This is a genomic window from Escherichia sp. TC-EC600-tetX4, from assembly GCF_019356055.1.
Lineage (GTDB): Bacteria > Pseudomonadota > Gammaproteobacteria > Enterobacterales > Enterobacteriaceae.
Genome location: NZ_CP079924.1, coordinates 1,956,768 through 2,071,551 on the forward strand (window position 1 = coordinate 1,956,768; position 114,784 = coordinate 2,071,551).

119 protein-coding genes and 1 pseudogene (2 of these 120 only partly in view) are annotated in these 114,784 nt (G+C 49.8%); 62 read left to right on the plus strand and 58 right to left on the minus strand.

The annotated features are described in order from the left end of the window. Positions 1–63, plus strand: the 3' end of a protein-coding gene (pphA, locus tag KXD89_RS09370; protein ID WP_000812724.1) for a protein-serine/threonine phosphatase. The gene continues 594 nt to the left of window position 1, outside the view; only the last 63 of its 657 coding nucleotides appear in the window; its start codon lies off the left edge, out of view; the stop codon is at positions 61–63. Here pphA and KXD89_RS09375 read toward each other — a convergent pair whose 3' ends face one another. The 5 genes from KXD89_RS09375 to yebS form a co-directional block, all read right to left on the minus strand. Beyond that, on the minus strand, positions 64–255 hold the full coding sequence (locus KXD89_RS09375; RefSeq protein WP_000457842.1) for a YebW family protein: 192 nt from the start codon (positions 253–255) through the stop codon (positions 64–66). Positions 256–359: 104 nt separating this feature from the next. Continuing rightward, entirely contained in the window at positions 360–596 is a 237-nt protein-coding gene (locus KXD89_RS09380; RefSeq protein ID WP_001295499.1) for a YebV family protein, read from the minus strand. 117 nt (positions 597–713) lie between these two features. Next, complete coding sequence (gene rsmF / locus KXD89_RS09385; RefSeq protein WP_001352260.1) at positions 714–2,153, minus strand: 16S rRNA (cytosine(1407)-C(5))-methyltransferase RsmF; 1,440 nt, start codon at positions 2,151–2,153, stop codon at positions 714–716. A gap of 79 nt (positions 2,154–2,232) precedes the next feature. After that, a complete protein-coding gene (gene yebT / locus KXD89_RS09390; protein ID WP_001326728.1) occupies positions 2,233–4,866 on the minus strand; it encodes a lipid-binding membrane homeostasis protein YebT in 2,634 nt (877 codons plus the stop codon). Beyond that, complete coding sequence (yebS, locus tag KXD89_RS09395; protein WP_001207282.1) at positions 4,835–6,118, minus strand: membrane integrity lipid transport subunit YebS; 1,284 nt, start codon at positions 6,116–6,118, stop codon at positions 4,835–4,837. The genes yebT and yebS overlap by 32 nt, the downstream gene beginning before the upstream one ends. Positions 6,119–6,247: 129 nt before the next feature. On the opposite strand from yebS, the gene msrC reads away from it, so the two are divergent. From msrC to htpX, 4 genes are all read left to right on the plus strand, one after another. Beyond that, on the plus strand, positions 6,248–6,745 hold the full coding sequence (gene msrC / locus KXD89_RS09400) for an L-methionine (R)-S-oxide reductase (protein WP_001043877.1): 498 nt from the start codon (positions 6,248–6,250) through the stop codon (positions 6,743–6,745). 96 nt (positions 6,746–6,841) lie between these two features. Next, positions 6,842–7,540: an RNA chaperone ProQ gene (proQ, locus tag KXD89_RS09405; RefSeq protein ID WP_000431381.1), complete on the plus strand. Its 699-nt coding sequence runs from the start codon at positions 6,842–6,844 to the stop codon at positions 7,538–7,540. Between the two features lie 19 nt (positions 7,541–7,559). Next, on the plus strand, positions 7,560–9,608 hold the full coding sequence (gene prc / locus KXD89_RS09410) for a carboxy terminal-processing peptidase (protein ID WP_001055791.1): 2,049 nt from the start codon (positions 7,560–7,562) through the stop codon (positions 9,606–9,608). 191 nt (positions 9,609–9,799) lie between these two features. Beyond that, positions 9,800–10,681 (plus strand): protease HtpX, encoded by an 882-nt coding sequence (gene htpX / locus KXD89_RS09415; protein WP_000984520.1) that lies wholly within the window; start codon positions 9,800–9,802, stop codon positions 10,679–10,681. Positions 10,682–10,726: 45 nt separating this feature from the next. Here htpX and KXD89_RS09420 read toward each other — a convergent pair whose 3' ends face one another. Beyond that, positions 10,727–12,100: an MFS transporter gene (locus KXD89_RS09420; RefSeq protein ID WP_001127216.1), complete on the minus strand. Its 1,374-nt coding sequence runs from the start codon at positions 12,098–12,100 to the stop codon at positions 10,727–10,729. Positions 12,101–12,276: 176 nt separating this feature from the next. Here KXD89_RS09420 and kdgR point away from each other — a divergent pair, with 176 nt between their 5' ends. Then, positions 12,277–13,068 (plus strand): DNA-binding transcriptional regulator KdgR, encoded by a 792-nt coding sequence (kdgR, locus tag KXD89_RS09425; RefSeq protein WP_001262203.1) that lies wholly within the window; start codon positions 12,277–12,279, stop codon positions 13,066–13,068. Between the two features lie 143 nt (positions 13,069–13,211). Here kdgR and KXD89_RS09430 read toward each other — a convergent pair whose 3' ends face one another. Continuing rightward, complete coding sequence (locus tag KXD89_RS09430; RefSeq protein ID WP_001211011.1) at positions 13,212–13,451, minus strand: YobH family protein; 240 nt, start codon at positions 13,449–13,451, stop codon at positions 13,212–13,214. A gap of 158 nt (positions 13,452–13,609) precedes the next feature. Between KXD89_RS09430 and mgrB the strand changes: the two genes are divergently transcribed. The 5 genes from mgrB to rlmA all read left to right on the plus strand — a co-directional run bounded on the left by mgrB (position 13,610) and on the right by rlmA (position 16,125). Beyond that, positions 13,610–13,753 carry a PhoP/PhoQ regulator MgrB gene (gene mgrB, locus KXD89_RS09435; RefSeq protein WP_000714550.1) on the plus strand — a complete coding sequence of 48 codons (144 nt, stop codon included), beginning with the start codon at positions 13,610–13,612 and terminating at the stop codon, positions 13,751–13,753. A 74-nt stretch (positions 13,754–13,827) separates the two neighbouring features. Continuing rightward, positions 13,828–14,115, plus strand: a complete 288-nt coding sequence (locus KXD89_RS09440; RefSeq protein WP_001006866.1) for a YebO family protein — start codon at positions 13,828–13,830, stop codon at positions 14,113–14,115. Positions 14,116–14,784: 669 nt separating this feature from the next. Next, positions 14,785–14,928 (plus strand): DUF2627 domain-containing protein, encoded by a 144-nt coding sequence (locus KXD89_RS09445; protein ID WP_001295496.1) that lies wholly within the window; start codon positions 14,785–14,787, stop codon positions 14,926–14,928. Positions 14,929–14,940: 12 nt separating this feature from the next. Next, complete coding sequence (gene cspE / locus KXD89_RS09450; RefSeq protein ID WP_001062678.1) at positions 14,941–15,150, plus strand: transcription antiterminator/RNA stability regulator CspE; 210 nt, start codon at positions 14,941–14,943, stop codon at positions 15,148–15,150. Between the two features lie 165 nt (positions 15,151–15,315). After that, complete coding sequence (gene rlmA, locus KXD89_RS09455; protein WP_000010115.1) at positions 15,316–16,125, plus strand: 23S rRNA (guanine(745)-N(1))-methyltransferase; 810 nt, start codon at positions 15,316–15,318, stop codon at positions 16,123–16,125. Here the strand turns inward: rlmA and mntP are convergent. From mntP to manX, 5 genes are all read right to left on the minus strand, one after another. Continuing rightward, positions 16,122–16,688, minus strand: coding sequence for a manganese efflux pump MntP (gene mntP, locus KXD89_RS09460; RefSeq protein WP_001296134.1), 567 nt, complete (start codon positions 16,686–16,688; stop codon positions 16,122–16,124). The two genes, rlmA and mntP, sit on opposite strands and share 4 nt — an antisense overlap. A gap of 428 nt (positions 16,689–17,116) precedes the next feature. Next, on the minus strand, positions 17,117–17,575 hold the full coding sequence (locus KXD89_RS09465; protein WP_000156255.1) for a DUF986 family protein: 459 nt from the start codon (positions 17,573–17,575) through the stop codon (positions 17,117–17,119). Between the two features lie 54 nt (positions 17,576–17,629). Further along, entirely contained in the window at positions 17,630–18,481 is an 852-nt protein-coding gene (gene manZ / locus KXD89_RS09470) for a PTS mannose transporter subunit IID (protein WP_000228655.1), read from the minus strand. 12 nt (positions 18,482–18,493) lie between these two features. Then, positions 18,494–19,294 carry a PTS mannose transporter subunit IIC gene (gene manY, locus KXD89_RS09475; RefSeq protein WP_000406926.1) on the minus strand — a complete coding sequence of 267 codons (801 nt, stop codon included), beginning with the start codon at positions 19,292–19,294 and terminating at the stop codon, positions 18,494–18,496. Between the two features lie 62 nt (positions 19,295–19,356). Continuing rightward, the gene (gene manX, locus KXD89_RS09480) at positions 19,357–20,328 is read right to left on the minus strand and encodes a PTS mannose transporter subunit IIAB (protein ID WP_000150543.1); all 972 of its coding nucleotides are present in this window, start codon (positions 20,326–20,328) and stop codon (positions 19,357–19,359) included. A 316-nt stretch (positions 20,329–20,644) separates the two neighbouring features. Here manX and yoaL point away from each other — a divergent pair, with 316 nt between their 5' ends. Together yoaL and yoaE are read left to right on the plus strand one after the other, a co-directional pair. Then, positions 20,645–20,803 carry a protein YoaL gene (gene yoaL / locus KXD89_RS22435; protein ID WP_001327808.1) on the plus strand — a complete coding sequence of 53 codons (159 nt, stop codon included), beginning with the start codon at positions 20,645–20,647 and terminating at the stop codon, positions 20,801–20,803. After that, entirely contained in the window at positions 20,791–22,347 is a 1,557-nt protein-coding gene (gene yoaE, locus KXD89_RS09485; RefSeq protein WP_000394983.1) for a CNNM family cation transport protein YoaE, read from the plus strand. Before yoaL ends, yoaE begins: the two co-directional genes overlap by 13 nt. Positions 22,348–22,350: 3 nt before the next feature. Here yoaE and KXD89_RS09490 read toward each other — a convergent pair whose 3' ends face one another. The 4 genes from KXD89_RS09490 to pabB all read right to left on the minus strand — a co-directional run bounded on the left by KXD89_RS09490 (position 22,351) and on the right by pabB (position 27,571). After that, on the minus strand, positions 22,351–23,949 hold the full coding sequence (locus tag KXD89_RS09490) for an EAL domain-containing protein (protein ID WP_001295494.1): 1,599 nt from the start codon (positions 23,947–23,949) through the stop codon (positions 22,351–22,353). Positions 23,950–24,079: 130 nt separating this feature from the next. Continuing rightward, a complete protein-coding gene (gene sdaA / locus KXD89_RS09495) occupies positions 24,080–25,444 on the minus strand; it encodes an L-serine ammonia-lyase (protein WP_000624298.1) in 1,365 nt (454 codons plus the stop codon). A gap of 183 nt (positions 25,445–25,627) precedes the next feature. Continuing rightward, on the minus strand, positions 25,628–26,206 hold the full coding sequence (locus KXD89_RS09500) for a CoA pyrophosphatase (protein WP_000456715.1): 579 nt from the start codon (positions 26,204–26,206) through the stop codon (positions 25,628–25,630). 3 nt (positions 26,207–26,209) lie between these two features. Continuing rightward, positions 26,210–27,571, minus strand: coding sequence for an aminodeoxychorismate synthase component 1 (gene pabB, locus KXD89_RS09505; protein ID WP_000855022.1), 1,362 nt, complete (start codon positions 27,569–27,571; stop codon positions 26,210–26,212). A 73-nt stretch (positions 27,572–27,644) separates the two neighbouring features. Between pabB and KXD89_RS09510 the strand changes: the two genes are divergently transcribed. Beyond that, the gene (locus tag KXD89_RS09510; protein WP_000457334.1) at positions 27,645–27,824 is read left to right on the plus strand and encodes a YoaH family protein; all 180 of its coding nucleotides are present in this window, start codon (positions 27,645–27,647) and stop codon (positions 27,822–27,824) included. Between the two features lie 119 nt (positions 27,825–27,943). Here the strand turns inward: KXD89_RS09510 and KXD89_RS09515 are convergent, their stop codons facing one another. After that, entirely contained in the window at positions 27,944–28,243 is a 300-nt protein-coding gene (locus KXD89_RS09515; protein ID WP_001111995.1) for a DUF1889 family protein, read from the minus strand. A 421-nt stretch (positions 28,244–28,664) separates the two neighbouring features. Further along, positions 28,665–29,009 (minus strand): RidA family protein, encoded by a 345-nt coding sequence (locus KXD89_RS09520; protein ID WP_001295493.1) that lies wholly within the window; start codon positions 29,007–29,009, stop codon positions 28,665–28,667. A gap of 131 nt (positions 29,010–29,140) precedes the next feature. Here KXD89_RS09520 and KXD89_RS09525 point away from each other — a divergent pair, with 131 nt between their 5' ends. The 5 genes from KXD89_RS09525 to rnd all read left to right on the plus strand — a co-directional run bounded on the left by KXD89_RS09525 (position 29,141) and on the right by rnd (position 35,512). After that, on the plus strand, positions 29,141–31,051 hold the full coding sequence (locus tag KXD89_RS09525) for an ATP-dependent DNA helicase (protein ID WP_000128841.1): 1,911 nt from the start codon (positions 29,141–29,143) through the stop codon (positions 31,049–31,051). Positions 31,052–31,108: 57 nt separating this feature from the next. Beyond that, positions 31,109–31,804: a tRNA (adenosine(37)-N6)-threonylcarbamoyltransferase complex dimerization subunit type 1 TsaB gene (gene tsaB, locus KXD89_RS09530; protein ID WP_001220966.1), complete on the plus strand. Its 696-nt coding sequence runs from the start codon at positions 31,109–31,111 to the stop codon at positions 31,802–31,804. Between the two features lie 39 nt (positions 31,805–31,843). After that, complete coding sequence (gene yeaY, locus KXD89_RS09535; RefSeq protein ID WP_000290576.1) at positions 31,844–32,425, plus strand: Slp family lipoprotein YeaY; 582 nt, start codon at positions 31,844–31,846, stop codon at positions 32,423–32,425. Positions 32,426–32,629: 204 nt separating this feature from the next. Further along, entirely contained in the window at positions 32,630–34,315 is a 1,686-nt protein-coding gene (fadD, locus tag KXD89_RS09540; RefSeq protein ID WP_000758422.1) for a long-chain-fatty-acid--CoA ligase FadD, read from the plus strand. Positions 34,316–34,396: 81 nt separating this feature from the next. Further along, complete coding sequence (rnd, locus tag KXD89_RS09545) at positions 34,397–35,512, plus strand: ribonuclease D (RefSeq protein WP_001307844.1); 1,116 nt, start codon at positions 34,397–34,399, stop codon at positions 35,510–35,512. A gap of 53 nt (positions 35,513–35,565) precedes the next feature. Here rnd and yeaX read toward each other — a convergent pair whose 3' ends face one another. The 4 genes and pseudogenes from yeaX to dmlA all read right to left on the minus strand — a co-directional run bounded on the left by yeaX (position 35,566) and on the right by dmlA (position 40,464). Continuing rightward, positions 35,566–36,531, minus strand: coding sequence for a carnitine monooxygenase reductase subunit YeaX (gene yeaX, locus KXD89_RS09550; RefSeq protein ID WP_001287026.1), 966 nt, complete (start codon positions 36,529–36,531; stop codon positions 35,566–35,568). Between the two features lie 55 nt (positions 36,532–36,586). Further along, positions 36,587–37,711 carry a carnitine monooxygenase, oxygenase subunit YeaW gene (gene yeaW / locus KXD89_RS09555; RefSeq protein ID WP_000067822.1) on the minus strand — a complete coding sequence of 375 codons (1,125 nt, stop codon included), beginning with the start codon at positions 37,709–37,711 and terminating at the stop codon, positions 36,587–36,589. Between the two features lie 31 nt (positions 37,712–37,742). Beyond that, a pseudogene (gene yeaV, locus KXD89_RS09560) lies at positions 37,743–39,224 on the minus strand (BCCT family transporter YeaV); the annotation flags it as partial. A gap of 154 nt (positions 39,225–39,378) precedes the next feature. Next, on the minus strand, positions 39,379–40,464 hold the full coding sequence (dmlA, locus tag KXD89_RS09565; RefSeq protein WP_000978494.1) for a multifunctional D-malate/3-isopropylmalate/tartarate dehydrogenase: 1,086 nt from the start codon (positions 40,462–40,464) through the stop codon (positions 39,379–39,381). Positions 40,465–40,566: 102 nt separating this feature from the next. Here dmlA and dmlR point away from each other — a divergent pair, with 102 nt between their 5' ends. The 5 genes from dmlR (at position 40,567) to KXD89_RS09590 (ending at position 43,369) form a co-directional block, all read left to right on the plus strand. Further along, on the plus strand, positions 40,567–41,490 hold the full coding sequence (gene dmlR / locus KXD89_RS09570; RefSeq protein ID WP_001061575.1) for a DNA-binding transcriptional regulator DmlR: 924 nt from the start codon (positions 40,567–40,569) through the stop codon (positions 41,488–41,490). Positions 41,491–41,616: 126 nt separating this feature from the next. Beyond that, positions 41,617–42,255 carry a leucine efflux protein LeuE gene (gene leuE, locus KXD89_RS09575; RefSeq protein ID WP_000457206.1) on the plus strand — a complete coding sequence of 213 codons (639 nt, stop codon included), beginning with the start codon at positions 41,617–41,619 and terminating at the stop codon, positions 42,253–42,255. Positions 42,256–42,427: 172 nt separating this feature from the next. Continuing rightward, the gene (gene yeaR / locus KXD89_RS09580; protein ID WP_000939317.1) at positions 42,428–42,787 is read left to right on the plus strand and encodes a DUF1971 domain-containing protein YeaR; all 360 of its coding nucleotides are present in this window, start codon (positions 42,428–42,430) and stop codon (positions 42,785–42,787) included. A 3-nt stretch (positions 42,788–42,790) separates the two neighbouring features. Continuing rightward, a complete protein-coding gene (locus tag KXD89_RS09585; protein WP_000513737.1) occupies positions 42,791–42,973 on the plus strand; it encodes a DUF1869 domain-containing protein in 183 nt (60 codons plus the stop codon). Positions 42,974–43,120: 147 nt separating this feature from the next. Continuing rightward, complete coding sequence (locus tag KXD89_RS09590) at positions 43,121–43,369, plus strand: GlsB/YeaQ/YmgE family stress response membrane protein (RefSeq protein WP_000512153.1); 249 nt, start codon at positions 43,121–43,123, stop codon at positions 43,367–43,369. Positions 43,370–43,427: 58 nt separating this feature from the next. Here KXD89_RS09590 and yoaJ read toward each other — a convergent pair whose 3' ends face one another. The 3 genes from yoaJ to dgcP are packed head-to-tail and all read right to left on the minus strand — an operon-like array spanning position 43,428 to position 44,661. Beyond that, positions 43,428–43,502 carry a protein YoaJ gene (gene yoaJ / locus KXD89_RS09595; RefSeq protein WP_001386836.1) on the minus strand — a complete coding sequence of 25 codons (75 nt, stop codon included), beginning with the start codon at positions 43,500–43,502 and terminating at the stop codon, positions 43,428–43,430. Positions 43,503–43,504: 2 nt separating this feature from the next. Continuing rightward, positions 43,505–43,603, minus strand: a complete 99-nt coding sequence (locus KXD89_RS09600) for a YoaK family small membrane protein (RefSeq protein ID WP_001219350.1) — start codon at positions 43,601–43,603, stop codon at positions 43,505–43,507. A 32-nt stretch (positions 43,604–43,635) separates the two neighbouring features. After that, on the minus strand, positions 43,636–44,661 hold the full coding sequence (gene dgcP / locus KXD89_RS09605; protein WP_001310896.1) for a diguanylate cyclase DgcP: 1,026 nt from the start codon (positions 44,659–44,661) through the stop codon (positions 43,636–43,638). Positions 44,662–44,843: 182 nt separating this feature from the next. On the opposite strand from dgcP, the gene yoaF reads away from it, so the two are divergent. After that, on the plus strand, positions 44,844–45,098 hold the full coding sequence (gene yoaF, locus KXD89_RS09610) for a DUF333 domain-containing lipoprotein YoaF (RefSeq protein ID WP_000691930.1): 255 nt from the start codon (positions 44,844–44,846) through the stop codon (positions 45,096–45,098). 21 nt (positions 45,099–45,119) lie between these two features. On the opposite strand, the gene KXD89_RS09615 is transcribed toward yoaF, so the two are convergent. Both KXD89_RS09615 and nimT read right to left on the minus strand, forming a co-directional pair. Next, positions 45,120–45,467, minus strand: a complete 348-nt coding sequence (locus KXD89_RS09615; protein ID WP_001326526.1) for a DUF488 domain-containing protein — start codon at positions 45,465–45,467, stop codon at positions 45,120–45,122. Between the two features lie 54 nt (positions 45,468–45,521). Next, entirely contained in the window at positions 45,522–46,703 is a 1,182-nt protein-coding gene (gene nimT, locus KXD89_RS09620) for a 2-nitroimidazole transporter (protein WP_000128491.1), read from the minus strand. A 96-nt stretch (positions 46,704–46,799) separates the two neighbouring features. On the opposite strand from nimT, the gene nimR reads away from it, so the two are divergent. After that, positions 46,800–47,621, plus strand: a complete 822-nt coding sequence (gene nimR / locus KXD89_RS09625) for a DNA-binding transcriptional regulator NimR (RefSeq protein WP_000972248.1) — start codon at positions 46,800–46,802, stop codon at positions 47,619–47,621. On the opposite strand, the gene KXD89_RS09630 is transcribed toward nimR, so the two are convergent. Continuing rightward, a complete protein-coding gene (locus KXD89_RS09630; protein WP_000460707.1) occupies positions 47,578–48,024 on the minus strand; it encodes a DUF441 domain-containing protein in 447 nt (148 codons plus the stop codon). The genes nimR and KXD89_RS09630 overlap by 44 nt on opposite strands. 169 nt (positions 48,025–48,193) lie before the next feature. Here KXD89_RS09630 and yoaI point away from each other — a divergent pair, with 169 nt between their 5' ends. Continuing rightward, complete coding sequence (gene yoaI, locus KXD89_RS09635; protein WP_000999630.1) at positions 48,194–48,298, plus strand: small membrane protein YoaI; 105 nt, start codon at positions 48,194–48,196, stop codon at positions 48,296–48,298. Here the strand turns inward: yoaI and yeaK are convergent, their stop codons facing one another. The 5 genes from yeaK to yeaG form a co-directional block, all read right to left on the minus strand. Next, positions 48,299–48,802: a mischarged aminoacyl-tRNA deacylase gene (gene yeaK / locus KXD89_RS09640; RefSeq protein ID WP_000138043.1), complete on the minus strand. Its 504-nt coding sequence runs from the start codon at positions 48,800–48,802 to the stop codon at positions 48,299–48,301. Between the two features lie 42 nt (positions 48,803–48,844). Further along, positions 48,845–50,335, minus strand: a complete 1,491-nt coding sequence (gene dgcJ, locus KXD89_RS09645) for a diguanylate cyclase DgcJ (RefSeq protein ID WP_000766132.1) — start codon at positions 50,333–50,335, stop codon at positions 48,845–48,847. Positions 50,336–50,515: 180 nt separating this feature from the next. Further along, entirely contained in the window at positions 50,516–51,991 is a 1,476-nt protein-coding gene (locus KXD89_RS09650; RefSeq protein ID WP_072647316.1) for a GGDEF domain-containing protein, read from the minus strand. A 146-nt stretch (positions 51,992–52,137) separates the two neighbouring features. Then, on the minus strand, positions 52,138–53,421 hold the full coding sequence (locus KXD89_RS09655) for a YeaH/YhbH family protein (protein WP_000219687.1): 1,284 nt from the start codon (positions 53,419–53,421) through the stop codon (positions 52,138–52,140). 112 nt (positions 53,422–53,533) lie between these two features. Further along, positions 53,534–55,468: a protein kinase YeaG gene (gene yeaG / locus KXD89_RS09660; RefSeq protein WP_001019882.1), complete on the minus strand. Its 1,935-nt coding sequence runs from the start codon at positions 55,466–55,468 to the stop codon at positions 53,534–53,536. Positions 55,469–55,903: 435 nt separating this feature from the next. Here yeaG and mipA point away from each other — a divergent pair, with 435 nt between their 5' ends. Next, positions 55,904–56,650, plus strand: coding sequence for a scaffolding protein MipA (gene mipA, locus KXD89_RS09665; protein WP_000163771.1), 747 nt, complete (start codon positions 55,904–55,906; stop codon positions 56,648–56,650). A gap of 89 nt (positions 56,651–56,739) precedes the next feature. Then, on the plus strand, positions 56,740–57,594 hold the full coding sequence (yeaE, locus tag KXD89_RS09670; RefSeq protein ID WP_001186371.1) for a methylglyoxal reductase YeaE: 855 nt from the start codon (positions 56,740–56,742) through the stop codon (positions 57,592–57,594). 47 nt (positions 57,595–57,641) lie between these two features. Here the strand turns inward: yeaE and KXD89_RS09675 are convergent, their stop codons facing one another. Together KXD89_RS09675 and gapA are read right to left on the minus strand one after the other, a co-directional pair. Then, the gene (locus tag KXD89_RS09675; protein WP_001335909.1) at positions 57,642–58,526 is read right to left on the minus strand and encodes a D-hexose-6-phosphate mutarotase; all 885 of its coding nucleotides are present in this window, start codon (positions 58,524–58,526) and stop codon (positions 57,642–57,644) included. Positions 58,527–58,609: 83 nt separating this feature from the next. Continuing rightward, positions 58,610–59,605, minus strand: coding sequence for a glyceraldehyde-3-phosphate dehydrogenase (gene gapA, locus KXD89_RS09680; protein WP_000153502.1), 996 nt, complete (start codon positions 59,603–59,605; stop codon positions 58,610–58,612). A 341-nt stretch (positions 59,606–59,946) separates the two neighbouring features. On the opposite strand from gapA, the gene msrB reads away from it, so the two are divergent. The 10 genes from msrB to KXD89_RS09730 all read left to right on the plus strand — a co-directional run bounded on the left by msrB (position 59,947) and on the right by KXD89_RS09730 (position 69,755). Further along, on the plus strand, positions 59,947–60,360 hold the full coding sequence (gene msrB / locus KXD89_RS09685) for a peptide-methionine (R)-S-oxide reductase MsrB (protein WP_001284618.1): 414 nt from the start codon (positions 59,947–59,949) through the stop codon (positions 60,358–60,360). A gap of 41 nt (positions 60,361–60,401) precedes the next feature. Further along, complete coding sequence (locus tag KXD89_RS09690; RefSeq protein ID WP_001300415.1) at positions 60,402–60,674, plus strand: YeaC family protein; 273 nt, start codon at positions 60,402–60,404, stop codon at positions 60,672–60,674. A gap of 369 nt (positions 60,675–61,043) precedes the next feature. Then, positions 61,044–62,120 carry a zinc-binding dehydrogenase gene (locus KXD89_RS09695; protein ID WP_000645221.1) on the plus strand — a complete coding sequence of 359 codons (1,077 nt, stop codon included), beginning with the start codon at positions 61,044–61,046 and terminating at the stop codon, positions 62,118–62,120. Between the two features lie 26 nt (positions 62,121–62,146). Further along, positions 62,147–63,526 carry an MFS transporter gene (locus tag KXD89_RS09700; protein ID WP_000435292.1) on the plus strand — a complete coding sequence of 460 codons (1,380 nt, stop codon included), beginning with the start codon at positions 62,147–62,149 and terminating at the stop codon, positions 63,524–63,526. Positions 63,527–63,542: 16 nt separating this feature from the next. Beyond that, positions 63,543–64,586 carry an NAD(P)-dependent alcohol dehydrogenase gene (locus KXD89_RS09705; RefSeq protein WP_072647315.1) on the plus strand — a complete coding sequence of 348 codons (1,044 nt, stop codon included), beginning with the start codon at positions 63,543–63,545 and terminating at the stop codon, positions 64,584–64,586. Between the two features lie 20 nt (positions 64,587–64,606). Further along, the gene (locus KXD89_RS09710) at positions 64,607–65,443 is read left to right on the plus strand and encodes a ketose-bisphosphate aldolase (protein WP_000878893.1); all 837 of its coding nucleotides are present in this window, start codon (positions 64,607–64,609) and stop codon (positions 65,441–65,443) included. Positions 65,444–65,447: 4 nt separating this feature from the next. Next, positions 65,448–66,395, plus strand: coding sequence for a sugar kinase (locus KXD89_RS09715; RefSeq protein ID WP_000369231.1), 948 nt, complete (start codon positions 65,448–65,450; stop codon positions 66,393–66,395). Positions 66,396–66,404: 9 nt separating this feature from the next. Continuing rightward, positions 66,405–67,385 carry an NADH-dependent methylglyoxal reductase gene (gene ydjG / locus KXD89_RS09720; protein ID WP_000723710.1) on the plus strand — a complete coding sequence of 327 codons (981 nt, stop codon included), beginning with the start codon at positions 66,405–66,407 and terminating at the stop codon, positions 67,383–67,385. Between the two features lie 136 nt (positions 67,386–67,521). Continuing rightward, positions 67,522–68,280, plus strand: coding sequence for a DeoR/GlpR family DNA-binding transcription regulator (locus KXD89_RS09725; RefSeq protein ID WP_000719096.1), 759 nt, complete (start codon positions 67,522–67,524; stop codon positions 68,278–68,280). Positions 68,281–68,396: 116 nt separating this feature from the next. After that, positions 68,397–69,755 (plus strand): MFS transporter, encoded by a 1,359-nt coding sequence (locus tag KXD89_RS09730; RefSeq protein ID WP_000438807.1) that lies wholly within the window; start codon positions 68,397–68,399, stop codon positions 69,753–69,755. Between the two features lie 92 nt (positions 69,756–69,847). On the opposite strand, the gene pncA is transcribed toward KXD89_RS09730, so the two are convergent. The 3 genes from pncA to sppA form a co-directional block, all read right to left on the minus strand. Beyond that, positions 69,848–70,489 carry a bifunctional nicotinamidase/pyrazinamidase gene (gene pncA, locus KXD89_RS09735; RefSeq protein ID WP_001135066.1) on the minus strand — a complete coding sequence of 214 codons (642 nt, stop codon included), beginning with the start codon at positions 70,487–70,489 and terminating at the stop codon, positions 69,848–69,850. A gap of 10 nt (positions 70,490–70,499) precedes the next feature. Continuing rightward, entirely contained in the window at positions 70,500–71,516 is a 1,017-nt protein-coding gene (gene ansA, locus KXD89_RS09740) for an asparaginase (RefSeq protein ID WP_001170162.1), read from the minus strand. Positions 71,517–71,682: 166 nt separating this feature from the next. Continuing rightward, complete coding sequence (gene sppA / locus KXD89_RS09745) at positions 71,683–73,539, minus strand: signal peptide peptidase SppA (RefSeq protein WP_001259810.1); 1,857 nt, start codon at positions 73,537–73,539, stop codon at positions 71,683–71,685. 160 nt (positions 73,540–73,699) lie between these two features. On the opposite strand from sppA, the gene KXD89_RS09750 reads away from it, so the two are divergent. From KXD89_RS09750 to KXD89_RS09765, 4 genes are all read left to right on the plus strand, one after another. After that, on the plus strand, positions 73,700–74,251 hold the full coding sequence (locus tag KXD89_RS09750; RefSeq protein ID WP_000339283.1) for an NAD(P)H nitroreductase: 552 nt from the start codon (positions 73,700–73,702) through the stop codon (positions 74,249–74,251). Positions 74,252–74,367: 116 nt separating this feature from the next. Next, positions 74,368–75,411, plus strand: a complete 1,044-nt coding sequence (selD, locus tag KXD89_RS09755) for a selenide, water dikinase SelD (RefSeq protein WP_001295485.1) — start codon at positions 74,368–74,370, stop codon at positions 75,409–75,411. Positions 75,412–75,415: 4 nt separating this feature from the next. Further along, positions 75,416–77,377 (plus strand): DNA topoisomerase III, encoded by a 1,962-nt coding sequence (topB, locus tag KXD89_RS09760; RefSeq protein ID WP_001235800.1) that lies wholly within the window; start codon positions 75,416–75,418, stop codon positions 77,375–77,377. A gap of 127 nt (positions 77,378–77,504) precedes the next feature. Beyond that, positions 77,505–78,545, plus strand: a complete 1,041-nt coding sequence (locus KXD89_RS09765) for a DUF1266 domain-containing protein (RefSeq protein ID WP_000756910.1) — start codon at positions 77,505–77,507, stop codon at positions 78,543–78,545. 116 nt (positions 78,546–78,661) lie between these two features. Here the strand turns inward: KXD89_RS09765 and gdhA are convergent, their stop codons facing one another. Continuing rightward, positions 78,662–79,864 carry an NADP-specific glutamate dehydrogenase gene (gdhA, locus tag KXD89_RS09770; protein ID WP_072647314.1) on the minus strand — a complete coding sequence of 401 codons (1,203 nt, stop codon included), beginning with the start codon at positions 79,862–79,864 and terminating at the stop codon, positions 78,662–78,664. 18 nt (positions 79,865–79,882) lie between these two features. Then, positions 79,883–80,005: a hypothetical protein gene (locus KXD89_RS22295; protein WP_257626012.1), complete on the minus strand. Its 123-nt coding sequence runs from the start codon at positions 80,003–80,005 to the stop codon at positions 79,883–79,885. A 235-nt stretch (positions 80,006–80,240) separates the two neighbouring features. Between KXD89_RS22295 and KXD89_RS09775 the strand changes: the two genes are divergently transcribed. Then, positions 80,241–80,513 (plus strand): YnjH family protein, encoded by a 273-nt coding sequence (locus KXD89_RS09775; RefSeq protein WP_000085240.1) that lies wholly within the window; start codon positions 80,241–80,243, stop codon positions 80,511–80,513. On the opposite strand, the gene nudG is transcribed toward KXD89_RS09775, so the two are convergent. Then, positions 80,479–80,886 carry a CTP pyrophosphohydrolase gene (nudG, locus tag KXD89_RS09780; protein WP_000781888.1) on the minus strand — a complete coding sequence of 136 codons (408 nt, stop codon included), beginning with the start codon at positions 80,884–80,886 and terminating at the stop codon, positions 80,479–80,481. The genes KXD89_RS09775 and nudG overlap by 35 nt on opposite strands. Before the next feature lie 86 nt (positions 80,887–80,972). On the opposite strand from nudG, the gene KXD89_RS09785 reads away from it, so the two are divergent. Beyond that, complete coding sequence (locus tag KXD89_RS09785) at positions 80,973–81,593, plus strand: CDP-alcohol phosphatidyltransferase family protein (RefSeq protein WP_001295484.1); 621 nt, start codon at positions 80,973–80,975, stop codon at positions 81,591–81,593. Positions 81,594–81,601: 8 nt separating this feature from the next. On the opposite strand, the gene ynjE is transcribed toward KXD89_RS09785, so the two are convergent. The 9 genes from ynjE to xthA form a co-directional block, all read right to left on the minus strand. Next, on the minus strand, positions 81,602–82,909 hold the full coding sequence (ynjE, locus tag KXD89_RS09790; protein ID WP_001350515.1) for a thiosulfate sulfurtransferase YnjE: 1,308 nt from the start codon (positions 82,907–82,909) through the stop codon (positions 81,602–81,604). A gap of 66 nt (positions 82,910–82,975) precedes the next feature. Continuing rightward, on the minus strand, positions 82,976–83,629 hold the full coding sequence (locus KXD89_RS09795) for an ATP-binding cassette domain-containing protein (RefSeq protein ID WP_001300558.1): 654 nt from the start codon (positions 83,627–83,629) through the stop codon (positions 82,976–82,978). Next, entirely contained in the window at positions 83,629–85,164 is a 1,536-nt protein-coding gene (locus KXD89_RS09800; protein ID WP_000224958.1) for an ABC transporter permease subunit, read from the minus strand. The genes KXD89_RS09795 and KXD89_RS09800 overlap by 1 nt, the downstream gene beginning before the upstream one ends. Then, positions 85,137–86,303, minus strand: coding sequence for an ABC transporter substrate-binding protein (locus tag KXD89_RS09805; RefSeq protein ID WP_001215339.1), 1,167 nt, complete (start codon positions 86,301–86,303; stop codon positions 85,137–85,139). The genes KXD89_RS09800 and KXD89_RS09805 overlap by 28 nt, the downstream gene beginning before the upstream one ends. Before the next feature lie 9 nt (positions 86,304–86,312). Next, a complete protein-coding gene (locus KXD89_RS09810) occupies positions 86,313–86,861 on the minus strand; it encodes a carboxymuconolactone decarboxylase family protein (protein ID WP_000524097.1) in 549 nt (182 codons plus the stop codon). Beyond that, on the minus strand, positions 86,861–87,568 hold the full coding sequence (locus tag KXD89_RS09815) for a TVP38/TMEM64 family protein (protein WP_000980098.1): 708 nt from the start codon (positions 87,566–87,568) through the stop codon (positions 86,861–86,863). Before KXD89_RS09815 ends, KXD89_RS09810 begins: the two co-directional genes overlap by 1 nt. Before the next feature lie 14 nt (positions 87,569–87,582). Continuing rightward, complete coding sequence (gene ydjY, locus KXD89_RS09820) at positions 87,583–88,260, minus strand: lipoprotein YdjY (RefSeq protein ID WP_000939212.1); 678 nt, start codon at positions 88,258–88,260, stop codon at positions 87,583–87,585. Positions 88,261–88,264: 4 nt separating this feature from the next. Then, entirely contained in the window at positions 88,265–88,975 is a 711-nt protein-coding gene (locus tag KXD89_RS09825; RefSeq protein ID WP_001300395.1) for a TVP38/TMEM64 family protein, read from the minus strand. A 166-nt stretch (positions 88,976–89,141) separates the two neighbouring features. Next, positions 89,142–89,948 (minus strand): exodeoxyribonuclease III, encoded by an 807-nt coding sequence (gene xthA / locus KXD89_RS09830; RefSeq protein WP_000673918.1) that lies wholly within the window; start codon positions 89,946–89,948, stop codon positions 89,142–89,144. 445 nt (positions 89,949–90,393) lie between these two features. On the opposite strand from xthA, the gene astC reads away from it, so the two are divergent. The 7 genes from astC (at position 90,394) to ves (ending at position 98,014) form a co-directional block, all read left to right on the plus strand. Continuing rightward, positions 90,394–91,614, plus strand: coding sequence for a succinylornithine/acetylornithine transaminase (gene astC, locus KXD89_RS09835; RefSeq protein ID WP_000081983.1), 1,221 nt, complete (start codon positions 90,394–90,396; stop codon positions 91,612–91,614). After that, positions 91,611–92,645 (plus strand): arginine N-succinyltransferase, encoded by a 1,035-nt coding sequence (astA, locus tag KXD89_RS09840; RefSeq protein ID WP_000989419.1) that lies wholly within the window; start codon positions 91,611–91,613, stop codon positions 92,643–92,645. The genes astC and astA overlap by 4 nt, the downstream gene beginning before the upstream one ends. Beyond that, entirely contained in the window at positions 92,642–94,120 is a 1,479-nt protein-coding gene (astD, locus tag KXD89_RS09845; protein ID WP_000177206.1) for a succinylglutamate-semialdehyde dehydrogenase, read from the plus strand. The genes astA and astD overlap by 4 nt, the downstream gene beginning before the upstream one ends. Beyond that, positions 94,117–95,460, plus strand: a complete 1,344-nt coding sequence (astB, locus tag KXD89_RS09850; RefSeq protein WP_072647313.1) for an N-succinylarginine dihydrolase — start codon at positions 94,117–94,119, stop codon at positions 95,458–95,460. Before astD ends, astB begins: the two co-directional genes overlap by 4 nt. Next, the gene (astE, locus tag KXD89_RS09855; RefSeq protein WP_000368506.1) at positions 95,453–96,421 is read left to right on the plus strand and encodes a succinylglutamate desuccinylase; all 969 of its coding nucleotides are present in this window, start codon (positions 95,453–95,455) and stop codon (positions 96,419–96,421) included. Before astB ends, astE begins: the two co-directional genes overlap by 8 nt. A gap of 329 nt (positions 96,422–96,750) precedes the next feature. Beyond that, on the plus strand, positions 96,751–97,236 hold the full coding sequence (spy, locus tag KXD89_RS09860; RefSeq protein WP_001228984.1) for an ATP-independent periplasmic protein-refolding chaperone Spy: 486 nt from the start codon (positions 96,751–96,753) through the stop codon (positions 97,234–97,236). Positions 97,237–97,438: 202 nt separating this feature from the next. After that, a complete protein-coding gene (ves, locus tag KXD89_RS09865) occupies positions 97,439–98,014 on the plus strand; it encodes an environmental stress-induced protein Ves (RefSeq protein ID WP_001300480.1) in 576 nt (191 codons plus the stop codon). On the opposite strand, the gene cho is transcribed toward ves, so the two are convergent. Then, entirely contained in the window at positions 97,974–98,861 is an 888-nt protein-coding gene (gene cho, locus KXD89_RS09870) for an excinuclease Cho (RefSeq protein ID WP_000252397.1), read from the minus strand. The genes ves and cho overlap by 41 nt on opposite strands. Positions 98,862–99,090: 229 nt before the next feature. Next, positions 99,091–99,918: an ammonia-dependent NAD(+) synthetase gene (nadE, locus tag KXD89_RS09875; RefSeq protein WP_000175026.1), complete on the minus strand. Its 828-nt coding sequence runs from the start codon at positions 99,916–99,918 to the stop codon at positions 99,091–99,093. Between the two features lie 201 nt (positions 99,919–100,119). Here nadE and osmE point away from each other — a divergent pair, with 201 nt between their 5' ends. The 7 genes from osmE to chbG all read left to right on the plus strand — a co-directional run bounded on the left by osmE (position 100,120) and on the right by chbG (position 105,990). Beyond that, positions 100,120–100,458: an osmotically-inducible lipoprotein OsmE gene (osmE, locus tag KXD89_RS09880; RefSeq protein WP_001039044.1), complete on the plus strand. Its 339-nt coding sequence runs from the start codon at positions 100,120–100,122 to the stop codon at positions 100,456–100,458. Positions 100,459–100,756: 298 nt separating this feature from the next. Continuing rightward, complete coding sequence (chbB, locus tag KXD89_RS09885) at positions 100,757–101,077, plus strand: PTS N,N'-diacetylchitobiose transporter subunit IIB (protein ID WP_000412169.1); 321 nt, start codon at positions 100,757–100,759, stop codon at positions 101,075–101,077. Between the two features lie 84 nt (positions 101,078–101,161). Next, on the plus strand, positions 101,162–102,520 hold the full coding sequence (chbC, locus tag KXD89_RS09890; RefSeq protein ID WP_000073041.1) for a PTS N,N'-diacetylchitobiose transporter subunit IIC: 1,359 nt from the start codon (positions 101,162–101,164) through the stop codon (positions 102,518–102,520). A gap of 50 nt (positions 102,521–102,570) precedes the next feature. Continuing rightward, entirely contained in the window at positions 102,571–102,921 is a 351-nt protein-coding gene (chbA, locus tag KXD89_RS09895; protein ID WP_000968919.1) for a PTS N,N'-diacetylchitobiose transporter subunit IIA, read from the plus strand. A 7-nt stretch (positions 102,922–102,928) separates the two neighbouring features. Next, a complete protein-coding gene (gene chbR, locus KXD89_RS09900) occupies positions 102,929–103,771 on the plus strand; it encodes a transcriptional regulator ChbR (protein ID WP_000983647.1) in 843 nt (280 codons plus the stop codon). A 104-nt stretch (positions 103,772–103,875) separates the two neighbouring features. Beyond that, positions 103,876–105,228 (plus strand): 6-phospho-beta-glucosidase, encoded by a 1,353-nt coding sequence (gene celF / locus KXD89_RS09905; protein ID WP_000078765.1) that lies wholly within the window; start codon positions 103,876–103,878, stop codon positions 105,226–105,228. Between the two features lie 12 nt (positions 105,229–105,240). Next, positions 105,241–105,990, plus strand: coding sequence for a chitin disaccharide deacetylase (chbG, locus tag KXD89_RS09910; RefSeq protein ID WP_000440471.1), 750 nt, complete (start codon positions 105,241–105,243; stop codon positions 105,988–105,990). Between the two features lie 257 nt (positions 105,991–106,247). On the opposite strand, the gene katE is transcribed toward chbG, so the two are convergent. Further along, a complete protein-coding gene (gene katE / locus KXD89_RS09915; RefSeq protein WP_000077872.1) occupies positions 106,248–108,509 on the minus strand; it encodes a catalase HPII in 2,262 nt (753 codons plus the stop codon). A gap of 182 nt (positions 108,510–108,691) precedes the next feature. Here katE and cedA point away from each other — a divergent pair, with 182 nt between their 5' ends. Beyond that, on the plus strand, positions 108,692–108,955 hold the full coding sequence (gene cedA / locus KXD89_RS09920) for a cell division activator CedA (protein WP_001241561.1): 264 nt from the start codon (positions 108,692–108,694) through the stop codon (positions 108,953–108,955). Between the two features lie 288 nt (positions 108,956–109,243). After that, on the plus strand, positions 109,244–110,047 hold the full coding sequence (gene ydjO / locus KXD89_RS09925) for a protein YdjO (RefSeq protein WP_001310874.1): 804 nt from the start codon (positions 109,244–109,246) through the stop codon (positions 110,045–110,047). Between the two features lie 3 nt (positions 110,048–110,050). On the opposite strand, the gene tcyP is transcribed toward ydjO, so the two are convergent. From tcyP to hxpB, 3 genes are all read right to left on the minus strand, one after another. Beyond that, a complete protein-coding gene (gene tcyP / locus KXD89_RS09930; RefSeq protein WP_001010696.1) occupies positions 110,051–111,442 on the minus strand; it encodes a cystine/sulfocysteine:cation symporter in 1,392 nt (463 codons plus the stop codon). Between the two features lie 132 nt (positions 111,443–111,574). Next, entirely contained in the window at positions 111,575–112,165 is a 591-nt protein-coding gene (locus tag KXD89_RS09935; RefSeq protein ID WP_001297653.1) for a metal-dependent hydrolase, read from the minus strand. 162 nt (positions 112,166–112,327) lie between these two features. Next, positions 112,328–112,996 carry a hexitol phosphatase HxpB gene (gene hxpB, locus KXD89_RS09940; RefSeq protein ID WP_000106833.1) on the minus strand — a complete coding sequence of 223 codons (669 nt, stop codon included), beginning with the start codon at positions 112,994–112,996 and terminating at the stop codon, positions 112,328–112,330. Between the two features lie 146 nt (positions 112,997–113,142). On the opposite strand from hxpB, the gene KXD89_RS09945 reads away from it, so the two are divergent. Continuing rightward, a complete protein-coding gene (locus tag KXD89_RS09945; RefSeq protein ID WP_000222163.1) occupies positions 113,143–113,679 on the plus strand; it encodes a YniB family protein in 537 nt (178 codons plus the stop codon). A 40-nt stretch (positions 113,680–113,719) separates the two neighbouring features. Here KXD89_RS09945 and KXD89_RS09950 read toward each other — a convergent pair whose 3' ends face one another. Continuing rightward, the gene (locus KXD89_RS09950; protein ID WP_000267650.1) at positions 113,720–114,580 is read right to left on the minus strand and encodes a fructosamine kinase family protein; all 861 of its coding nucleotides are present in this window, start codon (positions 114,578–114,580) and stop codon (positions 113,720–113,722) included. 105 nt (positions 114,581–114,685) lie between these two features. Next, positions 114,686–114,784, minus strand: partial view of a type V toxin-antitoxin system endoribonuclease antitoxin GhoS gene (ghoS, locus tag KXD89_RS09955; protein ID WP_000146159.1) — the final stretch only. It continues 192 nt past the right edge of the window; 99 of the gene's 291 nt are visible here — the last part of the coding sequence; the start codon falls outside the window, past its right edge — the gene reads right to left on this strand; it ends in the stop codon at positions 114,686–114,688.

A 114,784-nucleotide genomic window follows, 5' to 3' on the forward strand; every position in this document is an offset into this window, starting at 1 on the left:
CTGCATTATATTGATACCGGTGCTGTCTTTGGGGGCGAACTGACTCTTGTGCAATTGCAATAATTAAAAATCACCGTACTCCTGTGCAGGTCGCCAGAAACCATCTATAAAATCCTCAATCGGAAAACAACCGCCCTGGCGGATCCGTTGATCGCTCATAGAATAAAGACACTGCTGTTCCGTGTTGTAGACATCCACAACAATATCTTCACAACCGCCATCCAGGTAGCAAACAAAAAGTACCAGCGCGAACATTTCATCCCCGAAGTGTGGTGCCGTACCGTTAAGTTTAGGAGAGATTTTACAACGGGGGAATAACCAGGACAAATAACCCGCCATGCCGACGGGTTCTTTTTGGATCAGGCAAGACGCATAATCCAGGCATCAGATTGTTGATCGTAACGGGTACGGTAAAGGACAGAGTGTTCGCCATTTAGCAGGGCAGGGATACTGGTTTCAGCATCCCAGGCATCCAGTTGCATACATAAATCGGGGTCAGATTTACAAGGAATGGTTAACGTTCGATCACCTGGCGATTCACCGTGTAATTCGCCGTCGTCGATTTCAAAAGCGCCTATGCGCACACTGGTTTTCATCTTCGTGCTCTCCATTTAGCTGCCGATTGTGGTACGACCAGTCCGATCGCACCATTTTTCAGCCTAGTTGAGGCAGCCGAATGTGCCAGTCAAAAAGTGCGCTTTTTTTGTGCGCTGTCAGGCGTTACCGGTAAAAAGTTTCCCATCGCGCACCAGTTCACGCGGATAGCTGTTTTTCAATCGCGAACCAATCCGTTTGGCTAAACCAATCGGTTGATGCTGGAAAGTAACCAATACATCATCCGCCACTGGCGCGGCTTGCGGGTAAACATCGCGCCCGCGATACCACTCCTCCGCTTCCTGCGGTGTCAGCTCGAATGCATTCATATTATCGGGTGAGGCAAGAGCAATAACCGCTTCATGCTGCCAGCGATAACCTTTGTTGTGCGTCTCGGCAAGTTTAATCCCCAACCGAGAAAATCGGACTTTACCGATCAGGGCTTCAATGCCCACCGGGAACAACCACAGTTCTTTGTCACGCTGCCAGAGGCGCAGGTTTTCATCCCAGTTTAAGCCAACACCTGTAGCCGCCTGACGAATTTGTCCAGCTTCGCGATCTTTCACCGGGCTGAACGGAAAATTACCGACTTTGTATTTGGGGGCGGGTAAGGCGGGAATCGCCTGAGTTTTACGCAGACGAGCAACGAAGAAGCCTTCGCAGTCGTAAATTTGTGGGAAAACATGCAAAAAGCCTTCTTCGGTCAGCGCTTTGTTTGCACCAGGGAAGAGATCGCCAAGTGGTAAAAACTCTACTGCGTCGGGGTAAGTCTCTTTCAGCCACAGGCAAACGGCTTCGTTTTCTTCCTGGTTTAAGGTACAGGTCGAGTAAACCAGCGTACCACCAGGACGTAATGCATGAAAGGCGCTGTCGATAAGCTCCCGTTGTGTAGCTGCGATTTCCTGATTGCTTTCTGGTGACCAGTTTTTTAGCGCATCGGGATCTTTACGCACCACGCCTTCGCCAGAGCAGGGAGCGTCCAGCAAAATGGCATCGAACATTTCTGGCACTGCCGCACCAAACACGCGGCCATCAAAATGTGTGAGCGCAACATTACTGATACCACAGCGGCTGATATTGGCATGTAACACTTTTACCCGACTGGCGGAAAACTCATTGGCAAGGATTGCCCCTTCGTTATTCATCCGCGCGGAAATTTGCGTCGTTTTGGAGCCAGGCGCGGCAGCGACATCCATCACCCGCTGTGGTGCATTACCGTCAGCAAACAAGGCGGCAACAGGCAACATTGAACTGGCTTCCTGAATATAAAACAGGCCACTTAAATGCTCGGCGGTACTACCCAATGGCAATGCATCTTCATTGTCGCGTTCAATCCAGAAACCTTCTTCACACCACGGAATTGGCGTAAGCGTCCAGCCATAAGGAGCGGTTAATTGCAGGAAATCAGCAACGGAGATTTTCAGCGTATTAACGCGAATGCTGCGGCGCAACGGGCGCTGACAGGCGGCAAGAAAATCATCAAATGAGAGCGTCGAAGGCATCGCTTCGCGCATTTGTGTCAGAAAGGCGTCCGGGAAATAAACGGTGTGTTGGGCCACGAGCATGTACCACTGGCAAAAAAACAGGCGCGCAGTTTAGCATAAACGCTCCGGCGCAGGCACGCCGGAGCAGTGGGCATTATTTGGGAAGCGCAGTTCCCCATTCACGCCACTCTTTCGGTTCACTTTCCTGCAACAGGAAGTGTTTGCCTTCCTGGGCTTTCGGTGCCAGTGGCGTACCCGGAGGCGTGGCGAAGGCGATGCCGCCACGGATAAACTGGTTAAAGGTGCCGGTTTTCACTACGCCGCCCGTCAGACCAAAGTCCAGACTGTAACCCGATGCCAACCAGAAGACGGAATTGTTACGCACCAGGTGTTGATAGCGTTTACTGATGCGCATCGCAATCATCACGCGATCTGACAATGTCCCCAGCGTCATTCCTGTAACCGTACCGACTTCCAGACCACGGAACAGCACAGGCGTACCGATGCCTAACGAACCGGCTTCCGGCGCTTCAACAATAATGCTTAAGCCATCCAGGTAACGCGAATCAGTAATGGTGGCCTCTTGTAATTCAAAGTCGCGGCGAGGATTGCCCCGGCCTGGTTCGACGTTGATATACGGCTGGAGGATAGTATCAAGATGCTCAACGCCAGCTGCCGAAATTTGCGGTGTGACCACTGAGAAGCGCGTACCACCGCGAGCAAAGGTCTGGACATATTCCGGGTAAAGTACCGCCTTTGCCTGTACTTCATTGCGTGCGGTAATCAGATCCAGCGTCTGGATTTGCCCGATATCAATACCGAGATAGCGAATTGGCATCCCGACCGCCAGTTTTCCGGCATCGAAAGCGTGAAGCGTAATCTGCCCGCCAACCGCACGGGCCGCTGTTTCGGAAGCATACAGAATACGCTTATCGCCTTTACGCTGACTGGCGCTGGCACCGCTGAGGTTGTCGAAGCTAATGGCTCCCTTTAATGCTCTGGAGAGCGGGGATGCCTGTACGGTCAGACCACTACCATTCAGCTGAACTTTCGCCCCGCCTTCTGCCCAGAACACGCTATTGCTGGTCAGAAGGTTGCGATACTCCGGCTTAATATGCAGATCGATATCAAACGCGTTAGCTCGCGGACGCACGGTAATCACTTCACCAACTTCAAATTTACGGTACAGCACTACCGATCCTGCCTGCACATCCGGCAGCGTCTCTGCACTCAAACTCACGGTTGTGGTGGGTAAATCGCTAAGGCTGTTCTCCAGCGCTTTTTCCAAATTGGCATACAGTGGATAGCTGGCTTTCATCTCACCTTTATCGCCCGGCAGAATACGTATCCCGCCATTGATCCATTCTGAGGCGCTGGCACCGAGAAACTCAACGCCATCCAGCCCCACCTTCACATCGACACGGCTGTTGACGACAAATTTGCTATCGCCTTTTACCAGTTCGCGATGCTGAGGCTCGATGGCGACGGTAAAGGTGACGCCTTTGCTGGTGAGTTTACGATCGATAACCTGGCCTACCTGCACGCCGTGAAGAATGAGCGGCTGACCCGCATCAATACCGTAACTTTCCGGCGCGGTCAGGGTCAGCGTCAGAACATCAGGTTCATGCAGCAGTGCTTTTTCGCCTGGCACAACAACGAACTCTTTGCGTGGCTCGCCATCGCCGGGCACCAGCTCGAAGGTTTTGCCGGTCAGCAGGGCGCTGAGATTAGCATCGCTAAGGGATAATTTCGGGTTGCGTAATTCGATGCGGGTATTTTCACGAAGCAGGGTAACGACGCTGGGATCAACGGTCATTTCCCCTGTGACTTTACCACCAGGATTTAAATCCAGTTTAGTCAGCTGTCCGACTTCCAGCCCCTGATACATTAACGGCGTCGAGTCGGCGGTTAATCCGGCCCCACTCGGCAGTTCCAGTTTTATTATTACGCCACGCTGGCTGTGGGCCAGATCTTCATACAGACCAAAGGTATCTTCCGCCTCGGCAGGTTTCGACTCTTCTGGTGAATCGAAGGCAATCGCACCGTTAACCAGTGCCGCCAGGCTTTCCAGTTTCACCTTCGCGCCACTGATACTGACGTTGGCATCAACGCCGGAAACGTTCCAGAAACGGCTACCTTTTTTCACCAGATCGGTAAAACGCCGCTCGATCAGGACATCAATCACCACGCCTTGCTTGTTGGGATTGATGGCATAGTCGTAGACTTTTCCCACCGGGATCTTGCGGAAATAGACCAATGAACCGCTGTTCAGCGAACCGAGATCGGGGGCTTGCAGGTGGATCATCAGATCGCCATTGTCCAGCCGATATTTCGGTTGGGTATCGAGTGCGACAAAGTGATCCTGCTCTTTACCTTTACCCGGCATCATGCCGATATAGTTCCCACCGACGAGGGCGTCCAGCCCGGAGACACCTGCCAACGATGCTTTTGGCGTCACCAGCCAGAACTGAGTCTCTTCGCGCAGCGCATCTTTCATATCGGACTTGATGCTGACCTTGACTTCAATCTTACGAAGATCGTCGCTGAGGCTGATATCCTGCACTGTTCCGACTTCAACGCCCTGATAACGAACAGGCGTACGGCCTGGAACAATACCATCCGCCGACATAAAGTCGATGGTGACGGTATTACCCCGGTCCTGATAACTGTCCCAAATCAGCCAACTGGCAATCATTAGCGCGATGAACGGCAGCAGCCAGAAAGGTGAGATACGGCGTTTATTTTTAATCTGCGCTTCAGTCGTCGAAGCGGGCGTTTCCTGACTCATGTGCATCCCAAAGTAAGCGGCTGTCCAGCCATTCCACAGCAAGAATAGTCAAAATTACCGCTGCGCCGAAATAAAACGCAGCCGGTCCCATAGTAAAAGCGAGGATCTGATCGCGATTAATCAGCGACATGGTTAAAGATATGACAAACAGGTCGAGCATCGACCAGCGACCAATCCAGGTCACCATCCGCAGTAACAGAATGCGTGTGCGTAAACCTTGCTGGCATTTAAAATGAATGCTCAACAGTAAAGTGAACATGACGATCACTTTAGTAAACGGTACCAGAATACTGGCGATAAACACGATTCCTGCAACCGCAATGTTGCTACTTGCCAGCGACATAATTCCGGAAAGAATTGTATCTTCCTGCCGTCCTCCGTTCAGATAAATGATAGAAATAGGCAACAGGTTGGCAGGTAACAATAAAACGATTGACGCTAACAGCGCCGCCCAGCATTTTTGCAGACTATGACGGCGACGCAGGCGTAGCGGGATATGGCAACGCGGGCAGCGACCACGCTGATCTGGATAGCCGGTAAAATGGCACCCAAGACAGACACGAAGTTTCTCGTCCCTACGCGTAGCGGGGCGCTGCGGATAAAATCGCTCCCACAGTTCTTCGACATTAAGATGTGACAACGTCACCGTCGTTAAAATCACCAACGCCACAAAAGAGAACAAGCCGACACCAGCCTGGATATGGGCATAATCCTGTACCTTTATAGAAGCAACGCCAATGCCGACCAGGTAGATATCGAGCATTACCCACTCTTTAAGTCGCTCAAGCATCAGCAGTACCGGACGTAAATTCATTCCCAGTCGGTTACCAAACCATAAATAAGCTATGGAGGTCACCAGAATGAGCGGGGCACCAATAACGCAGAAAAAGACCATCGACCCCGTTATCGCATCGCCCTGTTTGGTCATTTGCCAGATGCCTTGCATAACGTTGGCGTCAATACGAATGCCTAACAGCCAGATATGCAACAGCGGTTCGCCCCAGGCAAACGGCATAAGCAACAGCATGGTGAAGGCCATTGCCGCCAGGCGCGTTAGCGACCAGTCGCGCCCGTCACGAATTTTTGCCTGACAGCGCGGACAATAGGCACTTTGATGAGAATTTATCTCGGGCAGGCTAAACAGCATGTCACATTGCGGGCAACGTTGGTAATCACCACGCGGCAGTTCCTCGCCGATTGCCCTCACTGTTATCTTTTTTGTCGGCGTAATTTGTGGTGTGTTAAGAGCCATGACGTGCCAAATGTAATAAGAATTAACATTAATCTTAACCCATGATGGGAATGATCTTGAGCATTAACGCATTTAATGCTTATTTTAATAGGCTGGCAGATCCAGGTAAGACAACCAAGTGATTATATAATGAACAAAACAGAATTTTACGCGGATTTAAATCGCGACTTTAACGCGCTGATGGCGGGAGAAACCAGTTTTCTGGCAACGCTTGCGAACACCAGTGCGTTGTTATATGAGCGTCTCACTGACATAAACTGGGCAGGTTTTTATTTGCTTGAGGACGATACACTGGTACTCGGACCATTTCAGGGCAAAATTGCCTGTGTCCGGATACCCGTCGGGCGCGGCGTGTGCGGCACTGCGGTTGCCCGCAATCAAGTGCAGCGTATCGAGGATGTTCATGTGTTTGACGGGCATATTGCCTGTGATGCGGCGAGTAATTCTGAAATTGTTCTGCCGCTGGTGGTGAAAAATCAGATTATTGGTGTTCTCGACATCGATAGTACCGTCTTCGGTCGCTTTACAGACGAGGACGAGCAAGGCTTACGTCAGCTTGTGGCACAGCTTGAAAAAGTGCTTGCAACGACGGATTACAAAAAATTCTTTGCGAGCGTCGCAGGATAATCAACGGATAACGTAGCATTTACTGATAGCGTCATTATAATGACGCCTGTTCATGCCTGCGCTTGTTGGCTACGTCCGTTGTAATCAGGAAATTTCATGGAAAATCAACCTAAGTTGAATAGCAGTAAAGAAGTAATCGCGTTTCTGGCCGAACGTTTTCCCCACTGTTTCAGTGCGGAAGGTGAAGCGCGTCCGCTGAAAATCGGTATTTTTCAGGATTTGGTCGATCGTGTTGCTGGGGAAATGAACCTGAGCAAAACGCAATTGCGATCCGCTTTACGTCTCTACACTTCGAGCTGGCGTTATCTTTACGGTGTTAAACCCGGCGCAACGCGTGTCGATCTTGACGGCAACCCATGCGGTGAGCTGGACGAGCAACATGTAGAGCATGCTCGCAAGCAGCTTGAAGAAGCGAAAGCGCGTGTTCAGGCACAGCGTGCTGAACAGCAAGCGAAAAAACGCGAAGCTGCCGCAACTGCTGGTGAGAAAGAAGACGCACCGCGCCGCGAACGCAAGCCACGTCCGACTACGCCACGCCGCAAAGAAGGCGCTGAACGTAAACCTCGTGCGCAAAAGCCGGTAGAGAAAGCGCCAAAAACAGTAAAAGCACCTCGCGAAGAACAGCACACCCCGGTTTCTGACATTTCAGCTCTGACTGTCGGACAAGCCCTGAAGGTGAAAGCGGGTCAAAACGCGATGGATGCCACCGTATTAGAAATCACCAAAGACGGCGTCCGCGTCCAGCTGAATTCGGGTATGTCTTTGATTGTGCGCGCAGAACACCTGGTGTTCTGAAACGGAGGCCGGGCCAGGCATGAACATGTTTTTTAGGCTTACCGCGTTAGCTGGCCTGCTTGCAATAGCAGGCCAGACCTTCGCTGTAGAAGATATCACGCGTGCTGATCAAATTCCGGTATTAAAGGAAGAGACGCAGCATGCGACGGTAAGTGAGCGCGTAACGTCGCGCTTCACCCGTTCTCATTATCGCCAGTTCGACCTCGATCAGGCATTTTCGGCCAAAATCTTTGACCGCTACCTGAATCTGCTCGATTACAGCCACAACGTGCTGCTGGCAAGCGATGTTGAACAGTTCGCGAAAAAGAAAACCGAGTTAGGCGATGAACTGCGTTCAGGCAAACTCGACGTTTTCTACGATCTCTACAATCTGGCGCAAAAGCGCCGTTTTGAGCGTTACCAGTACGCTTTGTCGGTACTGGAAAAGCCGATGGATTTCACCGGCAACGACACTTATAACCTTGACCGCAGCAAAGCGCCCTGGCCGAAAAACGAGGCTGAGTTGAACGCGCTGTGGGACAGTAAAGTCAAATTCGACGAGTTAAGCCTGAAGCTGACAGGAAAAACGGATAAAGAAATTCGTGAAACCCTGACTCGCCGCTACAAATTTGCCATTCGTCGTCTGGCGCAAACCAACAGCGAAGATGTTTTCTCGCTGGCAATGACGGCGTTTGCGCGTGAAATCGACCCGCATACCAACTATCTTTCCCCGCGTAATACCGAACAGTTCAACACTGAAATGAGTTTGTCGCTGGAAGGTATTGGCGCAGTGCTGCAAATGGATGATGACTACACCGTTATCAATTCGATGGTGGCAGGTGGTCCGGCAGCGAAGAGTAAAGCTATCAGCGTTGGTGACAAAATTGTCGGTGTTGGTCAAACAGGCAAGCCGATGGTTGACGTGATTGGCTGGCGTCTTGATGATGTGGTTGCCTTAATTAAAGGGCCGAAGGGCAGTAAAGTTCGTCTGGAAATTTTACCTGCTGGTAAAGGGACCAAGACCCGTACTGTAACGTTGACCCGTGAACGTATTCGTCTCGAAGACCGCGCGGTTAAAATGTCGGTGAAGACCGTCGGTAAAGAGAAAGTCGGCGTGCTGGATATTCCGGGCTTCTATGTGGGTTTGACAGACGATGTCAAAGTGCAACTGCAGAAACTGGAAAAACAGAATGTCAGCAGCGTCATCATCGACCTGCGTAGCAATGGCGGTGGGGCGTTAACTGAAGCCGTATCGCTCTCCGGTCTGTTTATTCCTGCGGGTCCCATTGTTCAGGTCCGCGATAACAACGGCAAGGTTCGTGAAGATAGCGATACCGACGGACAGGTTTTCTATAAAGGCCCGCTGGTGGTGCTGGTTGACCGCTTCAGTGCTTCGGCTTCAGAAATCTTTGCCGCGGCAATGCAGGATTACGGTCGTGCGCTGGTTGTGGGTGAACCGACGTTTGGTAAAGGCACCGTTCAGCAATACCGTTCATTGAACCGTATTTACGATCAGATGTTACGTCCTGAATGGCCAGCGCTGGGTTCTGTGCAGTACACGATCCAGAAATTCTATCGCGTTAACGGCGGCAGTACGCAACGTAAAGGCGTAACGCCAGACATCATCATGCCGACGGGTAATGAAGAAACGGAAACGGGTGAGAAATTCGAAGATAACGCGCTGCCGTGGGATAGCATTGATGCCGCGACTTATGTGAAATCAGGAGATTTAACGGCCTTTGAACCGGAGCTGCTGAAGGAACATAATGCGCGTATCGCGAAAGATCCTGAGTTCCAGAACATCATGAAGGATATCGCGCGCTTCAACGCTATGAAGGACAAGCGCAATATCGTTTCTCTGAATTACGCTGTGCGTGAGAAAGAGAATAATGAAGATGATGCGACGCGTCTGGCGCGTTTGAACGAACGCTTTAAACGCGAAGGTAAACCGGAGTTGAAGAAACTGGATGATCTACCGAAAGATTACCAGGAGCCGGATCCTTATCTGGATGAGACGGTGAATATCGCACTCGATCTGGCGAAGCTTGAAAAAGCCAGACCCGCGGAACAACCCGCTCCCGTCAAGTAATATCAATCAGGCACAAGAAATTGTGCCTGATTTTTTAACAGCGACAAGATGCCGTAAATCAGATGCTACAAAATGTAAAGTTGTGTCTTTCTGGTGACTTACGCACTATCCAGACTTGAAAATAGTCGCGTAACCCATACGATGTGGGTATCGCATATTGCGTTTTGTTAAACTGAGGTAAAAAGAAAATTATGATGCGAATCGCGCTCTTCCTGCTAACGAACCTGGCCGTAATGGTCGTTTTCGGGCTGGTACTGAGCCTGACAGGGATACAGTCGAGCAGCGTTCAGGGGCTGATGATCATGGCCTTGCTGTTCGGTTTTGGTGGTTCCTTCGTTTCGCTTCTGATGTCCAAATGGATGGCATTACGATCTGTTGGCGGGGAAGTGATCGAGCAACCGCGTAACGAAAGGGAACGTTGGCTGGTCAATACTGTAGCAACCCAGGCTCGTCAGGCGGGGATCGCTATGCCGCAAGTGGCTATCTACCATGCGCCGGACATCAACGCTTTTGCAACCGGTGCGCGCCGTGATGCCTCTCTGGTTGCTGTCAGCACCGGTTTGCTGCAGAACATGAGCCCGGATGAAGCCGAGGCGGTAATTGCTCACGAAATCAGCCACATCGCCAATGGTGATATGGTCACCATGACGCTGATTCAGGGCGTGGTGAACACCTTCGTTATCTTTATTTCCCGTATTCTGGCGCAGCTTGCCGCGGGTTTTATGGGCGGAAATCGTGATGAAGGTGAAGAGAGCAACGGCAACCCGCTGATCTACTTTGCGGTTGCAACGGTTCTGGAACTGGTGTTTGGTATTCTGGCGAGCATTATCACCATGTGGTTCTCGCGTCATCGTGAATTCCATGCTGATGCCGGTTCGGCAAAACTGGTTGGTCGCGAGAAAATGATTGCCGCGCTGCAGCGCCTGAAAACCAGCTATGAACCGCAAGAAGCAACCAGCATGATGGCTCTCTGCATTAACGGTAAGTCGAAATCGCTCAGTGAGTTGTTCATGACCCACCCGCCGCTGGATAAACGAATTGAAGCTCTGCGTACGGGTGAATACCTGAAGTAATATGAAGTAAATACTAAAAAGCGCGTCCTGATCGACGCGCTTTTTTTATGCCCTGGATCGTGGCTGAGTGATACGTAAACCACTGACACAGGCAGCAATCACTGCCAGAATAGCCGCAGCCATCAGCGAGACGTGTGTACCATTATCTCCAAACTGATTTAGCATCAGCGCCACCAGCGCCGCGCCGCTACTCTGACCCAGTAGACGAGCCGTTCCTAACATGCCACTGGCTCCACCGCTACGTTCGCGAGGCGCGGAGGTAATAATGGTGTGGTTATTGGGTGACTGGAATAAGCCAAATCCAGCACCACATAAGATCATCGGCCAGATAATATTGATATCCGCAGGTGACGCGGGCAGCAGAACCAGGGAAAAAAGCCCCGCAGCCATGATGAACAACCCTAAAGCCCCCAGCAATCCTGCATGTACGCGTTCAATCAAATAGCCTGCCAGCGGAGCCATCACCATCGTTGCTAACGGCCACGGTGTCAGAAGTAAACCTGTTTCGACTTCACTACGCCCGAGCACGGTTTGCAGGTAAAAGGGCAGGGAAACCATTGCCAGCATTTGTGCGCAGAAAGAGCAAACAGATGTGCAAATAGAAAGTGAAAACAGCGGGATACGCAGTAAATCCACCGGTAGCAGCGGTACGGGAAGAGAAAGCTGGCGGCGAATAAAGAAAATACCAACAACAACCATTACCACCAGTTCCGCAGCAATTAACGTCAGCGATTGCCCCTGAGCGAAACCACTCAACGCAGTGATAAGCAGGCCGAAGGTTAACGCGTTCATCACGGCGCTGGGCAGGTCGAAACGGGGTTTACTGGCGCGAGAACCATTGGGTGGCAGAAAACGCATCGCCAGAAGCAGGGCGATAATACCTAACGGTACGTTGATTAAAAATAACCATTTCCAGGATGCGATGGAGAGGATTGCTGCAGCAATTGTCGGCCCGGCAGCAGAAGAGACGGCAACAATAAACGAGTTTATGCCCATCCCTCTACCCAGAAAACGTTGTGGATAGATCAGGCGGATAAGTGCGGTATTAACGCTCATCAACGCTGCACCGCCGAAACCTTGTATGACACGCGCAAGGGTGAGCATTTGCAGCGAATCAGAAAGGGCGCAGAACAGTGAAGACAACAGAAAAACGACCAGACCGCATTTATAAATACGTCGATAGCCAAACATATCGCCCAGAAACGAAAACGAGAGCAGGGAGATGACAATGGCGATTTGATAGGCGTTCACTACCCAGATGGAACTGGCTGGCGTGGCATGAAGGTCCGTGGCGATTGTTGGCAGGGCGACGTTGGCGATTGCGCCGTCAAGGACGGCCATCGAAATACCAATCACAATGGTTAATATCGCACCGTATCGCTGGGGCAATGGCAGGCCGTCGGCCTGAACTTTTGGCATAGGAATTTTATATCTTTGGTGAATAATCAACAGGGGTATGATTCTAGCACTGATATTCACGGTGGATGTCGCAGAATTGTAACTAACCGGCAAAAGATGGATTGCGACCACCCTGGTGCGAAATTATAATAAAAAACAGTTCTGATTTTTATAAAACACTCGCAATGAGGTGATAAATGGCTAACGCAGATCTGGATAAACAGCCTGATTCTGTATCTTCCGTGCTAAAAGTTTTTGGCATTTTGCAGGCGCTGGGTGAAGAGCGCGAAATAGGGATAACCGAGCTGTCGCAGCGCGTCATGATGTCAAAAAGCACCGTTTATCGCTTTTTACAGACCATGAAAACCTTAGGTTATGTGGCGCAGGAAGGGGAGTCGGAGAAATATTCCCTGACCCTGAAATTGTTTGAACTGGGCGCTCGCGCGTTACAAAACGTCGATTTAATTCGTAGCGCAGATATCCAGATGCGTGAGCTCTCCCGCCTGACCAAAGAAACTATCCACCTCGGCGCACTGGACGAAGACAGTATTGTTTACATTCACAAAATTGACTCTATGTACAATTTGCGCATGTATTCACGGATTGGGCGTCGTAATCCGCTGTACAGCACCGCGATTGGTAAGGTACTGCTGGCATGGCGCGATCGCGATGAAGTGAAGCAAATTCTTGAGGGCGTGGAGTATAAACGCAGTACCGAGCGGACCATCACCAGTACAGAAGCGTTATTACCCGTTCTGGACCAGGTGCGCGAGCAGGGGTATGGCGAAGATAATGAAGAGCAGGAAGAAGGGCTGCGATGCATTGCGGTACCGGTATTTGATCGCTTTGGCGTGGTCATTGCCGGTTTGAGCATCTCCTTCCCGACGTTGCGTTTCTCTGAAGAGCGTTTACAGGAATATGTCGCAATGTTGCATACCGCAGCGCGCAAAATTTCTGCCCAAATGGGTTATCACGACTATCCGTTCTGATGAGAGTAAGAACCTGTCGGAATATCAAACAGACAGGTTCTTTATTTAGCATGAGAAAAATAAAGTTGAAGGTGGCGTTATATTAAACGCGCTTGCTATAAGAGTATTTTACTCAGGAGTGAGAATCTGGTTATTTATTGCCCTTAACCATTATCGACCACGATATTGCTTTTGCGTAACAGCGGGCAATCTGTTATCCCCAAAAAACCACTTTTAGTGTGCAAGTATTGTACCGTGCTGGTGCCTCTGGCAGTCAGATAGGTACATTGCAAACCTAATCCTGCGGCATTCTCTTTGCTTCCAATCAAAACGCCATATCCGCTGAGTAATAATCCTATCCATACCAGTGCTATCAGCATAACTGTGCGAATGATGAATCGCATTACAACCTCTTCTCTTTTTATGTTCGCTTAATCGTAGCGGCAATATGCGCTGAAGCAAGCGACTCATTCCGAAAAAGCACGAATATCGACATAGTTAGGCGCTGTTTAACTAACGCATGCTAGTTTAATGACATAAGGTAGGTGAAACGGAGATTGGAGTGAAAAAGTTTCGATGGGTCGTTCTGGTTGTCGTGGTGTTGGCTTGCTTGCTGCTTTGGGCGCAGGTATTCAACATGATGTGCGATCAGGATGTACAATTTTTCAGCGGAATTTGTGCCATTAACCAGTTTATCCCGTGGTGATATCATTTTTTCAGCACTAGATTTTCTTCCTCTCCAGCAGTGGTAGAATAGCGCCTCTACTCAGAGGTGGTGAAATGAACGAAGTTGTAAATTCAGGCGTGATGAACATTGCGTCTTTGGTTGTATCGGTGGTGGTTCTTCTTATCGGGCTCATCTTGTGGTTTTTTATCAATCGTGCCAGTTCACGGACTAACGAACAGATTGAACTGCTTGAGGCGTTGCTGGATCAGCAAAAACGTCAAAATGCACTGTTACGTCGTTTGTGCGAAGCAAACGAACCAGAGAAAGCAGATAAAAAGACCGTTGAGAGTCAAAAATCGGTTGAAGACGAAGATATTATTCGTCTGGTCGCCGAACGATAATCCTTCCTCAATCTTGAGTAACCCCGTCGTTGAAGGGTTACTCAATTCATCCTGATTATACGCACTGTCATGGTGCAACTGCTTCAAATTAAAACTCTGGTCTGACTTCAAATAATTATCATATTATTTATTTGCGTAACGGGATATCAGAAAAAGATATTTACCCCATTAATTTATTAGGATGTTTACATCGGATTTGTGATTAAGCGTGGTATTATTTATTAGCGAAACGTTTCTCTCTTGATTTTTTTGCTCATTCATCAATTTTTCTTATTTTAAATTTACAATCCCTTTGGGGATTGACTTCTCTTTAGGGTAATTAATAGCCGTTAACTGACTGTTTTATGAGAAAAAGTGATATAACTTTTTATTCATTGCATAGCAAAAAATGTGATATTGCACGCACTATGTAATAACTTCTCCCACTGGCCTGGAACAACTGAACTTATTGAACTATGTTAGAAAATACGCCAGTTTAAGTATCTGCCTGAACTGGCAAGGTTAAGCACAATGATATATCGGCGCGTATTCCGTTGCATAAGTGTGCAAAAAAAGTGGAAGACGTATCGAGATTTGTGCGTCTGATCGAGACATGTTTAAAAATGGCTTGCCATAATTAACGTTGTATGTGATAACAGATTTCGGGTTAAACGAGGTACAGTTCTGTTTATGTGTGGCATTTTCAGTAAAGAAGTCCTGAGTAAACACGTTGACGTTGAATACCGCTTCTCTGCCGAGCCTTATATTGGTGCCTCATGCAGTAATGTGTCAGTTTTATCTATGTTATGCCTGCGGGCGAAGAAAACAATCTAAGGAATTTTTCAAATGGCAAAGATTAAAGGTCAGGTTAAGTGGTTCAACGAGTCTAAAGGTTTTGGCTTCATTACTCCGGCTGATGGCAGCAAAGATGTGTTCGTACACTTCTCCGCTATCCAGGGTAATGGCTTCAAAACTCTGGCTGAAGGTCAGAACGTTGAGTTCGAAATTCAGGACGGCCAGAAAGGTCCGGCAGCTGTTAACGTAACAGCTATCTGATCGAATCCACTGATCTGAAGTGTGAATACGCTTCAATCTCGCTATAAAGCCTCGTCGAATGCGAGGCTTTTTACTATGCTTTATCTTCGCTCCTGGCGTTCGGATATTTGCCCGCCGCGTGATTCGCGTTACACTTGCGGCCTTTAGTATCCTGCCGGAGTTGTCATGTCTTTTTCCTGTCCACTTTGCCATCAGCCTCTTTCGCGTGAAAAAAACAGCTATATCTGTCCCCAGCGACATCAGTTTGATATGGCGAAAGAAGGGTATGTCAATCTGCTGCCCGTTCAGCATAAACGGTCTCGTGATCCGGGCGACAGCGCGGAAATGATGCAAGCACGCCGCGCATTCTTAGATGCCGGACATTATCAGCCGCTGCGTGATGCAATTGTCGCCCAACTGAGGGAACGGCTTGATGATAAGGCCACGGCGGTGCTGGATATTGGCTGTGGTGAAGGGTATTACACACACGCATTTGCCGATGCGTTGCCCGAAATCACCACGTTTGGTCTGGATGTTTCGAAGGTAGCGATAAAAGCGGCGGCGAAACGCTATCCGCAGGTCACTTTTTGTGTCGCTTCCAGCCACCGTTTGCCGTTTTCCGATACCAGTATGGACGCCATAATACGTATTTACGCGCCGTGTAAAGCAGAAGAATTAGCACGAGTAGTGAAGCCCGGCGGCTGGGTCATTACTGCCACGCCGGGACCGCGACATTTGATGGAGCTGAAGGGGCTGATTTACAATGAAGTACATCTTCATGCACCTCATGCAGAACAACTGGAAGGTTTTACATTACAGCAGAGTGCGGAGTTGTGTTATCCGATGCGTCTTCGCGGTGATGAAGCCGTCGCATTATTGCAGATGACGCCGTTTGCCTGGCGTGCGAAGCCAGAAGTCTGGCAAACACTGGCAGCAAAAGAAGTGTTCGACTGCCAGACGGACTTTAATATTCACCTCTGGCAGCGTTCTTATTAACCGTGGAAGTGCGTCCAGAGGATCTGGACGCCGATGCCGATCAGCACCAGCCCGCCGAGAATTTCCGCTTTTTTCCCAATAATTGAGCCGATAAAGCGACCAACCATCATCCCTAATGTTGACATAATCAAGGTTGCACAACCAATGGCCAATGCGGTCGCGATAATGTTGACCTGCAGGAAAGCAAGACCAACACCCACAGCCATGGCATCCAGGCTGGTGGCAATCGCGGTGGTTACCAGTAGCCAGAAACCGTGTCGACGGCGCGGCTCTTCATCTTCATCATCTGCGCCACGAAAACCCTCAATAATCATTCGCCCGCCGAGGAATATCAGCAGCACAAACGCAATCCAGTGGTTCCATTCAAGGACAAACCGGCTGGCTAACATGCCCATTCCCCAGCCGATCAGCGGCGTCAGGGTTTCGACGGCACCAAAAATAAGGCCGGTTCGCAATGCTTCAGAAAATTTCGGTTTATGGAGGGTGGCACCTTTACCGATTGATGCAGCAAATGCATCCATCGACATACCAAACGCAAGAAGAACAGTAGCAGTGATATTCATGACAATGTCCTGACCGGGGTATCCATAAAACACATCATCGCCCCCAGCAAACATGCATACATGAACAACAAGCCGTGATGGTTTTCGCGTTCATGCAGGCATAGCGATTGATGTGCATATGGTCTCGCCTGACTGAAAGTATTCAGTCCGTACGTGCCACGTTTTGCAACGAGTATGTTGACACGTACATTTCCGGAATCTGGAAATCGGCTACTCCCCAAATGAGGGCGCAACCTTAACATATTTTGAGAATATAAAACAACTGTTGGAATATATTATTTCATTGCTTTATTGATAACGATTTTCATTTGGATTTATATATCAATGAAACGTTAAAATAAATAACAAATAAGGGAAGAGGTAATATAGCCTAAGCTATGTCTGATTATTAAAAATACACTAAACATAGCTTTGGCTAAATTCATAACTTATTGAGTTGAAACGAGAAGCTTATAAATTTTTTCCAGATCGTCGATATTTCGAACGCGGATTAACAGCCGACGCTGTTCTAATTGCATCACCAACACGCCATCTTCCGACAAGTTCATCGCTTTGATTCGGCTATATTCAATCCAGACATTGGCGAAGAAAAAACCTTTTTGTTTAAAGATGATCTTCGGAACGCGGATCCAGAATATATAAAAACCCATCAGAGCCAGTGCGCTTAATAACCATGTCGTTATTAACGCACCATGATTCGTGACGTTGTTATAGATAAGAATGACAATCAATCCGACGAAGATAACGCTATCGATGCGACCACGCCGGAGCAAAGGAATTGCCAGCAGGGTGGGGCCGTTACGGCGGGGCATGATGAACTGATCGTAGATCGCGAAGGCCAGGAGTGCGGCGATGAAAAGAATCAGTACCAGGTCCGTGATTGTCATTAATCCTCCAGATAAAAAAACGGGGCCAAAAGGCCCCGGTAGTGTACAACAGTCTTACAGTCCCAGCAGGCCGCAAGCGTAACCAGCGATACCGATGACGAAGAAGCCAACGATGATCCACAGCGGGTTAACTTTTTTGCGCAGTAGCCACATACAAGCAAAGGTCAGCAGCAGTGGTACCAGGCCTGGCATTAACTGGTCCAGAATAGTCTGGACAGTAGTAACGTGTTCTTTGCCCGTCTGGTCAGTAATGCGAGAGACAACCAGCGGGATGTTGACATGTGTCCACTTGTTAACCAATGCCCCCATGACAAACAGGCCGAGGATAGACGCCCCTTCCGTCAGTTTTTGCAGGAAGCCACCACCCATATCTTTAACGATATCGATACCTTTGGAGTAACCATACGCTACGCCGTAGTAACGGGTTGCCAGACGCACCAGGTTAAACAGGATGAAGAACAGCAGCGGACCTAACAGGCTGCCGCTCATCGCGATACCGGCACCCAGTGCTGCAAATACCGGACGTACGGTTCCCCAGAAGATCGGGTCGCCTACACCAGCCAGTGGCCCCATCAAACCGACTTTGATACCGTTGATAGCACCGTCGTCGATCTCTGCGCCATTAGCACGCTGTTCTTCCAGCGCCAGGGTTACGCCGAGAATCGGCGCAGCCACGAACGGCTGGGTGTTAAAGAACTCCAGGTGACGGCGAATAGCTTGTTTACGAGCTTCGTTGTTCTCAGGGTAGAGGCGACGAATTGCCGGTACCATAGAGAAGCAGAAACCCAGTGCCTGCATACGTTCGAAGTTCCATGAACCCTGGAAGAGGTTAGAACGCAGGAAGACGCCACGAATATCACTTTGAGTGAGTTTTTTCTCGGTGGTAGTTTGAGTTGTATCAACCATTTCGCTCACCTGTTAGTCCAGTTCGTTATCGAGATCGTTGTTACCAGCTGCCTGAGCAGGCGCACCGGCTACGCGGTTGTATTTCGGGCTAAGTTGGATGTAGAGCACTGCCATAACAGTACCAATCACACCCAGAGCAACCAGGTTAAAGTTGGTGAATGCTGCGGTTACGAAGCCGAGGTAGAAGAACGGCATCAGGTAGCCAGCACGCATCATGTTGATAACCATCGCATAACCAACCACCACGATCATGCCACCGGCGATATTCAGACCATTGGTCACCACTTCCGGAATCGCATTCAGCATGTTCTGTACTTCGCTGGTACCAACAGACAGCGCAACGATGACGGCCGGAATAGCCACACGCATTGCTTGCAGGAACAGAGAAGAAACGTGGATCCAGGAAATCGCTGTCAGGTTGCCGTTATCAGCAGCCTTATCCGCAGCGTGCTGGAAAGCAACGGTAATAGTACGAACGATGATGGTCAGTACCTGGCCCGCAGCGGCCAGAGGGATTGCCAGTGCGATACCTGCACCAATGCTCTGATGACCTGCGATAACCAGAATGGTAGAAATGATAGAAGCCAGAGCGGCGTCAGGCGCAACTGCAGCACCGATGTTCATCCAGCCCAGCGCGATCATTTCCAGCGTACCACCGATAATAATACCGGTTTTCATATCCCCAAGAACGATACCCACCAGGGTACACGCGATTAGCGGACGGTGAAACTGAAATTCATCGAGGATTGATCCCATACCTGCGATACAGGCTACGATAAATACCAGCACAATTTGAAGAGTGGTAATCTCCATTGTACTTCTCCTGTTTACGTAAGACTTAAGTGTGAAAACTGAGTGATAATCAACACAATACGTTACTTATCGATTTTGCTGATCAGATCCATCATTTTCAGTTTCGGATCGGTGGAAACCTTACGGACTTCCAGCTCAATACCGCGCGCATTCAGTTTCTTGAACGCCTCGATATCTTTTTCATCAACCGAAACCGCGTTATTCACCTGGGTTTTACCCTGACGGAATGCCATACCACCGACGTTAACAGAGGTGATTTTCACGCCGCCTTCAACGAGACGCTCTACATCTGTTGGGTTGGTAAATAACAGCATTACGCGTTCGCCAGCATATTTCGGGTTGTTGTAGACGCGAATCATTTTGGCAACATCAACTACGTGTGCTGTTACGCCCGGAGGTGCAACCTGGGTGAGCAGTGTCTTACGAACGGTATCCGCAGCCACTTCATCACTAACAACAATAATACGGGAGACATTGGTTTCTTTGGTCCAGCGGGTGGCGACCTGACCGTGAATCAGACGGTCGTCGATACGCGCAAGGCCAATAACCATGTAGTCGTTTGGCCCCATTGGTTTTGCCGGAGTTGGAGCCGCTTTTGGTGCTGCGGCAGCGGGTGCTGGCGCGGCTTTTTCAACCGGTTTGGCTTTCAGTGCTTTCACGCCTTCACGGCCTGTTTCTACTGCCAGTGCCACCAGTTCATCAAAGCTTGGGTCATCATCACGGGCCATTAACGTTTCCACGAGCATTGGAATGTTAACGCCTGCAATGACTTCATAATGCTCTTTGTCGACGACAATGCGGCTGGCAGCATTGAACGGGCTGCCTCCCCATGTATCAACGAGAAACAGCACGCCTTTAGTGGTGTCGAGTTTTGCCAACTGAGCGTTGTACTTTTCAATCAGCGTTTCGGCATTTTCACCTGGAACGAAATCGATCCAGCCGACGTTTTCCTGCTCGCCTAACAGCATTTCTGCCGTTTTAAGCAACTGCTCTGCAGCCCAACCATGTGTGCCTATAACAATAGCAATGGTCACTTGCTACCTCCTTTATTATCGTTAACACCTCAACGTGCCAGATGTATTTTTGAATCGTCGTCCACAATCGAATCGATTCAGATAAGGGCTACAACCAAAAACCCCTGCGTTTCGCGATTTATTTTAGATATCGAAAAAATTATTTTATGTGATGAAGATCCGTAATTTAACTTTCGATTAGCAGAAATTTCGAAAGGTAAAATATCCTTGTCACATTCGTTTGCAAAGGAAGGTAAATCTTTGCCAAATCAGAGGCGTCTCTGATATGTTTAACTCCCGTTTAACAACCATGGAGTATAGGGCAGTAGCCCGCAGTATGGATCGTCACCGACGTCATTTCAGCATCAGGCCTTTTAACGCCTGCCTTTCTGGCACTCTATGCCGCACCTTTCGTTTGCATTTTGTCGTTACGCCTGCATTATTTCTGGCGTCGAATAGCTATTCCTTAAGCAGGAGCTTGTCATGGAATTCTTAATGGACCCCTCAATTTGGGCGGGGCTACTCACGCTTGTTGTTCTCGAAATTGTGCTGGGTATCGATAACCTGGTCTTCATCGCCATTCTTGCTGACAAACTGCCGCCAAAACAACGCGATAAAGCGCGTTTGCTGGGGTTATCACTGGCGCTGATTATGCGTCTGGGGCTGCTGTCGCTGATTTCATGGATGGTCACGCTGACCAAACCGCTATTTACCGTCATGGATTTCTCCTTCTCCGGACGCGACCTGATTATGTTGTTCGGGGGGATATTCTTGCTGTTCAAAGCAACAACCGAACTGCATGAACGGCTGGAAAACCGCGATCATGATTCCGGCCACGGTAAAGGCTACGCCAGTTTCTGGGTGGTCGTCACACAGATTGTCATCCTTGACGCCGTCTTCTCGTTGGATGCGGTAATTACTGCAGTAGGGATGGTTAACCATCTGCCGGTGATGATGGCGGCGGTAGTGATTGCGATGGCGGTTATGTTGCTGGCATCCAAACCGCTGACGCGATTCGTTAACCAGCACCCCACGGTGGTGGTGCTCTGTCTGAGCTTCCTGTTAATGATTGGTCTGAGTCTGGTGGCAGAAGGTTTCGGTTTCCACATTCCGAAAGGTTACCTGTATGCCGCGATTGGCTTCTCGATCATCATCGAAGTGTTTAACCAGATTGCGCGTCGCAACTTTATTCGCCACCAGTCGACTTTGCCGCTGCGAGCGCGTACTGCCGATGCCATCCTGCGTTTGATGGGCGGGAAACGTCAGGCCAATGTTCAGCACGATGCCGATAACCCGATGCCGATGCCGATCCCGGAAGGTGCATTTGCCGAAGAAGAACGTTACATGATTAACGGCGTACTGACGCTGGCGTCGCGTTCTCTGCGCGGGATCATGACGCCGCGCGGTGAAATAAGCTGGGTTGACGCTAATCTCGGGGTCGATGAAATCCGCGAGCAACTGCTCTCTTCACCGCACAGTCTGTTCCCGGTATGTCGCGGTGAACTGGATGAAATCATCGGTATTGTACGTGCTAAAGAACTGCTGGTGGCGCTGGAAGAGGGCGTTGATGTGGCGGCGATTGCTTCGGCGTCTCCGGCGATTATCGTCCCGGAAACCCTCGATCCGATCAACCTGTTGGGCGTGCTGCGTCGTGCTCGCGGGAGCTTTGTTATCGTGACCAACGAGTTTGGTGTGGTACAAGGTCTGGTCACGCCGCTGGATGTGCTGGAAGCCATTGCGGGTGAATTCCCGGACGCTGACGAAACGCCGGAAATCATTACTGATGGTGACGGCTGGCTGGTAAAAGGCGGTACAGATTTGCATGCCTTGCAGCAGGCGCTTGATGTTGAGCACCTTGCCGATGACGATGATATCGCGACGGTCGCGGGCCTCGTGATCTCGGCAAATGGTCACATTCCCCGTGTGGGCGATGTGATTGATGTAGGGCCACTGCATATCACCATCATTGAAGCCAATGATTATCGTGTTGATCTGGTTCGCATTGTTAAAGAGCAACCGGCGCACGATGAAGATGAGTAAGCGTTAACGTAACGGCATAATGGGCGTGATATGTCCATTATGCCGGGCGGGCGGCGGTTGGCTGCCCGCCAGCCATTTGGGAAAATCACGTAGCGGCATCGGCTGTGCGTACAAATACCCTTGCAAAATATGCACGCCATGACGGCGCAAATACTTCGCCTGTTCTTGCGTTTCCACGCCCTCCGCCACCAGTTCAATATTCAGTCTTTGCCCCAGCGCGATGATGATATCGGTCACCGTCGAGTTAACCGCGTCAGAACCTATAGCTGCGGTAAATGACTTATCAATTTTCAGCACGTCAGGACGTAATGTTTCAAGCCAGGAAAACGAGCTGTTGCCGGTGCCGAAGTCATCAATCGCCAGTTTGACGTTTTTACGATGCAGCTCGCGGGCAATCCGATAATCAACATCCAGTAAGGCATCGCGTTCGGTGATTTCGAGGATCAGTTGCTGAATCGGGTGAGCGCTAAACCAGTACTGATTGAGATCTTTTATCAGCACACCACGGCGAAAATGGCTGGGTGCGACGTTAATGCCAACATGAAACTGACTACTCATCGGGAAAACATGGCGCTGACGAATGGTTTCTGCCATCACATAGCGGGTCAGTGGCACAATTAAATGATGTTCTTCCGCGATAGGAATAAACACATCCGGTGAAATCCAGCCCTGACGCGGATTGTTCCAGCGCAGCAAAATCTCTACACCAATACATTGCTGGCTGCGCGCATTAAGCAAAGGCTGACAGAACAATTCGAACTCATGTTGCGCCAGGCCCAGATTGATTTCGCGGGAAAAGCTCATTCGGTAAGCGGTCGCCAGCCAGGCGATGTAGCCCACCAGTAAACTTAGCAGCACCGCCAGCGGTAATTGTGTTGGAAGATAGTGCCATGCCAGCGCCGTAGCCCCCGGACCATTAACGTTAATGGTAAAAGGAAAGCGTTGCGAAGAAACCTGATAGTTTTCATTGTCTTCAGGTTGCGGAAGGGAATCTACCAGCCCATTACCATAGAGCAAATGCCGTTTGTCCACCGTCAGGCTGGCGCTACTGATTTGCGGCAGTTGTGGCTCAAGCAGCATTGCCGTCAGTAAGTCGATGTTAATCATCTCCATGACCCCAGCATTGCTACTGCCCGCTGCAGGCGTCCATTGAATCAAAACCGGACTGCCTTTAATCAGGGCACGGTCGATCGTCAGGCGTAAAAGTGGTTGCGGTGCAGGAAGTTCAGCCAGAATGTCCACGACGGGCACATTGCGATAACCAAAAATGCTGGAGCAATAAAGTGTGCCGTCTTGCACCAGGCCAATGGATCGCACAGTTTGGAGTTTTGCCGCCTGTTTACGTAATGGCAAATGGGCGACAGAGCAGGGCAGACCAATCAGCGGAAGCAAGACTTCGCTACCTGCCTGTAGGGGAAGCAGTACTTTATCTAATTCCTCTACAGCGTGATTGGCGAATTGTACTACCCGTTGTTGATTTAAGTTACGCTGTGAAATAAATCGCACGCTCAGGGTCGAAGCGAGCGTAACGAGTGCGCAAATCGTACAAACAATCATTCGATTACGACGATAGGTTTTAATGATCCGTTGTGCTTTTTGCATGCGGGCCACCCTGTAAGCGTATGGCGACAAACGCCTGACGCAACAGTGGAAGTGTAGTGGGGAATATTACAGCAGACGAGAAAGCGGGTATAAATTCGCCCATCCGTTGCAGATGGGCGAGTAAGAAGTATTAGTCACACTGGACTTTGATTGCCAGACCACCGCGTGAGGTTTCGCGGTATTTGGCGTTCATGTCCTTACCGGTTTCGTACATCGTTTCGATGACCTTATCCAGCGAGACGCGCGGTGCACTGGTGCGGCGCAGAGCCATCCGCGCGGCGTTAATCGCCTTCACAGAGGCAATGGCATTACGCTCAATGCACGGCACCTGAACCTGCCCTGCAACCGGGTCGCAGGTTAAACCAAGGTTGTGTTCCATGCCAATTTCCGCCGCCACGCAAACCTGTTCCGGGCTACCGCCCAGCAGTTCTGCAAGACCCGCAGCAGCCATTGAACAGGCAACACCCACTTCGCCCTGGCAACCAACTTCCGCACCGGAAATAGAGGCGTTCATTTTATACAATGCACCAATCGCGCCCGCTGCCATAAAGTAACGGGTATAGATGTCCGGGCTGACCGATTCAATAAAGTGGTCATAGTAAGCCAGCACTGCCGGAACGATACCGCAGGCACCGTTGGTTGGCGCAGTTACCACACGACCACCGGCGGCGTTTTCTTCGTTAACTGCCAGCGCAAACATGTTTACCCAGTCAATGACATTCATCGGATCGTTAGACAGTTTATCGCTGGAAACCAGCATCCGGCGCAGGGCAGACGCACGACGTGGCACGCGCAGCGGGCCTGGCAGTACACCTTCGGTGTTCATCCCGCGATCGATACATGCCTGCATGGTTTGCCAGACATGCGCGAAATACTCGTCGATCTCTTTCTTGCTGTGCAGCGCCAGTTCGTTCTGCATAGCGAGACCAGACAGCGAATAGCCGGTTTCATTACAGTACGCGAGCAGTTCGGTGGCAGATTTGAACGGATACGGCACGCTTACTTCGTTGGCAGCATCCTGACCAAAGTGTTCTTCATCGACGATAAAACCGCCGCCGATGGAATAATAAGTTTTGCTGTAGACGACTTCATCGCCGTTATAGGCGTGGATTTGCATACCGTTTTCATGCAGCGGCAGGTTGCCGTTATGAAAACGCATCCCGTTGTCGCGCGGGAAATCCACTTCATGCCGTCCCTGTGCCAGCAGCAGACGTTCGCGCTCTTCTACGTCGCGAATAAAACCGGGAATACTGTCGATATCCACGGTGGCAGGTTCGTTACCTGCAAGACCCATAATAATGGCGATATCGGTGTGGTGGCCTTTACCCGTCAGCGACAGTGAACCATAAACGTCCACGGCAACGCGAGTAACGCTATCCAGTAAGCCTTTTTCGACCAGATCATCGACGAACTGTTTACCTGCCTTCATAGGCCCTACGGTATGGGAAGATGAGGGACCAATCCCCACCTTAAACATGTCGAATAGACTAATCACGATAATACTCCTGACAAGGTGACTGGACTTCCAGTAACGAACTAATAACAGCGCATAGTGTAAGAGGGAACGCGGCGACTGGCTTAACTATTCACATGAATTAAACTAATCAAAAACCGCGATTTAACTAATATTGCGATGATTGTCTCAAGTAGTGTTTTGTAGATGTAAAGATAAGTATAGTCAGGGTTTCACACCAATTTGCAGCGCCAGCTCACGAATTATGCCTGCGGTCATTCCCCATACAAAATACTGTTCGTACCAGGACAGCCATACCCGATGTGAATCACCACGGCGGTAGATATCTAAAGGGTGATAACGACCCAGATGTAATGCCTGGGCGAGCGGCATTTCAAACACCGCCGAGACTTCATCTTCACTGGCGCGATACGGCAGATCGGGCGGGATAATGCCGACCACTGGGGTTACCTGGTAGCCAGTGACGCTATCGACGGGCGGCAGCACGCCGATAACTTCAACGGCGGAAGGCGGTATAGCGACCTCTTCTTCAGCTTCGCGCAGCGCGGCGGCGATAGCTGATGCGTCCGTGTCATCGACTGCACCTCCAGGGAATGCCACTTGTCCAGCGTGTTTACGCAGATGAATCGAACGCTGAGTCAGCAACAACCCCGGTTGCGGTCGACGGACGATGGGGATTAACACAGCAGCCTGACGATGATTTAGGGTTTCCCGGTTAATTTGCGGGCGCAAAAGTTGAAAGCGCGATAAAAAATCATCAAGCGTCAGGCTACGGTATTCCACGTCTTACTTCTCCAGTTGCTTCAGGATACGATTAACTTTATCAAAAGTTTCCTGATATTCCGCTTCTTCCTGGCTATCGGCGACAATTCCACCGCCCGCAGAGCAGAAAATTTGTCCGTTAATGGCAGTCAGCGTGCGGATAGTAATACTGGTATCCATGTTGCCGCAAAAGCTCAAATAGCCAATGCTGCCGCACCAGGCATTGCGTCGCTGCGGTTCCAGTTCGTCGATAATTTCCATAGCCCGTACTTTCGGAGCCCCGGTTATTGAGCCACCAGGAAAAGCTGCGCGCAGCAGATCGCTGGCGTGTAACTGTTCTGGTAGTTGCGCCGTTATGGTGCTGACCAGATGATGCACGGCAGGGAAGGGTTCCACCACGAACAGCTCTGGTACTTTTACCGAACCTGCTACGGCAACACGACCGATATCATTACGCATTAAATCGACAATCATCAGATTTTCGGCACGATCTTTCGCTGAGTTCGCCAGTTTTACTGCTTGTTTGCTATCTTCCTGAGGATCGGGCAGGCGTGGTAGCGTGCCTTTAATCGGGCGGGTCTGGATTTCACTATTATCACAAAGAATAAACCGCTCTGGCGAAAGGCTTAAAATTGCACCCTGTTCAAGACGTAAAAAAGCGCTAAATGGCGCGCGGTTGGCCTGATTAAGCTGAAGGAATGCCTGCCATTCATCGCCAGAATAGGTCGCATGAAAACGTTGGGCGAGATTCACCTGATAGCAATCACCGCTGTGCAGATATTCCTGTACCTGGCGAAATTTTTCGCCGTACTGCTCGCGGGTCATATTGGATTGCCAGTCGGAAGTGAGCGTGAAATCTTCCTGCGGCGAGAATTGCTGGCTTTCCAGCCAGGCCCGACGGGCATTGACATCATTATGACTCAGCAAAGAAACTGTATGACGCTGGTGGTCGACAATGAGCGCCCAATCGTAGATACCCACTGCCATATCCGGCAGAACGATATCTTGTTCCGCAATTTCTGGCAGTGACTCAAAACGGCGGCCCAGATCGTAGCCAAACAACCCCAGTGCGCCGCCCTGAAATGGCAAATCTTCGTTATGCGTTGGGCGAATGTCTGCGCGATCCAGCACCTGCTGGAGCACCTGTAGCGGGTCATCAGTGGTCGTTGTGCGTTTTTCGCTTTCACTAACAACGGTTTCTTTACCGAAAGTGGTTAAAGTGCAAATCGGCTCGGCGACCACAATATCAAAGCGGCTATACGGATGATCGGCATAGCCGGAGTGTAAAAGCATCGCCCACGGCAGGTGGCTTAAGCGGGAGAAATAAAATTCAGCGGCGTCCTGACGCCAGGGTAAAGTAATCACAGCGGGAGATAACGTCTTCATCAGTCCTGACTCTACTGGCTATGTGCCGGGTAGCATGAAATAATTAGCGCCAACAATTTAGCAGGAGTTAACAATGTTTGCAGGTTTACCTTCACTCACCCATGAACAGCAGCAAAAAGCTGTCGAGCGGATCCAGGAACTGATGGCACAAGGGATGAGCAGCGGCCAGGCAATCGCGCTGGTGGCAGAAGAGCTGCGTGCCAACCACTCCGGCGAGCGAATCGTGGCGCGTTTTGAGGATGAAGACGAGTAACACACTAATCCGTATCGATTTCGTTATAGAAGCCGATGATCATTTGATTGTGAGAAAAAGGACGCTTTTTATATGTGATTAAAAGCGTCCTGACCCATTTATGCTGATATAAATTTAACTCAGACCAGTGCTTTTAGTTCTTCCTGCATATATGTTGAAAAGTATTCAGGATTTTTAATCACAGAACGTTCACCTGTCTCCATTTTTTTTGCCCATCCAACCATTTTTTCCGTGAACCCAGGGTTCCAGCCTTCCTGGTCAGCTCGCGCCGTAATATCAGCGGCACTCGCGGGTACTCCCAGTTCTTTTAAATATTTAAAGATTCCCTTCGCCGTGCTTTCATTCATCGAACTTGGTGTTGGCGCTGATACATCCATGGCACCAATGAAATCCAGGGCTTTATCTATTACAGCAGGCATATTCTTATCCTTAAAATTAACCATGTTATCGATAAGGCTATATATGACCTTAATTTGCATCTAATATCAAAGGGATTATAACGATATGGCACGAGTTAACCTGTTGACATTCAGGTGTTTTAAAGGTAGCAGCTCATGGTGTGTTATCCAGTAAGATGGAGAAATTTAACGGTCAGTCCGCACGCTATAACCAGATTGTTCAGCTAAGAAAGAAAACCAGAGTTGCTAATCAAAGGGCGAACACAACGGCATGTTTATGTTTATTTATATAGTTAGTTTTATAGATAAAATTGAAATTATAAATATAAATAATGAATTAGCAGAAGCATCAACAGTAATATCTTATTCTCTGGTCGATTTATGTAAAACCGACCAGTATTATCGATAAATTATCGTCTGACTTATTTTGCTTCGATAAAGCTTACACCGCAGCCACAATCTTAATTTCAACTTTATACTTCGGGTTCATCAAACCCGCTTGTACCGTGCAGCGCACCGGCGCATGACCCGCGACAACCCAAGCATCCCACGCTTTATTCATCGCCGCGAAGTCGTTTTTATCGGCCAGGAAAATGGTGGCATCCAGAATGCTCGATTTATTGCTGCCCTGTTTTTCCAGCACGGCGTCAATCTGTGCCAGCGTGTTGGCGGTTTGCTCAAAGGCATCGGCGTCGAGGTTTTCCGGTACACCAGTGTAGTAGAGCGTGTTGTTGTGGATTACTACATCAGACCAGCGGGCTTCAGCATCGATACGAACGATAGTCATCATTTTGTCCTCATTATACTTCCATTTTCGTGCTGCAAAGACTGCCACAATGTGAGGTCGCCGTCACCACTTCAACTGGCGAAAGCGCCCTCATCCTGACATAATCCCTGTTCAAATCAACAGGGGGTAGTGTGACGGACGATTTTGCACCAGACGGTCAGCTGGCGAAAGCGATACCAGGCTTTAAGCCGCGAGAACCACAGCGACAGATGGCGGTAGCCGTCACCCAGGCGATAGAAAAAGGCCAGCCGCTGGTGGTGGAAGCAGGAACCGGTACGGGCAAAACCTACGCTTACCTGGCTCCTGCGCTGCGGGCGAAAAAGAAAGTCATTATCTCGACCGGCTCAAAAGCGTTGCAGGATCAGCTCTACAGCCGCGATTTGCCAACAGTCTCAAAGGCATTGAAATATACGGGCAACGTGGCGCTGCTGAAAGGGCGCTCAAACTACCTCTGCCTCGAACGTCTCGAACAGCAGGCGCTGGCGGGGGGCGATCTGCCGGTACAAATCTTAAGCGATGTGATCCTGCTGCGCTCCTGGTCTAATCAAACAGTCGATGGTGATATCAGCACCTGCGTCAGCGTGGCGGAAGATTCACAGGCGTGGCCGCTGGTCACCAGCACCAACGACAACTGTCTTGGCAGCGACTGCCCGATGTATAAAGATTGCTTTGTGGTCAAAGCACGTAAAAAAGCGATGGACGCCGATGTGGTGGTGGTAAACCATCATCTCTTTCTGGCGGATATGGTGGTTAAAGAGAGTGGATTTGGCGAACTGATCCCGGAAGCGGACGTCATGATCTTCGACGAAGCCCACCAGCTACCGGACATTGCCAGCCAGTATTTTGGTCAGTCACTCTCCAGTCGACAACTGCTCGACCTGGCAAAAGACATCACCATCGCCTACCGCACCGAATTAAAAGACACCCAGCAGTTACAAAAGTGCGCTGATCGTCTTGCCCAGAGTGCGCAGGATTTTCGTCTGCAACTCGGTGAGCCAGGTTATCGCGGTAACCTGCGTGAGCTGTTAGCTAATCCGCAAATTCAGCGGGCATTTTTACTGCTCGATGACACCCTGGAACTTTGTTATGACGTGGCGAAACTGTCACTGGGGCGTTCCGCCTTGCTGGATGCGGCATTTGAGCGCGCCACGTTGTATCGCACACGGCTGAAGCGGCTAAAAGAGATCAATCAGCCGGGCTACAGCTACTGGTACGAATGCACTTCGCGCCATTTTACTCTGGCTCTCACGCCGCTCAGCGTGGCGGATAAATTCAAAGAGTTAATGGCGCAAAAACCCGGTAGCTGGATCTTCACCTCAGCAACGCTGTCGGTGAACGACGATCTGCATCATTTCACCTCGCGGCTTGGCATCGAACAGGCCGAGTCGTTGCTGTTGCCCAGCCCATTTGATTACAGCCGCCAGGCGTTACTCTGTGTGCTGCGCAATCTGCCGCAAACCAACCAGCCAGGTTCTGCTCGCCAGTTAGCGGCAATGCTGCGACCGATCATCGAAGCTAACAACGGTCGTTGTTTTATGCTTTGTACCTCGCACGCCATGATGCGCGATCTGGCCGAGCAGTTCCGCGCTACCATGACGCTTCCTGTATTGTTGCAGGGGGAAACCAGCAAAGGGCAACTGTTGCAGCAATTTGTCAGCGCCGGTAATGCGCTTCTTGTGGCAACCAGCAGTTTCTGGGAAGGGGTGGACGTGCGTGGCGATACATTGTCATTGGTAATTATCGACAAATTGCCGTTTACCTCGCCGGATGATCCACTGTTAAAAGCGCGCATGGAAGATTGTCGTTTGCGCGGTGGCGACCCGTTCGATGAAGTGCAACTACCAGATGCCGTCATTACTCTCAAACAGGGGGTAGGGCGACTGATTCGCGACGCCGACGATCGTGGCGTGCTGGTGATTTGTGACAATCGGCTGGTGATGCGTCCTTACGGCGCGACGTTTCTCGCCAGTCTGCCGCCCGCGCCACGCACCCGTGACATTGCCCGTGCGGTTCGTTTCCTTGCGATACCATCCTCCAGGTAATTTGTTACGGAGTATGGTATGATGCGCGCCTTTTTATTGATCTAAGCACGAAGACCCATGCGAATTCTGGCTATCGATACCGCGACAGAGGCCTGCTCTGTCGCCCTGTGGAACGACGGTACTGTCAACGCTCATTTTGAGCTTTGCCCTCGTGAACATACTCAACGAATCTTACCGATGGTGCAGGATATCCTGACCACCAGCGGAACTTCCCTGACTGATATTAACGCTCTGGCTTACGGGCGCGGCCCCGGTAGCTTTACTGGCGTGCGCATTGGTATTGGCATCGCGCAAGGGCTGGCGCTTGGCGCGGAATTACCGATGATTGGCGTCTCCACGCTAATGACGATGGCGCAAGGGGCGTGGCGCAAAAACGGCGCAACCCGCGTGCTGGCAGCCATTGACGCGCGAATGGGCGAAGTTTACTGGGCCGAATATCAGCGTGATGAAAACGGTATCTGGCACGGTGAAGAAACCGAAGCCGTACTCAAACCCGAAATCGTCCATGAACGAATGCAACAGCTTTCCGGCGAATGGGTGACGGTAGGGACGGGCTGGCAAGCTTGGCCGGATCTCGGTAAAGAGAGCGGGCTGGTTTTGCGCGATGGCGAAGTGTTACTGCCTGCTGCTGAAGATATGCTGCCGATTGCGTGTCAGATGTTTGCTGAGGGTAAAACGGTGGCGGTGGAACATGCCGAACCGGTTTATTTACGTAACAACGTCGCATGGAAGAAACTTCCGGGCAAAGAATGAATCTTAAGAGTATGCCCTGAGAAAAAAAGGAGTCGCACCATGGCGGTTCAAAAGAATGTTATCAAAGGCATACTGGCAGGTACGTTTGCGCTAATGCTGAGCGGTTGTGTCACTGTGCCGGACGCCATTAAAGGCAGCAGTCCCACGCCGCAACAAGATTTAGTTCGGGTGATGAGTGCGCCGCAGCTGTACGTTGGTCAGGAGGCACGCTTTGGTGGCAAAGTGGTTGCGGTACAAAACCAGCAAGGGAAAACTCGCCTGGAAATTGCTACCGTACCGCTGGACAGCGGAGCCAGACCGACGCTGGGAGAACCTTCTCGCGGTCGCATTTATGCCGATGTGAACGGTTTTCTGGACCCGGTGGATTTCCGTGGACAACTGGTTACGGTAGTCGGGCCAATCACTGGTGCGGTTGACGGCAAAATCGGCAATACGCCCTATAAATTTATGGTGATGCAAGTAACGGGTTACAAACGTTGGCATTTAACCCAGCAGGTGATTATGCCGCCTCAGCCGATTGATCCATGGTTTTATGGCGGTCGTGGCTGGCCCTATGGCTACGGCGGATGGGGCTGGTATAATCCCGGCCCCGCGAGAGTACAAACAGTTGTAACTGAATAATTGCTTGTTTTTAAAGAAAAAGAAACAGCGGCTGGTCCGCTGTTTCTGCATTCTTACGGTAAAGATAAAAATAAATAGTGACGCGCTTCGCAACCTTTTCGTTGGGTAATTATCAAGCTGGTATGATGAGTTAATATTATGTTAACGGCATGTATATCATTTGGGGTTGCGATGACGACGAACACGCATTTTAGAGGTGAAGAATTGAAGAAGGTTTGGCTTAACCGTTATCCCGCGGACGTTCCGACGGAGATCAACCCTGACCGTTATCAATCTCTGGTAGATATGTTTGAGCAGTCGGTCGCGCGCTACGCCGATCAACCTGCGTTTGTGAATATGGGGGAGGTAATGACCTTCCGCAAGCTGGAAGAACGCAGTCGCGCGTTTGCCGCTTATTTGCAACAAGGGTTGGGGCTGAAGAAAGGCGATCGCGTTGCGTTGATGATGCCTAATTTATTGCAATATCCGGTGGCGCTGTTTGGCATTTTGCGTGCCGGGATGATCGTCGTAAACGTTAACCCGTTGTATACCCCGCGTGAGCTTGAGCATCAGCTTAACGATAGCGGCGCATCGGCGATTGTTATCGTGTCTAACTTTGCTCACACACTGGAAAAAGTGGTTGATAAAACCGCCGTTCAGCACGTAATTCTGACCCGTATGGGCGATCAGCTATCTACGGCAAAAGGCACGGTAGTCAATTTCGTTGTTAAATACATCAAGCGTTTGGTGCCGAAATACCATCTGCCAGATGCCATTTCATTTCGTAGCGCACTGCATAACGGCTACCGGATGCAGTACGTCAAACCCGAACTGGTGCCGGAAGATTTAGCTTTTCTGCAATACACCGGCGGCACCACTGGTGTGGCGAAAGGCGCGATGCTGACTCACCGCAATATGCTGGCGAACCTGGAACAGGTTAACGCGACCTATGGTCCGCTGTTGCATCCGGGCAAAGAGCTGGTGGTGACGGCGCTGCCGCTGTATCACATTTTTGCCCTGACCATTAACTGCCTGCTGTTTATCGAACTGGGTGGGCAGAACCTGCTTATCACTAACCCGCGCGATATTCCAGGGTTGGTAAAAGAGTTAGCGAAATATCCGTTTACCGCTATCACGGGCGTTAACACCTTGTTCAATGCGTTGCTGAACAATAAAGAGTTCCAGCAGCTGGATTTCTCCAGTCTGCATCTTTCCGCAGGCGGTGGGATGCCAGTGCAGCAAGTGGTGGCAGAGCGTTGGGTGAAACTGACCGGACAGTATCTGCTGGAAGGCTATGGCCTTACCGAGTGTGCGCCGCTGGTCAGCGTTAACCCATATGATATTGATTATCATAGTGGTAGCATCGGTTTGCCGGTGCCGTCGACGGAAGCCAAACTGGTGGATGATGATGATAATGAAGTACCACCAGGTCAACCGGGTGAGCTTTGTGTCAAAGGACCGCAGGTGATGCTGGGTTACTGGCAGCGTCCCGATGCTACCGATGAAATCATCAAAAATGGCTGGTTACACACCGGCGACATCGCGGTAATGGATGAAGAAGGATTCCTGCGCATTGTCGATCGTAAAAAAGACATGATTCTGGTTTCCGGTTTTAACGTCTATCCCAACGAGATTGAAGATGTCGTCATGCAGCATCCTGGCGTACAGGAAGTCGCGGCTGTTGGCGTACCTTCCGGCTCCAGTGGTGAAGCGGTGAAAATCTTCGTAGTGAAAAAAGATCCATCGCTTACCGAAGAGTCACTGGTGACTTTTTGCCGCCGTCAGCTCACGGGATACAAAGTACCGAAGCTGGTGGAGTTTCGTGATGAGTTACCGAAATCTAACGTCGGAAAAATTTTGCGACGAGAATTACGTGACGAAGCGCGCGGCAAAGTGGACAATAAAGCCTGAGCGTTAAGTCAGTCGTCAGACGCCGGTTAATCCGGCGTTTTTTTTGACGCCCACTAAAGAGAAAACAATTTGAATTACCAAATGATTACCACGGACGATGCGCTGGCTTCTTTGTGTGAAGCCGTCCGTGCCTTTCCGGCGATAGCCCTGGATACTGAATTTGTTCGTACGCGCACTTATTACCCGCAGCTGGGGTTGATTCAACTTTTCGATGGCGAGCATCTGGCGCTAATCGATCCACTCGGGATCACCGACTGGTCACCGCTGAAAGCGATCCTGCGCGATCCGTCCATCACAAAATTTCTCCATGCAGGCAGTGAAGATCTGGAAGTGTTCCTCAATGTCTTTGGCGAATTACCACAACCCTTGATTGACACGCAAATCCTTGCTGCCTTCTGCGGACGCCCGATGTCATGGGGTTTCGCTTCCATGGTGGAAGAGTATTCCGGCGTTACGCTGGACAAGAGTGAATCGCGCACCGACTGGCTGGCCAGACCGCTGACCGAACGTCAGTGTGAATACGCAGCGGCGGATGTCTGGTATCTGTTACCGATCACCGCCAAGCTTATGGTAGAAACGGAGGCCTCCGGCTGGCTACCTGCGGCGCTGGATGAATGCCGCCTGATGCAAATGCGTCGTCAGGAAGTCGTTGCGCCGGAAGATGCCTGGCGTGATATCACCAATGCCTGGCAATTACGCACACGCCAACTGGCCTGTCTGCAACTGTTAGCCGACTGGCGACTGCGCAAGGCGCGAGAGCGCGATCTGGCGGTGAACTTTGTCGTGCGTGAAGAGCATTTGTGGTCGGTAGCGCGTTATATGCCGGGAAGTTTAGGCGAACTGGACAGCCTGGGTTTATCCGGTAGCGAAATCCGCTTTCACGGTAAAACGCTGCTAGCGCTGGTGGAAAAAGCGCAGACATTGCCGGAAGATGCCTTACCGCAGCCGATGCTTAACCTGATGGACATGCCGGGTTATCGTAAAGCGTTTAAAGCGATTAAGTCGCTGATTACTGACGTGAGCGAAACGCATAAGATCAGCGCCGAATTGCTGGCATCGCGTCGGCAAATCAACCAACTGCTGAACTGGCACTGGAAACTGAAACCGCAGAACAATTTGCCGGAGCTGATTTCCGGCTGGCGTGGTGAGCTGATGGCGGAAGCATTACACAATTTATTGCAGGAATATCCGCAGTAAAATCTTCCGAAGCCGGACTGGGCGCGCTCAGCGCCACATCCGGCTTCGGCAAACTACAAATCCAACACCAGGCGTTTACCCTTCGCACGCGAACAACAGATCAACATACTTTGCTGGCTGGCACGCTCTTCATCGCTAAAATATTGATCCCGATGGTCAGCTTCACCTTCCAGTATTGCTGTTTCGCAGGTTCCGCATACCCCTTCACGACATAAACATTCCACTTTCGCGGCTTTATTATTTTCAATAACCTGCAAAATAGTCATCTCTTCCGGCACCACAAACTCTTTTCCGGAACGGGCAAGCACCAGGGTAAATGCATCGCCGGTTTTGTCTTCGATAGCAAATTGCTCAAAGTGCAGCGTATCGGCGGCGATGTCCAGACGCGCAGCTTCACTTCTTACCGCTTCAATTAGCGCCTCGGGGCCACAGGTATAAACGTGTGTGCCAGGTTCGATATCCGCCAATAATCGCGCTAATTCCAGTCGTGTTCCGGTTGATGAATGATGCAAATGGACTTTCTCAGCCTGCGGATGCTGGACTAGCTCATCACGAAATGCGCAACTTTCTGGATTTCGCGAGCAGTAATGTAGCTGCCAGTCGACGTCGCTGTGTTGCAGCTCTGCCATGTGCGACAGGAAAGGGGTGATACCAATACCGCCCGCGATAAACAGATGCTTTCTGGCTGAGGGAATTAGCGCAAACAGGTTATTAGGCGTTGAAATCGTTAACCGATCGCCCACTTTTACCTGCTGATGCAAAAAGCGGGAACCGCCGCGCGAGTTTTCCTCCAGCCGAACGGCAATCTGATAACAAGAGGTGTCATGCGGCGAACTCAGTAGTGAATACGCATTGCTGTACTGGTTATCACCATCGCTCATCTGCACAATGACGTGACTTCCTCCGGTAAACGCAGGTAATGGTTTGCCATCGGTTGCCACCAGCGTGAAGCGTTTCACCTGTTCGGTAAGGGGTTCAACCTGGCTCACCTGTACTTCAAACATTTGATAGTCTGACATTGCTGTACTCCATCAAAAATCAGCCCAGCGGCGGAAAATACCGCCGCCGATGTCATTAGTCCTTAAACACCTGCGCCAGCAGATTATGGAAATGGGCGATACCATGTTCGGAAATGCCACTACCGCTACTGTCGGCCATGATGCGCCCCTGACCACGATAGCCACGCGATTTCAGCCCTTTCTGTACGCTTTCAACCAGACGTAAATCTTCCGGACGGAACACATCGCGATACCACTCAATCAGCGATTTTTGCTCGTCGGTTAACTCTTCATTGGTGAAGTAAATATCGTAGTTTTGCAGGGTAGTTTCAGAATCCACCGGGAATTCATAAATGACCGTCATCATCCCTTTGATCGGGGTGACGTTCAGCATCGTGCACGGCCACAGCCAGAAACCGTGGAATGCCGCATCCGTACCCTCTTCAAATTTAAACGACTGTTCGGACGGTTTGGCGAAACCGTATTGCAGCGTCCAGTTACCGTGCATGGTGTGCCAGTAACGATCAACCTGTACGGAGTCGGAGAAACCTGGATGCGCCGGACCACAGTGATAGCACTCGAGATAGTTATCGACAATGTTCTTCCAGTTGGCAGGCGTGCGGGTGGTAAAGCGGGCCGCCAGTTTCAGATCGTGGACTTCCGGGCAGGCTTCCAGCACTTTCGCGCCCAGGCCGGGTAATTGATCTTCTACGCTGGTGGCGTTGGGGTCCATGTTGATGAAGACGAATCCGGCATATTCTTCCAGACGCACCGGAACCAGTTGCGCTTTGTCGCTATCGAAATTGGCGACGTTTTCGCAGTTACGTGCATGGGCCAGGTTGCCATCGAGTTTGAATGCCCATGCGTGATACGGGCAGGTAATCACATTTTTTGCTTTTCCTTCACCGCTCAACAACTGATGACCACGGTGCGGACACACGTTATAGAACGCGCGCAAAACCTTATCACGACCGCGTACCAGCACGATGCTTTCGCCAATGATCTCACGCGTCACATAATCATTGGCATTCGCCAGTTCGCTGCTGTGAGCGACGCAAATCCAGCTTTTGGCGAAGACGTTCTCTTTTTCGTGTTCAAACGCGTTCTGATCGGTATAAAAACGGGCAGGAATGGTCCACGCCTCTTGCGGGTTAGCGCAAAAATTTTCGGGTAGTACAAAGTCAGGGCTCAGATTGCTCATAGGGATACCTTTATCGTTAGGATGATGGCGCTCAGTTGTCGCCTTTGAATACGGTTCCCGCAGGGAGCACTGGCGTTTTTTCCAGGGCTTCAACCGGTGTCTGCGGGAGATAATGTTCAACTTGATGAGCCGGAATGTCGGCGTAATCCTGTTTCAGCCAGCGAATAAACCCGCCGACTTTCACCAGTAAAATGACGAGGAAGGGAAGGGCTGTGAGCACGACGGTGGTTTTCATCGTTTCCAGCGAAGCACCGGTAAACAAGATGGAAAGCGGGATCAGAGTGATCACCACGCACCAGAAAAGACGCAGCCCACGGTCAGGATCGTCACCTTCCTGGAGATTACGCGTACTGGTCGCCGCCATGGTGTAGGCCACTGCATCCATATGCGAGGCAAGGAAAATAATCATCACGCCCAGGTATGCGGCGAGGAACAATTTACCGGCTGGCAACGACATCAGAACTTGCTGTACAGCTGTTTCGCCGCCCAGTGTTTCCAGCACCTGTGGGACGTTGATTACGCCATTGATAAACTGATGAATGGCATAGCTTTCCATTACGCCAAAGAAGAACCAGCAACCGACGGTGCTGCCGAGGATCAGTCCCCAGATAACTTCTTTAATCTTACGACCGCGGGAAACGCGGGTGACAAACATTGCTACGCCAGGGGTGTATGAGATCCACCACAGCCAGTAGAAAACGGTCCAGTTGCGGGTAAATGAACCATCGCCAAGCGGATCGGTGAATAAGCTCATTTGCAGGAAGTTTTGCGTGGTCAGGCCGATGGCATTGATGATGCTGTTGGTAATAAATTCGGTTGGGCCGACAATCAGCACCAGTAATGGCAGCAGGAACGCGCCCCAGCCAACCATTTTGCTCAGACGTTGCAAACCGTTGTTGATACCAATCCACGAGCTTAGGCAAAAAATGCCGCCGGAAAGCAGGATCACAAATGCCTGCACGGTGAAGTTATCGGGTAAACCGGTCAGCGCGGAAAGCCCACGGGTAAAGGTTGCTGCGGTAACAACAAGGGAAATGGTCAGTGCGCCGACAGTGGCGATCAGGAACATCAAATCGACCAGTTTTCCCCATGGGCCTTGCGGGCGAACGCCGGTAATAGCAGCAATAATGCCGGAAAGGCTCAGACCTTTGTTTTTCCGCACATGAAAGTGATAAGCCATGATTAATGAGGCCAGCGTATAAGTTGCCCAGGCGCTGATGCCCCAGTGGAAGAAAGAGTAGGGAACGCTAAATTCGAGTGCCTGTTGTGAACGCGGTGCGATATTTAATCCAGGTGTTTGATAATAATAGGCCCATTCAGCAACCCCCCAATAAAGCGTAGAAGAACCTAAACCGGCACAAATAAACATAAACAGCCAGGAGAGCGTGCTGTATTCCGGTTTTCCTTCGCCAAGACGAATATTGCCGTATTTACTGGTGGCTAAATAAATCACCAGTCCCATTGCCAGCAAAACCAATACCTGTACGGCGGAACCTAACGTACGCGTAACAAAATTTGCATGTTACATAAATTAAACAATTAAGAATACGGAAAGCCATAAAACACGAAACGGAAACAATAAAAGGTGAAATGACGCAGGTTATTTACTGCAAAGAACGAATAAAAAAACCGCGTCAGTGACGCGGTTCAAATAAACTGGTTTGACCTTAACGCAAAATAATTTTGCAAATCGCGTCGGCAACCTGTGGCGTGGTGGCATTGCCTTTCATATCAGGTGTTTTCGGCCCGTGAGCAATCACTTCTTCAATTGCTGCCAGAATACCGTTATGCGCTTGCTGGAAACGCTCATCGCCATTGCCGAGAAAATCGAGCATCATTGCCCCGGCCCAAATCGTGGCGATAGGGTTAGCAATATTTTTCCCGTAGATATCCGGCGCGGAACCGTGGACAGGCTCGAAGAGCGACGGGAAAGTGCGTTCCGGATTCAGGTTGGCGGATGGGGCAATGCCAATGGTGCCGGTGCAGGCCGGGCCAAGATCGGAAAGGATATCGCCAAACAAATTGGACGCCACCACCACATCGAATCGTTCCGGCTGCATCACAAAACGCGCGCAGAGAATATCAATATGCTGCTTGTCCCAGCGGATCTCCGGGTAATTCTCGGCCATTGCTTCCACTCGCTCATCCCAGTACGGCATGCTGATGGCTAAACCGTTCGATTTAGTGGCAGAAGTTAGTGTCTTACGTGGACGGCTTTGCGCAAGTTCGAAGGCATAACGCAAAATGCGATCGACACCACGGCGGGTAAATACCGATTCCTGAATGACGACTTCATGCTCTGTACCTTCATTCACTCTACCGCCGAGCGAGGAATATTCGCCTTCGGTGTTTTCCCTGACCACGTAAAAATCGATGTCGCCAGGCTGTTTTCCCGCCAGCGGGCAGGGAACGCCAGGAAAGAGACGAACCGGGCGCAGGTTGACGTACTGGTCGAATTCACGACGAAATTTCAGCAGCGAACCCCACAACGAAATATGGTCCGGAACGGTATCCGGCCAGCCGACGGCACCAAAATAGATGGCGTCGAAACGGCTAAGTTGCTCATGCCAGTCGTCCGGCATCATTTTACCGTGATGGCTGTAATACTCGCAGCTCGCCCACTCCATTTGCTCAAAACTCAAGGCGAAGCCCCAGCGCTCAGCGGCAGCCTGTAACACGCGAATCCCTTCAGGAAGGACTTCTTTGCCAATCCCGTCTCCCGGGATCGCAGCAATACGCATCGTTTTCATCATTGGGTTCTCACTTCCTGACCATCAAAATTGACAACATCACCATCCTATAATTGACTGAAAAGGAATTAATCCCCGTAACTGGTGAAACATAAAACACGAATCATGAATAATTTACCGCTGCTGAATGATTTGCGCGTCTTTATGCTGGTGGCTCGCCGGGCTGGTTTTGCCGCCGTGGCGGAAGAACTGGGCGTTTCACCGGCGTTCGTCAGCAAGCGCATCGCCTTGCTGGAGCAAACGCTAAACGTGGTGTTGTTACACCGCACCACCCGCCGCGTCACCATTACCGAAGAAGGAGAGCGGATTTATGAATGGGCGCAGCGGATTTTGCAGGATGTCGGTCAGATGATGGACGAACTTTCTGACGTGCGTCAGGTGCCGCAGGGGATGCTGCGTATTATCAGCAGCTTTGGTTTTGGACGACAGGTGGTGGCTCCGGCGTTATTAGCGCTGGCGAAGGCGTATCCGCAACTGGAATTACGTTTTGATGTGGAAGACCGACTGGTCGATTTGGTCAATGAAGGTGTCGATCTCGATATTCGCATTGGCGATGACATCGCCCCTAATTTAATCGCCCGCAAACTGGCGACCAATTACCGTATTCTCTGCGCGTCGCCGGAATTTATTGCGCAACATGGCGCGCCGAAACATTTAACCGATCTTTCTGCATTGCCGTGCCTGGTCATTAAAGAGCGCGATCATCCTTTTGGTGTCTGGCAATTACGCAATAAAGAAGGCCCCCATGCGATTAAAGTCACCGGCCCACTGTCGTCTAATCATGGAGAAATTGTCCATCAGTGGTGTCTCGATGGGCAGGGGATTGCTCTGCGTTCCTGGTGGGATGTTAGCGAAAACATTGCCAGTGGTCATTTAGTGCAAGTGCTACCGGAATATTACCAGCCAGCGAACGTCTGGGCCGTTTATGTTTCAAGGCTGGCGACGTCAGCGAAAGTGCGGATAACGGTAGAATTTTTACGCCAGTATTTTGCCGAGCACTACCCGAATTTTTCACTGGAGCATGCCTGATTAATGATTCAATTATCGGGTTGATATCAGGTTAAAACCTGATTTTCTCCTTTCTAAGCCGCTACAGATTGGTTAGCATATTCACCTTTAATCGCGCATGATCGAAAGATAATTAAAGAGGTTAATGTGTTCGCTGAATACGGGGTTCTGAATTACTGGACCTATCTGGTTGGGGCCATTTTTATTGTGTTGGTGCCAGGGCCAAATACCCTGTTTGTACTCAAAAATAGCGTCAGTAGCGGTATGAAAGGCGGTTATCTTGCGGCCTGCGGTGTATTTATTGGCGATGCGGTATTGATGTTTCTGGCATGGGCTGGAGTGGCGACATTAATTAAGACCACCCCGATATTATTCAACATTGTACGTTATCTTGGTGCGTTTTATTTGCTCTATCTGGGGAGTAAAATTCTTTACGCGACCCTGAAGGGTAAAAATAGCGAGGCCAAATCCGATGAGCCCCAATACGGTGCTATTTTTAAACGCGCGTTAATTTTGAGCCTGACTAATCCGAAAGCCATTTTGTTCTATGTGTCGTTTTTCGTACAGTTTATCGATGTTAATGCCCCACATACGGGAATTTCATTCTTTATTCTGGCGGCGACGCTGGAACTGGTGAGTTTCTGCTATTTGAGCTTCCTGATTATATCTGGTGCTTTTGTCACGCAGTACATACGTACCAAAAAGAAACTGGCTAAAGTTGGCAACTCACTGATTGGTTTGATGTTCGTGGGTTTCGCTGCCCGACTGGCGACGCTGCAATCCTGATGCTTTCAGCCCGCGTTGTCGCGGGCTTCCCATCTATAATCCTCCCTGATTCTTCGCTGATATGGTGCTAAAAAGTAACCAATAAATGGTATTTAAAATGCAAATTATCAGGCGTACCCTGAAACGGCTGGAATAAACCGTTTTCAGCGCATTCACCGAAGGAGGGAAAAGGATGCTTCAAATCCCACAGAATTATATTCATACGCGCTCAACGCCTTTCTGGAATAAACAAACTGCACCTGCCGGAATATTCGAACGTCATCTTGATAAAGGAACGCGCCCGGGGGTTTACCCACGCCTTTCCGTTATGCATGGGGCGGTCAAATATCTCGGCTACGCTGATGAACACAGTGCAGAGCCTGATCAGGTGATCCTTATCGAAGCGGGGCAGTTTGCGGTGTTCCCTCCAGAAAAGTGGCACAACATTGAAGCCATGACTGACGATACTTATTTCAACATTGACTTCTTCGTGGCTCCTGAAGTCCTGATGGAAGGTGCGCAACAACGGAAAGTCATTCATAACGGGAAATGAATCATGGGCAAAGCAACGTATACCGTGACCGTCACCAATAACAGCAATGGCGTTTCTGTCGATTATGAAACAGAGACGCCGATGACTTTGCTGGTGCCAGAAGTGGCGGCTGAAGTGATAAAAGATCTGGTGAATACCGTACGTTCTTATGACACGGAAAACGAACATGATGTTTGTGGTTGGTAATTATCACTGATCGTTGATGGCGCAATTTCTGCGCCATCGCAAAAAAAACCTCCGTGATGCTCGTCACAAATCTTGCCCTCCCGATGTTGTGCTATGCTTTTTATCAGCGACTAACCCGCTAATGCAAAACAGATAAGTGAGGAAACAATGGGCATTCTGTCATGGATTATTTTTGGGCTTATTGCCGGTATTCTGGCGAAGTGGATCATGCCAGGTAAAGATGGAGGTGGATTCTTTATGACTATCCTGCTGGGGATAGTCGGTGCCGTAGTCGGCGGATGGATCAGCACGCTGTTTGGCTTTGGTAAAGTCGATGGCTTCAATTTTGGCAGCTTCGTGGTTGCCGTTATTGGTGCGATTGTCGTGCTATTTATCTACAGGAAGATTAAAAGTTAACGCTTAAATTGCACAAAGGCTGCACACAGGCAGCCTTTGCTATTTTTTAGAGGTGACGTTACCACCATCCCAGCTCAGTGCCGAGTACGACAATAATCGCCACACCCATCATAATAATCGTTGTTTTTTTCATCTTTATGCTCCCGGGGCAGCATAGCCGCCAATAAAAAACCATGCTAAAAATACGACCGCTGTAATGAAGATTACAACCGGAAAAATAATACCGATTCGCATGTTATCACCAATCAAAAGGATGTGAATACGCCTCAGGAATGTAGCGCTGGATGCGCGACAAAAGGTGTTTTCTGTTTGTGTTTTTTCTCCTGATACATCGCAATATCGGCAGCATGCAGGGCACTGTCTGCATCGGTTGTTTCAGGATCGACTTCTACTATGCCAAGACTGGCACCGGGATAATACAAATCAACATCACCTAAGTGATATTCTCCACGTATTTGCTGCTGAATGCGTTCTCGCAGCGACGAAATATCCGCATTCTCGTTGTTTAGTGAAACAACTAAAAACTCATCACCGCCGAGACGACCAATAACTTCGCCATTTTGCTGGAGCGTATTAAGGCGCTCGCCAACCTGAATGAGAAACAGATCGCCACTATTATGACCAAAACGATCATTGATTAATTTGAAGTTATCCAGATCGATAAACGCGATCATTATCTTATGGTTAAGATGCCGGGCGAGGGAAAACAGTGTCGTCAGATTTTCAAAAATCGCCCGCCGATTCGGTAGCCCGGTTAACGAGTCGGTATACGATTGCGCAATCAGCGCAGCATTGGCTTCGCGCAGCTGTTCAACCAGTGCCTCTTTTTGAATATATTGTGCAATCAGTCCGGCGAATAACTGTAAAACCTGTTCCGCGCGTTCACTCCACTGGCGCTTCTCACTGCTGGCGGCGCAAAGCGTGCCATAGAATGATCCATCCGGTAAGTGAATTGGCGTGCTCAGAAATGTGGTGATGCCAAGATTGCGTGCCGCAATACAGTCACCCCAACGGTCGGGGACTTCATCGCTGAAAAAGCAGTTTTCATCAATGGCGCGTTTGCATAACGAGTAATCCCACGAGACGGTAAAATTCTCCGGGATGTACATTTTCTGGCTGTTACGGGCAAACATAATATGCTGCAGGCGCGCTTCGACATCCACTTTGGTCAGGTAGGTTGATTCCATATCAGTGACCATTTCCAGCATCTCCAGAAGCTGTCGGACCAGACTTTCCAGTGACTGTTCTTTGGCAAGGGATTGCGAGACGCGGGCGATAATCTGATCTGACACGGAACAACTCCAGGATACGGCGGGTAAATGCTGATTATTTAATCTTTGCAGGCATGATAAAACATCATCAACAAAGATGAAACAAGACGTAATATGTTTTGAGTGAATGTAATAAAAATAGTGCTGCAAAACAAAACGATACCGCGATACTCTAATCTTGGATAAATATGTGAGATCAATAAATGAAAATTATCAGTTTTGTTCTGCCTTGCTTGCTGGTCCTGGCTGGTTGTTCAACCCCTTCTCAGCCAGAAGCACCTAAACCGCCGCAGATTGGTATGGCAAATCCGGCGTCGGTCTATTGCCAGCAGAAGGGCGGGACGCTCATTCCAGTGCAGACAGCGCAAGGGGTCAGCAACAATTGCAAATTACCGGGCGGTGAAACGATTGATGAATGGGCATTGTGGCGGCGTGACCATCCGGCTGGTGAAAAATAACCGCCGGATGCTGTACTAAAATCACAAGCTACGTAGCCAGTCGGCCAGCACCAGCGCATGGTTCTGCGTGGTGTTTTTTGCTGAGTAGAGCAGGGTCAGCGGCTGTTTTTTGGCGATGTCCGCCAGCCGCTTTCCTTCTTGCTCGTGTTGCGCCAGTTCTGCAAGATATTGCTCGCGAAAGGTTGCATAATCGACGACTTCGCCGTGAAAGGCTTTGCGCAGTTCCGTTGACGGCGTGATTTCTTTATCCCACTCATCAAGGGCTAAATCGGTTTTTTTGATACCGCGCGGCCAGAGGCGGTCGACCAGTATGCGATAACCATCGCTCTGTTCAGCCGGATCATAAACGCGTTTGCACTGAATATTCATCGTGTTTGTTCTCCCTTTCACGCATGATTTGTTACGTCACTATAGCACCGGATATTAGCGAATTTCTTTGTCTCTCCCGGCGCAAAGTCCGAAAATCGCCATCAGTAGTGAAAGTATGGCAACACCCATAAGTGGTACAGACCAGTTACCGTTAGCATCGTGTATTTTACCCATCAGCGGCGGCCCACAGGCTGCCAACAAATACCCGACGGATTGTGCCATCCCCGAGAGTGCCGCCGCCTGATGCGCAGAACTAGCCCGCAGACCAATGAACGTCAACCCCAGTATCATTGTTGCGCCGGAACCAAAACCGAAAAGCAGAGTCCAGGTGATCGCGTGCGCTGGCATAAAGCAGAGCCCAACCGCGCCCACTGCGCACATCAAGGCAACGAACGCTGCAATACCACGCTGATCTTTCACATGATGTAAGAAAAGTGGGATCAGCAAACCGGGTGCTGCTGTGGCTAGTTGCAGCAAACCATGCAGTGAACCCGCCTGTGCTTCGCTATAGCCGTGACTGATGAGGATCGCCGGAAGCCAGCCAATAATCACGTAATAGACCAGTGAGTTGATCCCAAGAAACAATGTGACCTGCCAGGCAAGCGGTGAACGCCAGATACCCCGAGTATGTAAGGCGCGCGAGGTACTCAAATTTGCATGTTGTTGACTTCGCCACTGTGGCAGCCATAAAAAAAGAGCCAGCAGAGGAAAACACATCAGCATGAGCAACGCGCCTTGCCAGCCAAAACCGTTCAAAGCCAGCGGCACGACCATAGCCGATCCCAGTGCCGCTGCAGCTCCCATTGTCAGGGAATATGCGCCGGTAAGTCTGGCGACGGAATGAGGGAAATCGCGTTTAATTAATCCTGGCAGTAAGACATTGCCTAATGCAATCCCACCGCCAATGACCGCTGTACCGCCAAATAATAAGTAAGGCGAAGGGAGAGAGCGAATTGCGATACCAGCACAGATCAAAAGTAACGCGGCAAACAGGCTACGTTCCATACCAAAACGTCGCGCTACCGGGGCAGCCAAAGGTGAGATTAGCGCAAAGGCCAATAATGGCAGGGTGGTCAATAAGCCGGTTTGCGCTGTCGTCAGCGAGTAAGCGGAACGAATCGTATCCAGTAACGGTGCTGCGCCGGTAAAGGTGACGCGTAATGTTGTGGCAATCATCAGAATGCCAGCGATAAGGACAATCCTGTTTTTGCCGCTTAATGAAGTTGAACAGGTCATATGCTTCTCATTGTTACAAACGAGGCTGTACCTTACCGTTTTTATTGTTATGTTGAATCAAGCTAAAATGACAAATTATCGCTAAGTTCGGACAAAATGATGCACAGGTTGAATCTCAATGGCTATGAACCCGACCGACACCATGAAGCCGCGGTCGCATTTTGTATTCACGCCGGAACGGATGAGTTAACCAGTCCTGTACATCAGCACCGCAAAGGACAGCTGATACTGGCGCTACATGGTGCAATTACCTGTACGGTGGAAAATGCTTTGTGGATGGTGCCGCCACAATATGCGGTTTGGATACCGGGCGGGGTGGAACATAGCAATCAAGTAACAGCTAATGCTGAACTCTGTTTTCTGTTTATCGAACCCAGCGCAGTGACAATGCCGACAACATGTTGCACATTGAAAATATCGCCCTTATGCCGGGAATTAATTTTAACCCTGGCAAACAGGACGACGACTCAGCGTGCTGAGCCAATGACCCGCAGATTAATTCAGGTCCTGTTTGATGAACTCCCTCAGCAGCCACAACAACAGCTGCACCTGCCCGTTTCTTCTCATCCTAAAATCCGCACGATGGTGGAGATGATGGCGAAAGGGCCTGTCGAGTGGGGGGCATTGGGGCAATGGGCTGGCTTTTTTGCGATGAGTGAACGCAATCTTGCCCGACTGATAGTAAAAGAGACGGGGTTGAGTTTTCGCCAGTGGCGTCAGCAGTTACAGCTGATTATGGCGCTTCAGGGATTAGTGAAAGGCGATACTGTACAGAAAGTTGCTCATACGCTGGGGTATGATTCAACAACGGCCTTTATTACTATGTTTAAGAAAGGCCTGGGGCAAACGCCAGGCCGATATATTGCGAGATTAACTACTGTTTCCCCACAATCAGCGAAACCAGACCCGCGGCAATAAGCGGCCCAACCGGTACGCCGCGAAACAGCGCTACGCCTAAAACAGTGCCTACCAGCAGCCCGGCGACCAGTTGCGGCTGGCTGCCCATTAACGTCACGCCGCGCCCACCCAGCCAGGAGACAATCACGCCTACTGCAATCGCCACCAGTGATTTCCAGTTCAGAAACGAGTGAATCAAGGTTGAGGGCGGTAGCGTCCCGCTGGCGATGGGGGCCATAACGCCAATCGTCAGAATGATTATCCCGATACTTAGCCCCTGTTTTTCAATCCACGGAAAAAAGGTGCTTAACGGTGTGACGCGGACAATGATTAACACCAGAATTGAAACGGCGACAGTGGTGTTATGACTGATAAAGCCCAGCGCAGCTAACCCGAGCAGGATCAGCAAAGTGACATCAAACATCGTGGTTTCCTTGCCAAAAAATAATAAGCCTGCTTACTTTACGCTTGCTGCAGGAAGGAAGTAGAAAATCTTTACGTTTTTTGCATAAAAAATCAGGCGAACTGTCATCAAACTGCCATTTGTGCACGCTAACAATAACGTGAAAACAGCTATCTCCCGGGGGCATGCTATGAACGATCAAATGTTTGTCGAGACACTGATTATCACGTCATCGTTTTTTGCCATTGCTGTTGTACTGGTTTTGTCCGTTCTTCTTATCGAACGGACCGGCTAGTTACGCAGTGCGGCGGAAATTGACCAGTTCTGGTTGCGCAATGCGCAAATAATCCGCGGTTTTCAAAATAACGGATTTATCCAGCATGCCTGCATTGAAGGCGATTTCATCAAATCGTTCGAAGAGTAGAGGGTCGGCAACCAGTTTGAGTTTTGGATGGAAGCTGAAAGGGGGGATCGCGCCGAAGACACAGCCTGTGAGTTCATCGACTTCCGCCGGGCTGGCCAACGAAGCGCGTAATCCGCCTATATGGCTGGCGAGTTGGCTCAGATCGGCCTGTTGATCGGCTGCGAGGATCGCCAGAACATGTTGATTTACGCCATTGCCTTTGACTTTACATACCAGTGCCTTAGCACCCTGGCCTAGAGCGGTGCCACGAATTTCTGACACCGCTTCACATTTACCTACCGCTTCATGGGTAACGACGCGGAAGTCAGCACCTTCTTGTGATAATAAAGCGATTAACCGCTGATGCGTCACGCTTCCTTTAGCCATTTCAGTCATTTCACGCTCCTGAGATTACAAGCAAACAACCACAGAAGGTTATCATGAACGGCTGTTTTTGTTCTGCTTATTGACATATAAACGCTCATCGGAAGCTTTATACGCATCATGTAACGTATCGTTTTCTTTCATCGCGTAAATACCGGAAGAGAAGCCGATCTCTTTCTGCGGCGCGATATGTTGCAGACGTTTTTCGATACGTTCAGGCAGTTGTGCTGCAATTTGCGGCGTCGAATCGACAAGAATGATGCAGAATTCATCGCCACCGAGTCGGATGGCATAATCACTTTTACGAATCGACTGTTTAATCGCCTGAGCTAATAACGTAATCGCTAAATCCCCCTCCTGATGACCGAGGGTGTCATTTATTTGCTTTAACTTGTCCATGTCAATAGCAATAAACATCACCGAAGAACCGGATTGCACCAGTTTCTGCAACCGCTGCTCCAGTTCAGGGGTTAAAATTTTGCGATTATACAGTCCAGTCATCGCATCACTAATATTTTCTCGCGACACATTTTGGTATAAACGGAAGTGCATCCGCACCATATTCAGCAAAATTAACGCCGTCAAAATCCAGAACAGAACGCTTTTCCACGAAGACGTGATAAAGTAAAGAATATCAATGGATAACGAGACACGAATGCCGCCCGGTAAGTCATGGACGTAACTGACATACTGGAACAGATTATCTTCGCTCTGGTTGATGATAATGTCGCGCCCCGAATCGGTATCGGTTAGCGTGACATTGAGAAAACGCCAGAGGAGAGGGCGGTCATGAGTATAAAAGATATTCCGCAGATTGTTTTTGTTAATATCCAGCAGCACAATCCCTTTTAGCTGCCCTGCGACATATACCGGCGTCAGCAAACTCATCACGTTCTGTTTAGTACGCTGATCCTGGTAAATGCTCGACAATACGGTACGCCCGGTAAATACCTTTTCAATATCTTTGCGATCGATGCCAATACTTCCTGACTGCAGGAAGGACCAGTTATTCATCGCAAAGTATTCAACATTAACCGGCTCATAAAAATAGACATAGCGGTCATTGAGATCGAGATAATAGTGAAATTTCTCTTCGGCCATCCCAAGACCTGAACCGTAATCATCCTGGTGGCGGTTGCCTTCCACTGCCTGATCAAAAGCGGGTAATAGTGCTGCAGCTTCCACAATTGTGTCGCAGTCAGTGGATGCGGTTTGTAGTGTGCCGCGTAAGCCCGGGTATTTATGGGCAGTCAGGTTTAAGCCATGGGTGTTATTGGCAGACTCAAAAGCCTCGCAGATGGCGCGCCGCTGTTCTGGCGACACTTCCGACTGCTCAGCAGCGAGAGCGCGCATCACATGCGCGGCAATACTCTGATTCTGATACTTATCATAAAGAAAGGAGGAGTCTGCTTTCTGCACGATATAGCGCAGATAGGCACTCATTGCTCTGTCGCTGGCGACAAGTTCAAAAATAAGGAAGGAAGATGTCAGCACAATGACACTTGCGGCGATAAAATGCCGGAGCATTCTATGGTGCAATTTCATGATAAATGGCACTCCTTCGGTTAGTGAAACGAGAAAACCAGATAAAGTTCGATTGCGGCCTGGCACAGGGGCGCTAATTATACTCATCTCTGCGCCGCTGGGGAGGGGAAATTTAGGGGTAATAGTAATAAATTGTATGCAAAAGCCACGCAAAAAGCATGGCTCTGAATATTTTTGCACTTAAATATGATGAATAATCACTTTGTTGCCCCCCTCTCTTTTCGCTTCGCGTAAGGCTTTATCTGCTTCCGTCATGACAAGCGAGATATTACGCGTGTCACCCGTTGAAAAAACCGTGCCAATACTGATGGTCATTTGTTCAGGAACATCATATCTGTTACTAAAGCCGGTCAGGAGTTCGACATTTTTACGCATACGTTCCGCAATGATTTTTGCCTGGGCACTATTGAGTTCGGTAAATAGCAAGCCAAACACCTCACCCTCCAGTCGCGCTAAAATATCATCGGGGCGGATGCTTTGCTGGATAATATCGACAATTGAAACCAGCACTTTATCACCCACACGATGTCCCCATTGGGCATTGATGCGTTTGAACTGATTAATATCAACCAGCATGACACAGAAGTCCTTAACAACAGGTCGCGACAATAATGACTCTACGCTGTTGAAAAAGTAGCGCCGATTATAAATATTGGTCAGCACATCATGAACTGCCAGTTTGCTGGAGAGTTGCAGCTCCTGAAAAATGTTATAAATCAGAAAAGACACAACAAACAGTTTACTGGAAACTTCAATCCCGCGACTGATATACCAGATAGTATAATTATACTCATCCAGAGTCAGTAGAAGTAAGTTGCAGCATAGCGATGCCAGACATAATAATGCTATTAACGGCCATAGTTCGCTGGCTAATCGTGTGCGCATGATAATAAAGAACAGTAAAAATGCCCACAGACAAACCAATATTTTTGTATAGTTGATTCCCCAGGTCGCAGTATGGTTGTCCGGACAGTAATCGACGACATACAAAGAATAGTCAGCGTTATAACTGCTCAGATTGTGTGCCAGAAGGGGAAAAACTAAAAAAGGGATCAGCGCCAGCAACAGGATTCCCGTTTTTTTCTTATTGTTGTCAAGGATGTTGTCTTTTCCATAACAAAAGAGCGCCAGCGAGGTTAAACAAATAAAACTGAGTTGGCGGAAAATATAGAAAATAGAAACATCATTCGACTTTGTCTGGATCAGTGTACTGCCGTTAATTGGTTTATGGATAATTACAATGGTTTCAACTAAATAGATAAGGCCACTTAAAAATGCAAGGCTTAAAATGAGTGTTGGTAAAATTTGTTTGTTAGTGAAATATTTCATTAACATGAAAAGAAAAATGACGGCGTTAAGGAAAAACAAAGCCACAACAACCATCAGGTAATTCATCTGTGGGATGAGTTTTACATTTGTGTTTTCGTTATATAAGGTAGTAATGCAAAATAAAATTAACGTCAGCAATAAACTGAAAATAAAAAAGCTTTGAGCTTTTAATTTTTGTGTACCCATAGAAACCATAAAAAGGAGAGCAATGTGAGTGCTGGATTTTATTGATGGCAGAGATATATAGTTTTGACCAGGATCAATTTTCGTTAACGATAAAAAATATTTAAAGAATAACCCCATGGAAATACGTGTTGACTGAATCATTTTTCCGAATGATTGTTTTCTGGAACTAAATTATGTAAAGGTTATGCTGTCATATTTAAAGCGATTGTAAGCTAATGTATGTAATAAATGAGATAATTTACAGTAAGCTAAAAATCAGCCAGGCGATAATGACCTGGCTGATAGTTTTAGCCTTTAGCTGTTGCATTTTGTTTATGAAACAGTTCACGGAACACCGGATAAATATCATCCTGGTCGCGGATGTGCTGCATCGCAAAGTTGTCGAAAGTAGATTGCAGATGCTCATATTCTCGCCACAATGTCTGATGTGCACGACGGGTAATTTCGATATAGCTGTAATAACGAACAACAGGTAATAATTTTTTCGCCAGGATTTCATGGCAAAGCGGAGAGTCATCGGCCCAGTTATCGCCGTCCGATGCTTGTGCAGCGTAAATATTCCACTGTGCCGGGTTATAACGCTCTTTCACTACCTCATCCATCAGTTTCAGGGCGCTGGAAACAATGGTGCCGCCTGTTTCCTGCGAGTAGAAAAACTCATGTTCATCGACTTCTTTCGCCTGGGTATGATGGCGGATGTATACGACTTCCACGTTCTTATACGTTCTGCTGAGGAACAGATACAGCAGAATATAAAAACGCTTAGCCATATCTTTAGTGGATTGATCCATTGAACCGGAAACGTCCATCAGGCAAAACATCACTGCCTGGCTGGAGGGATCGGGCCGCTTCTCGTAGTTCTTGTAACGTAAATCGAAGGTGTCAATAAAAGGGACGCGTTCAATTTTGGCACGTAATTCTGCAATTTCTTTGCGCAGACGTTCCTCTTCCAGCAGTTGCGCAGGTTCACTGTTGCTGATGATGGCCAAATTCTCTTCCAGTGCATGAAGTTCCCGCCGCTTGCCTGCCGTCATGGCTGTGCGTCGCGCCAGTGAGTTCTGCAATGAACGCACAACGCTGATATTGGCCGGAACGCCGTTAGCGGTATAACCCGCCCGATGCGTTTTATATTCGGTCAGCTGGCGTTGTTGGTTTTGTTTCAGATTCGGTAAGGCCAAATCTTCAAAGAGCAGATCAAGATACTCATCTTTCGAAATCTGAAAGACAAATTCATCCTGACCTTCACCATCCTGGCTGGCCTGGCCCTGACCACTGCCGGAACCTCCGCCGCCACCCTGGGGACGTTCAATTCGGTCGTTCTGGACGAAATGGTCATTGCCCGGATGCACGCGGTGGCGCAGACCGCCACGCCCCTGATGAAACATCGGTTCGCTAATATCTTCCGTGGGAATGGATACGGATTCGCCGCTGTCGACGTCAGTCACCGAACGCTTATTAATGGCCTCGGAGATCGACTGTTTAATTTGCGCTTTATAACGGCGTAAAAAACGCTGGCGATTCACCATGCTTTTGTTTTTGCCGTTCAGACGCCGGTCAATAAACCAGGTCATATGCCCCCCGTACTACATTTGCCAACTGTATGCTACGCCTGTGTTGCCGCTTCTCAGGCCCACGGTTCGCTGTCGTTGTAGGCCCGGTAACATGTGTACCGGGCCAGGGTTGTTAAGACGATTTACGTACGCGCAAATACCATTCGCACAGTAAACGCACCTGTTTACGGGTGTAGCCTTTTTCCATCATACGGTCGACAAAGTCGTCGTGTTTCTTCTGCTCGTCGGTTGACGTTTTGGCGTTAAACGAGATAACCGGCAACAGCTCCTCGGTATTGGAGAACATTTTCTTCTCGATGACCGTGCGCAGTTTTTCATAGCTGGTCCAGTTCGGATTGCGTCCGCTGTTATTCGCTCTGGCGCGCAGTACGAAGTTAACAATCTCGTTGCGGAAATCTTTTGGATTACTGATCCCCGCCGGTTTCTCGATTTTCTCCAGCTCGGCGTTAAGAGACTCGCGGTCAAACAGCTGCCCGGTATCCGGATCGCGATACTCCTGATCCTGAATCCAGAAATCCGCGTAGGTAACATAACGGTCGAAAATGTTTTGCCCATATTCGGAATAGGATTCAAGGTAGGCCGTCTGGATCTCTTTGCCGATAAACTCGGCATATTTCGGGATCAGATAACCTTTCAGGAACTCCAGATAGCGTTCTGCCTGCTCTTGTGGGAACTGCTCGCGCTCAATCTGCTGTTCCAGGACGTAGAACAGATGGACCGGGTTTGCTGCCACTTCTACATGATCGAAGTTGAACACGCGGGAGAGGATCTTAAACGCAAAACGCGTCGACAGACCGTTCATCCCTTCATCGACACCGGCGTAGTCACGATATTCCTGATACGACTTGGCTTTGGGATCGGTGTCTTTCAGACTTTCGCCATCATAAACCCGCATCTTTGAATAAATGCTGGAGTTTTCTGGCTCTTTCAGGCGCGAAAGAATGGAAAAACGTGACAGTGTTTCGAGCGTGCCAGGGGCGCATGGGGCGTGAGTCAATTCACTGTGATTAAGCAATTTCTCGTAGATTTTGATCTCTTCGGAAATGCGCAAGCAATACGGCACCTTCACGATGTAAACACGATCGAGGAAGGCTTCGTTGTTTTTGTTATTACGGAAAGTGACCCATTCGGACTCGTTCGAGTGTGCGAGAATAATCCCGTTGAACGGCAGGGCGGAGATACCTTCCGTCCCGTTGTAGTTACCTTCCTGAGTGGCGGTTAACAAGGGATGCAGCACTTTAATCGGTGCTTTAAACATCTCAACGAATTCCATGATCCCCTGATTGGCGCGGCACAGCGCACCGGAATAGCCGTAGGCGTCCGGGTCATTCTGCGCGTAGTGTTCGAGTTTACGAATATCGACTTTCCCAACCAGCGCGGAGATGTCCTGGTTGTTCTCATCGCCGGGTTCCGTTTTGGCGATAGCAATTTGTTGCAGAATTGACGGCCAGACCTTCACTACCCGGAACTTAGTGATATCGCCACCAAATTCATGCAGGCGTTTTGCCGCCCACGGCGACATGATGGTGCCGAGATAACGGCGAGGAATGCCATACTCTTTTTCCAGAATCTGCGCATCTTCCTGCGGATTGAAAAGACAGAACGGATGATCGTTGACCGGGCTACGCTCACCGTTCGCGCTCAATACATAAATCGGTACGAGCTGCATTAATGATTTCAGTCGCTCAGCAAGCGATGATTTACCCCCACCCACAGGCCCCAGCAGATACAGGATTTGTTTCTTCTCTTCCAGCCCCTGAGCCGCGTGTTTCAGATAAGAGACAATCTGTTCAATCGCGTCTTCCATGCCGTAAAACTCTTCAAACGCCGGATAACGTGCAATGACCCGGTTAGAAAAGAGTCGAGAAAGTCTGGGTTCCTGGGCTGTATCGACCATGACAGGCTCACCGATAGCCATCAATAGCCGCTCAGCCGCGTTGGCATAAGCACTGCGATCTTGCCGACAAGTGGTAAGAAACTCCTGCAGTGTGAACTCTTCGTCCTTGGCAGCTTCATATCGCTGGCGATAGTGATCGAATATATTCATGGTATGCCGTCCTTTCGTTTTTTAGCACAGGTTAAGAGCCGTTCATATGAATAGTAGAGGCTCCCGGAAGAGGTAAACTGAACGACGTCTCTTGCTAAAACACAGCAACTCTCATGCCATTTTATCGACGATGAGAACAACGTGCCCGGTGATACACCTTCAAAATTAAGCGTAGATGGCAAATGGAAAACTTGCCTGCACGGCTTTCTTAATTTCAATGGCATATCAACAACTCATCCATAAATTTTGCATAATTAATGTAAAGACCAGGCTCGCCAGTAACGCTAAATTCATTTGGCTGTAAGCGCGGTGTCATCCGCGTCAGGAAAATTAAACAGTTACTTTAAAAAATGAAAACGTAAAAAGGTTGGGTTTCGATGTATTGACGGGTAAACTTTGTCGCCCGCTAAACATTTGTTTAAGGAATGATTAATTGTGACCAAACTCAAACTTCTGGCACTTGGAGTGCTTATCGCAACGTCTGCAGGCGTAGCGCACGCTGAAGGTAAATTTTCCCTGGGCGCAGGCGTAGGTGTCGTTGAACACCCATATAAAGATTACGATACCGATGTTTACCCAGTACCGGTAATCAACTATGAAGGCGATAACTTCTGGTTCCGTGGCTTAGGTGGTGGTTACTACCTGTGGAATGACGCAACGGATAAACTTTCAATTACCGCTTACTGGTCGCCGCTTTACTTCAAAGCGAAAGACAGTGGCGATCACCAAATGCGTCACCTGGATGACCGTAAGAGCACCATGATGGCTGGTCTGTCTTATGCTCACTTTACCCAGTACGGTTACCTGCGTACCACCCTGGCTGGCGATACCCTGGATAACAGCAACGGCATCGTCTGGGATATGGCCTGGTTGTATCGTTACACCAACGGTGGCCTGACCGTGACTCCGGGTATTGGTGTGCAGTGGAACAGCGAAAACCAGAACGAATACTATTATGGCGTATCGCGCAAAGAGTCCGCTCGCAGCGGTCTGCGTGGCTATAACCCGAACGACAGCTGGAGCCCTTACCTGGAGCTGAGCGCCAGCTACAACTTCCTCGGCGACTGGAGTGTTTACGGTACCGCACGCTACACCCGTCTGTCTGATGAAGTTACTGACAGCCCGATGGTGGATAAATCCTGGACTGGCCTGATTTCTACCGGGATCACCTACAAATTCTGATAATGCATCTTTCCAGGGCATTTTGTGCATAAAAACAGGGCGTCACGCCCTGTTTTGCATTACGGTGGTGCAATACCTGGGAGGAAACAATGCAACAAAAAATGATTCAATTTAGTGGCGATGTCTCACTGCCAGCCGTAGGGCAGGGAACATGGTATATGGGCGAAGATGCCAGTCAGCGCAAAACAGAAGTTGCTGCACTACGCGCGGGCATTGAACTCGGTTTAACCCTCATTGATACCGCCGAAATGTATGCCGATGGCGGTGCCGAAAAGGTGGTTGGGGAAGCATTAACCGGTCTGCGAGAGAAGGTCTTTCTCGTCTCTAAAGTCTATCCGTGGAATGCTGGCGGGCAAAAAGCGATAAATGCATGCGAAGCCAGTTTACGCCGTCTCAATACTGATTATCTCGATCTTTACTTATTACACTGGTCTGGCAGTTTCGCTTTTGAAGAGACTGTCGCAGCGATGGAAAAATTGATCGCCCAGGGAAAAATCCGCCGCTGGGGCGTTTCTAACCTTGATTATGCTGATATGCAGGAACTCTGGCAGCTGCCGGGGGGAAATCAGTGTGCCACTAATCAGGTGCTTTACCATCTCGGTTCACGAGGAATTGAGTACGATCTACTCCCCTGGTGCCAGCAACAGCAGATGCCGGTGATGGCTTACAGTCCGTTAGCCCAGGCCGGGCGGTTGCGCAATGGACTGTTAAAAAACGCGGTAGTCAACGAAATTGCACATGCTCACAATATCAGCGCGGCACAAGTATTGTTGGCGTGGGTGATCAGTCATCAGGGTGTGATGGCGATTCCAAAAGCGGCCACGATTGCCCATGTCCAACAAAATGCGGCTGTGCTTGAGGTCGAACTTTCTTCAGCGGAATTAGCTATGCTGGATAAGGCATATCCGGCACCAAAAGGAAAAACTGCGCTGGATATGGTGTGATGTTGTGTGCCGGATGCATTGCACCCGGCACACAACATTAACGTAAATTAACGTTTCGCAACGCGAATGGATTGCGCCAGATGTGCAGGTTTCTCTTTGGTCACTTTTTGCGTTTCTGAAGCGTAAGCCGTTTCTACACAAACAAATGTTTTGTAGCCATCATCCGGCATATCGCCCATGCTAATTGAAAGCGCCGGTCCCGGGTTCCAGCCGACAACGTTCAGATGATGCTGGTGGCCTACGGCGATAATACGATTCAGCGCTTCATCATTAATCACGCTGCAATCTTGTGGATTCAGATACACGCGATCGGTACGGTCAGGGAAGGTCTGAATACCATCGGTCAGTACATTTTCTTTCGCGTCATTCACTTTATCAATGAAGCGATCGCCCAGCCCACTGACGCTTACCTTAGCGATATCACCCACGTTAAAGTAGGTATGCAGGGCAGAGGTGGTTTCAAATTCGCCATGTGATTCAAGATCGATTTCACAAGTTTTACCCACGCGGAAATGCGCTAACAGCGTAAAGTCGTGCGGCCAGAATTTTTTCGTCTCTTCGCTTTGCGTCAATTCAAAAGTCAGCGCTACGCCATCAGCATCTTCATGATGTGATTTCAGCGTCCACGGCAGGTTGCGGGCAAAACCGTGCGCAGGCAGACCTTGTTGTGCCGCCGGACCAAACCACGGCCAGCAAACCGGTACGCCACCGCGAATAGCGACGCCATTTTTGAACGGTGTGTTGTTGCTCAACCACAGAACTTCTTCTTCACCCGCAGGTTTCCACGAGAGAAGGTGTGCGCCCTGTAATGCAAAAGAGGCTTTTACCTGGGGATGATCGACCACAATGAGGTCCAGTTCATCCAGTTTACGACGGGAGAGGACAGGGGAGATTTGTTCGATGACCGGAAGGGCAAAAATTTTCTTAATCATGACGCAGTCCTTTAACTTCATTTTATCAGGTAAAAAAAAGAGCGACCGAAGTCGCTCTTTTTAGATCACAGTGTCATCTCAACTTATTTGGAGATGTGAGCGATCAGGTCCAGAACTTTGTTGGAGTAACCGGTTTCGTTGTCGTACCAGGATACCAGTTTCACGAAGTTGTCGTTCAGAGCGATACCAGCTTTAGCATCGAACACGGAAGTGCAAACTTCGCCGTTGAAATCGGTAGATACTACGTCATCTTCGGTGTAGCCCAGAACGCCTTTCATTTCGCCTTCAGCAGCAGCTTTAACGGCAGCTTTGATCTGCTCGTAAGTTGCAGCTTTTTCCAGACGAACGGTCAGGTCAACTACAGATACGTTCGGGGTCGGAACGCGGAACGCCATACCAGTCAGTTTGCCATTCAGTTCTGGCAGTACTTTACCTACAGCTTTAGCAGCACCGGTAGAGGACGGGATGATGTTCTGGGAAGCGCCGCGGCCGCCGCGCCAGTCTTTGTGAGACGGGCCATCAACGGTTTTCTGAGTAGCGGTAGTAGCGTGAACGGTGGTCATCAGACCTTCGATGATGCCGAAGTTATCGTTGATAACTTTAGCCAGCGGAGCCAGGCAGTTGGTGGTGCAGGAAGCGTTGGAAACGATGTCCTGGCCAGCATATTTGTCGAAGTTAGCGCCTTTAACGAACATCGGAGTGTTGTCTTTAGACGGACCAGTCATAACCACTTTCTTCGCACCAGCGGTGATGTGTTTACGAGCAGTTTCGTCAGTCAGGAACAGACCAGTTGCTTCAGCGACAACGTCAACACCAACTTCGTCCCATTTCAGGTTAGCCGGATCACGTTCAGCGGTAACACGGATTTTTTTACCGTTAACGATCAGATGACCGTCTTTCACTTCAACGGTACCGTCGAAACGGCCGTGAGTGGAGTCATATTTCAGCATGTATGCCATGTAATCAGCGTCTAACAGGTCGTTGATTGCAACGATCTCGATGTCAGAACGTTTCTGAGCAGCACGGAAAACAATGCGACCGATACGGCCAAAACCGTTGATACCTACTTTGATAGTCATATATTCCACCAGCTATTTGTTAGTGAATAAAAGGTTGCCTGTAAAATTACAAAAACCTTACGCAGCGTCAAGCGGAATCGTGTCAATCATTGCGACAAATCAATCCTGTGCCTAAGCATTACGCGACTGACTCGCCTCACTCTTCCTTTGGGCTTGAGACCACATGGGGTCGGCGCCCCGAATTTTAAAGGGCAATTACGATAAAAATGTGATTTTCATCACGATTTAGGTGCAGCCATTTCGTCGAGATCAAGTTTAGGACAAAATTTTGCCAGTTGGTGTTAATGTTTTGTTAGAATCAGTCACGTAATGTGAGCACGATTAAAGTGAGATGTGAGCAAATGGCTAATAAACCTTCGGCAGAAGAACTGAAAAAAAATTTGTCCGAGATGCAGTTTTACGTGACGCAGAATCATGGGACAGAGCCGCCATTTACGGGTCGTTTACTGCATAACAAGCGTGACGGCGTATATCACTGTTTGATCTGCGATGCCCCGCTGTTTCATTCCCAAACCAAGTATGATTCCGGCTGTGGCTGGCCCAGTTTCTACGAACCGGTAAGTGAAGAATCCATTCGTTATATCAAAGACTTGTCACATGGAATGCAGCGCATAGAAATTCGTTGCGGTAACTGTGATGCCCATCTGGGGCATGTCTTCCCCGACGGGCCGCAGCCAACGGGCGAACGTTATTGTGTTAACTCTGCCTCTTTACGCTTTACCGATGGCGAAAACGGCGAAGAAATCAACGGTTGAAAAAACGATTCAGCAACTTATTCCACAGGAGCGGAAAAATTATGAATCTTGATGACATTATCAACAGCATGATGCCTGAGGTATACCAGCGTTTGTCGACCGCCGTTGAACTGGGGAAATGGCCTGATGGCGTTGCGTTGACCGAGGAACAAAAAGAGAACTGCCTGCAACTGGTGATGCTGTGGCAAGCCCGCCATAATATCGAAGCACAGCATATGACAATTGACACAAATGGTCAGATGGTCATGAAGAGCAAACAGCAGTTAAAAGAAGATTTTGGTATCTCAGCAAAGCCTATTGCCATGTTTAAGTAAGTGGTTCATCCCCTTTTTGCCTCGGCTATGAAGGGGATAGCCAACAATGACCCCACGACTCATCTCAATTATCTCGCCATGACCTGGCTAAGTCCCAGTCCGATCTCTTGCCGTCCCGTTCACACCTGAATGACTTCTCCTGAACTTAAGTCTCAGACCTATTTGGCCGGTAATCCCTCTCGAATTTGCTCTTTTTGCGCCCCGCCTTCCATCAACCTGTAACAGACCCAGCCATTTTCTGCGTAATTGTGATCTGAGTTGTAAAACGCAGATCATTATCTGTGTTTTACAGATTTAATGTTGACCTCAAAAATCATGTGGGTAAGTATGATGGCCATCTAAGCAAAACTAAACACAGAGGATGACGCAATGAAAGCACTGGCTCGGTTTGGCAAGGCCTTTGGCGGCTACAAGATGATTGATGTCCCACAACCCATGTGTGGCCCGGAAGATGTAGTGATTGAAATTAAAGCCGCGGCAATCTGCGGCGCAGACATGAAGCACTACAATGTCGATAGCGGTTCTGATGAGTTTAACTCTATCCGCGGCCATGAGTTCGCAGGTTGTATTGCGCAGGTTGGTGAAAAAGTCAAAGACTGGAAAGTGGGGCAACGCGTCGTATCGGATAACAGCGGTCACGTTTGCGGTGTTTGTCCGGCCTGTGAACAAGGTGATTTTCTGTGTTGTACAGAAAAAGTAAACCTTGGTCTGGATAATAATACCTGGGGCGGTGGTTTTTCCAAATATTGTCTGGTTCCTGGTGAAATTCTCAAAATTCATCGTCATGCGTTGTGGGAAATCCCTGATGGTGTTGATTATGAGGACGCAGCCGTACTTGACCCTATCTGTAATGCCTACAAATCCATCGCGCAGCAATCGAAATTCCTTCCTGGTCAGGATGTGGTCGTCATCGGCACTGGCCCACTCGGGCTGTTCTCCGTACAAATGGCGCGAATTATGGGGGCGGTAAATATCGTCGTCGTTGGTCTGCAAGAAGATGTGGCGGTCCGCTTCCCGGTTGCAAAAGAACTGGGTGCGACGGCAGTAGTAAATGGTTCTACCGAAGATGTGGTGGCGCGCTGCCAGCAAATTTGTGGCAAAGACAATCTGGGACTGGTGATTGAATGCTCCGGTGCCAATATCGCACTGAAACAAGCCATCGAAATGCTCCGCCCGAACGGGGAAGTGGTACGCGTTGGAATGGGCTTCAAACCTCTTGATTTCTCGATTAATGACATTACCGCCTGGAACAAAAGCATCATTGGGCATATGGCCTATGACTCCACCTCATGGCGTAACGCTATCAGGCTATTAGCCAGCGGCGCTATCAAAGTCAAACCGATGATCACGCATCGTATCGGCCTGTCGCAATGGCGCGAAGGGTTTGATGCGATGGTCGATAAAACCGCAATCAAAGTGATCATGACTTACGACTTTGATGAATAACCACTCTCCTGAAGGAACGTTATCGCATGGAACAGATAACAAAACCGCATTGTGGTGCACGGCTGGATCGCTTACCGGATTGCCGCTGGCATTCATCAATGTTTGCCATCGTCGCGTTTGGCTTGCTTGTCTGCTGGAGTAATGCCGTTGGTGGCTTGATCCTCGCGCAGCTGAAAGCGTTGGGCTGGACAGATAATTCCACCACAGCCACATTCTCAGCAATCACGACCGCCGGAATGTTTCTCGGTGCGCTGGTGGGCGGCATCATTGGCGACAAAACCGGTCGCAGAAATGCGTTCATCCTCTATGAGGCCATTCATATTGCCTCGATGGTTGTCGGTGCTTTCTCACCGAATATGGATTTCCTTATTGCCTGCCGTTTTGTGATGGGAGTTGGGCTGGGAGCTTTACTGGTTACGCTGTTTGCTGGTTTCACCGAATATATGCCCGGTAGAAATCGTGGAACGTGGTCAAGTCGGGTTTCCTTTATTGGCAACTGGTCATATCCGCTCTGTTCATTGATAGCGATGGGACTCACGCCGCTGATTAGTGCAGAGTGGAACTGGCGGGTACAACTGCTTATCCCTGCAATATTGTCGCTTATCGCTACGGCGCTGGCCTGGCGCTACTTTCCTGAATCCCCGCGCTGGCTGGAATCGCGCGGACGGTATCAGGAAGCCGAGAAAGTCATGCGGAGTATAGAAGAAGGCGTCATACGCCAGACGGGTAAACCTTTGCCGCCTGTGGTTATTGCTGATGACGGTAAAGCGCCACAAGCGGTGCCGTATTCAGCCTTACTGACAGGAGTATTACTGAAACGCGTGATATTAGGCTCTTGTGTGCTGATTGCCATGAACGTTGTGCAGTACACACTAATTAACTGGTTGCCAACAATATTCATGACCCAGGGGATTAATTTAAAAGACTCGATTGTTTTAAATACCATGAGTATGTTTGGCGCGCCATTTGGTATTTTTATTGCCATGCTGGTGATGGATAAAATTCCGCGTAAAACAATGGGTGTGGGGCTATTAATCCTGATTGCGGTGCTCGGATATATCTATTCACTGCAAACCAGTATGTTGCTCATAACGTTGATTGGTTTCTTCCTGATTACTTTCGTCTATATGTACGTTTGCTATGCCTCGGCAGTGTATGTCCCTGAAATCTGGCCGACAGAGGCCAAACTCCGTGGCTCCGGTCTGGCGAATGCGGTAGGGCGAATCAGTGGTATTGCCGCACCTTATGCCGTTGCAGTGCTGCTCAGTAGTTATGGCGTTACGGGAGTCTTTATTCTTCTGGGGGCGGTTTCAATTATTGTCGCAATTGCTATCGCCACCATTGGAATCGAAACCAAAGGTGTCTCCGTTGAAAGTTTAAGTATTGATGCAGTAGCCAATAAATAATACGGGTGGATTCAAAATGAAAAATTCAAAAGCAATATTGCAGGTGCCGGGCACAATGAAAATTATTTCAGCAGAAATACCAGTGCCTAAAGAAGATGAAGTTTTGATTAAAGTAGAATATGTCGGTATTTGTGGTTCAGATGTACATGGTTTTGAATCAGGCCCGTTTATTCCGCCTAAAGACCCAAATCAAGAAATTGGCCTGGGTCATGAATGCGCCGGGACGGTTGTGGCTGTGGGAAGCCGCGTGCGCAAATTTAAACCGGGGGATCGGGTAAATATCGAACCTGGCGTTCCTTGCGGTCACTGTCGTTACTGTCTGGAAGGCAAATATAACATCTGCCCGGACGTTGATTTTATGGCGACACAACCCAACTACCGCGGCGCATTAACGCACTATCTGTGTCATCCGGAGAGCTTTACTTACAAACTGCCCGACAATATGGACACGATGGAAGGGGCGCTGGTGGAGCCTGCCGCAGTCGGGATGCATGCCGCGATGCTGGCAGATGTTAAACCGGGTAAGAAGATAATTATTCTGGGAGCAGGTTGTATTGGTTTGATGACGTTGCAAGCGTGCAAATGCCTGGGAGCAACGGAAATTGCCGTCGTTGATGTGCTGGAAAAACGTCTGGCAATGGCGGAACAGCTTGGTGCGACAGTGGTTATTAACGGCGCAAAAGAAGACACTATTGCACGCTGTCAGCAATTTACCGAAGACATGGGCGCAGATATTGTTTTCGAAACAGCGGGTTCTGCGGTCACCGTTAAACAGGCACCTTATCTGGTAATGCGCGGCGGTAAAATTATGATTGTTGGTACTGTACCCGGCGATTCGGCAATCAATTTCCTCAAAATCAATCGCGAAGTCACTATCCAGACGGTATTCCGCTATGCCAATCGTTATCCGGTCACGATTGAAGCTATTTCTTCAGGGCGATTCGATGTGAAATCGATGGTGACGCATATTTACGATTATCGGGATGTACAACAGACATTTGAAGAGTCAGTTAACAACAAACGCGACATTATTAAAGGCGTTATTAAAATTAGCGATTAATTAATACGGGAGAACAGAACATGCTCGCAGATATCAGATATTGGGAAAACGATGCCACAAATAAACATTATGCAATTGCCCATTTTAACGTATGGAATGCAGAAATGTTGATGGGCGTTATCGACGCAGCCGAAGAAGCGAAATCCCCGGTTATTATTTCTTTTGGTACAGGTTTTGTCGGTAACACCTCATTTGAAGATTTCTCTCACATGATGGTATCAATGGCACAAAAAGCAACGGTGCCGGTAATAACTCATTGGGATCATGGTCGGAGTATGGAGATTATTCATAACGCCTGGACTCATGGTATGAATTCATTAATGCGTGATGCTTCCGCGTTTGATTTCGAAGAAAATATTCGTTTAACCAAAGAGGCTGTCGATTTCTTCCATCCGCTGGGTATTCCGGTAGAGGCGGAATTAGGGCATGTCGGTAATGAAACCGTTTATGAGGAAGCGCTGGCGGGCTATCACTATACCGATCCTGACCAGGCGGCTGAATTTGTTGAACGTACGGGCTGTGATTCATTGGCTGTCGCCATCGGCAACCAGCATGGGGTTTATACGTCAGAGCCACAATTGAACTTTGAGGTCGTCAAACGCGTACGCGATGCCGTTTCTGTTCCGCTGGTTTTGCACGGTGCATCGGGGATCAGTGATGCCGACATTAAAACTGCAATTTCGTTGGGTATCGCGAAAATCAACATTCATACGGAGCTCTGTCAGGCCGCAATGGTTGCAGTGAAAGAAAACCAGGATCAGCCTTTCCTGCATTTAGAACGTGAAGTACGTAAAGCTGTAAAAGAACGGGCATTGGAAAAAATTAAACTGTTCGGTTCTGATGGCAAAGCGGAATAATGATATGGATAATCTCGACGTTATTTGTATAGGTGCCGCTATTGTTGATATTCCATTGCAACCGGTCAGTAAAAATATCTTTGATGTGGATTCTTATCCTCTTGAAAGAATCGCAATGACCACCGGGGGTGATGCAATAAATGAAGCAACAATTATTTCTCGTCTGGGCCATCGCACAGCATTAATGAGTCGTATTGGTAAAGATGCCGCAGGGCAATTTATTCTCGACCATTGCCGCAAAGAGAATATTGATATTCAAAGCCTGAAGCAGGACGTCAGCATAGATACCTCTATTAACGTTGGACTGGTGACGGAGGATGGCGAGCGGACGTTTGTCACAAACCGTAATGGCAGTCTGTGGAAATTGAATATTGACGATGTTGATTTTGCGCGGTTTTCTCAGGCGAAATTATTATCACTGGCCAGTATTTTCAACAGTCCACTATTGGATGGTAAAGCGCTAACAGAAATTTTTACGCAAGCTAAAGCCCGGCAGATGATTATCTGTGCCGATATGATCAAACCGCGGTTGAATGAAACGCTGGATGATATTTGCGAAGCATTGAGTTATGTCGATTATCTGTTTCCTAATTTTGCCGAGGCAAAATTACTCACCGGGAAAGAGACACTGGATGAAATTGCTGACTGCTTTCTTGCGTGCGGCGTAAAAACGGTGGTGATTAAAACGGGTAAAGACGGCTGCTTTATCAAGCGTGGTGACATGACGATGAAGGTGCCGGCGGTCGCAGGAATAACCGCCATCGACACCATTGGCGCGGGCGATAACTTTGCTTCAGGTTTTATTGCGGCACTGTTAGAAGGCAAAAATCTGCGTGAATGCGCACGCTTTGCCAATGCAACGGCGGCTATCTCGGTTCTAAGCGTCGGTGCCACCACCGGCGTAAAAAACAGAAAGCTGGTCGAACAATTGCTGGAAGAATACGAAGGATAATGAAGGCAAATGAAAAAGATACCTTTAGGCACAACGGATATTACGCTTTCGCGAATGGGGTTGGGGACATGGGCCATTGGCGGCGGTCCTGCATGGAATGGCGATCTCGATCGGCAAATATGTATTGATACGATTCTTGAAGCCCATCGTTGTGGCATTAATCTGATTGATACTGCGCCAGGATATAACTTTGGCAATAGTGAAGTTATCGTCGGTCAGGCGTTAAAAAAACTGCCCCGTGAACAGGTTGTAGTAGAAACCAAATGCGGCATTGTCTGGGAACGAAAAGGAAGTTTATTCAACAAAGTTGGCGATCGGCAGTTGTATAAAAACCTTTCCCCGGAATCTATCCGCGAAGAGGTAGCAGCGAGCTTGCAACGTCTGGGTATTGATTACATCGATATCTACATGACGCACTGGCAGTCGGTGCCGCCATTTTTTACGCCGATCGCTGAAACTGTCGCAGTGCTTAATGAGTTAAAGTCTGAAGGGAAAATTCGCGCTATAGGCGCTGCTAACGTCGATGCTGACCATATCCGCGAGTATCTGCAATATGGTGAACTGGATATTATTCAGGCGAAATACAGTATCCTCGACCGGGCAATGGAAAACGAACTGCTGCCACTATGTCGTGATAATGGCATTGTGGTTCAGGTTTATTCCCCGCTAGAGCAGGGATTGTTGACCGGCACCATCACTCGTGATTACGTTCCGGGCGGCGCTCGGGCAAATAAAGTCTGGTTCCAGCGTGAAAACATGCTGAAAGTGATTGATATGCTTGAACAGTGGCAGCCACTTTGTGCTCGTTATCAGTGCACAATTCCCACTCTGGCACTGGCGTGGATATTAAAACAGAGTGATTTAATCTCCATTCTTAGTGGGGCTACTGCACCGGAACAGGTACGCGAAAATGTCGCGGCACTGAATATCAACTTATCGGATGCAGACGCAACATTGATGAGGGAAATGGCAGAGGCCCTGGAGCGTTAAATACTCAACACGATTCACCTCTGTTTCTGTGAAAACTGTGATGAAAATCTGTGATTCAAACAGGTTATTTTGAAAGTAAACATCGGTTATGCGATAATCGCGCTAATGTGATGTAAAAAGATACAGGGGTGTAATCGTGGCGGCAAAAGACAGGATTCAGGCAATTAAGCAAATGGTTGCCAACGATAAAAAGGTGACAGTCTCAAATTTGAGTGGGATTTTTCAGGTAACCGAAGAAACCATTCGCCGCGATCTTGAGAAGCTGGAAGATGAAGGCTTTTTGACCAGAACCTATGGTGGTGCTGTTTTAAATACAGCGATGTTGACGGAGAATATCCATTTTTATAAGCGCGCTTCATCGTTTTATGAAGAGAAGCAGCTTATTGCACGCAAGGCACTACCCTTTATCGACAATAAAACCACCATGGCAGCCGATTCCAGTAGTACCGTAATGGAATTGCTCAAATTGTTACAGGACCGTAGTGGCCTGACGTTGCTAACCAACTCGGCGGAAGCGATTCATGTTCTGGCTCAGTCAGAAATTAAAGTCGTTTCAACGGGTGGGGAACTAAACAAAAATACACTTTCACTGCAAGGAAGAATTACTAAAGAGATCATCAGGCGCTATCATGTCGATATCATGGTAATGAGTTGTAAAGGTCTTGATATTAACAGCGGCGCGCTGGACTCTAATGAAGCGGAAGCTGAAATCAAAAAGACAATGATCCGTCAGGCGACAGAAGTTGCGTTATTGGTTGATCACTCTAAGTTTGATCGCAAAGCTTTTGTCCAGTTAGCTGATTTTAGTCATATTAATTACATAATAACTGATAAATCACCGGGTGCAGAGTGGATAGCATTTTGCAAAGACAATAATATCCAGCTGGTGTGGTAATTTAAGCACACGTTGTCAATATTATTTGTTCCTGCGCCTTGAAATAAAATGATGATAAAGATGCGGCAAGTGAATTTGCCGCAATTGCTACCTTTTTAGCAAATCCGAGGCACCTAATGGAACAATATGATCAAATTGGCGCAAGACTGGACCGCTTGCCTTTGGCCCGGTTTCATTATCGTATATTTGGTATTATAAGCTTTAGTCTGTTATTAACAGGGTTTTTGAGTTACTCCGGTAATGTCGTCTTAGCAAAGCTGGTAAGCAATGGATGGTCAAATAATTTCCTCAATGCCGCCTTTACCTCGGCATTAATGTTTGGTTATTTCATCGGCTCACTTACTGGTGGGTTTATTGGTGACTACTTTGGGCGGCGCAGGGCGTTTCGCATAAATCTTCTCATCGTCGGTATTGCTGCAACAGGGGCCGCTTTTGTCCCTGATATGTACTGGCTCATCTTCTTTCGCTTCCTGATGGGAACAGGAATGGGGGCGCTGATTATGGTTGGCTATGCCTCATTTACGGAGTTTATCCCCGCGACGGTGCGTGGAAAATGGTCCGCGCGGCTCTCATTTGTTGGTAACTGGTCGCCCATGCTGTCTGCGGCGATAGGCGTGGTGGTTATCGCTTTTTTTAGTTGGCGAATAATGTTTCTGCTGGGTGGTATTGGCATACTGTTAGCCTGGTTTCTCTCAGGTAAATACTTTATCGAGTCGCCACGATGGCTGGCAGGGAAAGGGCAAATCGCAGGTGCAGAATGCCAACTTCGTGAAGTAGAGCAGCAAATTGAAAGAGAGAAGAGTATTCGTTTACCCCCGCTTACTTCGTATCAGAGCAACAGCAAGGTTAAAGTAATCAAGGGTACTTTCTGGCTCCTGTTTAAAGGTGAAATGTTACGACGTACATTAGTCGCGATTACTGTTTTAATTGCAATGAACATTTCGCTTTATACCATCACCGTATGGATACCGACCATATTTGTTAACTCCGGCATTGATGTCGATAAATCAATATTAATGACCGCTGTTATTATGATTGGCGCTCCGGTAGGAATATTTATTGCGGCATTAATTATTGATCATTTTCCTCGTCGGTTATTTGGCTCCACCTTACTTATTATTATTGCCGTGTTAGGCTATATCTATTCAATTCAGACTACAGAGTGGGCGATTTTAATCTATGGACTGGTGATGATCTTCTTTTTATACATGTATGTTTGCTTCGCGTCGGCGGTTTATATCCCGGAGCTTTGGCCAACGCATTTACGCCTGCGCGGTTCGGGTTTCGTTAATGCCGTCGGACGGATCGTCGCAGTCTTCACGCCCTATGGCGTTGCGGCATTATTAACACATTATGGGTCGATCACGGTGTTTATGGTACTTGGTGTTATGTTATTGCTCTGTGCGCTGGTTCTCTCCATTTTTGGCATCGAAACGCGGAAGGTGTCGTTGGAAGAGATTTCTGAGGTGAATTAAATCTTTCGTTGATGGCATCAATTGCCAGATGTGCCACTGACGTGTTTTATTTGGCCTACAATGCCAGTACAGAATTGTAGGCCAGCGTAAAATTACCCCTGTGTCTCTTCCCAGTCTGCCAGCGTATATAGCGTTGCCCCAGCTGCTGACATCTCCATAAACGCGTGCGCACTGTCCTGGGGCTGGATATTCACGCCACGACAACCATCGGTAATCACGTTTACCTTATAACCTAACTGTAACGCGTCCAGCACGGTAAACTTCACGCAATAGTCAGTAGCCAGGCCCATAACGATCAATTCATCGATTTCATGATCGCGTAACCAGTCATCGAGAGAGGTTTTCTGCCGACGGCCGTTATCAAAAAAGGCACTGTAACTGTCAACTAAAGGATTTTCGCCTTTATGGAACACCGCTGCGATCGCTTTTTGGTGCAGTAACGGATGTAATTGTGCGCCTTCACTGTTCTGCACACAGTGATCTGGCCAGAAGGTTTGTGGCAAACCGTCGAGTTGGCCTGGCGTATAAGGCTCTACACCGTGCTGACTGGCAAAACTGCCGTGATTCGCCGGGTGCCAGTCCTGACTGGCGATAACCGCTTCACCGCGCGACTGGCACCAGTCAATCAGGCGGTTAGCGACATCCACCGTACTGTCACCTTCCGGCACGGCGAGCGCGCCACCAGCACAGAAATCATTTTGTAAATCGACCAGTAACAGGGCGCGAGGGGGCATTACAGTCTCCTTAATCATCCGGCGTCAGTTCGCCGCGCAGGTTTTGGCTCATGGCCTTGCGAATGGTTTCAGTATCCAGTTCCTGGCTAAGCAGGTAATGCAGTTTGGTTAGCGTGGCTTCTACAGTCATATCTGCACCGCCAATTACGCCGGCATGGGCGAGGGCGTTACCGGTGGCATAACCACCCATGTTCACTTTACCGGACATACATTGTGTCAGGTTGACCACCACAATACCGCGATCGCTGGCTTCTTGTAATTCCTGCAGGAAGGCTTTGTTTTGTGGCGCATTACCCACGCCATAGGAGCGCAGAATCAATGCTTTCACCGGTTGGCGCAGAAAATTGCGCACGACGTCAGCAGAAATCCCTGGATAAATCGTCACTACGCCAATTGGTTGTGGGGTGATTGGATGAACGATTAATTCCCCTTCACCGTGCGGGGCGGGTGGCGTATTCAAACGACGAATATGGATACCTGCTTCCAGTAACGGAGGAAGGTTTGGAGAGGCAAACGCATCAAAACCATCGGCATGGGCTTTGGTAGTGCGGTTGCCGCGATACAATCGGTTATTGAAAAAGAGCGTTACTTCGTTGATCGGATAATTCGCCGCAACGTACAACGCATTCAGCAGATTAATTTGTCCGTCAGAGCGTAACTCAGCCAGCGGGATTTGTGACCCTGTCACAATGACCGGTTTACCGAGATTCTCGAGCATGAACGACAGCGCAGAGGCGGTATACGCCATCGTGTCGGTGCCGTGCAGAATGACAAAACCATCATAGTCGTCATAGTGCGCTTTAATATCTTCAGCAATATGCTGCCAGTCTTCCGGCGTCATATCTGAAGAATCCATCAGCGGCGTATATTCATGAATGGTGAAATCTGGCATCTCCGGGCGATGGAATTCCGGCATCAGCGCCAGTTGGCGTTGTAGATGACCTGACACCGGTATATAACCCTGCTCGGAACGCTGCATCCCGATGGTCCCGCCCGTGTAGGCAACGTAAATTGATTTCTTTTGCATGATATTGATATGAATGATATCGAAAGAGCAAAAGTATATACGTGAGGCAGGGGGAGCGCACCTGATACTATGCGGATAAGGAAATATGGGGCGAAACAGCGGGAAGAGGATTCGTCGACGTAAAAAATAATGTGGCCGACGATCTGTCGGCCACTCAGTACAAGACTTAACGCATGTTGGCGCAGGTCAGGCAAAACGCATAACGGTTTTGTGGGTCATTAAACGCGGCCAGCTTGTCACTTTCACTTTTAACGGTAGAGGCTACCGAGGCCAGCGGTGCAGGTAACATGGCCTGGAACGCATCTGGCAACATTGCCCGGACAGAACCAGACATGTTGTCCATCACTTTGTCGAAGAAGGTCGGTTCATCAACGTAATATTCCAGATGCCACTGTTTCACTTTTGCCAGCTCTGCTGCTTTGGCGACCGCATCATCGAAATCCCCGAGACTATCGACCAGCCCGTTAGCTTTTGCATCCTGACCGGTCCAGACGTGGCCCTGGGCAATTTTATCAATCTGCTCCGGCGTCGAATGACGCGCATCAGCAACCAGCGTGATAAAGCGTTTATAGCCATTCTCAATGCTTAACTGCATCATCAGCTGCGCTTCCGGCGGCAGTGCCCTGGTGATAGAAACATCCGCCAGCGGTGAAGTTGAGACACCATCAGTATGAACACCAATCGAATCCAGACTATTTTCTACGGTGGTGATCACGCCGAAGATACCGATAGAACCGGTCAGGGTGCTGGGGTTAGCCACAATGTAATTAGCTGGCGTGGAAATCCAGTAACCACCAGATGCCGCCATGCCGCCCATCGATACAACCACAGGCTTACCCGCTGCCCGGGCTGCTGCCAGTTCAGCGCGAATCACTTCAGACGCGGTAACGCTGCCGCCTGGGCTATTAACACGCAGGACAATCGCTTTCACTTTCGGGTCAAGGCGAGCGTCGCGGATTTGTGCCGCAGTGGTATCACCGCCAACATTCCCCTGAGTTTCCTCGCCATCCATAATTGCGCCATTAGCAAAGACGACACCGATGCTGTCACCGGTATCTGCCGGCGTTTTCAATGCGTAATCGTAATAACTGATGGCGCGATAATTTTTATCAGTCTTACTCCAGCCGAATTCTTTGGTCAGTGCTTTTTCGATTTCCGCACTCGATGCCAGTGCATCGACCAGCTTGTTTTCCAGTGCATATTTCGCGGTATCGCCACCGGTTTTGGTTAAACCCTCAAGCAACCCTTGCGCGCCAGGGAATACCTGCTCAGCAGGGATCTGCCGGTTAGCGGCAACAGTATTCAGATAGTTTTGCCACAGCTCACCAATCCAGCGGCTGTCAGCTTCGCGGGCTGCCGGTGACATATCATCACGAATAAACGGTTCAACGGCAGATTTATACGTACCCACGCGGAACACATGGGTGGAAACTTTCAGCTTATCCAGCAACGATTTGTAGTACAGACCGTTGGTGGCAAAGCCGTGCAGATCAACCACGCCTTGCGGAGACAGCCAAATTTTATTGGCGAAACTGGCGAGATAATATTGCCCCTGGCTGTAGTTCTCGCCAACGGCATAAACCGGTTTCCCGCTGTCACGAAACTCTTTCAGAGCTTTGCCGATGTACTGCATAGACGGTTGGTCGCCGCCTGCGAAGTTTTTCAGATCCATCACAATACCGGTGATATTGCGGTCGTCCTTCGCCTGGCGAATAGTGTTGACGATATCAAACAGTGAGTTTTCCTGCAGACGATCGGAACTGGCACCAAGCAGCTGGCGGCTTAATTTACTAAACCGCTGAGAACTGTCGGGTTTATCGACGATCACACCAGAAATGTCCAGCAGCAGTGCGCCACGACTGGCCGTTTCTTTCGAATCACCACCACTGACCTGCATCCAAATCCCCACACCAACCAGTACGAGGAAAATAAAGAACAGGTTAAGTACCATTTCACGGACGAAATTCAGCAGACGCCACGTCCATTTAAAAAATCCGGCAATAAATCGCCAAAGGGTTCGCATGTATTCTCCCAACTTAAGGTCACACCTGTCACAGGCGCAATAGATGTGGTTATCGTAATGACCCAACCGGTACTTGTCAGCAGGAATTGCGGACTGTGCTGTAACAAAATCCACTCTCGTGTTAATTTTGTGAATAAATATCACGACAGGAGTTAATCAAATGGATGCACTCGAACTATTGATCAATCGCCGTAGCGCCTCCCGCTTGGCTGAACCCGCGCCAACGGGTGAACAACTGCAAAACATCCTGCGTGCGGGTATGCGTGCGCCGGACCATAAGTCCATGCAACCGTGGCATTTTTTTGTGATTGAAGGGGAAGGGCGCGAGCGTTTCAGCGCCGTACTGGAACAGGGGGCGATTGCTGCCGGTAGTGATGACAAAGCTATCGACAAAGCCCGTAATGCGCCGTTCCGCGCACCGCTCATCATCACGGTGGTGGCGAAATGCGAAGAGAATCATAAAGTCCCGCGCTGGGAACAGGAAATGTCTGCCGGATGCGCGGTCATGGCGATGCAAATGGCAGCAGTTGCCCAGGGGTTTGGCGGCATCTGGCGCAGTGGCGCATTAACTGAAAGTCCGGTAGTGCGTGAAGCATTCGGTTGCCGTGAGCAGGATAAAATTGTCGGTTTTCTCTACCTCGGTACGCCGCAGCTGAAAGCATCTACGTCGATTAACGTCCCGGACCCGACGCCGTTTGTAACTTATTTCTGATAATTGTCGCGAAACTGTCTGGATTGTGAGCAAAGGCGCAGGAATTCAGACACTCTCACTTATCACTTCACGGAATGAGGGTTACCATACCCGGATTGCATTGACAGGAGATGTCCATGAGCGAGAACTCGATTCGTTTGACCCAATACAGCCACGGAGCTGGTTGCGGCTGTAAAATTTCCCCAAAAGTGTTGGAAACCATCCTGCATAGTGAGCAGGCGAAGTTTGTTGATCCGAATTTGCTTGTGGGTAATGAAACCCGCGACGATGCGGCGGTGTACGATCTGGGCAATGGCACCAGCGTTATCAGTACCACCGACTTCTTTATGCCGATCGTTGATAATCCTTTCGATTTTGGCCGCATTGCGGCGACTAACGCCATCAGCGATATCTTCGCGATGGGGGGCAAACCGATTATGGCGATTGCGATCCTCGGCTGGCCGATTAACAAACTTTCCCCAGAAATTGCCCGCGAAGTGACCGAAGGTGGACGCTATGCATGTCGTCAGGCGGGTATTGCGCTGGCTGGCGGTCACTCCATCGATGCGCCGGAGCCGATTTTTGGTCTGGCGGTAACGGGGATCGTACCGACCGAGCGGGTGAAGAAAAACAGTACCGCACAAGCCGGATGCAAACTGTTCCTGACGAAACCGCTGGGGATCGGCGTTCTTACCACGGCTGAGAAAAAATCACTGTTGAAACCAGAACATCAGGGACTGGCGACGGAAGTGATGTGCCGGATGAACATCGCAGGCGCGTCCTTTGCCAACATCGAAGGCGTAAAAGCGATGACCGACGTTACGGGCTTTGGTCTGCTGGGCCACTTGAGCGAAATGTGTCAGGGGGCTGGTGTGCAGGCACGCGTCGACTATGAAGCGATCCCGAAACTCCCCGGTGTTGAAGAGTACATTAAGTTGGGCGCAGTACCTGGCGGCACTGAACGTAACTTTGCCAGCTACGGTCATCTGATGGGTGAAATGCCGCGTGAAGTGCGCGATCTGCTGTGTGATCCGCAAACTTCTGGCGGTTTGCTGCTGGCGGTCATGCCGGAAGCAGAAAATGAGGTCAAAGCTACAGCCGCCGAGTTTGGCATTGAACTGACGGCAATTGGCGAACTGGTGCCAGCGCGCGGCGGTCGTGCCATGGTTGAGATTCGTTAATTCAATGCGGTTGTTTATTGCCGAAAAACCGAGTCTGGCGCGCGCCATTGCTGATGTCCTGCCCAAACCGCACCGGAAAGGCGATGGCTTTATCGAGTGCGGTAATGGTCAGGTGGTGACCTGGTGTATCGGTCACCTGCTTGAGCAGGCGCAGCCAGACGCCTACGACAGCCGCTATGCGCGCTGGAATCTTGCGGATTTGCCGATTGTCCCGGAAAAGTGGCAATTACAGCCCCGACCCTCCGTGACCAAACAACTTAACGTCATCAAACGGTTCCTGCATGAAGCCAGCGAAATCGTTCACGCCGGGGACCCGGATCGTGAAGGGCAATTGCTGGTGGATGAAGTGCTGGACTATCTGCAACTGGCACCGGAAAAGCGCCAGCAGGTACAGCGTTGCTTGATAAACGACCTGAACCCGCAGGCGGTTGAGCGGGCGATCGACCGTCTTCGTTCCAACAGTGAGTTTGTACCGCTGTGCGTTTCTGCGCTGGCGCGAGCGCGTGCCGACTGGCTGTACGGCATCAATATGACCCGTGCGTATACCATTCTCGGTCGCAATGCCGGTTATCAGGGCGTACTTTCCGTGGGACGCGTGCAGACGCCCGTGCTTGGGCTGGTGGTGCGCCGCGATGAAGAGATTGAAAACTTCGTGGCGAAAGACTTCTTTGAAGTCAAAGCACATATCGTGACACCTGCCGATGAGCGGTTTACCGCTATCTGGCAACCGAGCGAAGCGTGTGAACCGTACCAGGATGAAGAAGGGCGCTTGTTACATCGTCCACTGGCGGAGCATGTGGTTAACCGCATTAGTGGTCAACCGGCTATTGTCACCAGCTATAACGATAAACGGGAATCAGAATCCGCGCCGCTGCCTTTTTCGCTTTCAGCGTTGCAGATTGAAGCGGCAAAACGTTTTGGTCTGAGTGCGCAGAACGTGCTTGATATCTGCCAGAAACTGTACGAAACGCACAAGCTAATCACTTATCCGCGTTCTGATTGTCGCTATTTGCCAGAAGAACATTTTGCCGGACGCCACGCGGTGATGAATGCCATCAGTGTTCATGCACCGGATCTGTTGCCGCAGCCAGTGGTAGATCCAGATATACGCAACCGCTGTTGGGATGACAAAAAGGTCGATGCGCACCACGCCATCATTCCGACCGCACGGAGTTCTGCGATCAACCTGACGGAGAACGAAGCGAAGGTCTATAACCTGATTGCCCGTCAGTATCTGATGCAATTCTGCCCGGATGCGGTGTTCCGCAAGTGTGTTATCGAACTGGACATTGCCAAAGGCAAATTTGTCGCTAAAGCGCGTTTTCTTGCTGAAGCAGGCTGGCGCACGCTGTTAGGCAGCAAAGAGCGCGATGAAGAAAACGACGGCACGCCACTGCCTGTGGTGGCGAAAGGCGATGAGTTGCTGTGTGAAAAAGGTGAAGTGGTAGAGCGGCAAACCCAGCCGCCGCGCCATTTTACCGATGCAACACTGCTTTCGGCGATGACCGGGATCGCGCGCTTTGTGCAGGATAAAGATCTGAAAAAGATCCTCCGTGCGACCGATGGTCTGGGGACAGAGGCAACGCGTGCCGGGATTATTGAACTGTTGTTCAAGCGTGGTTTCCTGACCAAAAAAGGGCGCTATATCCACTCCACCGACGCCGGAAAAGCGCTATTCCATTCGCTGCCGGAGATGGCGACGCGACCGGACATGACCGCGCACTGGGAATCGGTGCTGACGCAAATCAGCGAAAAGCAGTGTCGCTATCAGGACTTTATGCAGCCGCTGGTGGGGACGCTATATCAGCTTATTGATCAAGCCAAACGTACGCCGGTGCGGCAGTTTCGCGGCATTGTGGCTCCGGGCAGTGGTGGCAGTGCTGATAAGAAAAAGGCTGCACCGCGTAAACGTAGTGCGAAAAAAAGTCCGCCAGCAGATGAAGTCGGAAGCGGGGCGATAGCGTAAGCGAGTGAATCTTTCGTGCTATTCGAGTCATATTCTGAAATATCCAGCGGATCAAGAAAATTCGTTGGATATTTTTTTTGCATGGATAAAATTATCGCCTCTAAAGTATGTAATAACAGGGAATGTGATGAAAAAAGTTTTATTACAAAACCATCCTGGGAGCGAGAAGTATTCTTTTAATGGCTGGGAAATATTTAATAGTAATTTTGAACGGATGATTAAAGAAAATAAGGCCATGCTGCTTTGTAAGTGGGGGTTTTATTTAACATGTGTTGTCGCTGTAATGTTTGTGTTCGCAGCGATAACATCCAACGGTTTGAATGAAAGAGGCCTGATTACCGCGGGATGCTCTTTTCTTTATCTATTAATTATGATGGGGCTTATTGTTCGGGCCGGTTTTAAAGCAAAAAAAGAACAACTGCATTATTATCAGGCTAAAGGTATTGAGCCGCTCAGTATCGAGAAGTTACAGGCGCTACAATTGATCGCACCTTATCGATTCTATCATAAGCAATGGTCTGAAACGCTGGAGTTCTGGCCGCGAAAGCCTGAACCTGGCAAAGATACCTTCCAATATCATGTGCTTCCTTTTGACTCGATCGATATCATAAGTAAAAGACGCGAGTCTTTAGAGGATCAATGGGGTATCGAAGATAGCGAAAGTTATTGTGCCTTAATGGAGCATTTTCTTTCTGGCGACCATGGAGCCAATACCTTTAAAGCAAACATGGAGGAAGCCCCAGAGCAGGTTATCGCCTTGTTGAATAAATTTGCTGTTTTTCCCTCAGACTATATCTCTGATTGCGCTAATCATAGCTCCGGTAAATCCTCGGCGAAGCTAATATGGGCGGCGGAATTATCATGGATGATCTCGATATCAAGCACAGCTTTTCAAAACGGGACAATTGAAGAAGAACTGGCCTGGCATTATATAATGCTTGCTTCTCGAAAGGCGCACGAGTTGTTCGAAAGCGAAGAAGATTATCAAAAAAATAGTCAAATGGGATTTCTTTACTGGCATATCTGCTGCTATCGCAGAAAGTTAACGGATGCTGAACTTGAAGCGTGTTATCGTTACGACAAGCAGTTTTGGGAGCACTACAGTAAGAAATGCCGTTGGCCCATAAGAAATGTTCCGTGGGGAGCATCATCCGTTAAATACTCATAAACGCCTGAAATTTTGCCGGGGGCGCTGCGCTTGCCCGGCCTACATTAGAGCGTAACTGCAATGAATTGTGCCCATTTGTAGGCCTGATAAGCGTAGCGCCATCAGGCATTTACAACTTAAATCACACCCTGCGCCAGCATCGCATCGGCAACCTTCACAAAACCGGCAATGTTCGCGCCCTGCACGTAGTTGGTTTGCTCACCTTCACCACCATGCTCAACACAGGCATGGTGGATATCCAGCATGATGTGATGCAAACGTGCGTCAACTTTCTCGGCTTTCCAGCCCAGGCGCGCAGCGTTTTGTGCCATTTCCAGGCCCGATGTAGCGACGCCACCAGCATTAGCCGCTTTACCCGGTGCAAATAGTACGCCTGCCTGCTGGAACAGTTCAGTCGCTTCGATGGTGGTCGGCATATTTGCCCCTTCGGCGACGGCTTTAACGCCATTAGCGATAAGCTGATGCGCGGCGTCAACATCCAGTTCATTCTGGGTGGCGCAAGGCAGGGCGATATCAACCGGTAGAGACCACGGCTGTTGGCCTTCGAGATAGACCAGACCAAATTCTTTGGCGTAATCTGCCACTCGACCATCGCGGCTGGCTTTGATTTCGATAAGACGTGCCAGTTTCTCTTTCGTGAATCCGCTTTCATCAACTACAGTGCCGCTGGAGTCTGACGCAGTGATCACACGAGCACCAAATTCCATCGCTTTTTCGATAGCGTACTGGGCGACGTTGCCGGAGCCAGAAACGGAAACGCGCATCCCTTCAAAACCCATACCGTGGCGTTTTAGCATTGCTTCTGTGAAATAAACCAGACCGTAGCCGGTAGCTTCCGGGCGAATAAGACTGCCGCCAAATGAAAGGCCCTTACCGGTGAAGACGCAGGCGGTATTGTTGGAGAGCTTTTTCATCATCCCCGCCATAAAGCCGACTTCACGACCACCAACCCCGATATCACCTGCCGGAACGTCGGTATCCGCGCCCAGGTGGCGATACAGTTCAGTCATCAGCGCCTGGCAAAAACGCATCACTTCACCTTCGCTTTTTCCTTTCGGATCGAAATCGCTGCCGCCTTTACCACCGCCCATCGGCAGAGTAGTCAGGGCATTTTTGAAGGTTTGTTCAAAGCCGAGGAATTTGAGAATGGAAAGGTTAACTGACGGATGGAAGCGCATACCGCCTTTGTACGGGCCGATGGCAGAGCTGAACTGCACACGCCATGCACGGTTGACCTGTATCTGGTTGCGATCATCAACCCATACCACGCGAAACTGGATCACGCGCTCCGGTTCAACCAGACGCTCCAGTAATGACATCTGGCGATATTTTGGATTTTATTCAAGAAAAGGCCAGAGTGTGGTCATTACTTCACGAACGGCTTGCGCGAACTCGGTTTGATTCGGGTCGCGCTTTTGGACATGGTTGAGGAATGACTCCAGAGAATATGTCTGATCCATAGATATAAAACCCTTATATATTAATACGATTGTGCTTATGTTGTTTATGTCATGTGCTTTTGCAGTTTTCGACTATACCATCAAGAATGTGACGGTAAGCAAGAAAAAAATGACCCAGGAAAGCAAATTAATAACGAGAGTAATCTCATAACCAAATGCGATAACTCAGACGCTAAAGTTTTGCCACCCGGCTACCGTTATCAGTAGCAGAGACAATAACGTTAAGGAGTTCCCTGTGAGTCGAGCATTGTTCGCCGTAGTATTAGCATTTCCATTAATTGCACTGGCTAACCCGCATTATCGTCCGGACGTGGAGGTAAACGTACCGCCAGAAGTGTTCAGTTCAGGCGGGCAGTCAGCGCAGCCCTGTACTCAGTGCTGCGTTTATCAGGATCAAAATTATTCTGAAGGGGCGGTAATTAAAGCCGAAGGAATACTGCTGCAATGCCAGCGTGATGACAAAACCCTTAGCACTAATCCGCTGGTCTGGCGGCGCGTAAAGCCATAAACGCCTCTAATAATGGAATGTCAGCAGGGGCCAGCGGATATTGCAGCGCCTCTTCAGGTGAGCACCAGACCAGCGCCTGATGTTCATGTGCCTGTAACGTCCCGTGGAAGTCGGGTACGTGCCAGGCATGAAGATGGATAATCCGCCCCGAAACTTCTCGCTGATGGCTGGCAACATATTCACCCACAGTTGCTTCGATGCCCAGTTCTTCGCGTAACTCACGCACCAGCGCCTGCCGCTGACTTTCATCCGGCTCGACTTTACCACCGGCAAACTCCCATAATCCCGCCTGATCGCTCTGGGCGGGGCGTTGCGCGAGTAAAATTTTGCCATCACGTTCAATGATGGCGGCAACAACTTCAATCATTTTCATAAATTACACACGGGCAGATAAGCGAAAAATGCCATAATATCCGCACTGTTGCTCAATCAGAAAGGCTTTATATTTAAGGAGTGCCTGTGCTAGACCGCCATCTTCATCCCCGGATTAAACCGTTGTTGCATCAGTGCGTGCGGGTTCTTGATAAACCGGGCATTACGCCAGATGGTTTAACATTAGTGGGATTTGCCATCGGCGTGCTGGCTCTGCCGTTTCTGGCGCTGGGCTGGTATCTGGCGGCGCTAGTCGTCATTTTGTTGAACAGGCTGCTTGATGGTCTGGACGGTGCGCTGGCGCGGCGCAGAGAGCTTACCGACGCGGGCGGCTTTCTTGATATTTCTCTCGATTTTCTCTTTTACGCGCTGGTGCCGTTTGGCTTTATTCTTGCTGCACCGGAGCAAAATGCGCTGGCAGGCGGCTGGTTGTTGTTTGCGTTTATCGGCACGGGCAGCAGTTTTCTCGCCTTTGCTGCACTGGCAGCAAAACATCAGATTGATAACCCCGGTTATGCACATAAGTCGTTTTACTATCTGGGGGGATTAACCGAAGGCACAGAAACGATCTTACTGTTTGTGCTGGGATGTTTATTCCCTGCATGGTTTGCGTGGTTTGCGTGGATCTTCGGTGCGTTGTGCTGGATGACGACCTTTACGCGGGTGTGGAGTGGGTATCTGACGCTGAAGTCGCTCCAGCGTCAGTAATTGCAATGTTATTTGCTACTGTCCGGGCCGCGTTCACCGGTTGCTACCGGATTTTTTGGATCGCTGCTCCATTCGTACCAGCCGCCGTCATACACGGAAACATTCTTCCAACCCATGGCGCGTGCGTACATAAAGGTTTCGGACGCGCGCCAGCCGGTGCCGCAGTAGAATGAAACTTGCTGCTCTGGTTTGATATTCCACGCTTTCCACATAGCGGTAATATCATCGGCGCTGCGCATGGTGCCATCCGGGTTATGAAAATCTTCCATATGCGTCGAGTCGCTACCAGCGTGTCCCCAACGTGCGCCGGCTATTTCACCTTTTGGTTTAATATAGCTGTAACCGCTGGTCGTACCGATAAATTCTGGCCACGAACGAATGCTCACCAGCGATGCATCCTGGCGATGCAGCAGTCCACGGGCCTGTTCCATATCGAGCATCAACTGCGGTTGTGCCGGGATCTTCACGCCGAAATCCGGTTCCGCTTTCACTTTCGGTGGCGTTCCGCGCTCAACAGGCAGTCCCGCGTCGGACCAGGTTTGCCAGCCGCCATCCAGCAGGCGCACATCTTTCACGCCAGCATAAAGCATAATCTGCGCCACACGCGCTGCAGCGTATACGTCACGCCCATACAGAATGACCGTGGTGTCATGGCGAATGCCGTGTTTTGCCAGCATCGCTTTTAGTTGTTCATCAGAAACTTTGTTCCACAGCGGTTCACTTTCCACTTCGTTGGTATCGATGTAGTCAGCGCCGGGAATATGGCTGATAAGGTAAAGCTTAGGAGCGCCCCAGGCCGCTTCAATGACTTTCCAGTCACCGGCAGGTTTCGCCGTAACCTCTTTACCTTGTTGCAGGTCGTGCAGCCATTGCGGATAAACCAGCTGCTCAAAATGCGGCAGTTTTTGCAGACGGGAAGGTTCGCTTAGCGCGTCACTCAGGATGGAGATATGCGTTAAACCTGCTTTTTGCAGTCGCGTTTTGACGGCGTCGACATCTTTGTCATTACCGTACAGCGCCACCGGAGCATCGGTTTTCAGGTTATGTTGCTTGATCCACGCGTTGAGCTGTTCGGTGCTCATTTTGTCAAGCCAGCTGGCAGAGAGGTTTAAGGCGGCAAGTTCATGACCAGAAGGGCCATTTAAGGTTTGTGGCCAGCCGTTATAAAACGCGCTGGGGCGAGTATCTATCGCTTTGCCATTTTGTTGTTGAAGCTGGTCAAGTGTAAGAGGCTTCGCCAGTTCAGCGGCCCACGAAGAAGCGCAAGCCAGCCCTAAAGCCATTGCCAGCGCGGTCATTTGAGAAACACGTTTCATCGAAAATCCCGACATTGTAGTTTTGAGTGCGCCATTCTGAACTGACGCATTGAGAAAAACTTTGCGTTATCGCAGTTTGTTGTAATTTTCTGACCACTGCGCCATATCCAGAACAGAACTATCAGCAGGAACATCCTGGAGATCGTGCGTTACCTGAACGACGGGGATCGCCAGGGCGCGAACTTCGCTGAACACCCACTGGCGAAAATTATCGCGCAGAGCCACATCAAGACGGCTGAATGGCTCATCCAGGAGTAACGCTTTTGGTTGGGCGAGAAGGGCGCGTAGTAGAGCAACGCGCGCTCGCTGACCGCCAGACAAAGTGGCAGGATCCTGATGGAAAGCTCCCTCAAGGCCTGAACGCTCAAGTGCATCATTCACGGCATTACGTCGGGCATTCCCTTTAAGTGTCGCCGGTAGCGCCAGCAGTAAATTTTGCCCGACACTGAACTGGTCAAATAACAGTGCATCCTGAAAAAGAATGCCAATCTGACGCTGTGCGGTGGGTAGGATGTCAATCCGTTGCTCATTGAGCCATAGCTCACCTGTACAAGAAAACTGTTCGGCCAGTGCACCAATCATCCATGAAAACAGAGTGGATTTTCCACAGCCAGACGGCCCCATTAACGTGACAATGTCACCTTTATCCACCGTAAAGTTAACGTTTGTCAGCAAGCGGCTTTCTGGTAAACGTAGCGAAACATTTTTCACGCAGAGCATTAGCGGAGTCCTTGTCTGACATAACCTACCCATTTTGCGACTAACGCGGTCAGGGCAAAAATAATAAGCGGTAATAGCAGTTGCCATAAAGCCTGGGCGGCGAGAATACCGTTGCTGCCGCCGCTGCTTAATGCCACCGCCTCAGTGGTGAGCGTCGGAAAACGCCCCGCGCCCAGCCACAGCGTTGGCATATACTGCGCAATACCGACTGCAAATCCCACCGCGAAGGCAATCAGCACAGGGCGCAACATGAGTGGGCATTTCACGTAAAAGAAGATTTTGGCCCGCGACCAGCCCAGTGTTTGCGCAATCAAAATTAACCGTGAATCAATGCGCTGCCAGGCGGGTTGCAGGATAAACAGCATCCACGGCATCACCCACAGCAGATGCCCCCAGACCACCGCCGTCCAGCTTCCATCCAGTTTCAGCCATAGCGCCAGCGTGTACTGGCCCGCCACCAGTGGCAGAGCAGGTAATAAAATGGGCAACCATAGCCACAACTGGCGACGCTGTGGCCCCCATTCCAGCCACAGCAGTAACAGGAGCAAAGCGATGAATGTCGCCACCAGCCCCATTGTCAGGCTGTTGATGAGCGCTTCACTATTGATCGTCGACTGATCCGCGAGGATCGCCAGCAGAACCACACACAGCACACCGGTTAAGGGTAAAAAAATCGCCAGCGTATTGCCCGGCAATAAAGGCGTGGCAGGCTTGCGAACGCCATCTACGCGGGGAATAGTGCGCCGCCAGCTGCGCCATAGCAGATAGCTCAGCAAAACGTAGGCGGCGAGTAACAGCATCAACAGCAGGCTGGCAAGCGCGCCTTTTGTTTGTTGGTCAATGTCGCCCTGGGTTAACCACTGCCAGCTAATTACCGCCAGCGTCGGGGGATTACCTGGCCCGAGAATAATTGCCACATCCACGACCGACAGCGACCAGGCAACAATCGCCAGCATCGCCATTGCCAGCGCAGGCGCGACGGAGGGCAACAGCAGCCAGTTCAGGCATTGCCAGCGGCTGTAGCCCAGCGAATCCAGCACAATGACCTGCTGCAACAGCCATTTTTCGCTCAATACTGCTGCTAAGATCCACAGCAGAAATGCGCTTTCTTTCACTGCAAGGGTGAGGCCCAGACCGATGCCAAATCGGTCCATTGGCGGAGTGAAATACGGGAAATAGTCATAAAGCAGCCCTCCGTCAGCAAAGAGCAGAAGGGCGCTGGTGGCAAAAGCCACATGGGGAATGGCGAGCAGCCACGGCAGACGGGCGCACATACGCTGCCATTTCGGCCCAGGCCACAGCGCCACAATCACCAGCAGGGCAATCAACAATGCCCCGACCGCCGCGATGGTTGTCGACACCAGCGTTGCCAGTAATGCCTGCGGTAACTGTGGATCGGCAAATAACGCCTGCCAGTGTGTCAACGACAAAGCAGGCGATATCAGCGTGAGAGCTGCCGGGATCAGCGGTGCATAAATCACCGCCACCATCGCCCACAGCAAAAAGATTAATGCGTACCGTAACGGTGTAGCCATTCTTGTTCCAGCGCATTTACCCAACCTGCGTGCGGTTCAGCCAGTACCGGCGGCAGATCCTGCGGCATTCTTGATTGCAATGATTCGCGCTGCCCGTCAGGCAGTTTTTGCGGATCGAGAACAGAAGGATCGCCCCAGACAGCGGGATCTGCTTTACGCAGTTGCGCATCGGGTGAGAGCAGGAAATTGGCAACTACCTTCGCCGCAGCACTGGCATTCGCGTTGGCAGGAATGGTGACGAAATGCACGTTGCCAATCATCCCCTCGCGAAAGCCAAAACTGTAACTGCTTGCAGGCAAATCGCCGCTGGCGATTTTTTGCTGCGCATGCGCGGGGTTAAAGGTCAGCGACAGGCGCAATGTGCCGGCTTTCAGCAGAGCATCCATCCGCGCGGGTGAAGGCGGGAAATCCTTTCCTTCGCGCCACAAATACGGATGCAGCACATCAAGATATTGCCACAAGGGAGCAGTGACACGGGCGAAAGTCGCATCGTCCGGCGCTTCTTTTAATGCGGCGGGATCGGGCGTCAGCATAATCAGCAACTGTTCAAGAAACGCCGTGCCGGTAAAGTCCGGTGGGCGCGGATAGGTAACCGTGCCGGGATTGGCTTTAGCAAACTCCAGTAAGGCTTGCGGCGTTTGTGGTGGCTGTGGCGTAACATCGCGGCGGGCGATAAACGTCAGTTGTGCGCCGCCCCAGGGCGATTCCGCACCTTGTGTCGGCACAGAAAAATCTTCCCGCACCGGCAGCTGTGTGTCGACATAGCGCCAGTTGGGCAGAGTCTCCGCCCAGCCCGTTTGTAATAAATTGGCCTCTTTTAAGGTGCGGAAGTTTTCGCCGTTCACCCAGAGCAGATCCACCGAGCCGCCCGTTTTACGTCCGGCTGCGGCTTCGGTCTGAATGCGCTTCACCGCGTCTGCGGCATCCGCCAGACGGACAATCTTCAGGTTTATAGCGTAATGGGTTTTCATCTCGCCGCTCACCCAGTCGAGATAGCGGTTAATTGCGGTATCGCCGCCCCAGGCGTTAAACCAGACGGTTTGCCCTTTGGCCTCATTTTTAATTTCTTGCCAGTCACTGGCATGTGTTGCCAGAGAAAACAGCGATAACAATCCCAGCAACCACCCACAATGGCGCATCATCTCTCCTTAAGAACGTTTTTCAGGAATACGGCACAGCCCCTGAGCGGGAATGTCCATGGCAGAATTAAAACGGGCTGACAGATTTTGCAGGCCGATCAATGCCGTCAGTTCGGTGAGCGCCTGAGCGTCAAAATGCGCAGCCAGTCGGGTACGCAGGGCATCATCGACCGTTGGCGGCGTTACGCTTGCGGCTTCGGCGTACTCCAGCGCCAGCCGTTCTTCATCGCTAAAGAGCGGGCTTTGCCGCCAGTCAGCCACTGCCAGCAGTTTATCGCTGCTGCCGGTGCGCTCGGCGACTTTCATACTGGTGATATCCACACAAAACTCACACAGGCACATTTGCGCAATGCGCGCGCTGACAAGCGATCGTACTACCGGATCGAGCGGTGAGCGTTTGCGCTCCAGCCAGCCAACAAACATCGACACCAGATAAAAGATAAACGGGATCCGCCCCCACCAGCGAATGGGGCTTAGCACCTCGCCGTAATGGCGACGATGCAGCCACGCCTGTGGACGTAAAATTAAAGGAATTTTGCTAAGCGGCGGTAAACCCATCAGGCATTCCTCTTCTGGCGTTCAAGCCATATTTTCTTCGCCATAAAAATCACCACGGTCAGGGCAAACAGAATAAACAGTCCGGTGACAAACCAGAAAGTACCGCCTGTTAACATGCTGCCCGCCCAGGAATAAACAATAGTTGCCGGTAACTGACCAAGCCCGGTGGCGATAAAAAACGAGCGAAAACGTATTGAAGTCAAACCGGCAGCATAGCTGATTGGATCGAAAGGGACAAAAGGCAATAACCGACAGACCAGAATGGTGTGTTTGCCGTAGCGAGTGAAAAAGCCGTCCATACTGTCAAGCACGGTTTTGCCGGTTAATTTTTCCACCACTTCGCGGCCCATCACTCTGGCGATAAAAAAGCACAGCGCCGCGCCGGCCATCGAACTGGTCCACGACAGCAAGCCGCCCCAGAACGCGCCAAACAGCGACGCATTGGCAAAGGTGATCAAAAACGCAGGTAGCGGTGCAGCAATGGCCTGCAAAATCATCAACAAGAACGAGACAACTGCCGCCAGTGCGCCGTAAGACTGAATAAAGCGTTCTATACCCTGTTGGTCCACGGCGGCAAACGCCGCAACGCTGCGATTGATAAACTCATGGACGCCGGGAAGCAGCGCCCATGCCAGCAGCATAGCGAACAACAGGATGATGAGGGTTATACGGTAGTACCAGATTTTTCGCGATTGCATCATCATCATCCTTTATCCTGGCTTTATTCGGCGATTTTAAAGGTAACCGTTGCCAGCGTGTTATCCGCCGGGAGAACTGAGGCATTGCCTTTGAATTTAACTTCACCACGTTTTTCAACCGCACCATAAGTGTATGTTGCATTGCTGACGATGCCGACCGGGCAGCTATCCAGACACACCAGGCAACCCGTTTTCTTCTCTTCTGCTGCCGTTAAATTACCGCCAAAGCGCATGTCCAGTTTCTTGCCATTACTGTCAACAATCACTTCATCGAAGGAATACGCTTTTGCCGCCCCTTGCCAGTTGACCGAAATATCCAGTTTGCTGCCTGTGACATGAGTCGTTTCTTTATTATCCATCGTCATGTTTTCGCCCGGCGTACCACCTGCCTCTTTCAGGGCTTCATAAAATGCTTTCGGGGTCGCATAACCCATAAACAGCGATTTATGTCCGTTGGAGCCATCTTTAAACACAATACCGTGACGAGTGTCGTCGGTGAGGAAACGACCATTAATTTGCACCAGCATGGTTACCGTATGGTTATTGGCATCGACACGCAGCGGTTGGCTGTTCGAAAGTCCGTCGTATTCCACTTTTGCCGCCGCATTCTCTTGTTGATCGCAGCCGCTAAGCCCAGCAACAGCCAGTAAACAGAGTGCAGCCAGTCCTTTTTTCCATGACACTGAATAATGTTGCAACATCGTTCTATCCTTCATTTTTTGGGTGAGTAAGTGGGCTGCGGCGCGAAGCAGACAGATCCACATGTTTGTGTCGGGCGTAGAGTTTTGCGAGCTGGACGAGAATAAACAGCGCCAGGCCCGCCAGACAGAGTTGTAAAATAAAGCGCAGCGTAATGCCTTCATTGGCGAGATCGCTTGCCATCACGGTATAAATAACAATACCGGGTAGGGTCGTGAGTGCCGAAATAAGGGTATAAGGCCAGAAGGCGATTGTGGTTAATCCGTAAGCGTAATTTTGAATATTGTAAGGAAACAACGGGATTAAGCGGGTCAGAATAAGAAAATCAATACCGTTACGCGCAATGCCTTTTTCAATGGCCTGGAAGGTATTGCTATGGCCAACGTATTTCAGCAGTAAATCACGTCCCAGCCAGCGCGCCAGCAGGAATGAGCACGAGGAGGCCAGCGTGGCGGCAATTAATGAGAGTAGTGTCCCTAAGAGCGGGCCAAAAACTATTCCTCCCGCGATCACCAGTATGCTTCCTGGTAACAGCAAGAGGGTGGCAATGATGAATAACAGAATATAGAGGCTATAGCCGAAAAATCCGCTCTGGCGGATGAGTGTCTGTAAGTGGGGTAAATCGGTGAGCAGATCGAATAAACCGAAAGCGTGGATAGCGTAAATGACCAGCGCAAAAATAAGACAGGCAAAAAGAAATTTACGCTCAGCGTTCATCGTGGAGTTTCCTATATCAAACTTGATAATAGAGAAGTGGTCAGACAACTAAAAACGCAGAGACGGTATAACAAAGGACGGCAGGCAACAAATCATTACTGACAGTTTGTTGATTTTTCTCAAGGTTAATTCTCCTGACCCAGTTTGAGCCAGGAGAGCTGCTAAATTAGCGGCGGAAGGTCGCCCAGACGGGGGCGTGATCGGACGGTTTTTCCATGCTGCGGATTTCATAGTCGATGCCGGTTTCTACGCAACATTCTGCCAGCGGTTGGCTGGCGAGCAGCAGGTCGATGCGCAGACCACGGTTATCGTCAAAACCTTTTGAGCGGTAATCAAACCATGAGAAACGATCTGCTGTTTGCGGATTCGCATGGCGGAAGGTATCGACCAACCCCCAGCTCATCAGCCTGTCCATCCATTCGCGCTCTTCCGGCAGGAAAGAGCATTTACCGGTACGCAGCCAGCGCTTACGGTTTTCTTCGCCAATGCCGATATCCAGATCTGTAGGGCTGATATTCATATCGCCCATAATCAGTACCGGATTATCACGTTTGAGTTCGGTTTCCAGGTAGTTTTGCAGATTCTGATAAAACTGCGCTTTTGCCGGGAATTTTATCGGATGGTCGCGGCTTTCACCCTGCGGGAAGTAACCGTTGATCACGGTGACATTACCCAGCAGTGAGGGGATTTCCGCCATAATAATCCGCCGCTGCGCCTCTTCGTCGTCACCGGGAAAGCCGCGACGCACGGCAATCGGCGTCTCTTTGGTCAGCAGCGCCACGCCATAATGGCCTTTCTGCCCGTGATAAAACACGTTGTAGCCGAGCTTCGCCACCTCTTCGAGCGGAAACATATCGTCATGAACTTTTGTCTCCTGCAGGCCAATCACATCCGGTTGGTGCTTTTCGACGATGGCTTCAAGCTGGTGAGGTCTGGCGCGCAGGCCGTTGATATTAAAAGAGACAAATTTCATAGTCGCTGCCATTTATTCAGATAAAGAGTGCGTGGATGGTAGCAGAATTTCGCGTTGCTTACCGCCTGTTGTTAAGTGATTTGATCGATGGTTGTTAATGATGTCAACGATGGCGCAAAAAATGCCCGCTTTTGGTGCGCGCTGCGTCAGAATGGCGCAGTAATTTCCAGTAAATTTCGTCAATGATCACAATTCCAGAATTATATTTTACTTCTGCATAACATTGCGTTTTTTATTCTTTTTATTCACCCACATCGCAAACGTATTCACTTTATATGCACTTTAAATGCATATGGTTTGGTTATAACTCCTTGATTTCCAGTTAGCCTCCGCCGTTTATGCACTTTTATCACTGGCTGGCACGAACCCTGCAATCTACATTTACAGCGCAAACATTACTTATTATTAACATATAAATAACGAATTATTTACTGTAGAGGTCGCTATGTCTCAGCCAATTACGCGTGAAAACTTTGATGAATGGATGATACCTGTTTACGCTCCGGCACCCTTTATACCGGTACGTGGCGAAGGTTCGCGCTTGTGGGATCAGCAGGGGAAAGAGTATATCGACTTCGCGGGTGGCATTGCGGTGAACGCGCTGGGCCATGCGCATCCGGAACTGCGTGAAGCGCTGAACGAACAGGCGAGTAAGTTCTGGCATACCGGCAACGGTTACACCAACGAGCCGGTACTGCGACTGGCGAAAAAATTGATCGACGCCACGTTTGCCGATCGCGTCTTCTTTTGTAACTCCGGTGCGGAAGCCAACGAAGCGGCGCTAAAACTGGCGCGTAAATTCGCTCACGACCGCTACGGCAGCCATAAGAGCGGCATCGTGGCGTTCAAAAATGCGTTTCATGGTCGCACGCTGTTTACTGTCAGTGCGGGTGGGCAGCCAGCCTATTCACAGGATTTTGCGCCACTGCCGGCGGATATTCGTCATGCTGCATATAACGATATTAACTCTGCCAGCGCGCTGATTGACGACTCTACCTGTGCGGTGATTGTCGAACCCATCCAGGGGGAAGGCGGTGTGGTGCCAGCCAGCAACGCGTTTTTACAAGGTCTGCGTGAATTGTGTAACCGCCACAATGCGCTGTTGATTTTTGATGAAGTACAAACCGGCGTCGGGCGCACCGGGGAACTGTATGCCTATATGCACTACGGCGTGACGCCTGATCTGTTAACTACCGCCAAAGCGCTGGGCGGCGGTTTCCCGGTCGGTGCGTTGTTGGCAACCGAAGAGTGCGCCCGCGTGATGACCGTTGGCACTCATGGCACCACCTATGGCGGTAATCCGCTGGCCTCGGCGGTGGCAGGCAAAGTGCTGGAGCTCATCAACACACCAGAGATGCTTAATGGCGTTAAACAGCGTCACGACTGGTTTGTTGAGCGTCTTAATACTATTAATCACCGCTATGGTTTGTTCAGTGAAGTTCGCGGCTTAGGTTTGCTGATTGGCTGTGTACTGAATGCCGATTACGCCGGGCAAGCGAAACAGATCTCTCAGGAAGCGGCGAAAGCAGGCGTGATGGTACTGATTGCGGGTGGCAACGTGGTGCGTTTTGCGCCTGCGCTCAATGTCAGCGAAGAAGAGGTGACGACCGGACTGGATCGCTTTGCAGCTGCTTGCGAACACTTTGTTAGCCGAGGTTCATCATGATGGTCATCCGTCCCGTTGAGCGATCAGATGTCTCGGCGCTGATGCAGCTTGCCAGCAAAACGGGCGGCGGCCTGACGTCGCTTCCCGCCAATGAAGCCACGCTTTCGGCGCGTATCGAAAGGGCAATCAAAACCTGGCAAGGCGAACTGCCCAAAAGTGAGCAGGGCTATGTGTTCGTGCTGGAAGATAGCGAGACAGGCACCGTGGCGGGGATTTGTGCCATTGAGGTGGCGGTTGGGCTGAACGATCCCTGGTACAACTATCGCGTCGGCACGTTGGTTCACGCCTCAAAAGAGCTGAATGTCTATAACGCATTGCCGACGCTGTTTCTCAGTAACGATCACACCGGCAGCAGCGAGCTGTGCACGCTGTTTCTCGACCCGGACTGGCGCAAAGAGGGCAACGGCTATTTGCTGTCGAAATCGCGCTTTATGTTTATGGCGGCTTTTCGCGACAAGTTTAATGACAAAGTGGTTGCTGAAATGCGCGGGGTGATTGACGAACACGGCTATTCACCGTTCTGGCAAAGCCTCGGTAAACGCTTCTTTTCGATGGATTTTAGCCGCGCCGATTTTCTCTGCGGCACCGGGCAAAAGGCATTTATTGCAGAACTGATGCCGAAACATCCGATCTATACCCACTTTTTATCCCAGGAAGCCCAGGACGTCATCGGTCAGGTACATCCGCAAACCGCGCCTGCCCGCGCGGTGCTGGAGAAAGAAGGTTTTCGCTACCGTAACTATATCGACATCTTTGACGGTGGGCCGACGCTTGAGTGTGACATCGACCGCGTGCGCGCCATCCGTAAAAGTCGGCTGGTGGAAGTGGCAGAAGGGCAGCCTGCGCAGGGCGATTTCCCAGCCTGCCTGGTCGCTAATGAAAATTATCACCATTTCCGCGTGGTGCTGGTGCGTACCGATCCGGCAACCGAGCGTTTGATTTTAACCGCCGCACAACTGGATGCCCTCAAATGCCACGCCGGGGATCGCGTTCGTCTGGTGCGCCTGTGCGCAGAGGAGAAAACAGCATGACTTTATGGATTAACGGTGACTGGATAACGGGCCAGGGCGCATCGCGTGTGAAGCGTAATCCGGTATCGGGCGAGGTGTTATGGCAAGGCAATGATGCCGATGCCGCTCAGGTCGAGCAGGCTTGTCGGGCAGCCCGTGCGGCGTTTCCGCGCTGGGCGCGGCTTTCATTTGCTGAACGTCATGCCGTTGTCGAACGCTTTGCCGCACTGCTGGAAAGCAATAAAGCCGAATTAACCGCGATTATTGCCAGAGAAACGGGTAAGCCGCGCTGGGAAGCGGCAACCGAAGTGACGGCGATGATCAATAAAATCGCGATATCAATTAAGGCGTATCACGTTCGTACCGGCGAGCAGCGTAGTGAAATGCCGGACGGCGCGGCGAGCCTGCGACATCGCCCGCACGGCGTGCTGGCGGTGTTTGGGCCGTATAATTTCCCTGGTCATTTGCCGAACGGACATATCGTTCCGGCATTGCTGGCAGGTAACACCATTATCTTTAAACCCAGCGAACTGACACCGTGGAGTGGCGAAGCGGTAATGCGTTTATGGCAGCAGGCTGGCTTGCCGCCAGGCGTGCTGAACCTGGTGCAGGGCGGGCGTGAAACGGGTCAGGCGCTGAGTGCGCTGGAGGATCTCGACGGTTTGCTGTTTACCGGTAGCGCCAATACAGGCTACCAGTTGCATCGCCAGCTCTCCGGTCAGCCGGAGAAAATTCTCGCCCTTGAGATGGGCGGTAATAATCCGCTAATTATCGATGAGGTGGCGGATATCGACGCGGCTGTCCATCTGACCATTCAGTCGGCGTTTGTCACAGCCGGTCAACGCTGCACCTGCGCCCGCCGTTTATTGCTGAAAAGCGGGGCGCAGGGCGATGCGTTTCTTGCTCGTCTGGTTGCCGTCAGCCAGCGATTAACGCCGGGCAACTGGGATGACGAACCGCAGCCGTTTATTGGCGGGCTGATTTCTGAACAGGCCGCACAGCAGGTGGTTACTGCATGGCAGCAACTGGAAGCGATGGGCGGACGACCCCTGCTTGCGCCGCGCTTATTACAAGCAGGGACATCGTTGCTGACGCCGGGGATCATTGAAATGACAGGCGTTGCTGGCGTACCAGATGAAGAGGTGTTCGGACCGTTATTGCGCGTCTGGCGTTATGATACTTTCGATGAAGCGATTCGAATGGCGAATAACACTCGCTTCGGACTCTCTTGCGGTCTGGTTTCCCCCGAGCGGGAAAAGTTCGATCAACTGTTGCTGGAGGCGCGGGCGGGGATTGTTAACTGGAACAAACCGCTTACCGGTGCTGCCAGTACCGCGCCATTCGGCGGCATTGGTGCTTCCGGTAACCATCGCCCCAGCGCCTGGTATGCCGCAGATTACTGCGCATGGCCGATGGCGAGCCTGGAGTCGGACTCGTTAACATTGCCCGCCACGCTTAACCCCGGGCTGGATTTTTCCGATGAGGTGGTGCGATGAACGCCTGGGAAGTCAATTTCGACGGGCTGGTAGGGCTGACGCATCATTACGCGGGCCTGTCGTTTGGTAATGAAGCCTCTACCCGTCACCGTTTTCAGGTGTCTAACCCGCGACTGGCGGCGAAGCAGGGCTTACTGAAAATGAAAGCCCTTGCCGATGCGGGATTCCCCCAGGCCGTGATCCCGCCGCACGAGCGTCCGTTTATTCCGGTGCTGCGTCAGTTGGGATTCAGTGGTAGCGATGAGCAGGTACTGGAAAAAGTTGCACGCCAGGCACCGCACTGGCTTTCCAGCGTCAGTTCCGCTTCGCCAATGTGGGTAGCCAATGCGGCAACGATCGCGCTATCTGCCGATACGCTGGATGGCAAAGTGCATCTCACCGTTGCCAACCTGAACAATAAATTTCACCGTTCGCTGGAAGCGCCCGTCACTGAATCGCTGTTAAAAGCGATTTTTAACGACGAAGAGAAATTTAGCGTCCATTCGGCGTTGCCACAGGTAGCGTTGCTCGGTGATGAGGGGGCGGCAAACCACAATCGTCTCGGCGGTCATTACGGTGAACCGGGTATGCAACTTTTTGTCTACGGGCGAGAAGAAGGCAATGATACCCGGCCTTCCCGTTATCCGGCGCGACAGACTCGCGAAGCCAGCGAGGCGGTGGCAAGGCTGAATCAGGTGAATCCCCAACAGGTGATTTTCGCCCAGCAAAACCCGGACGTTATCGACCAGGGCGTTTTTCATAATGACGTGATTGCCGTGAGTAACCGCCAGGTGCTGTTTTGCCACCAACAGGCGTTCGCTCGCCAGTCACAGTTACTGGCAAACCTGCGTGCGCGGGTCAATGGTTTTATGGCGATAGAAGTTCCGGCAACTCAGGTTTCCGTGTCTGATACGGTGTATACCTATCTGTTTAACAGCCAACTGCTGAGCCGCGATGATGGTTCCATGATGTTGGTGCTGCCTCAGGAGTGTCGGGAACACGCCGGAGTATGGGGTTATCTCAATGAACTCCTTGCCGCTGACAACCCGATTAGCGAACTAAAAGTCTTTGATTTACGTGAAAGCATGGCGAATGGCGGCGGCCCGGCGTGCCTGCGGTTGCGGGTGGTATTGACAGAAGAAGAACGCCGGGCGGTGAATCCGGCGGTGATGATGAACGATACGCTGTTTAATGCGCTCAATGACTGGGTGGATCGTTACTACCGCGATCGCCTTACTGCTGCCGATCTGGCCGACCCGCAATTGCTGCGCGAAGGGCGGGAAGCACTGGATGTATTGAGCCAATTACTGAATCTCGGTTCGGTTTATCCGTTCCAGCGCGAGGGAGGGGGCAATGGATAATTTTCTTGCTCTGACCTTAACGGGTAAAAAACCGGTTATCACCGAGCGAGAAATCAACGGCGTTCGCTGGCGCTGGCTGGGCGATGGTGTGCTGGAACTGACGCCATTAACGCCACCGCAAGGCGCACTGGTGATTTCAGCGGGAATACACGGTAATGAGACGGCACCTGTGGAGATGCTGGACGCGTTGCTTGGCGCGATATCTCACGGCGAGATCCCGTTACGTTGGCGGTTGCTGGTGATCCTCGGGAATCCTCCTGCGCTGAAGCAAGGGAAACGTTATTGCCATAGCGATATGAATCGAATGTTTGGCGGTCGTTGGCAGCTATTTGCTGAAAGCGGAGAAACCTGTCGGGCGCGCGAACTGGAACAGTGCCTGGAAGATTTTTATGACCAGGGCAAAGAATCTGTGCGCTGGCACCTTGATCTACATACCGCAATTCGTGGCTCCTTGCATCCGCAGTTCGGTGTATTACCGCAACGCGACATTCCCTGGGACGAGAAATTTCTGACGTGGCTGGGTGCGGCGGGGCTGGAGGCGCTGGTGTTCCATCAGGAACCTGGTGGTACGTTTACCCATTTCAGCGCCAGACATTTTGGCGCGCTGGCCTGTACGCTGGAACTTGGCAAAGCGTTGCCCTTTGGGCAAAACGATCTTCGCCAGTTTGCAGTAACTGCCAGCGCAATTGCTGCGCTGCTATCTGGTGAGAGTGTCGGTATCGTGAGAACACCGCCGCTCCGTTATCGGGTGGTTTCGCAAATTACTCGCCACTCGCCGTCCTTCGAAATGCATATGGCAAGTGACACGCTGAATTTTATGCCGTTTGAGAAAGGAACATTGCTGGCGCAGGACGGAGAGGAACGTTTTACCGTAACCCATGATGTAGAGTATGTGTTATTCCCTAATCCGTTGGTAGCGTTGGGATTACGCGCGGGATTAATGCTCGAAAAAATAAGCTAATACTTACCCGCAGAAATCATTCTGCGGGTATTAAGTTGCTTTCTTATAAATTAATACAGATTAATCCTGGTTATTTGCTTTATTTATCACCAGTCATCCGGTATAGTTCTTCATAATCTCTGCAAAATCATCGTGTTGTAATATTCTCTCATCACTCTCCATCAAATTTTCTTTTTTTCTCCATAATTGGCGCAAAAGTGTTTTTTACACTTTCATTGTTTTACCGTTGCTCTGATTAATTGACGCTAAAGTCAGTAAAGTTAATCTCGTCAACACGGCACGCTACTTAAGAAAGCCGTAATAAATAACTGAAAGGAAGGATATAGAATATGCGTAAATTAACTGCACTGTTTGTTGCCTCTACCCTGGCTCTTGGCGCGGCTAACCTGGCCCATGCCGCAGACACCACTACCGCAGCACCGGCTGACGCGAAGCCGATGATGCACCACAAAGGCAAGTTCGGTCCGCATCAGGACATGATGTTCAAAGACCTGAACCTGACCGACGCGCAGAAACAGCAGATCCGCGAAATCATGAAAGGCCAGCGTGACCAGATGAAACGTCCGCCGCTGGAAGAACGCCGCGCAATGCATGACATCATTGCCAGCGATACCTTCGATAAAGTAAAAGCTGAAGCGCAGATCGCAAAAATGGAAGAACAGCGCAAAGCTAACATGCTGGCGCACATGGAAACCCAGAACAAAATTTACAACATCCTGACGCCGGAACAGAAAAAGCAATTTAATGCTAATTTTGAGAAGCGTCTGACAGAACGTCCAGCGGCAAAAGGTAAAATGCCTGCAACTGCTGAATAATCTTTCAGCCAAAAAACTTAAGACCGCCGGTCTTGTCCACTACCTTGCAGTAATGCGGTGGACAGGATCGGCGGTTTTCTTTTCTCTTCTCAAACAGTTGTAAAAAAAGCCTGATCACCACTAACGTAAATCACCCGAGTTGCCGATAACCATCCACGGTTACCTGAACGATAACAATGAAAAGAACGGGCCGGGAGCGAGTATGGAATACTTTGATATGCGTAAAATGTCGGTGAATCTGTGGCGAAATGCTGCCGGTGAAACGCGCGAAATTTGCACGTTCCCACCGGCAAAACGTGATTTTTACTGGCGTGCCAGCATTGCATCCATCGCGGCGAATGGGGAGTTTTCTTTGTTTCCCGGCATGGAAAGGATAGTGACGTTGCTGGAAGGCGGCGAGATGCTCCTTGAAAGCGCAGACCGCTTTAACCATACCTTAAAACCGTTCCAGCCTTTTGCCTTTGCAGCGGACCAGGTGGTAAAAGCGAAACTGACGGCAGGGCAGATGTCGATGGATTTCAACATCATGACACGCCTGGATGTCTGTAAGGCGAAAGTCAGAATTGCCGAACGTACGTTTACTACCTTTGGCTCACGCGGCGGGGTGGTGTTTGTGATTAACGGGGCGTGGCAACTGGGCGATAAATTGCTCACTACCGACCAGGGCGCGTGCTGGTTCGATGGCAGGCACACCCTGCGGCTTTTACAACCGCAAGGTAAACTGTTGTTCAGTGAAATCAACTGGCTCGCTGGTCATTCGCCGGATCAAGTTCAGTAATTTCATAGTTACCGGAAAGCAGCGGCTTACAAAGAATTTTATAACCGTCGTGATCAAACCCGGCGGGTGTCCGAATTAACGTTGTCGCTTCTTCCAGCGAATTAACCGCCCCCAGCCACAGCCAGTTTTGAATAATATGATATTGAGTCATTTCCGGGTGCTGTTCTTTCAGCGCCACCGCCCCTTGCCAAGGCCAACACACCACCCGCAAACGCTCCAGAGACTGGCGCAAGCGTAGCGCATGTTCCTCATGGCTCTCTTTACCGCAGCATGCTCCGGCGCAACGTTTTAGCGCTGAACGAAAACATGCACGACCGCGACTTAACGGTTCCAGTCCCAGCAGGCCATAACAAAGTTTTTGTTCATCAGCGATGGTCTGCAATGCTTGCAAAGCTGCGCGCCTATTGGCAAACAGGCCAAACAGGTTGGGGGCTCGTGAAAAATCCACCTCTTTGGCATACACCACATCGACGCGCTTTTCATTTAATTGCAGGGCACAGAGCTGGCGATTGCGGCGCAACCGTTTATTAAACAGCGGCTGTTGTTCTTTGATTAATCGCGCTTCAAGGAGCAGAGCGCCGATTTCACCGGCGGTACATATCCAGCTGATCCGTCGGGATTGCCGTAGCATGGCGGCTTCATCCGGGGTACGTAAATGAGAAAGGACGCGGCTGCGGATGTTAACGCTTTTGCCGATATAGAGCGGCATGGTGTCACTTTCACCATGAAACAGATACACCCCTGGTCGGGTGGGTAAGTCATTAAGGAATGAACGTAAATGTTCGGGATATTCATAAATTGCCGCAGCTTCAAATTCGAGCCGCGGAGAAGTTAAACGCCGTACCACTGTTGACTCCGAATGCTGGTTATCTATCCAGTGTAACAGGCGGGAAGCGATTAAAAAAGAAGCGGGTCGATGACAAAGGTTACACCGTCTGACGTGCTACGCCTGTCAGGCCTATTCGACTCCTGCAATGTATTGAATTTGCATAGTTTTATAGGTCGAATAAGGCGTTCACGCCGCATCCGGCGTGAACAAATTACTCTTTTTCGCACAATCCAATATGTGCAAATTATTACTTTTTCCAGAAATCATCGAAAACGGTAATTGGCGGACGGCGTTTATGTTCGGTTTTCAGATACCAGTTCTCTATTGTTCTGGCGACCTGTTGAGGTACGTTTTTCCCTTCCAGATAGTCGTCGATATTGTCATAGGTCACGCCGAGTGCCACTTCATCTGGCAGAGAAGGGCGATCATCTTCCAGATCGGCCGTTGGCGCTTTCTTATAAAGGTGTTCCGGGCAAGCTAATGCCGCCAGTAACTGTTTACCCTGACGTTTGTTGAGACGATACAGCGGATTAATGTCCGTACCGCCGTCACCATATTTAGTGAAGAATCCGGTAATGGCTTCTGCTGCATGATCGGTGCCCACCACGACACCGCTGGTCATACCCGCAATGCTATATTGTGCTTTCATCCGCTCACGCGCTTTTTCATTGCCACGGACAAAATCGCTCAGTTCAATGCCTGCTTCCCGCAATGCCTGTTCGCTGGCCAATACCGCGCCCTTGATATTAACGGTTAATACGCGATCCGGTTGAATAAAGGCAATGGCATCCTGGCAATCTTGTTCGTCGGCCTGAACACCATAGGGCAGGCGTACGGCAATAAATTGCAGTGATTCGTTGCCGGTTTCCAGGCGCAGCTCATTAATCGCCATCTGGCACAGCTTTCCGGCAAGCGTGGAGTCCTGACCGCCGCTGATCCCGAGCACCAGTGATTTAATGAACGGATAAGTTTGCAGGTAGCTTTTCAGAAAATCGACACTACGACGAATTTCCTCTTCAGCATTAATCTGCGGTTTTGCGCCCAGCGCCTTTATTATTTGTTGTTGCAATGTCATTGAACCCCTCCAGACAGAAAAGACAAAACTTCCTTAAAGCTAACCCGTTGCTACTGAAACGACAAGCGACAGCGGGCTGAATGGTGGTTAAAACGTCATACAGGAATCCTCTGAAAGCGGAGCCGTTTCGTTCACGGGCTTGAAAAAGCGCCCAATGTATTCCAGGCTTATCTAACACGCTGATAAACAAGAGGACGGAATATGAACAAGAATATGGCAGGAATTCTGAGTGCAGCGGCGGTATTAACCATGCTGGCGGGTTGTACGGCTTATGATCGTACCAAAGACCAGTTTGTACAGCCTGTGGTGAAAGACGTCAAAAAAGGCATGAGCCGGGCGCAGGTTGCACAAATTGCGGGTAAACCTTCGTCTGAAGTGAGCATGATCCATGCTCGCGGTACTTGCCAGACCTACATCCTGGGTCAACGTGATGGTAAAGCAGAAACCTACTTTGTCGCGTTAGATGATACCGGACATGTCATCAACTCCGGTTATCAGACCTGTGCTGAATACGACACTGATCCACAGGCTGCGAAGTAATCAATTCGTCTGAAAGCTTGAGTAACAACGGAAACCGGCCATTGCGCCGGTTTTTTTTGGCCTGAGTTCTTAATTATCTTCGCGAATTATTTGCCCGAAATGTGAAGAGGGTCATAACCACAGGTCAAGGAGAAACAATTTATAAGGTCAAAGAAATACTATTGCTCAGGTCTATACCGTATACTCCTTTCAGCCACAAAAAAAGTCATGTTGGTTTCGCAAGTTACCCAGAGCATGGAAGCAGGTTAAGGCTTGCGGAGTGTCTGGCTGACAGATAATCGTCGATGAGGGCAGTTTTATGGAAAAGAAACACATTTATCTGTTTTGTTCTGCGGGCATGTCTACCTCTTTACTGGTATCAAAAATGCGCGCACAGGCAGAAAAATATGAAGTTCCGGTCATTATTGAAGCATTTCCGGAAACACTGGCTGGTGAAAAAGGTCAGAATGCCGATGTCGTGTTATTAGGGCCGCAGATTGCTTATATGTTGCCCGAAATCCAGCGTTTGTTACCCAACAAACCGGTTGAAGTAATTGACTCGCTGCTTTATGGCAAAGTCGATGGTTTAGGCGTGCTTAAGGCTGCGGTTGCAGCGATTAAAAAAGCCGCAGCAAATTAATTTATTTTAAATTTTCCCGTCAAAGAGTTATTTCATAAATCAATACCGCAATATTTAAATTGCGGTTTTTAAGGGTATTTTTCTATGAGTAATGTTATTGCATCGCTTGAAAAGGTACTCCTCCCTTTTGCAGTTAAAATAGGAAAGCAGCCACACGTTAATGCAATCAAAAATGGCTTTATTCGCTTAATGCCGTTAACCCTTGCGGGGGCCATGTTTGTATTAATTAACAACGTTTTTCTAAGCTTTGGGGAGGGGTCGTTTTTTTATTCCTTAGGTATTCGCCTCGACGCCTCAACCATTGAAACACTTAATGGTCTGAAAGGTATTGGCGGCAACGTATATAACGGAACATTAGGAATAATGTCTTTAATGGCACCGTTCTTTATTGGCATGGCGCTGGCAGAAGAGCGTAAAGTCGATGCGCTGGCGGCTGGGTTGTTATCCGTTGCAGCATTTATGACCGTCACCCCATATAGTGTCGGTGAGGCCTATGCGGTTGGTGCAAACTGGTTAGGTGGGGCGAATATCATCTCCGGGATTATTATTGGCCTGGTGGTGGCAGAAATGTTTACCTTTATTGTCCGCCGCAATTGGGTCATTAAACTGCCCGACAGCGTACCTGCTTCAGTATCGCGTTCCTTCTCGGCATTAATTCCCGGCTTTATTATTCTTTCCGTGATGGGGATTATTGCCTGGGCGTTGAATACCTGGGGCACCAACTTCCATCAGATCATTATGGATACCATCTCAACCCCACTGGCATCGTTGGGTAGCGTGGTGGGCTGGGCCTATGTGATCTTTGTTCCACTGCTCTGGTTCTTCGGTATTCATGGCGCGCTGGCGCTGACCGCACTGGACAACGGCATTATGACGCCGTGGGCACTGGAAAATATCGCGACCTATCAGCAATATGGTTCCGTCGAAGCGGCGCTGGCAGCCGGTAAGACCTTCCATATCTGGGCCAAGCCGATGCTGGACTCCTTTATTTTCCTTGGGGGCAGTGGTGCGACTTTAGGCCTGATCCTGGCTATCTTTATCGCCTCTCGCCGTGCTGATTATCGTCAGGTGGCAAAACTGGCGCTGCCGTCCGGCATCTTCCAGATTAACGAACCGATTCTGTTTGGTCTGCCAATTATCATGAACCCGGTGATGTTTATCCCGTTTGTACTGGTACAACCGATTCTGGCGGCAATCACCCTCGCAGCGTACTACATGGGCATTATTCCTCCGGTGACCAATATTGCACCGTGGACCATGCCAACCGGTCTGGGAGCCTTCTTTAACACCAACGGTAGCGTCGCCGCATTGCTGGTCGCACTCTTCAACCTTGGCATCGCAACGTTAATTTATCTGCCCTTTGTTGTGGTGGCTAACAAAGCACAAAATGCGATTGATAAAGAAGAGAGCGAAGAAGATATCGCTAACGCCCTGAAATTTTAATCGATGCCGGTACGGGTAATCGTGCCGGTAAGAAAAGAGAGGAACGATGTATGATGGATCTCGATAACATTCCCGATACGCAAACGGAAGCTGAAGAGCTGGAAGAAGTGGTGATGGGGCTGATCATCAACTCCGGACAAGCGCGCAGCCTGGCGTATGCGGCACTGAAACAGGCGAAGCAGGGCGATTTTGCCGCAGCAAAAGCCATGATGGATCAGTCACGGATGGCATTGAATGAAGCGCATCTGGTACAGACGAAACTGATTGAAGGCGATGCGGGCGAAGGTAAGATGAAAGTGAGTCTGGTGCTGGTCCACGCTCAGGATCATTTAATGACGTCCATGCTTGCGCGTGAACTGATTACTGAATTAATTGAGCTTCATGAAAAACTGAAGGCATAAGGAGTCGATGATGCAGCCAGTGATTAACGCGCCGGAAATTGCCACTGCCCGAGAACAGCAGTTGTTTAATGGCAAAAACTTCCATGTGTTTATCTATAACAAAACTGAGAGTATCAGCGGACTGCATCAGCACGACTATTATGAATTTACTCTGGTATTAACCGGGCGTTATTTCCAGGAGATTAACGGTAAGCGCGTGTTACTGGAACGGGGCGATTTTGTTTTTATTCCGTTAGGTTCGCACCATCAAAGTTTTTATGAGTTTGGTGCCACGCGCATATTGAACGTTGGGATCAGTAAACGCTTTTTTGAGCAGCATTACCTGCCATTGTTGCCTTATTGCTTTGTCGCTTCGCAGGTATACCGGACCAATAACGCTTTTCTCACCTATGTGGAAACAGTGATTTCTTCATTGAATTTCCGCGAAACAGGGCTGGAAGAGTTTGTTGAGATGGTTACTTTTTATGTCATTAACCGTTTACGTCATTACCGCGAAGAACAGGTGATTGATGATGTACCGCAGTGGCTGAAAAGTACGGTAGAAAAGATGCATGATAAAGAGCAGTTTAGTGAATCGGCGCTGGAGAATATGGTGGCGTTGTCAGCCAAATCACAGGAATATTTGACGCGAGCGACTCAACGATATTATGGCAAAACGCCAATGCAGATTATTAATGAAATCCGTATTAATTTTGCCAAAAAACAACTGGAAATGACCAACTATTCAGTGACGGATATTGCGTTTGAGGCCGGTTATAGTAGCCCGAGTTTGTTTATTAAAACGTTTAAGAAATTAACGTCCTTTACGCCTAAGAGCTATCGTAAGAAATTGACTGAATTTAATCAGTAAGTCGTTATACCTGACAATTCACATATCTGTCCTGTTGCTGGATTATTTATGTCCGGGGGGGCAGATATGCCAGATATCAGTATTCTGTACTGAAGGGAGAAATTATGAGCCAGAAATTAAAAGTCGTCACTATTGGTGGCGGGAGCAGCTATACCCCGGAGTTACTGGAAGGATTTATTAAGCGTTATCACGAATTGCCGGTCAGCGAATTATGGCTGGTGGATGTCGAAGGTGGTAAACCGAAACTGGATATTATTTTCGATCTCTGCCAACGGATGATTGATAACGCTGGCGTCCCGATGAAGCTTTATAAAACGCTGGATCGCCGCGAAGCATTGAAAGATGCTGATTTCGTTACTACCCAACTGCGCGTTGGCCAATTACCGGCGCGTGAACTGGATGAACGTATTCCATTAAGTCATGGTTATCTTGGTCAGGAAACCAACGGCGCGGGCGGTTTGTTTAAAGGTCTGCGTACCATTCCGGTGATTTTTGACATCGTAAAAGATGTCGAAGAACTTTGTCCGAATGCATGGGTGATTAACTTCACTAACCCGGCGGGAATGGTCACTGAAGCCGTTTATCGTCATACCGGATTTAAACGCTTTATCGGCGTGTGTAATATTCCGATCGGCATGAAGATGTTTATTCGCGATGTTCTGATGCTGAAAGACAGCGATGATTTATCTATCGATTTGTTCGGCCTCAACCATATGGTGTTCATTAAGGATGTGCTGATAAATGGCAAGTCGCGCTTTGCCGAATTGCTTGATGGTGTGGCGTCAGGGCAGTTAAAAGCGTCCTCTGTAAAAAATATTTTCGATCTGCCATTTAGTGAGGGCTTAATTCGTTCGTTGAATCTGCTGCCATGTTCTTATCTGCTGTATTACTTCAAGCAGAAAGAGATGCTGGCTATTGAAATGGGCGAATACTACAAAGGCGGCGCACGAGCGCAGGTAGTACAGAAAGTCGAGAAACAACTTTTTGAGCTGTATAAAAATCCTGAGCTGAAAGTTAAGCCGAAAGAACTGGAACAGCGCGGTGGGGCTTATTACTCTGATGCAGCATGCGAAGTGATCAACGCTATCTACAACGACAAGCAAGCAGAACATTACGTTAATATCCCGCATCATGGGCAGATTGATAATATTCCGGCAGACTGGGCAGTAGAAATGACCTGTAAGCTGGGGCGCGATGGCGCGACGCCACATCCGCGCATTACGCATTTCGATGATAAAGTAATGGGGCTGATTCACACCATTAAAGGCTTCGAGATTGCTGCCAGTAACGCCGCACTTAGCGGAGAATTTAACGATGTGTTACTGGCGCTAAACCTTAGTCCGTTGGTGCATTCCGATCGCGATGCTGAGCTGCTGGCACGCGAGATGATTCTGGCGCACGAGAAATGGCTGCCAAACTTTGCCGACTGCATCGCAGAGCTTAAAAAAGCACATTAACCGAGGCTGATTATGGAACGCTTACTGATTGTTAATGCCGATGATTTTGGCTTAAGCAAAGGTCAGAACTACGGCATTATCGAGGCCTGTCGCAATGGGATTGTCACGTCGACGACGGCGCTGGTGAATGGGCAGGCTATTGACCATGCGGTGCAGTTGAGTCGTGATGAACCGAGTCTGGCCATAGGGATGCACTTTGTCCTTACTATGGGTAAGCCACTGACAGCTATGCCGGGGTTAACCCGCGATGGTGTGCTGGGAAAATGGATCTGGCAGTTGGCAGAAGAAGATGCTTTACCGCTGGAAGAAATTACTCAGGAGCTTGTCAGTCAGTATTTGCGTTTCATTGAGCTATTTGGACGCAAACCTACGCATCTTGATAGCCATCATCATGTGCATATGTTCCCGCAGATTTTCCCGATTGTTGCCAGGTTTGCGGCAGAGCAGGGCATTGCGTTGCGGGCGGATCGTCAGATGGCGTTTGATTTGCCGGTCAACCTGCGCACTACCCAGGGATTCAGCAGTGCATTCTACGGTGAAGAGATCAGTGAGTCGCTGTTCCTGCAAGTGCTGGATGACGCAGGCCATCGGGGTGATCGTTCGCTGGAGGTGATGTGTCATCCGGCGTTTATCGATAATACTATCCGTCAGAGTGCTTACTGTTTCCCACGCTTAACGGAGCTGGATGTGTTGACATCAGCGTCGTTGAAAGGTGCTATCGCTCAGCGTGGTTATCGGTTGGGGAGTTATCGGGATGTGTAAGTGAGGATGTTTGCCAGATGCGGCGTGAACCTTGCATCCGGCGATTAATTCCTACAAAGGCGGCGTAACTGCGCCGCTTGAGACTGCTGACAAACGCAAAACTGCCTGATGCGCTTCGCTTATCAGGCCTACGTGTTTCCTGCAATATATTGAATTTGCACAGTTTTGTAGGCCGGATAAGGCGTTCACGCCGCATCCGGCATAAACAAAGCGCACTATGTAAATCATTTGAGGCGGCGCAATTGCGCCGCCTCCCATCAGGCAGGAATTTTGTCAATCTTAGGAATGCGTGACCACACGCGGTGTGCTGCCATCAGCGTTAGCAGTTCATCCATAAAACTACCGTCAGCGCTGTCAGCTTCCACAATCCCTTCTTCACCCTGGTCAGCGATCTTGATTGTTGCTTTAAACTTGCGCGCGTCACCCGCCAGCGCAATCGGTTTAAGGTGTTTGTAGGCTTCCATCAGGTAGTAGTTGGCATCGCCGTTGTCAGCGATATCCGCGATATTGCCGCAAGGGACAATGACCGCATCGACCGTCAGCGAAGGTGCACCGGCAAAGGTAGCGGCTATAGGCAACACCGTACCGTCATCCGCAGTCACTTCACCCATTCGGGAGTAGAGCAGTTTGGCATGAACGCCTTTGGCCTTCAGCGCCTTGAGAATGGCCAGAAGGTCTGCCGATCTCACTTCATCATTAAGTAAAATCGCTACCACGCGACCTTTCACATCACCGTCAGGAATGGCGTACAAACTTAAGGATGGATCCTTTTTCAGACCGTTGACGTCCGGAGGTGGGGTGATATTCAGCTGGTCGTCAGTCAGTTCGATACCGAGATTTTTCGCCACCGCCTGGGCCAGAGTGAGATCAATATGCGCCAGCTGGTCAACAACGCGCTCACGAATATACGGACGAACGACTTTGCTTAACTCAAAACTGAAACCATCGACAATATGGCGCTGCTCAAATGGCGTCTGACTTAGCCAGAACAGACGCGGATGGGAATAATATTCGCCAAACGATGGGCTGCGCTCGCGAACTTTATTGCCTTCCACGCGCTCCTGGTATGATTCAAAACCGCCGCGTTTCGGCCCCGGCGGTGTTTCGCGCGGCCAGTTATCGTTAATCGAGTTCGGTTCGTAATTCGCCGGGTTAGTGTCGATCCCCATGCGATGCATGCCGTCACGCTGGAAATTATGGTAAGGGCAGGTCGGACGGTTAATCGGAATCTCATGGAAATTCGGCCCACCAAGACGACTGATTTGTGTATCGGTATAGGAGAACAAACGTCCCTGCAACAGCGGATCGTTGGTGAAGTCCAGTCCCGGCACGATATGCCCAGGATGGAAAGCCGCCTGTTCGTTTTCAGCAAAGAAGTTATCCGGGTTGCGATTGAGCACCATTTTGCCGACACGCTGAACGGGCACCAGTTCTTCCGGGATAAGTTTGGTTGGATCGAGAAGATCGAAGTCGAACTTGAATTCATCTTCTTCAGGAATCAACTGGAAGCCCAGTTCGTATTCCGGAAAATCGCCTGCTTCAATGGCTTCCCACAACTCGCGGCGGTGGAAGTCCGGGTCACGTCCGGTGAGTTTTTGTGCTTCATCCCAAACGAGTGAGGCTTTACCTGCCAGTGGTTTCCAGTGGAAACGTACAAACGTTGCCTTCCCTTCGGCATTAATCAGGCGGAAGGTGTGAATACCGAAGCCTTCCATGGTGCGGTAACTGCGGGGGATGCCGCGATCCGACATCGCCCACATCACGTTGTGCAGAGTTTCAGGTTGCAGAGAAACATAATCCCAGAAAGTATCGTGGGCACTTTGCCCTTGTGGAATTGCCCAGTGCGGTTCTGGTTTTACCGCATGAACAAAATCGGGGAATTTATGCGCATCCTGGATAAAGAAGATTGGCGTGTTATTGCCAACGAGGTCAAAAATACCCTCTTCGGTATAGAACTTGGTGGCAAAGCCACGGATATCACGCACGGTATCAGCAGAGCCAGCACCACCCTGAACGGTAGAGAAACGTACAAATACTGGGGTGATTTTGTTCGGATCTGAGAGGAAATCCGCTTTGGTAATATCGCTTAAGCTTTTATATGGCTGGAAATAACCGTGAGCGGCTGATCCGCGTGCATGAACAATACGTTCCGGAATGCGCTCATGGTCAAAGTGGGTGATTTTCTCGCGCAGAATAAAATCTTCCAGCAGCGTTGGACCACGGCTACCGGCACGCAGTGAGTTTTGATCGTCGGCGATGCGCACGCCCTGATTAGTGGTCAGCGCATAATTTTCACTGCCTTTGCGTACGTCTTCCAGAGAATTAAGTTTTTCGTTACGCGTATCAGGGGCTTTCAGGCTCCCTGGGGCGGTAGGTTGTGCACCTGGCGGTGTTGGTTCAGCCGCTGGACGATGAGAGCCGTCCTCAGGTGCCAGTGAGTCCATCCCCGGTTTCGCTTCGCTGGAATCGTGTAGTGGTGACTGGTGCTGATGTGGGTTCTTTTCGTTATGTTGCGACATTGAACTCGTCTCCTTAATTTATTACTGAAAGGGCCGCTGTTTTGGTCAAAAAACTCTCTAACTATAGACCACCAGCCAGATCCCGCTTCGGAGACTATTCTGGAAACGGTGTTATGAAATACACGCAAAGCGGGACGTACAGGGGCTAAATCGGCTAAACTACAGTTTTTCTGATTTTTAATATGCGTTTAGTGAAGCCAGTAATGAAGAAACCGCTCCGCCAGCAAAACCGCCAGATTATTAGCTATGTCCCACGCACGGAACCCGCGCCGCCAGAACATGCGATAAAGATGGATTCGTTTCGTGATGTCTGGATGCTGCGTGGCAAATATGTTGCGTTTGTACTGATGGGAGAGTCATTTCTGCGCTCACCGGCGTTTACTGTGCCTGAATCTGCCCAACGTTGGGCAAATCAGATCCGCCAGGAAGGGGAAGTGACTGAGTAAGGATTACATACCTCCCGGTTTTGCCGGGAGTTACATGACCTGAAATTCTGTATTTCGTTGCTACATTCATTCAAACCACCTGTAACAAAAAGCTGCCTTTGACGATCTATTGCTATAAATAAGTGATCTTTTTTCTTTAATTGTTTATTTATTTTAAAATGGTTAAGTTTTGCTAATCATGATGAGCTATTTTTGATAGTTCATCCTGTGGCGTCGCTCTTAAACTTATATTGTAAATGACTTAGATTTAAATGAGATAATAATTTTGTTAACAATATGAGGCGGGAGATGTTTTCTACAAACTTAATACAGAGTAATTATGGTGATTTAAATATTAAAAGCCTGGCTTTCGACTCTTTTAAAGAAAGGCTGCAGTCTACTATGACAGCACTCACTTTCTTTATATCAACGGGTCAATGTGACTGCGATGAAATAGCAGAATCAAACTTTAATTATATGATTGCCTATATGTCTAACATTAACTATGATGCCTCAAAGCCAGGAGCGCCAGCACTTAGTTTTGATACATATCTGCAGGACAATGTTAAATATAGAGTAATAATTAATAATCTTTATGGTAGTGAAATTCGGATAAGAGGTATAAATAAAGATTTTATTGGAATGGATGTCACTTCTGTATTTCGCCCAGAAAAAATGACCAATTTGATCAGTATAAAAAACAGGTTGGTTATTCACTATTTAAGGACTATATACTATGAACAAAATTATATACATCCTGTCGGGAGCATTTTTGCTGCGATTCAAAAAAATGAGAGTCTCCTAAAGTTTCCTTCGATAATATCAATGCTTAATATCAATCTTCTTTTTAATCCACTAAATCTTCCGGGAATGGGAAGTGGTGTGCTTGAAGATATTATGAGTATTCCAGATAGTTCACTTAGAAAACGTCTCGGGTATGAGGTTTTAAGCTTCTCGCTACAGGCACATTCATTGAGCCAGGAATGTATTGATAAGTTGGACATTTTTTTCGCTGACGATCTGTTTAAATATGAGTCAGTATGCATCGCCGCGATGGAACATTTAAAAAGTAAGGCAACGGCCCCTATACAAAACGGACCGTTGCCAGCATAAGAATTAATGGTGTGCCAGTTCGGCGTCGTCTTCGCTATCCAGAATGGCTTTATCGGTTTGCTTCAGCCACTGGCTGGTCAGCGTGCCAGCTGTCATCGAGCCACTAACGTTTAACGCCGTACGGCCCATGTCGATAAGCGGTTCAACGGAGATTAACAGCGCCACCAGGGTTACTGGCAGGCCCATCGCAGGCAGTACAATCAGTGCGGCGAAAGTTGCACCACCACCGACACCGGCAACGCCTGCGGAACTAACGGTAACAATACCGACCAGCGTCGCAATCCACATCGGGTCCAGCGGGTTAATGCCAACCGTAGGCGCAACCATCACCGCCAGCATTGCCGGATACAAACCGGCGCAGCCGTTCTGACCAATGGTTGCACCGAAAGAGGCGGCGAAACTGGCGATGGATTCAGGAACGCCCAGACGACGCGTTTGTGCTTCCACATTCAGTGGGATAGACGCAGCACTGGAACGGCTGGTAAAGGCAAACGTCAGCACAGGCCATACCTTACGGAAGTACTTCAGCGGACTCACGCCATTAATGCCCAGCAGAATGCCATGCACTGCAAACATAATCAGCAGACCGAGGTAGGACGCGACAACGAAACTTCCCAGTTTGATGATGTCTTGCAAGTTAGAACCTGCAACCACTTTGGTCATTAGAGCCAGAACGCCGTAAGGGGTCAACTGCATGACCAGGCGAACCAGTTTCATCACCCAGCTTTGTAGGGTATCGATAGCGGCTAAGACGCGTTCACCTTTCGGCGCATCATCCTTCAGCAGTTTCAATGCAGCTACGCCGAGGAATGCGGCAAAAATTACCACGCTGATAATTGACGTCGGATTGGCTCCGGTAAGATCGGCAAACGGGTTTTTCGGGATAAAGGACAAGACCAGCTGCGGAACGCTCAGATCAGAGACTTTACCAACATAGTTACTTTCAATGGCGTTCAGACGTGCAGTTTCTGCACCACCCTGAACCAGACCTTCAGCCGTCAAACCAAACAGGTTGGTGACCAGCACACCGACCAGCGCCGCAATCAGCGTGGTAAACAAAAGCGTACCGATGGTCAGAAAACTGATTTTGCCTAACTGAGATGCGTTATGCAGACGGGCAACCGCGCTCAGAATAGAGGCGAAGACTAACGGCATAACGATCATTTGCAGCAGTTGAACATAGCCGTTACCAACGATGTTAAACCACTGTACAGAATCTTTAAGTACCTGGCTGTCAGAACCATAAATGGTATGCAGGGCAAGGCCAAAAACCACACCCATCACCAGACCCACCAGCACTTTTTTCGCCAGACTCCACTGTTTATGGCGGGTCTGAGCCAGCGCAAACAGCAGTACAACGAACACCACGATGTTCGCAATTAATGGAAAGTTCATCCCCGTTCTCCTGATCTTATTATTTCTATCACTGCGTAGCAGTCATAGTGTTGGCGCAAGATTAACAGAACTGTGAGCTGGCTCTTATATTCAAATGGAATTGCTTATTCCAGAAAGGTGATTTTTGCCTTTTTAGTATTCAACCTGATGCTTAATAAGCCGATGAAACTGGATCTGCAAGGTATTGATCATTTGCGATGACCAACGAACAGCGCTGTTCTCGGGTAATGAATGGGGCATCCATACCGACCAGACAAATAATGCCATGCAGATAAAACGTTCCAGTTGGTTGCCCTTTTGGGGAACCAGGATAGGCAAGCGGAAACGCCAGCGGCATGGCCAGAGCAGGGGAACACCGGCGGGTGTCAGCATATCGGCAAGTATGTGGCTCAAATAACCCAGCACCATTCCTTGTAGCGCATCAGCCGGAATGAACCAGCCTTCCGGAACCTTAAGGTAAAAGGTTGCCAGCAGCGCAAATACCGCCAGCAGACTGTGGGTAAAACCACGATGCCCAAAAGCGCGGGCGATCGGTTTTGATATCCATTTTAATCGCTGCCCAAGAAACGACTTTGGGTGATCGATGTCCGGTAACAAACACGTCAGGATTGCGGAAGGGACAATATGCCACCAGTCACCCTGTGCCAGCACGGGCGTCAGCTCGGCATTTTTGGCAAATACCGCACAAGCAATAGAAAAGAGAAGGTGACCTTCCGCCGTCATGATAAAACTCACTAAACTGTCGATACGTACAGTATAGGATTTTTATACAGTGCACGGAAGTGGTGACGGTGTAACTCTTTCTCTTAAATTGACGATTAATCCGTCAGTTGAATGCAATTTCAGATAAAGAACCAGGGGCAGCGAGATCACTGCCCCTGGTCATTAACCGAGAAGGTCTTTTGCGGTGAGTTCTGTCAGCGATGAAAGTTTGACGTCTGCTAATACAAAACGTGGATCATTTTGCGCTTCTGGCGCAGGAACGACGATGGAACGCATGCGGGCTGCTTTAGAGGCGATCATGCCATTTACCGAATCTTCCAGCGCTACGCAGGTCAGAGGGTCAACGCCCAGTTTTGCTGCGCAGTCGAGATATACTTGCGGATGCGGCTTGCTGTAAGGCAGTTTTTCGGCCGAGGCGAGGGCATCGAAACTGTCGCGTAAGTCAAACATGGTCAACACTTTTTCCAGCATATGTAGTGGTGACGCGGAGGCCAGTCCCACCAATAAACCTTGTTCTTTGCATAACGCAACGGCTTCGCGCACGCCTGGTAATAATGGACGTGTCTCTTCAACCAGTGAAATGGCACGGGCAATAACCCGTTCTACTACTTCCTGACGGCTTGGCCCATTCCACGGTTGCCGGGCGTACCAAAGATCGACCACCATATCGATGCGTAAACCTAAGGTGTCCGGCAGCTCGTTACGACGGGAGATATCCACCCCCAGGCTTGCCATCACATCCAGTTCGGCTCGATCCCATAAAGGTTCTGAGTCGATAAGTAATCCATCCATATCAAAAATTGCAGCAAGAATCTGACGCGGGGTTGACATTACAACCTCTCCTTTAGAGCATTATGTGTAAGGTATTAAGCCGTGCTTATGATTAAGCGCCTATCATATCGCCTTTAAAGAATGGGCGAAAACAGATATCTACAGGTAAACTAAGTGAAACGACGCGTCTTAATCAAGGAGAACTCATGACGTATCAACAAGCTGGACGCATTGCTGTTTTGAAAAGGATTTTGGGTTGGGTGATTTTTATACCTGCATTGATCTCTACATTGATTTCTTTGCTGAAATTTATGAATACCCGGCAGGAAAACAAGGAAGGCATTAATGCGGTCATGCTCGACTTTACTCATGTCATGATCGATATGATGCAGGCGAATACGCCTTTTTTGAATCTATTCTGGTATAACTCCCCGACGCCCAATTTTAATGGTGGCGTGAACGTTATGTTCTGGGTGATTTTCATCCTGATTTTTGTCGGACTGGCGTTGCAGGATTCCGGTGCCCGGATGAGTCGCCAGGCGCGCTTCTTGCGGGAAGGTGTTGAAGATCAACTCATTCTGGAAAAAGCCAAAGGGGAAGAGGGGCTAACGCGTGAACAAATTGAGTCCCGTATTGTTGTTCCGCACCATACTATTTTCCTGCAGTTTTTCTCACTGTATATCCTGCCGGTTATTTGTATTGCTGCAGGTTATGTGTTCTTTTCTCTGCTTGGGTTTATTTAATCAAAAGGCCGCACGGAGCGGCCATTATCCTCAACCCATATCATGCTGCTAATAATCTATCCAATGACTGCTGAGCAATAACCAAATGCTGACCGCCAAATAACCTTGCACGATTTAACAGCGTGTAGAGTTGGTAAACCGGTTGACGTTCAAGGAAATCGGCAGGTAGCGGGGATACTGACTGATAGCCGTCATAGATTTGTGGCGGCTGTTCAGTATGCAGCGGTAACATCGCCAGGTCGCACTCTCGGTCACCCCAGTAGCAGGCCGGGTCGAAAATGTACGGGCCATCCGGACCCAGTGCACAGTTGCCGGACCATAAATCGCCGTGCAACAGAGAAGGCTGCGGTTGATGTGAGGCCAGACGCTGCTGAATATGCTCGACGATGGCGTCGATATTGCCGAAAGCGATCCCTTTTTCTGCAGCCAGTTCCAACTGCCAGCCAATCCGTTGTTCAGCAAAAAACGTTGACCAGCGACGTTGCCAGGTGTTGGGCTGTGGAGTTGTGGAGAGCGCGTTATCGAAATCAAGGCCAAATTGTGGTTGGTCGCTCCATTGATGTAAACGCGCAATTTGCTGACCAAGAATAAATGCGCTATGCGCATCCAGCGGACGAGGTGGGAGATAATCCATCACCAGAAAACTGTAGTCACGGTCAGCGCCAACTGCCCAAACCTTAGGCACGGTGACGGTTTTACTACGCGACAGTAACTCCAGTTGGTCGGCTTCGGCGGTAAAACCGGGAAGCAGTTCCCTTTCATCACATTTGACGAAAAAATCATGTCCTGCATAGCGCAAATGCCATGCGGCATGGACTTCTCCGCCAGGCAGTTCATTACGCAGTTCGATTTCGCCTTCACCTAACTGCTCGCTCAAAAGACGACTGATTGCCTGCCACATGATGTCTCTCCCATGTTGTCTGCCAGATCATAAGGTTAGCGCAAGAATGCGGTGTAAAAACACGAGCTAACGCACACCACAGACTGATTATTGCCCAAAAACCATTTATTTTCTGTTGCTATTCCATTCCTCCCAGGTCGTGATGGTGATTTCAGGATCTTTGCCGGTTGCACTTTGGGTAAGCCCCGAAACCAGTTCTCTAAT

Excerpts from the sequence above, each read along its gene's own strand:
- KXD89_RS09375 (WP_000457842.1), bottom strand. The coding sequence starts at position 255 with ATGTTCGCGCTGGTACTTTTTGTTTGCTACCTGGATGGCGGTTGTGAA.
- KXD89_RS09380 (WP_001295499.1), bottom strand. The coding sequence starts at position 596 with ATGAAAACCAGTGTGCGCATAGGCGCTTTTGAAATCGACGACGGCGAA.
- yebT (WP_001326728.1), bottom strand. The coding sequence starts at position 4,866 with ATGAGTCAGGAAACGCCCGCTTCGACGACTGAAGCGCAGATTAAAAAT.
- yebS (WP_001207282.1), bottom strand. The coding sequence starts at position 6,118 with ATGGCTCTTAACACACCACAAATTACGCCGACAAAAAAGATAACAGTG.
- msrC (WP_001043877.1), top strand. The coding sequence starts at position 6,248 with ATGAACAAAACAGAATTTTACGCGGATTTAAATCGCGACTTTAACGCG.
- proQ (WP_000431381.1), top strand. The coding sequence starts at position 6,842 with ATGGAAAATCAACCTAAGTTGAATAGCAGTAAAGAAGTAATCGCGTTT.
- prc (WP_001055791.1), top strand. The coding sequence starts at position 7,560 with ATGAACATGTTTTTTAGGCTTACCGCGTTAGCTGGCCTGCTTGCAATA.
- htpX (WP_000984520.1), top strand. The coding sequence starts at position 9,800 with ATGATGCGAATCGCGCTCTTCCTGCTAACGAACCTGGCCGTAATGGTC.
- KXD89_RS09420 (WP_001127216.1), bottom strand. The coding sequence starts at position 12,100 with ATGCCAAAAGTTCAGGCCGACGGCCTGCCATTGCCCCAGCGATACGGT.
- kdgR (WP_001262203.1), top strand. The coding sequence starts at position 12,277 with ATGGCTAACGCAGATCTGGATAAACAGCCTGATTCTGTATCTTCCGTG.
- KXD89_RS09430 (WP_001211011.1), bottom strand. The coding sequence starts at position 13,451 with ATGCGATTCATCATTCGCACAGTTATGCTGATAGCACTGGTATGGATA.
- KXD89_RS09440 (WP_001006866.1), top strand. The coding sequence starts at position 13,828 with ATGAACGAAGTTGTAAATTCAGGCGTGATGAACATTGCGTCTTTGGTT.
- KXD89_RS09445 (WP_001295496.1), top strand. The coding sequence starts at position 14,785 with ATGTGTGGCATTTTCAGTAAAGAAGTCCTGAGTAAACACGTTGACGTT.
- cspE (WP_001062678.1), top strand. The coding sequence starts at position 14,941 with ATGGCAAAGATTAAAGGTCAGGTTAAGTGGTTCAACGAGTCTAAAGGT.
- rlmA (WP_000010115.1), top strand. The coding sequence starts at position 15,316 with ATGTCTTTTTCCTGTCCACTTTGCCATCAGCCTCTTTCGCGTGAAAAA.
- mntP (WP_001296134.1), bottom strand. The coding sequence starts at position 16,688 with ATGAATATCACTGCTACTGTTCTTCTTGCGTTTGGTATGTCGATGGAT.
- KXD89_RS09465 (WP_000156255.1), bottom strand. The coding sequence starts at position 17,575 with ATGACAATCACGGACCTGGTACTGATTCTTTTCATCGCCGCACTCCTG.
- manZ (WP_000228655.1), bottom strand. The coding sequence starts at position 18,481 with ATGGTTGATACAACTCAAACTACCACCGAGAAAAAACTCACTCAAAGT.
- manY (WP_000406926.1), bottom strand. The coding sequence starts at position 19,294 with ATGGAGATTACCACTCTTCAAATTGTGCTGGTATTTATCGTAGCCTGT.
- yoaL (WP_001327808.1), top strand. The coding sequence starts at position 20,645 with ATGGATCGTCACCGACGTCATTTCAGCATCAGGCCTTTTAACGCCTGC.
- yoaE (WP_000394983.1), top strand. The coding sequence starts at position 20,791 with ATGGAATTCTTAATGGACCCCTCAATTTGGGCGGGGCTACTCACGCTT.
- KXD89_RS09490 (WP_001295494.1), bottom strand. The coding sequence starts at position 23,949 with ATGCAAAAAGCACAACGGATCATTAAAACCTATCGTCGTAATCGAATG.
- pabB (WP_000855022.1), bottom strand. The coding sequence starts at position 27,571 with ATGAAGACGTTATCTCCCGCTGTGATTACTTTACCCTGGCGTCAGGAC.
- KXD89_RS09510 (WP_000457334.1), top strand. The coding sequence starts at position 27,645 with ATGTTTGCAGGTTTACCTTCACTCACCCATGAACAGCAGCAAAAAGCT.
- KXD89_RS09515 (WP_001111995.1), bottom strand. The coding sequence starts at position 28,243 with ATGCCTGCTGTAATAGATAAAGCCCTGGATTTCATTGGTGCCATGGAT.
- KXD89_RS09520 (WP_001295493.1), bottom strand. The coding sequence starts at position 29,009 with ATGACTATCGTTCGTATCGATGCTGAAGCCCGCTGGTCTGATGTAGTA.
- tsaB (WP_001220966.1), top strand. The coding sequence starts at position 31,109 with ATGCGAATTCTGGCTATCGATACCGCGACAGAGGCCTGCTCTGTCGCC.
- yeaY (WP_000290576.1), top strand. The coding sequence starts at position 31,844 with ATGGCGGTTCAAAAGAATGTTATCAAAGGCATACTGGCAGGTACGTTT.
- rnd (WP_001307844.1), top strand. The coding sequence starts at position 34,397 with ATGATTACCACGGACGATGCGCTGGCTTCTTTGTGTGAAGCCGTCCGT.
- yeaX (WP_001287026.1), bottom strand. The coding sequence starts at position 36,531 with ATGTCAGACTATCAAATGTTTGAAGTACAGGTGAGCCAGGTTGAACCC.
- yeaW (WP_000067822.1), bottom strand. The coding sequence starts at position 37,711 with ATGAGCAATCTGAGCCCTGACTTTGTACTACCCGAAAATTTTTGCGCT.
- dmlA (WP_000978494.1), bottom strand. The coding sequence starts at position 40,464 with ATGATGAAAACGATGCGTATTGCTGCGATCCCGGGAGACGGGATTGGC.
- dmlR (WP_001061575.1), top strand. The coding sequence starts at position 40,567 with ATGAATAATTTACCGCTGCTGAATGATTTGCGCGTCTTTATGCTGGTG.
- yeaR (WP_000939317.1), top strand. The coding sequence starts at position 42,428 with ATGCTTCAAATCCCACAGAATTATATTCATACGCGCTCAACGCCTTTC.
- KXD89_RS09585 (WP_000513737.1), top strand. The coding sequence starts at position 42,791 with ATGGGCAAAGCAACGTATACCGTGACCGTCACCAATAACAGCAATGGC.
- KXD89_RS09590 (WP_000512153.1), top strand. The coding sequence starts at position 43,121 with ATGGGCATTCTGTCATGGATTATTTTTGGGCTTATTGCCGGTATTCTG.
- KXD89_RS09600 (WP_001219350.1), bottom strand. The coding sequence starts at position 43,603 with ATGCGAATCGGTATTATTTTTCCGGTTGTAATCTTCATTACAGCGGTC.
- yoaF (WP_000691930.1), top strand. The coding sequence starts at position 44,844 with ATGAAAATTATCAGTTTTGTTCTGCCTTGCTTGCTGGTCCTGGCTGGT.
- KXD89_RS09615 (WP_001326526.1), bottom strand. The coding sequence starts at position 45,467 with ATGAATATTCAGTGCAAACGCGTTTATGATCCGGCTGAACAGAGCGAT.
- nimT (WP_000128491.1), bottom strand. The coding sequence starts at position 46,703 with ATGACCTGTTCAACTTCATTAAGCGGCAAAAACAGGATTGTCCTTATC.
- nimR (WP_000972248.1), top strand. The coding sequence starts at position 46,800 with ATGATGCACAGGTTGAATCTCAATGGCTATGAACCCGACCGACACCAT.
- KXD89_RS09630 (WP_000460707.1), bottom strand. The coding sequence starts at position 48,024 with ATGTTTGATGTCACTTTGCTGATCCTGCTCGGGTTAGCTGCGCTGGGC.
- yoaI (WP_000999630.1), top strand. The coding sequence starts at position 48,194 with ATGAACGATCAAATGTTTGTCGAGACACTGATTATCACGTCATCGTTT.
- yeaK (WP_000138043.1), bottom strand. The coding sequence starts at position 48,802 with ATGACTGAAATGGCTAAAGGAAGCGTGACGCATCAGCGGTTAATCGCT.
- dgcJ (WP_000766132.1), bottom strand. The coding sequence starts at position 50,335 with ATGAAATTGCACCATAGAATGCTCCGGCATTTTATCGCCGCAAGTGTC.
- KXD89_RS09650 (WP_072647316.1), bottom strand. The coding sequence starts at position 51,991 with ATGATTCAGTCAACACGTATTTCCATGGGGTTATTCTTTAAATATTTT.
- KXD89_RS09655 (WP_000219687.1), bottom strand. The coding sequence starts at position 53,421 with ATGACCTGGTTTATTGACCGGCGTCTGAACGGCAAAAACAAAAGCATG.
- yeaG (WP_001019882.1), bottom strand. The coding sequence starts at position 55,468 with ATGAATATATTCGATCACTATCGCCAGCGATATGAAGCTGCCAAGGAC.
- yeaE (WP_001186371.1), top strand. The coding sequence starts at position 56,740 with ATGCAACAAAAAATGATTCAATTTAGTGGCGATGTCTCACTGCCAGCC.
- KXD89_RS09675 (WP_001335909.1), bottom strand. The coding sequence starts at position 58,526 with ATGATTAAGAAAATTTTTGCCCTTCCGGTCATCGAACAAATCTCCCCT.
- gapA (WP_000153502.1), bottom strand. The coding sequence starts at position 59,605 with ATGACTATCAAAGTAGGTATCAACGGTTTTGGCCGTATCGGTCGCATT.
- msrB (WP_001284618.1), top strand. The coding sequence starts at position 59,947 with ATGGCTAATAAACCTTCGGCAGAAGAACTGAAAAAAAATTTGTCCGAG.
- KXD89_RS09690 (WP_001300415.1), top strand. The coding sequence starts at position 60,402 with ATGAATCTTGATGACATTATCAACAGCATGATGCCTGAGGTATACCAG.
- KXD89_RS09695 (WP_000645221.1), top strand. The coding sequence starts at position 61,044 with ATGAAAGCACTGGCTCGGTTTGGCAAGGCCTTTGGCGGCTACAAGATG.
- KXD89_RS09700 (WP_000435292.1), top strand. The coding sequence starts at position 62,147 with ATGGAACAGATAACAAAACCGCATTGTGGTGCACGGCTGGATCGCTTA.
- KXD89_RS09705 (WP_072647315.1), top strand. The coding sequence starts at position 63,543 with ATGAAAAATTCAAAAGCAATATTGCAGGTGCCGGGCACAATGAAAATT.
- KXD89_RS09710 (WP_000878893.1), top strand. The coding sequence starts at position 64,607 with ATGCTCGCAGATATCAGATATTGGGAAAACGATGCCACAAATAAACAT.
- KXD89_RS09715 (WP_000369231.1), top strand. The coding sequence starts at position 65,448 with ATGGATAATCTCGACGTTATTTGTATAGGTGCCGCTATTGTTGATATT.
- ydjG (WP_000723710.1), top strand. The coding sequence starts at position 66,405 with ATGAAAAAGATACCTTTAGGCACAACGGATATTACGCTTTCGCGAATG.
- KXD89_RS09730 (WP_000438807.1), top strand. The coding sequence starts at position 68,397 with ATGGAACAATATGATCAAATTGGCGCAAGACTGGACCGCTTGCCTTTG.
- pncA (WP_001135066.1), bottom strand. The coding sequence starts at position 70,489 with ATGCCCCCTCGCGCCCTGTTACTGGTCGATTTACAAAATGATTTCTGT.
- ansA (WP_001170162.1), bottom strand. The coding sequence starts at position 71,516 with ATGCAAAAGAAATCAATTTACGTTGCCTACACGGGCGGGACCATCGGG.
- sppA (WP_001259810.1), bottom strand. The coding sequence starts at position 73,539 with ATGCGAACCCTTTGGCGATTTATTGCCGGATTTTTTAAATGGACGTGG.
- KXD89_RS09750 (WP_000339283.1), top strand. The coding sequence starts at position 73,700 with ATGGATGCACTCGAACTATTGATCAATCGCCGTAGCGCCTCCCGCTTG.
- selD (WP_001295485.1), top strand. The coding sequence starts at position 74,368 with ATGAGCGAGAACTCGATTCGTTTGACCCAATACAGCCACGGAGCTGGT.
- topB (WP_001235800.1), top strand. The coding sequence starts at position 75,416 with ATGCGGTTGTTTATTGCCGAAAAACCGAGTCTGGCGCGCGCCATTGCT.
- KXD89_RS09765 (WP_000756910.1), top strand. The coding sequence starts at position 77,505 with ATGAAAAAAGTTTTATTACAAAACCATCCTGGGAGCGAGAAGTATTCT.
- gdhA (WP_072647314.1), bottom strand. The coding sequence starts at position 79,864 with ATGTCATTACTGGAGCGTCTGGTTGAACCGGAGCGCGTGATCCAGTTT.
- KXD89_RS22295 (WP_257626012.1), bottom strand. The coding sequence starts at position 80,005 with ATGGATCAGACATATTCTCTGGAGTCATTCCTCAACCATGTCCAAAAG.
- nudG (WP_000781888.1), bottom strand. The coding sequence starts at position 80,886 with ATGAAAATGATTGAAGTTGTTGCCGCCATCATTGAACGTGATGGCAAA.
- ynjE (WP_001350515.1), bottom strand. The coding sequence starts at position 82,909 with ATGAAACGTGTTTCTCAAATGACCGCGCTGGCAATGGCTTTAGGGCTG.
- KXD89_RS09795 (WP_001300558.1), bottom strand. The coding sequence starts at position 83,629 with ATGCTCTGCGTGAAAAATGTTTCGCTACGTTTACCAGAAAGCCGCTTG.
- KXD89_RS09800 (WP_000224958.1), bottom strand. The coding sequence starts at position 85,164 with ATGGCTACACCGTTACGGTACGCATTAATCTTTTTGCTGTGGGCGATG.
- KXD89_RS09805 (WP_001215339.1), bottom strand. The coding sequence starts at position 86,303 with ATGCGCCATTGTGGGTGGTTGCTGGGATTGTTATCGCTGTTTTCTCTG.
- KXD89_RS09810 (WP_000524097.1), bottom strand. The coding sequence starts at position 86,861 with ATGGGTTTACCGCCGCTTAGCAAAATTCCTTTAATTTTACGTCCACAG.
- KXD89_RS09815 (WP_000980098.1), bottom strand. The coding sequence starts at position 87,568 with ATGATGATGATGCAATCGCGAAAAATCTGGTACTACCGTATAACCCTC.
- ydjY (WP_000939212.1), bottom strand. The coding sequence starts at position 88,260 with ATGTTGCAACATTATTCAGTGTCATGGAAAAAAGGACTGGCTGCACTC.
- KXD89_RS09825 (WP_001300395.1), bottom strand. The coding sequence starts at position 88,975 with ATGAACGCTGAGCGTAAATTTCTTTTTGCCTGTCTTATTTTTGCGCTG.
- xthA (WP_000673918.1), bottom strand. The coding sequence starts at position 89,948 with ATGAAATTTGTCTCTTTTAATATCAACGGCCTGCGCGCCAGACCTCAC.
- astC (WP_000081983.1), top strand. The coding sequence starts at position 90,394 with ATGTCTCAGCCAATTACGCGTGAAAACTTTGATGAATGGATGATACCT.
- astA (WP_000989419.1), top strand. The coding sequence starts at position 91,611 with ATGATGGTCATCCGTCCCGTTGAGCGATCAGATGTCTCGGCGCTGATG.
- astD (WP_000177206.1), top strand. The coding sequence starts at position 92,642 with ATGACTTTATGGATTAACGGTGACTGGATAACGGGCCAGGGCGCATCG.
- astB (WP_072647313.1), top strand. The coding sequence starts at position 94,117 with ATGAACGCCTGGGAAGTCAATTTCGACGGGCTGGTAGGGCTGACGCAT.
- astE (WP_000368506.1), top strand. The coding sequence starts at position 95,453 with ATGGATAATTTTCTTGCTCTGACCTTAACGGGTAAAAAACCGGTTATC.
- spy (WP_001228984.1), top strand. The coding sequence starts at position 96,751 with ATGCGTAAATTAACTGCACTGTTTGTTGCCTCTACCCTGGCTCTTGGC.
- ves (WP_001300480.1), top strand. The coding sequence starts at position 97,439 with ATGGAATACTTTGATATGCGTAAAATGTCGGTGAATCTGTGGCGAAAT.
- nadE (WP_000175026.1), bottom strand. The coding sequence starts at position 99,918 with ATGACATTGCAACAACAAATAATAAAGGCGCTGGGCGCAAAACCGCAG.
- osmE (WP_001039044.1), top strand. The coding sequence starts at position 100,120 with ATGAACAAGAATATGGCAGGAATTCTGAGTGCAGCGGCGGTATTAACC.
- chbB (WP_000412169.1), top strand. The coding sequence starts at position 100,757 with ATGGAAAAGAAACACATTTATCTGTTTTGTTCTGCGGGCATGTCTACC.
- chbC (WP_000073041.1), top strand. The coding sequence starts at position 101,162 with ATGAGTAATGTTATTGCATCGCTTGAAAAGGTACTCCTCCCTTTTGCA.
- chbA (WP_000968919.1), top strand. The coding sequence starts at position 102,571 with ATGATGGATCTCGATAACATTCCCGATACGCAAACGGAAGCTGAAGAG.
- chbR (WP_000983647.1), top strand. The coding sequence starts at position 102,929 with ATGATGCAGCCAGTGATTAACGCGCCGGAAATTGCCACTGCCCGAGAA.
- celF (WP_000078765.1), top strand. The coding sequence starts at position 103,876 with ATGAGCCAGAAATTAAAAGTCGTCACTATTGGTGGCGGGAGCAGCTAT.
- chbG (WP_000440471.1), top strand. The coding sequence starts at position 105,241 with ATGGAACGCTTACTGATTGTTAATGCCGATGATTTTGGCTTAAGCAAA.
- katE (WP_000077872.1), bottom strand. The coding sequence starts at position 108,509 with ATGTCGCAACATAACGAAAAGAACCCACATCAGCACCAGTCACCACTA.
- cedA (WP_001241561.1), top strand. The coding sequence starts at position 108,692 with ATGCGTTTAGTGAAGCCAGTAATGAAGAAACCGCTCCGCCAGCAAAAC.
- ydjO (WP_001310874.1), top strand. The coding sequence starts at position 109,244 with ATGTTTTCTACAAACTTAATACAGAGTAATTATGGTGATTTAAATATT.
- tcyP (WP_001010696.1), bottom strand. The coding sequence starts at position 111,442 with ATGAACTTTCCATTAATTGCGAACATCGTGGTGTTCGTTGTACTGCTG.
- KXD89_RS09935 (WP_001297653.1), bottom strand. The coding sequence starts at position 112,165 with ATGACGGCGGAAGGTCACCTTCTCTTTTCTATTGCTTGTGCGGTATTT.
- hxpB (WP_000106833.1), bottom strand. The coding sequence starts at position 112,996 with ATGTCAACCCCGCGTCAGATTCTTGCTGCAATTTTTGATATGGATGGA.
- KXD89_RS09945 (WP_000222163.1), top strand. The coding sequence starts at position 113,143 with ATGACGTATCAACAAGCTGGACGCATTGCTGTTTTGAAAAGGATTTTG.
- KXD89_RS09950 (WP_000267650.1), bottom strand. The coding sequence starts at position 114,580 with ATGTGGCAGGCAATCAGTCGTCTTTTGAGCGAGCAGTTAGGTGAAGGC.